Source organism: Streptomyces sp. NBC_01275 (assembly GCF_026340655.1).
Classification (GTDB): domain Bacteria; phylum Actinomycetota; class Actinomycetes; order Streptomycetales; family Streptomycetaceae; genus Streptomyces.
Genome location: NZ_JAPEOZ010000001.1, coordinates 10,068,883 through 10,182,981, shown reverse-complemented (window position 1 = coordinate 10,182,981; position 114,099 = coordinate 10,068,883). Strand labels below are relative to the sequence as shown.

Here is a 114,099-nt window from a genome sequence, read left to right as displayed (position 1 = left end):
AGATCCTGACCTGGCCCCGAGTCCTGGGATCGGGCTGCGTGGCGCTGCTCGTGGTCCTGCCGACGGTGGGCTTCCTCGTCGTACTGCTGACGACGGCAGCCCTAAGATGAGCTGATGATCCGAGTCCTGATCGCCGACGACGAGGCGCTGATGCGTGCGGGAATCCGGCTGATCCTGGAGAACGCCGAGGACATCGAGGTCGTCGCCGAGGCGGGCGACGGTCGGGAGGCCGCCGCGGCATGCCGCGCCCAGGACGTCGACGTCGCCCTCCTCGACATCCGGATGCCGACCCGGGACGGAATCGCGGCCGCCGAGGACATCGCCCGTCTCTCGCCCCGCACCTGTGTCGTGATGCTGACGGCATTCGGCGAGGGAGCGAGCGTGACGCGCGCCCTGCGGGCCGGGGCGAGCGGATTCCTCCTCAAGGACACCGGCCCCGCCGAGCTGATCCGCGCCGTGCAACTCGCCGCGAGGGGTGAACCGGTCCTGGCGCCCAGGATCACCCGGCAGCTGCTGGAACGGCACGTACGGTCCGGCCTGGACACCGAGGCCGCTCTGCGCAGGACCGACGAGCTGACCCCGGCCGAACGGGATGTCCTGCGGCTGCTCGGCACAGGCCTGTCCAACGCCGAGATCGCCGATCAGCTGTATCTGAGCGCCGGCACGGTCAAGGCGCACATCAGCCGGATCCTCACCCGCACCGGCTGCGCCAACCGCGTACAGGCCGCCGTCCTCGCCCACGACGCCGGGCTGCTCACCGACCGTTGAGCCGGGTCCTCCGCAGTCCCGCACAAGCGAGTCCCGCACAAGCGGACGGGGTGGCCCGAACCGGACCAGGGCAGCATATGGCGCGTGCGCGCCCACCGCACGACTTGGACGGGCCGGACGACTCCTATCCCTCCTATCCCTCCTATCCCTCCTGTGCGTGCGTCAGTGCGTCGGCGATGCCTTCCGCCCATGCCTCGATCGCGCCGAAGTCCCGGAAGTCGCCGCCTTTCCCGGAGCGGAGGATCATCCCGGCCACCCACCCTTTGGCGCCTGCCTCCAGACGCCCTCCGAACGTGATGTGCTCCCGGACGTCGAGGCGGGCCATGGCCCGTTGCACGCCGCGCACCGGCGGGATGTCCCGCTCGGAGGCCGAGGCGTCGAGCGGTCCGCTGCTGAAGAACCACGTCGGACGCTCCGCCAGGGCGGCGCGGTGCCGACGGACGAACCGCCGCGCGTCCTTGTGCCAGCGCCCCGCGTAGAGCCCGCCGCCGACCACGACGGCGTCGTAGCGCGCCAGGCTCGTCACGGACCTGGCCGGAAGAGTCTCGACGGTCAGTCCGCCCTTGCGCAGGACGTCGGCGACGGCCTCGGCGATCCCCGCCGTGGATCCGTTCGTCGTTCCGTACGTGACCAACACGGTGTCGCTCATGGTGGTCGGCCTCCTCTCACAGTCGGCGCAGCCAGTCGTCGGCCACGCCGTGCATCGCCTGTGCCTCTTCCTCGGTACGCAGGTGTGCGTCGTCCAGTCGGTAGGTGAGGTTGCCGACCACGTCGACCACGCCGTCGATCCGGCGGGTCATGGACACGGCGATCTCGGTCTCGCTCTTGCGTTCCAGGTGTCCGGCGAGCGTGACGACGCCCTCCGCCACGGAGACCTCGACGCTGCGCGGCGCCAGCCACAGCGTGTGCACCAGGACTTCTTCGATCACCTCGTCGCGGATCTCCTGGTCGGGCCGCAGGAAGACCTGGAGGAGGTCGCGACGGGCGACGATCCCGACGAGCCGGTCCTCCTCGTCGAGGACGGGCAGCCGTTCCACGTGCCGCTGGGCCATGGCGCGGGCGGCCTGGACGATGGTGTCGTCGGCGTGCACGGTGACGGGCGGCCGGGTCATCAGCTCGCCGGCCGTGCGGGCCTTGCCCTTCGCGGCCTTGCGCCTGCCGCCGGGCGTCAGTTCGGCGAGCCTCACACGGTGCTTCGGCTCGTACGGGTCCGGGTGGTCGCCTGGTGCATCATCAGAAACAGGATGAATTGCATCAGCTGCAACAGTTCGTACACCTTCGCATCGGCCGTTGCTGCTGATCAGATCCCCTGACGCGGGAATGCCCGGAGTCCCCTTGCGCAGGTGGCCAACACCGCCCCGCATGGACGCAACAATGATGCGTTTGATACAACGGCGCACATGGTCGCTGAGGCACCCGGTTCGGTGCGTCTTGCCCTGGCTCCGAACGTCGTCCTTCTGGACCGGGTGTGTCAATTTAACGGCTGATCTTGGTTGTTGAGTGGTCAGTTGTTGCTCGGCGTGAGGCGGCCCTCGAAGGCGATCTGGAACGCGTTCAGGGGTGCCTTCCAGCGCATGGTCCACCGCTTGCGGCCCTTGCCCGTGGGGTCCAGGCTCATCAGCGCCATGTAGATGCACTTGAGGGCGGCGGCCTCGTTGGGGAAGTGTCCGCGGGCGCGGACGGCCTTGCGGATGCGGGCGTTGACGCTCTCGATCGCGTTCGTGCTGCAGATGACCTTGCGTATCTCGACATCGAAGGAGAGGAAGGGCACGAACTCGGCCCAGGCGTTCTCCCACAGTTTCACGATCGCCGGATACTTCTGGCCCCACGCCTCCTGGAACTCGAGGAACCGCTCCGTCGCCGCATCCTCGCTGGGTGCGGTGTAGACGGGCTTGAGGGCCTTGGCGACCTTGTCCCAGTCCTGCCGGGCGGCGTAACGGAACGAATTCCGCAGCAGGTGAACCACACACGTCTGGACAATCGTGCGAGGCCAGATGGCCTCCACGGCTTCGGGAAGGCCCTTGAGCCCGTCGCAGACCAGCATGAGCACGTCGTCCAGGCCGCGGTTCTTCAGCTCGGTGAACACGTGCAGCCAGTACTTCGCGCCCTCGCCGCCGTCGCCGGCCCAGATGCCGAGGATGTCGCGAGTGCCGTCCACGGTCACCGCCATCACCACGTAGATGGGGCGGTTCGCGACCTGCCCGTCCCTGATCTTGACGTTGACGGCGTCCACGAACAGGACCGGATAGACGCGGTCGAGGGGACGGTTCTGCCATTCGGCCATGCCTTCCATGACCTTGTCGGTGATGGTGGAGATGGTCTGCTTGGACACCTCGGCGCCGTAAACCTCGGCCAGATGAGCCGAGATCTCGCCGTGCGTGAGCCCCTTCGCCGACAGCGACAACACCATCTCGTCGACGCCGGTCAGGCGTCGCTGCCGCTTCTTGACGATCTGCGGCTCGAACGTGCCCGAGGTGTCACGCGGCACCTTGACCTCGACTGGCCCGACGTCGGTCAGCACGGTCTTGGCCCGGCCTCCGTTGCGGGAGTTGCCGCTGCCCCGGCCAGCAGCTTCGTGCTTCTCGTAGCCGAGGTGATCGGTGATCTCACCTTCCAGGGCAGACTCCAAGACCCGCTTGGTCAGCTGCTGCAGCAGCCCGCCCTGCCCGGTCAGCTGCAGCCCCTCCGACCGGGCCCGCTCCACCAGCATCGCGACCAGCTGCTCGTCGGACACGGGCGCAGGCAGTCCCGACTGGGCACTCTCGACAGGCTCCACGGTCCCCAACTCCACGGCGGTGTCAGTCACTTGACGTCTCCCCCATGATCGTCGGATCCGCCGTTAGATTTACACTCCCCGGCCGCCATCGATGGGTCGTTGAACGTACGGTTTCCTGGCTTGCCGGATGCCGCCGCTGCACCGCCGCTACGAACGCAAGCCCGAGCGCTTCCTCGGCTTCGTCGGCATAGCCGCCACGCTCATCTGCCACCGGCTCCTGACCAAATGACCGTGGGAAGGCGTCGTGGTGTCGGCGTGGTCAGTCGGTGGTGAAGCTGGACAGTGATGCGGCCGGGTAGCGGCTGCCCGCCGATCCGTGGGGGAGGATCTCGGTGATGCGGGCCAGGTCGGCGCTGGTGAGCTGGACGCCGTCGGCGGCGGCGTTCTCCTCAAGACGCTTGGCGCTGCGGGTGCCGGGGATGGGCACGACGTCCTGGCCCTGGGCGAGGAGCCAGGCCAGCGCGAGTTGGGCGGTGGTGATGCCCTTGGCTGCGGCGAGTTCCGTGAGCTGTTCGGTGGCGCGGAGGTTGTAGGCGTAGTTCTCGCCCTGCCAGCGCTCGTCCCAGCTGCGCATGTCGTCCGCGGGGTATTCGGTCGCGGGCTTGACCGCGCCCGTCAGGAAGCCTCGGCCGAGCGGGGAGTAGGGGACCAGGCCGATGCCGAGCTCCCGCAGGACGGGGAGGATCTTCTCCTCTACCTCGCGCTCGAAGAGGGAGTACTCGTATTGGAGGGCGGAGACCGGGGTGACGGCGTGGGCGCGGCGGATGTACTGGGGGCCGACGTTGCTCAGGCCGAAGTACCTGACCTTGCCCTCGGTGATCAGTTCACCGACTACGCCCGCGACTTCCTCGGCGGGGACGTTGGGGTCGGAGATGTGCTGGTAAAAGAGGTCGATGTGGTTGGTCTGCAGGTAGCGCAGGCTGTTTTCGGCGACCTTGCGGATGTTCTCGGGGCGGCTGTTGAAGCCGGAACCGAGCGGCTGGGAGGTCATGTCGAAGCCGAATTTGGTGGCCAGGACCACCTCGTCGCGGAAGTCCCGGACCGCTTTGCCCAGCAGGATCTCGTTGCTGCCGGCGCCGGCGCCGTACAGCTCGGCGGTGTCGAAGAGGTTGATCCCGAGTTCGTGGGCGCGGCGGATGGTCGCGGTGCCCTCGTCGTCGTTCGAGGTGCCGTAGGCCATGGACATGCCCATGACGCCAAGACCGAGCGCCGAGACGCGCAGGCCCTGAGAGCCCAGATTGCGGTGCTGCATGAGTTCACTTCCTCAGTGCGTGCCGGTTCCACCCCGAATGGGCCGAACCGAACTGTTTGGTTTTAACTCTACGGGCAGGCATCCCGCAACGCCAAACCAAACCGTTCGGTGCCTTATCCTGGGGTTATGTCCAACTCCCCCGACTCCGGCCAGACCCCAGCGCACGCAGCCACTCCTGACCGTGGCGACACCACGCGTGAGCGGATCCTCGCCGCCGCCATGGAGGAGTTCGCCCGCCACGGCATCGCCGGCGCCCGCGTCGACCGCATCGCCAAAAGCGCTCGGACAAGCAAGGAACGGGTCTACGCATACTTCCGCGGCAAGGAAGCGCTCTACGCCCACGTCGCCGCGCGAGAGCTCTCTGTCATCGCCGACGCCACCCAGATAGACCCGTCCGATCTCCCCAGCTACGCGGGCCGCCTGTTCGACTACTTCACCGCCCGCCCCGACCATTACCGCCTGATCACCTGGGGCCGCCTCGAACTGGCTGATGCCGGCGACACCGAAGACGATCCCACCCGGGCGGTCATCACCCGCAAGCTCGACCAGCTCCGCCAGGCCCAGCAGGCCGGGCAGCTCAATCCCGCATGGGATCCGGCCGACGTCCTCGCCCTGGTCAACCAGATCGCCACTACCTGGGCAGCTCAACCCGAACTCGCCGAAGCCGCGGCCGAACACGCCACCGACTCCACCACCGCAGCCCGCCGCGCCGCCGTGGTCACCGCAGTCGAGCAGCTATTCCCTCGAGCGGTCTGAGAAGACCCGCTCCGGACACCTGGCCCGTGCGCAACGGGGTACGTGCGCTGGTGAACAGAGTTTGGTTCAGGGTGCCAAGCCGCCCAGGCACCTCCACTCGCCGGCAGCACCACGGAATCAGGCGCTACTGGGGTCAGTCGCGGCCTCCGGGAGTCAGTCCCGGACGACGCCGCTGATCGCGGCGCGGAGGTCGTCGTCTTCCGTTTCCGCGCATGCCGGTGGGAGAGGGGACGCGCTGGCGGGGTTGAGCGAGTCGAAGAGCAGGGCCATGAAGCGTGCGCGCGTGGACGGTGCGGCACCGGGGAGCGCGAGGCCTGCGATGCCCATGACGAGGAAGTGCGGAATGTCGTCCGCCGTGAGGTCGGTACGGATCTCGCCCTGCTCCTGTGCGTACTCGAGGAGGGGGCGGAGGGACTCGCTGAGGCGCTGGAGGGCGTCCACGGCGACGTCGGCGAAGTTGGCGGCGAAGGTGACCAGTCCCCGCTCCTCGGTGATCAGGTCGAGCAGTCGTGTGGCGATGTCCAGGAGGGTCTGGCGCGGGTGGCGGGAGGCCGTGGCGTCGTTGATCAGTGGGAGGAGGTCGGTCTCGAGGATGTCGTCGAGGACGGCCCGGACGATGGCCTCCCGGTTGGGGAAGTGCCGGTAGAGCGTGGCGATGCCCACGCCCGCCTCGGCGGCGATCTGCTCCAAGGAGCCCTCACCTGCGCCAAGGACATTACGTCCGGCCGCGATGATGCGCTCCACGCTGGAGCGGGCGTCAACCCTGCGGAGCCGGCGTGTGCGCGGTGCGGCGTTCGGCATCTCTGACCCTCCCGTTCTGCACCGCAGACTACTCAATCGCCTGCGCGACGATAGCACTCTACCGCTTCGATAGTCTCCTATCGTTTTGGTAGTACCCTCTCACTTCGTTCGGATGCGCGTGCCCTGCAGGGTGCGCCGGGGAAGGGAGAGAGTGTGTCTGTGCTGCTGTACCGGCTGGGGCATTTCGCCTACGCCAGGCCCTGGTATGTGATCGCCGGCTGGCTGGCGGTGGTGGCCGCCGTGGTGGCGCTGCTCGCGGTCAACCCCGTCAAGCTGAGCAACGAGGTACGCATCGACGGCACCTCCGCCCAGGAGGTCATCGACGATCTGGCGAAGTCCCTTCCCGAGGCGTCCGGCGGGCAGGGCATGCTGGTGTTCCGCGCGCAGAACGGGACGCGGGTCGACGGCGAGGAAAGCCGCGACGCCCTCATCGCCGCGGTGGACGCGGTCTACCGCCACGACCACGTCATCGACGCCCGCAAGGTCCTCGCCGACGAACTGTCCAAGGGGGAGAAGAGTCCGCTGCTGCGGACCCAGGCAGCGGTGGCCGAAGCCGCCGGGCAGCCGACGGGAGGCAAGGTGCCGTCCCCGCTGCTGCAGGACGGCCGACCGGTGCCCGGGGTCGTCGTCGCGGCCGACGGCTCCACCGCCCTGATGCAGTTCCAGTTCGACGAGCAGACCTATGAGCTGCCCTCCGGCACGATCGACAGCACCGTCGAGGCCGCAGAGCAGCAGGCCGAACGAGCCCACCTCGACGTCCTGCCGTCGGCGGCGATGCTGGAGATACCCGAGATCGTGGGCGTCGGCGAGATCGTCGGCGTCGTGGTGGCGGCCATCGTCCTGCTGGTCACCCTGGGATCGGTCGTGGCCGCGGGCCTGCCCCTGGTGATCGCTCTGGTCGGTGTCACGGTGGGCGTCGGCGGCGCCTTCACTCTCTCCACCGTCTTCGAGATCCACTCGCTCACCGCCGTACTGGCCCTGATGCTGGGGCTCGCCGTCGGCATCGACTACGCCCTGTTCATCGTCAACCGGCAACGGCGGCTCATCCTGGAGACCGGCCTGGACGCGCACGAGGCGACCGGCCGTGCCATCGGCACCGCCGGCAGCGCGGTCTTCTTCGCCGGCAGCACCGTCATCATCGCCCTGGCAGGACTGCTGGTGGTCGGGATCACGCTGCTCAGCACCATGGCCCTCGCCGCCGCGGCCACGATCGCCGTCACCGTCCTGCTCGCCCTGACCCTGCTGCCGGCGCTCCTGGGCTTGGTCAAGGAGCGCGTCTGCTCGGCCAGAACCCGACGCACGGCGCAGCAGCAGGCCTCCGCCGCCGCACGGACACGGGCCACCCGCTGGGGATCACACCTGGTCCGCCACAAGTACCCCGCTCTCACGGCGGCGTTCCTGATCCCCCTCGTTCTGGCGCTCCCCGCCCTCGACATGAGGATGGGCCTGCCGTCCGGCGCCAGCTACAACCCCGACACCGCACAGCGCCAGAGCTACGAGGAGGTCAGCGACACCTTCGGCCCCGGCTTCAACGGCCCCCTCATGCTCGTCGCCCGCTCCTCCGACAGCGGGCGGGCGCTCACTCCCACGGCCCTCGCTGCGGTCGTCTCCGAGCTGAAGGACACCGAGGGCGCCACTTCGATCTCTCTGGCAGGTATGAACACCGCCGGCACCGTGGCCGTCCTCAGCCTCGTTCCCGGCGACGGTCCGAACGACGACGGCACCAAGGACCTCGTCGCCTCCGTGCGGGACAAGAGCCGGGAGATCCGCGAAACCCATGGCGTCACCATCGGCGTCACCGGCTTCACCGCCCTCGCGATCGACGTGTCCGACCGCCTCGGGGACGTCCTGCCCCTCTACGTGGCCACCGTTCTCGGGCTCTCGCTGATCGTCCTGCTCCTGGTCTTCCGCTCGGTCGTCGTCCCGGTCATGGCCACGCTCGGCTTCCTGCTCAGCATCGCCGCCACCTTCGGCATCACCACGGCGGTCTTCCAATGGGGCTGGCTGCAGGCGCTGTTCGGACTCGACGCGAACGCACCTGTGGTGAGCCTGCTGCCCATCATCGTCACCGGCGTGCTCTATGGACTGGCCATGGACTACCAGGTGTTCCTGGTCACCTCGATGCGTGAGGCCCGCATGCACGGTGCCGACCCGCTCGACGCGACCGTCTCCGGCTTCGCCCGGGCGAGCGCCGTCGTGATCGCCGCGGCCACGATCATGGTCTCGGTCTTCGCCGGATTCATCTTCAACGCCCAGCCCATGATCAAACAGGCGGGATTCGCGCTGGCGGCGGGCATCCTCATCGACGCGTTCGTCATCCGCATGACATTCATCCCGGCCACCATGGCACTCGCACGGGAGAAGGCCTGGTGGATTCCCGTGTGGCTGGACCGCCTCCTGCCCGACCTGGACGTCGAAGGCGACAAACTCGCGCAGAAGATCCCGCTCCCCCATCCTGCCGCTCCCCGCCAGCACGCCACAGCGCAGCAGACCTGACGCTCCGTCGGCGAACATGTGCCTGCCGGTAACGCCGAACCCGAGGTCGTCGGCCGCGGCGCCCGTGTCATCCGCGTCGTTTCGCGCACGGCACGGGGCGGGAAGTGGCAACGAGTCGTAGTCCTGGCCTGGTTTCTGATGGCACCCGTTTCCATGATCGGAAGCGCTTCTACACCACCACACTCGGCGGACCGCACCCGCACGGACCGAGCCGTCACCACGTCAATGAGTGCTGCGGCAGCCGCCCCCTGCGACCGCGTACACAGCGGTCGCAGGGACAGTGAGCGTTTGCCAACCTGCTTGGCGGGGTGGGGAGTTGCGGCGTGGGTGGCGGCCGGACGTACGGAAGCTCCTGGTAGATGGGTTCAAGACCAAGATCGCCTGTCGCCCAGGAGCTTCCGCGTGTTTGTCTACCCATCGCAGCGCGTCGAGCAGGCTCACCTGTGGCGAGACGTCCAGCCGTTGGGCGGATCCGTTGATCCACAGCTCGATCTCCACCGTGTCATTCCTCCGGTTCGCCTGAGGGCTCGTTCTCTTGAGGGAGGCGCCATCAGGCACGTAGGACAGAACCAGAGGGACTCCGGCCTGAATCACTACGTCTCGCTTCGCGGCGCTCGCGGATGATGATCTTTTTCGGATCACGCGCTGTCTGCGGGTGGCGCTGGCTAACCGGTGTAGCCGCGGTGGTCGCCGCCGCAGAAGGCCAACACCGTCACAGCGGGGCCGACGTCGCCCCGGGTTCACACGTGCTGGAGGATTTCGTCGATCACTTGTTGGTGGTCGCGCCACCGAGCACAACGCCGGGTGCGCACGTCAGCAGTACCGGGAGGCCACGGCCCGGGCTCAGCTGTCGGCCGCTGTTGGTTACGGGGAGGACCGGCCGTGCTCGCCGGTATTCGTTGTCGGTCGAGTCACCCATACCTGTACCTGTCCCGGTGAGGCGACGTATCGGGGTCCTTGCAGCGTGAACTGGTGGTCCAGGCTTCAGGATCCGGTGCGATAGCGGGTGAGCATGAGGGCGACGGCTTCGTCCACGATCGTGGTGTCGGTGGGGTCGGGCGGGACGAAGTCGGTGCGTACGAGTTGAGGCCACAGGAGCTGGCCGCAGATCATGCCGAGGAACTGTTCGGCCACTGCGGAGGTCTGCTGTGTCTGTCCGTCGGCCGAACGGAAGTCGAGTGTGCCGGCCTGCGCTTCGGCGTCCAGGTAGTCGCGGAGCCGGTCGAAGAAGGGTCCGCGGTCGATGGCCAAGCCGGTGCCGACGATGTCGGCGAGTTCCGGCATCTGGGGAAGTTCGGTGACGAACCGGTACGCGAGCTCCTCCGACCACCAGACCCGCGCTGGCGCCCGCGCTCCGGTGCGCGCTCGATCTCTTCTTCTTGGTCCGGTGTCTTTGCGCAGACAGCGCCCGCTGCGGTGAGAGCTGTACGCCTTGTCACCGCGACCGGGTGTGGGAGTGCTCGCCCTGTGGGCGAATACTGCAACCCTCGAATACCGACACTCCGCCAGTGGTCCGTTTCGGACAGGACCCCGATGACCTTTTCGTCCTCGTCCACCACCGGCAGTCCGCTGATCCGGTGGTCCGCCAGCAGCCGGGCCACCTCCTTGAACGGTGTGCCGTACTCGGCGCGGACGACGTCCGCGGTCATCACGGTGCCGACCTTGTCGTGTCTCATGGCCGTCTCCTCCTCAGCGCAGTCGGCGCAGATACGGGTCCTGGGGGCGACGCGGCAGCAGGCGCAGCCGTGCGTCGAGCACGGTGACGCCGCCCGGTGTCGCCAGGACGGGGTTGAAGTCGACCTCGGCGAGTTGCGGCAGGTCCGCCGCCATCCGGGACAGCCGCAGGAGCAGTTGTTCCAGGTCCTCGAAGTCGACGGGGGTGCTTCCGTTCGCGCCCAGCAGCAGCGGGGCGCACCGCGGCGAGGTGATCAGCTCGTGGACGTCGCGGTCGGTGAGGGGGGCGAGGCGGGCTGCGTGATCGGCCAGCACCTCGGTGGCCGTGCCGCCGAGCCCGAACAGGACCAGGGGGCCGAAGACCTCGTCCTGGACCACTCCCGCGAACAGCTCGGTGCCGCGGGCGGCGAGGGGTTGCAGGACCACGCCGGTCATGAGTCCCGCGAAGCGGGTCTCCAGGTCTCGGAACGCGGCCCGCACCTGGGAGTCGCCGCGCAGATCCAGGTGAACGGCGTGCTGCTGCGTCTTGTGCAGCAGTCCGGGCCAGTGGGCCTTCATGACCACCCTGCCGTCGTAGCCGCGCAGCCGGTCGGCGGCGAGCACGGCCCCGTCCTCGGTCTCGGCCCAGGCCCACGGGATCTGCGGGATGCCGTAGCAGGCCAGCAGGTCGGCGCCGGTGCGCGGGTCGAGCCAGCCGCCGTCGGGGTGCGTGGTCAGGTACTCCTCGACGACCGTGCGGGCCCGTGCGGTCTCGACGTCGTCGAGGTCGGGGACGGCGCCGGCCGGCCGGGCGAGCCAGGCGGCGCGCTCGGCCGCGTGGGCCAGGGCGCGGGCCGCCGCCTGCGGTTCCGCGTAGGAGGGGATCGTGCCGCCGTCCGCGGCGGGCAGCAGCCGGACGGACCGGTCCTGCTCCAGGCGTACGGCGAGCACGGGCCGCGCCCGACGGCCGGGAGGCGCGGTGACGGCCCGCACCAGGTCGTCGCCGGTGGCCGCGGCGACCGCCGTGGGCACGAGGGCCACGATGACGGCGTCGACGCCGGGGCACCGGGTGAGGCGGTCGACGCACTGTGTGAGCTGTTCCTCGGAGACGGCGGCGGTGGCGTCGACGGGGTTGCCGACGGCGGCGCCGTCCGGCAGCACCGCGAGCAGTTCGTCGATCATCGCGGGGGTGAACGGGGGAAGGGCCAGTCCCGCCTCCGCGCAGGCGTCGGCGGTGAGCACTCCGGCGCCGCCCGCGTTGGTGACGATCGCGACGCGGCTGCCCTCCGGCAGCGGCTGAGAGTGCAGCAGGGCCGCCGTTTCCAGGAGTTCGCCGACCGAGCGGGTGGCGGTTACGCCGGCCTGGGTGAACAGCGCGCCGCGGGTCATGGTGCGGGTGGCGGCGGCCGCGGTGTGCGAGGCGGCCGCCTTGCGGCCCGCGTCGGTTCGGCCGGAGTCGACGGTGAGCACCGGGATGCGGCGCGACACACGGCGGGCGGTGCGGGAGAAGGCGCGCGGGTTGCCGAAGGACTCCGGGTGCAGCAGGGCGAGGTCGGTGCGGCCGTCGCTCTCCCACCACTGGAGCATGTCGTTGCCGCTGACGTCGTACTTGTCGCCGAGCGAGACGAAGGAGGAAACGCCGATGCCGAGTCGGGACAGCCCGTCGAGCAGGGCGATGCCGACCCCGCCGGACTGTACTGCGACCCCTGCCGTGCCTGGGCGGGGGTGCTCGGCGGCGAAGGTCGCGTCGAGGCTCAGTTCGGGGTCCGTGTGGGAGATGCCGAGGCAGTTGGGGCCGACGAGCCGCATGCCGTAGGTGCGGCAGGCGGTCAGCAGTGCCTCTCCCTGGCTGTGGTCGAGGCCCGCGGTGACGACGACGAGCGCACGCACCCCGGCCCGGCCGCACTCGTCGGCGACGGCCGGGACAGCGGTGGCCGGCACGGCCACGACCACGAGGTCGGGGGTCATGGGCAGCGCCGCGACGGACGGATGGGACGGCACGCCGAGCAGCGACGTGACGTGGGGGTTCACGGCGAAGAGACGCCCGGTGAAGCCGCCGGTGTGCAGGTGGTGCAGGACGGCGCGGCCCACCGAGCCGGGCGTGCGTCCGGCGCCGACCACGGCGACCACGGAGGGCCGCAGCAACGGCAGCAGGCTGGCCACGTCGGCGGACCGGCCCCGGGCCTCGACGGCCGACAGGTAGGCGTCGTCCTGGTCGAGGTGGACGGTGCAGCGCACCTCCGGGCCCTCGAAGCGGCGGGAGGTGCGCAGGCCGAGGTCGGCGAAGAGACGGAGCACCTCGTGGTTCTCGCTGAGCGCGTCGGCGGTGAAGGCGGTGATGCCCTCCGCGCGCGCCGCCGAGACCAGGTGCTCGACGAGCAGGGTGCCCACGCCCCGGTGGTGCAGGCCGTCGGCGACGGCGATGGAGATCTCGGCGCCGCCCTTCTCCGCATCGCCCTTCCCCCCGCCGCCCTTCCCCCCGCCGCCCTTTTCCCCGCCGTCCTTCTCGCCGCCGTCCTTCTCGCCGCCGGTGTCGTACTCGGCGAGGCCGATCACCCGGCCGTCGGCCTCGGCCAGCAGGGCCCGGTAGCCCGGGCGGGCCGGGGCGCAGGCCCGGTCGGCGGCCATGGCCGCCGAGCGCCGGCTCGCCGCGAAGAAGCGCAGGCGGAGGTTCTCCGGCGACATCTCCTCGTAGAGGCCTTGCAGCTGGGCGTGGTCGTCCGGCCGCACGGGGCGTATGCACACGGTGGCGCCGTCGGCGAGCAGGGCGTGGACCGGGGGCCGGTCGAGCAGGTCGTCCGTCATCGCGGGTCTCCTCCATGGCTTTCGATACGTCGATCGTCCGGCGGAGCGCGGGGGCGTCACAGGGGCTGTCCGGGGGCGGCCTGGGGCCGGTCGGCCCTCCGTGCGCGGCCGACCGGTCCCTGCGTCGCCCCGCGGTGAGCCGTCCGCCCGGGTCAGTCGTCCGCCACCAGGGCCGTCAGGTCCAGGAGGCGGTTGGTGTAGCCCCACTCGTTGTCGTACCAGCCGAAGACCTTGGCCAGGGTGCCGTTGGCCTGGGTCAGGGCCGGGTCGAAGACGCAGGACGCGGGGTCGCCGATGACGTCACGGGAGACGATCGGAGCCTTCGAGACGCGCAGGACGCCGTTCAGCGGGCCGTCCGCGGCCGCCTCGAACACGGCGTTGATCTCGTCCGCGCTCGCCTCCCGGGCGAGGACCACGGCGAGGTCGGTGAGCGAGCCGTCCTCCACGGGCACCCGGACCGCGATCCCGTCCAGGGCCCCGGCCAGCTCCGGCACCACCAGACCCACGGCACGGGCGGCGCCGGTGCTGGTGGGGATGATGCTCAGGGCGGCCGAGCGGGCCCGGCGCAGGTCCTTGTGCGGGCCGTCCAGCAGGGACTGGTCGTTGGTGTAGCCGTGGATGGTGGTCATCATGCCCCGCTCGATGCCGAAGGCGTCGTGGAGCACCTTCACCATCGGGGCGACGCAGTTGGTGGTGCAGGAGGCGGCGGAGACGATCCGGTCGCGGTGCCGGTCGTAGGCACGGTCGTTGACGCCCATCACGATGGTGGCGTCCACGCCCTTGCCGGGCGCCGACAGCAGCACGGTGTGCGCTCCGCTCTTCAGGTGCAGGGCCGCGGAGTCGCGGTCGCGGAAACGCCCGGTGGACTCGACGACGACGCCGGCGCCGTGGTCGGACCAGTGCAGGGCGGCCGGGTCGCGCTCGGCGGTGACGGCGATGCGCCGTCCGTCGACGGTGATGGAACTGTCGTCGTGCCGGACGTCGCGTCCGATGCGCCCGAACGTCGAGTCGTACTCCAGCAGGTGGGCCAGGGTGGCGGGTGAGGTGATGTCGTTGACGGCGACGACCTCGACGTCCTGGGTGCCTTCTTCGGCACGGTCGAGGGCGGCGCGCAGGTAGGTGCGACCGATGCGGCCGAAGCCGTTGATGCCGACGCGTACGGTCATGGCGCTGGGTTCCTTCCGGGGGCGAGGGGCGGTCAGGCGTTCCAGGTCCAGTCGGCGACCTCGGGCAGGTCGGTGCCGTGCTCGCGGATCCAGGCCTGGTGGCGGGTGCGGACGTCGGCCATCTGCTGGCGTACGGCGGCGGCGCGCACGGCGAGGCCGGGGACGCGGTCGATGACGTCCATGACCAGGCGGTAGCGGTCGAGGTCGTTGCGGACGACCATGTCGAACGGCGTGGTCGTGGTGCCCGACTCCTTGTAGCCGCGCACATGCAGGTTCTGGTGGCCGTTACGGCGGTAGGCGAGCCGGTGGATCAGCCACGGGTAGCCGTGGTACGCGAAGATCACCGGCTTGTCGGTGGTGAACAGCCCGTCGTACTCGAAGTCGCTCATGCCGTGCGGGTGTTCCTCGCGCGGCAGCAGCCGGGTCATGTCGACGACGTTGACGACGCGGACGGCGAGCTGGGGCAGGTGGCGGCGCAGCAGCTGGGCGGCGGCCAGCACCTCCAGGGTGGGCACGTCTCCGGCGCAGGCCAGGACGACGTCCGGCTCGCCGCCGTTCTCCGTGCCGGCCCACTCCCAGATCCCGGCGCCCCGGGCGCAGTGCGCGCGGGCCTCGTCCATCGACAGCCAGTCGAAGCAGGGCTGCTTGCCTGCCACGATGACGTTGACGTAGTCGCGGCTGCGCAGCACGTGGTCCGCCACCGACAGCAGCGTGTTGGCGTCCGGCGGCAGATAGACGCGCACGACCTCCGGGCTCTTGTTGAGGACGTGGTCGACGAAGCCGGGGTCCTGGTGGGAGAACCCGTTGTGGTCCTGCCGCCACACGTGGGAGGTGAGCAGGTAGTTGAGGGAGGCGATGGGGGCCCGCCACGCCAACTCCCGTGACGTCTTGAGCCACTTGATGTGCTGGTTGACCATGGAGTCGACGATGTGCACGAACGCCTCGTAGCAGGAGAACAGTCCGTGCCGGCCGGTCAGCAGGTAGCCCTCCAGCCAGCCCTGGCAGGTGTGTTCGGACAGGATCTCCATCACCCGGCCGTGATGCTCGAGGTGTTCGTCGACCGGCAGGTGTTCGGCCTGCCACGCCTTTCCGCTGACGTCGAAGACGGCCTGGAGCCGGTTGGAGGCGGTCTCGTCCGGGCCGACGAGGCGGAAGTCCCGGCGTCCGCCGGTGTCCTTCATCACCCGGGCGAGGAGGTCGCCGAGAACGCGGGTCGGTTCGTGCAGGGTCGCGCCCGGCTTGTCGACGGGCACGGCGAACTCGTCGAGCGGGGCGACGGGCAGATCGCGCACGAGCAGACCGCCGTTGGCGTACGGGGTGGCGCCGAGCCGTTTGGCGCCGTCGGGGACGCAGGCGAGAACGTCGGCGGCGGGGCGGCCGTCGGCGCCGAAGAGTTCCCGGGGCCGGTACGAGTGCAGCCAGGCCTCCAGCTGGCGGAGGTGTTCGGGGTTCTCCCGGACGCCGGCCAGCGGAACCTGGTGGGCGCGCCAGGTGCCCTCGACGGGCACGCCGTCCACATCGGCCGGTCCGGTCCAGCCCTTCGGGGTGCGCAGCACGATCATCGGCCAGTGCACGCGCTCGGTGACCTCGTCCTCGCGGGCGGTCTGCTGCATCACGGCGATGCGGTCCAGCGCTCCGTCCAGCGCCGCCGCCATGGCCCGGTGCACCTGGACCGGGTCGTCGCCGGTCACATGGATCGGCTCGTGGCCGTAGCCGCGCAGCAGTTCGTCGAGTTCGGCCTCCGGGAGCCGGGAGAGCACCGACGGGTTGGCGATCTTGTAGCCGTTGAGGTGCAGGATCGGCAGGACCGCGCCGTCGTGCACCGGGTCCAGGAACTTGTTGGAGTGCCAGGCGGCGGCCAGCGGACCGGTCTCCGCCTCGCCGTCGCCGATCACGCAGGCGACCAGCAGATCGGGGTTGTCGAAGGCGGCGCCGTAGGCGTGGGACAGCGAGTAGCCGAGCTCACCGCCCTCGTGGATGGACCCGGGCGTCTCCGGGGCGACGTGGCTGGGCACACCGCCGGGGAAGGAGAACTGCCGGAAGAGCCGGGCCATGCCCTCGCCGTCCCGCGGCACGTCCGGGTAGGTCTCGCTGTAGCTGCCCTCCAGCCAGGAGTTGGCCAGGATGGACGGCCCTCCGTGGCCCGGTCCCCAGACGCACAGGGCGTCGAGTCCACGCGCCTTGATCACCCGGTTGAGGTGGGTGTACACGAGGTTGAGCCCGGGCGAGGTGCCCCAGTGGCCGAGCAGCCGCGGCTTGATGTGCTCGGGCCTCAGGGGTTCGGTCAGCAGCGGGTTGGACATCAGGTAGATCTGTCCGGCGGCCAGATAGTTGGCGGCCCGCCAGTGCGCGTCCAGGGTGCGCAGTTCCTCGTCGGAGAGTTCGGAAAGTGCGGGGGCGTCCTGGTGTTCGACCTTGGACATGGCTGACACTCCGGAAGTCGTCGGCGTAGCGGTCATCGGGCGGTGGAGGCGGCTTGGCCGGCAAGAAGGCGGCGAGCTGCCGCGCAGGTCGGCGGAACAAGGAACGGAGTCGACGCTCACGCCCGCTCGGGCACGACCGCGACCGCGCAGGCGGAGTGGTGCAGCACCGCGTGGGCGACGCGCCCCAACTGGAGTCCGAGGTGTCCTGGGTTGCGCCGGGCGCCGACCACCAGCAGGTCGGCCTCGTGCGAAGCGGCCAGAAGGACCCTGCGGGCCGGGCCCTCCTCCGTGCGCCGGCGCAGTTCCACGTCCGGCGGCGTCTCCTTCAGCGCCTTCTCCAGAACCTCGGCGGCGTGCTGCTCGTGCAGTCGCGCGGGTTCACCGGAGAGCAGCGGGTGGTCGGTGCTCTCGTGCGCCGGGCACCGCCAGGCGCGTACGGCGTCCAGGGTCGCGTGGCGCAGCCTCGCCTCCTGCACGGCGAAGCGCAGGGCGGCGGAGTCCGTGCTCTTCTCGCCCACGCCCACCACGACGCGGCCGCGCCTCCCGGCGCTCACCTGGTTGTCGTGGCTGCCGCGCAGCACGATCACCGGGCAGTCGGCGTAGGCGGCGACGGCCAGGCTGACCGACCCGAGGAGCATCTCGACGAAGCCGCTGCGACCGCGGGTGCCGAGCACCAGGGCGCAGGCGTCGTGTCCCTCGCGCACGAGGGCGTACTCGGGCTCCTCGGGCAGCACGCCGGTGGAGATCTCGACGTCGGGCCGGCGCAGGCGGGCCCGCTGCGCGGCGACCCGCACGATGTCCTCGGCCGTGACCTGCTCGGACGGCTTGTCGAGGTCCGCCGCGAGGGACTCTCCCTCGTACCGTTCCCAGAGGGAGGCGTACACCAGCCGCAGCGGGGCTCCGCGCAGGGCGGCCTCGTCGGCCGCCCAGTCGACGGCCCGCAGGCTCGGCTCGGAGCCGTCCACGCCTACGACGATCGGGCGGTCCACGGTGCTCACCGTCCCGTGTCCAGGTCGAAGACGATCCGGGCCTTGACCTCGCCGCGCAGCACCTCGTCGATGGAGTCGTTGACGGAGGCGAGCGGGCGGGCCTCGTAGATGACCTTGGTGCGGCCGGCCGCGTGCAGCTGGAAGACCTCGGCGAGGTCCTGCCGGGTGCCGACGATCGAGCCGATCACCGAGGTGCCGTTCAGGACGGTGTCGAAGATGGGCACCCGGACCGTGCCGTGTGCGGGCAGGGCCACCATGACCAGCTTGCCGCCGCGCCGCAGCCCGGCGTTGACGGCCTCGAAGGCCGCGTCGTTCACCGCGAGCGCGATGGCCGCGTGGGCGCCGCCGTGCCGCTTGAGCACCTCGCCGACGTTCTCCTTGCGGGCGTCGATGACGATGTCCGCGCCGAGTTCGGCGGCCAGCTCGAGCTTCTCGTCGGTGACGTCGATCGCGGCCACCGTGGCTCCGGCGATCTTCGCGTACTGCACGGCGAGGTGGCCGAGGCCGCCGACGCCGGAGATCGCGACTAGCTGCGTGGGCTTGACGTCGGCGACTTTGAGTGCCTTGTACGTCGTCACGCCCGCGCAGGTCAGCGGGGCGGCCTCCAGGGCGGTGATCCCGTCGGGCACGGGCTGCGCGAAGTCGGCCCAGGCCACCATCTTTTCGGCGTACCCGCCGTCGCAGCCGTAGCCGGTGTTGACCTGCTGCTCGCACAGCGTCTCCCAGCCGGACAGGCAGTGCTCGCACCGCCCGCACGCCTTGCCGAGCCACGGGACGGCGACCCGCTGCCCGACGGACAGGTGGGTGACGCCCTCGCCGAGCGCCTCCACCAGGCCGACGCCCTCGTGTCCGGGGACGAACGGCGGGTTCGGCTTGACCGGCCAGTCGCCGTGGGCCGCATGGATGTCGGTGTGGCACAGCCCGGACGCCTCCACCCGGACGCGGACCTGGCCGGGGCCGGGCTCGGGGTCGGGGCGCTCCTCGATGACCAGGGGCTCGCCGAACGCTCGTACGACCGCTGCCTTCATGGGTCTCTTCTCCTCGGGAGTGATCGGGGGTGATCGAAGGTGATGGGGTGTGATGGGGGGGGTGATGGGGCGGGGTGACGGCGGGTGGGTCAGCCGTGGGGGACGACGGCGACGGGGGCGGTGGAGTGGTGCAGGACGGCGTGCGTGACATGGCCGATGTGGGCGCCGAACGAGCTGCGGCGGATGCGCCGGCCCACGACGACGAGGGAGGCCTCGCGGGAGGCGTCCACGACCTCGACGGCCGCGCTTCCGTAGCGGGACTCCTCGACGACCTCGACGTCCGGGTACTTCTGCCGCCAGGGTCGCAGCGCCTCGGTCAGCGCCTGGGCGTCGCCGAGGGCCAGTGCCTGGTGCAGGGCGGGGTTGACGGGCATGCCGTAGGCGTAATAGGGCGGCGGGTTCCAGCCGTGGACGACCCTCAGGGACGTCGCGCGGCGCTCGGCGGCGTCGAAGGCGAACTCGATCAGCGTCTCGTCCGGGTGCTCGACGTCGAGTCCGAGGATCACGGGCCGGAAGGGCGTCGCGGCGGAGGGAACCCCCGCCGGGTCCAACTCGTGCTCGTCGGCCGCCGCTTCCAGCGCACGGACCAGTACGACGGGGCGGTCCGCGTGCGCGACGGCGGACAGGCTCACGGAGCCGACCATGAACCCGCTGATTCCGCCGAGGCCGCGGGAGCCCAGGACGAGCAGCTCGGCGCTCTTCGCCGCCTCGGCGAGGACGTCGCCGGGGTGTCCGGAGAGCTGCTCGCTGATCACCTCGACGTCCGGGTGGCGCAGGCCGATGCCCTCCGCCGCTTCCCGGGGAATCCGCTCGGTCCAGTGCTGCTGGGTCTCGCCTCCCAGGAGAGGCGCCTGAGCCATCGGCTCCGGGACCGGCTCCCAGACGTGGACGATCTTCAGCGGCAGGTCGCGCAGCTTCGCTTCGCGAGCCGCCCATTCCGCGGCGGCCCGGCTCTCGGACGAGCCGTCGAGGCCTACGGTGATGGTGCGGAGCATGGTCTCCACCTCCTGGGGCGAGGGATCCCGGGGCAGGGGATCCGATTCCAGAGTCGTCTTCTCGGGGTTCCTCGGGCAGGGGCCACTGGTCCCGACTTGGGCCCGACCGACCCCTGCCCGGCTCGGCGCGGCGGGCCGGGTGACCGGCCCACCGCGGCGGCGGTGCTCAGCGCAGCCAGTCGTGGTCGCGGACGAACGGCAGCCTGGCCCAGAGCCGCCCCGCGCCCAGGGTGTCGCCGGCGGCGGCAGCGGCCAGGACGATCAGGGCGACGGCGTAGATCAGGTGGTAGTCGACGAACGGGTTCGGCGACATGCTCGCCGAGCCGTCCGAGAGGTGCTTGGCCGGCGGCCACTCGGCGATCCACATCAGCGCCATCATCATGGTCCCGGCGACGGCGGCGAGCCGCAGCGCGACCCCCGCGACCAGGGCGAGGCCGATTCCGAGCAGACCGAGCATGAACAGCCGGTCGGCCCACAGGTCACCGGCCCAGGAGTGGAAGGTGGACTCCATGGGTCCGGCGGCGACGGAGCCGAGGAAGCCCTTCGTCGGCGAGCCGCCGTCGATCCAGCCCTTGCCGGACGGGGTGGCGTAGCCCAAGCCGAAGGTCTTGTCGAGGAAGGCCCACAGGAACACGAACCCGGTGAGCAGACGCAGGGAGGCGAAGGCGTAGGCCCGCGGGGTGCTCGTGCCGGCGTGTGCCGACACGGCGGACTCGGGGGCGGAGGCGGTCCGGCGCCTGCGCAGCGACGGCAGGTGGAAGCCGGAGCTCCGGCGAGGGTGCTCGTGCACGGCCATGGTCGTGGTTCCCTTCGAGGGGTCGGGACGTTGCCTGACGTCGCTTACTCTCGCCCCGTGCGCCGGGCGGCGACGGATGCCGAAGGTCTACGACCATGGGGCTGAACGGCCCTGTCTCCAGGGGCTGTTGGACTCGGTGCGGCACGGCGGCACCCGGACGTCGCCGGTGTGACCGTGGCCGCGTACCGCGGGGGCCGCCCGTCAGTAGGCGGGCACGCCCTGCTCCCTGAAGCGTTCACGGACGCTGTCGATCAGGGCCGGGCCGGGAACGGGGGTGTCGCGCAGCGGGAAGGGGATGCCCAGGGCCTCGTACTTCGAGGCGCCGAGCTTGTGGAAGGGCAGCACGTCGACCCGCTCGACCGTGCCGAGACCCGCGACGAAGCCGGCCAGGGCGTCCACGCCCCGCGGGTCGTCGGTCCAGCCGGGGACCAGCACGTAGCGGATCCACGTCGGGACGCCGAGGCGGTCGAGGCGGGTCGCGAAGCTGAGCGTGGGGGCGAGCCGCCCGCCGGTCAGCTTCCGGTAGACGTCGATGTCGAAGGACTTGACGTCCAGCAGGACCAGGTCGGTGTCGGCGAGGAGTTCGTCCGTGGCCCGCGCGCCGAGGAAGCCGGACGTGTCCAGGGCCGTGTGCAGTCCGGCCTCCTTGCAGCGGCGCAGCACCTCACCGGTGAAGGCCGACTGGAGCAGGGGCTCTCCCCCGGTGACCGTCACCCCGCCGCCGGCGGTGGTGACGAAGGCGCGGTACTTCTCGATCTCCGCCATCACCTCGTCCACCGTCGCCTCCCGGCCGTCGCGCATGTGCCAGGTGTCGGGGTTGGCGCAGTACAGACAACGCAGGGGGCAGCCGCTGAGGAAGAGGACGAACCGGGTCCCGGGACCGTCCACGCCGGTGGACAGGTCCCAGGAGTGGATCCGCCCGGTCGACGCTGTCATGGCCTTCACAGCGTTCCGTGGAAGGTGCGGCTGATCACGTCGAGCTGCTGCTCGCGGGTCAGGCGGACGAAGTTGACGGCGTATCCCGACACCCGGATGGTCAGGTCGGGGTACTTCTCCGGGTGCTCCATCGCATCCTCGAGGGTGGCGCGGTCGAGCACGTTGACGTTCATGTGGAAGCCGCCGGCCGCCATGTAGGCGTCGAGGATGCCGACCAGGTGCCCCGCGCGTTCCCGGGGGGCGTGCCCGAGCCCCTCCGGGGTGATGGTGGTGGTCAGCGAGATGCCGTCGCGGGCCTGCTGGTAGGGCAGCTTGGCGACCGACAGCGCGGAGGCGGCCACGCCGTGCCGGTCACGGCCGTTCATCGGGTTGGCGCCGGGGGCGAAGGGCTGTCCGGCGCGGCGGCCGTCGGGGGTGTTGCCGGTGTGCTTGCCGTAGACGACGTTCGAGGTGATGGTCAGCACCGACTGGGTGTGTTCGGCGTCCCGGTAGGCGGGGTGCCGGCGGACCTTGGCCATGAAGGTCTCCACCAGGCCGACGGCGAGGGCGTCCGCGCGGTCGTCGTTGTTCCCGTACGCCGGGAACTCGCCCTCGGTCCGGAAGTCGACGGCCAGCCCGGTCGCGTCCCGGAACACCTTCACCCGGGCGTGCTTGACGGCGGACAGGCTGTCGGCGGCGACCGACAGTCCTGCGATGCCGCAGGCCATGAAGCGGTGGACGGGGTGGTCGTGCAGGGCCATCTCGATGCGTTCGTAGGCGTACTTGTCGTGCATGTAGTGGATGACGTTGAGCGTGTTGACGTACGTCTCCGCCAGCCAGTCCAGGACGCGGTCGTAGGCCGCCGCCAGCTCCTCGTAGTCCAGGTACTCGCCCGTCAGCGGGGGCATCGCGGGAGTGACCTGGTCGCCGGTCATCTCGTCCCGGCCGCCGTTGACCGCGTACAGCAGCGCCTTCGCCAGGTTCACCCGGGCCCCGAAGAACTGCATCTGCCTGCCCACCGCCATGGCGGAGACGCAGCAGGCGATCGCGGCGTCGTCGCCGTTGCAGGGGCGGATCAGTTCGTCGGACTCGTACTGGACGGCGCTGGTGTCGATGGACACCTGGGCGCAGAACTCCTTGAAGCCGGCGGGCAGCCGGGGCGACCAGAGCACGGTGAGGTTGGGCTCGGGGGCGGGGCCGAGGTTGTAGAGGGTCTGCAGGAAGCGGAAGGAGGTGCGGCTGACCAGCGGGCGGCCGTCGTCGCCGATGCCGCCGATGGACTCGGTGACCCAGGTGGGGTCGCCGGAGAACAGGGCGTCGTACTCGGGGGTGCGCAGGAACCGGACGATGCGCAGCTTGATCACGAAGTCGTCGATCAGTTCCTGGGCGCCGGACTCGTCGACGATCCCCTCGTCCAGGTCCCGCTGGAGGTAGACGTCGAGGAAGGTCGAAGTGCGGCCCAGGGACATCGCGGCGCCGTTCTGCTCCTTCACCGCGGCGAGGTAGCCCAGGTAGAGCCACTGCACGGCCTCGCGCGCGGTGACCGCGGGGCGCGAGACGTCGCAGCCGTAGGTCGCCGCCATGCGGGTCAGCTCGCCCAGTGCCTTGATCTGCTCGGCGAGCTCCTCCCGGTCGCGGATGACGTGCTCGGTGGACGGCCGGGCGTCCAGCAGGGCCTTCTCCGCGCGCTTGGCCTCGATCAGGCGGTCGGTGCCGTAGAGGGCGACGCGCCGGTAGTCGCCGATGATCCGGCCACGGCCGTAGGCGTCGGGCAGCCCGGTGATGACGCCTACCTTGCGGGCGGTCCGCATCGTGGGCGTGTACGCGTCGAAGACGCCGTCGTTGTGGGTCTTGCGGTAGGTCCCGAAGACCTCGCTGACGAACGGGTCGGGTTCGTAGCCGTACGCCTTCAGGCCGTTCTCCACCATGCGCAGCCCGCCGCCTGGCATGATCGCCCGCTTCAGCGGGGCGTCCGTCTGGAGACCGACGATCAGTTCGCGGTCGCGGTCGATCCAGCCGGGGGCGTGCGAGGTGATCGTCGACGGGGTCGCGGCGTCCACGTCGAGGATGCCGCGCGCCCGCTCCTGCGGGAACAGCGAGCTGACCTTCTCCCAGACGGCCCGGGTGCGGTCCGTGGCGCCGGTCAGGAAGGACGCGTCACCCTCGTACGGGGTGTAGTTGGCCTGGATGAAGTCGCGTACGTCGATCAGCTCACGCCAGCGGGCCCCGGCGAAGCCTCGCCAGGCCGGGGTGACCCGGTCGCCGACTGTCACGGTTGCGGTCATCGCCGTTCCTCTTCTCGGTCCGTGTGCCTCGGTTCCTGCCCTGCCCTTCGATGCTTGTCGTTCGTGATCGGCACGGGGAGTGCCGGGCAGCGCCCGCCGGCGGGCCGTCCGGCCCCGGGGCGGGGGCCGGACGGCCCCCGGCCGCTCCCCGCTCCCCGCTCCCCGCTCCCCGCTCCCCGCTGTCAGCCGGCCGTGAGGTCCGGGCGGACCAGGGTGCCCGACCGGCCGTGCACGATCTCGTAGGCCGCGTCCAGGGCTCCGATCGCGGCGAGCCCTCCGGTCCGTTCGACGAACCGGGCGGCGGCCTCGGCCTTGGGCCCCATGGAGCCCTCGGGGAAACCCCTGCGGCGCAGCTCGGCGGGGGTGGCGTCGAGGACGGGCCGCTGGGCGGGACTCCCGTAGTCCTGGTACACGCACGGGACGTCGGTGAGGATCAGCAGGAAGTCGGCCTTCAGGTCCTCGGCGAGCAGGGCGGCCGTCAGGTCCTTGTCGATGACGGCCTCCACTCCGGTCAGCGCGCCGCTGTCGTCGTCCGCCGTGACGGGGACGCCTCCGCCGCCCCCACAGATCACCAGGGTGCCGCTGTTCAGCAGCTCGTGGACGGTGTCGGTCTCCAGGATCCGTTCCGGCGCCGGAGAGGGGACGACTCGGCGCCAGCCGGTGGTGTCCTGCGCGATGTGCCAGCCGCGCTTGCGGGCGAGGGCGCCGGCCACCTCCCGGGGGTAGACCTGGCCGACGAACTTGGCGGGCCGGGCGAACGCCGGGTCGTCGGCCCGTACGACGGTGTGGGTGACGAGGGTGGCGATGCGGCGGCCCGGCAGGGCGTCGTGCAGGGTGCAGGCCAGCAGGGAGCCGATCATGCCCTGGGTCTGGGCGCCGAGCAGATGAAGGGGGTAGGGGGCGCTGAGCGCGGGGTCGGCGGCGCTCTCCAGGGCGAGCAGGCCGATCTGGGGGCCGTTGCCGTGGGTGAGGACGATCTCGTGCTCGTGGGCCAGTGCGGCCAGAGCGGTGGCGACCCGGTCGATGTTGGCCTGCTGGACGGCGGCGTCGGGGCGTTCGCCGCGGCGCAGCAGGGCGTTGCCGCCGAGGGCGACGACGATGCGCATGGCTTCAGTCCTCCAGGGTGGCGACGAGCACGGCCTTGATGGTGTGCAGCCGGTTCTCGGCCTGGTCGAAGACGATCGACGCCGGTGAGGAGAAGACGTCGTCGGTGACTTCGAGTCCGTCCAGGCCGTAGGCGTCGAAGAGGTCGTTCCCGAGGCGGGTGCCGCGGTCGTGCAGGGCCGGCAGACAGTGCATGAACCTCACGTCCGGGTTGCCGGTCGCGGCCAGCGTCTTGTCGTTCACCTGGTACGGCAGCAGCAGCTCGATCCGCGCCCGCCAGGTGTCGGCGGGCTCGCCCATGGAGACCCAGACGTCGGTGTGCAGGAAGTCTGCGCCGCGTACGGCGGTCTCGACGTCCTCGGTGAGGGTGATCCGGGCGCCGCTGCGTTCGGCCAGTTCCCGGCATGTGGCGACCAGCGCGGGGTCGGGCCACAGCGGGGCGGGGGCGGCGATGCGGACGTCCATGCCGAGCAGGGCTCCCATGGACAGCAGGGAGTTGCCCATGTTGTTGCGGGCGTCGCCGAGGTAGCAGTAGGCGATCTCGGGCAGGGGCCTGGGGCTGTGCTCGTGCATGGTGAGGACGTCGCACAGGCTCTGGGTGGGGTGCGCGGTGTCGGTCAGGCCGTTGTAGACGGGCACGCCGGAGTGGGCGGCGAGTGCGGCGACCAGGGACTGGGCGGAGCCGCGGTACTCGATGGCGTCGAACATGCGGCCCAGTACGCGGGCGGTGTCGGCGATGGACTCCTTGGCGCCGATGTGGGTGTCGCCGGGGCCCAGGTAGGTGGTGGCGGCGCCCTGGTCGGCGGCGGCCGCCTCGAAGGCGCAGCGGGTGCGGGTGGAGGTCTTCTCGAAGATCAGCGCGAGGTTTCGGCCGGTCAGCCGGGGCTGCTCGGCGCCGGCGCGCTTGGCGGCCTTGAGGGTGGCGGCCAGGTCGAGGAGGTGGTGGATCTCGGCGGCGGTGAAGTCGAGTTCGCTCAGGTAGGAGCGGCCTCGCAGGTCGACGGTCATGATGGTTCCCCTTGGGGGTTCAGGCGGCCGGGTCGCGTTCGACGGGACAGCTCATGCAGCGCGGTCCGCCGCGTCCGCGGCCGAGTTCGGCGCCGGCGACGGTGACGATCTCGATGCCCTGCTTGCGCAGGTAGGTGTTGGTGGTGACGTTGCGCTCGTAGCCGACGACGACGCCCGGGGCGACGGCGAGGAAGTTGCTGCCGTCGTCCCACTGCTCGCGTTCGGCGTTGCGGATGTCCTGCGGGGCGGAGAGCATCCGGACCTTGTCGAGGTCGAGGGCTTCGGCCAGGGAAGTGGCGAGGTCGGAGTCCGGGGCGACGTCGAAGCCGCACGCGCGGGCGCCGCTGGGCGTGAGCGTCCAGGAGCGCAGGGAGTCGGCCAGGCCCGGGTAGATGACGAAGGTGTCGTGGTCGACCATCGTCAGCACGGTGTCGAGGTGCATATAGGCGCGGGCGGCGGGGAGTTGGACGGCGACCAGCCGGTTGGCCGTGCCGTCGGCGAAGAGGCGGGCGGCGAGGTTCTCCACGGCCTGTGCGGTGGTGCGCTCCCCCATGCCGACCATGACGGCGCCGTTGCCGAGGACGTGGACGTCACCGCCTTCCAGGGTGCCCGACGAGACGTCGAGGATCGGCGCGGGAGCGACGCCCGCGAACATCGGGTGGAAGCGGTAGACGGCCTCGGCGTGCAGACTCTCGCGCCGCCGGGCCGACTTGGCCATCGGGTTGACCGACAGCCTGTCGTACACCCAGCAGGAGTTGTCGCGCGGGAAGAGGTGGTTGGGCAGCGGGGCGAGGGCGAAGTCCTCGGCGTCGAGCGCGTTCCAGACCAGGCTGTGCGGGGTGGCGAGCGGCAGGTCGCTCTTGAGAAGCCCGCCGATGAGGTGTCCGGCGAGGGTCTCCCCGTCCAGCTCGGCGCAGAGTGCGCGCACCGGGTCGATCAGTGCGGGTCCGACGGTGGCCGGGGTGATCACCCGGTCGAGCAGCCAGTCGCGGGCCTCGTCGCCGTCGAGCGTCTGGGCGAGCAGGTCGGCGAAGTAGTGCACGCGGGCGCCGTGGTCGCGCAGCACCTGGGCGAAGGCGTCGTGTTCCTCGCGGGCGCGCTTGGCCCACAGGATGTCGTCGAAGAGGAGGGCGTCGACGTTGCGCGGGGTGAGGCGGGAGAGTTCGATGCCGGGGCGGTGCAGGATGACCTGGCGCAGGCGGCCGACCTCGGAGTCGACGTGGAAGGTGTTCATGGCGTGGTCTCGTCCTCTGCGTGAAGTGGTCAGTCCTGGTGACGGTGGGCGTTGTGCTTGCGTGGACCGCCGACGCGGTTGGTGCCCAGTCCACGGGAGAGCCGCTTGGGCGGCGCCGGCGTCTCGGGGGCGCGCTCCTCGCGCGGAACGGGGATCACCGCGACCGGGTCGTCGCCGTACCGGCCCTGGCCCCGCTTCAGCCACACGTAGACCGGCACGCCGAGCAGCAGCACGAACAGTCCGTAGTAGACGGTCTGGTAGCCGCTGCCCTGGATCGACCAGTAGGAGAAGGCCAGCGCCAGAGCGGCGACGGTGACGTCGCGGGCCAGGCGCCGCGGGCTCAGGGTCTCCCGGCCGCGCACCAGCAGCCAGTACAGCTGGGCGGCGGCGGAGAACAGGTACGGGATCACCGCGGTGAGGACGCTCAGCAGCACGATCTTCGTGAAGACGTCCTCGAAGCGGGTGTAGCTGAACACGGTGATCAGCGAGGCCAGCACGGTGGAGGCGATGACGCCGAAGGCCGGGACGCCGCTCGGTCCGCGCAGCTTCGCGAAGGCGTCGGGGAAGAGACCGTCGCGGGCGGCGGCGTACGGCATCTCGGCGCACAGCATGGTCCAGCCGTTGAGGGCGCCGATGCCCGAGATGATCGCGGCGACGGCCACGACGTCTCCCGCCCAGGCGCCGCCGAAGATGTTGTTCGCGGAGTCGGTGAACGGTGCGACGGTGTGGCCCAGCGCCCCGTGCGAGACGGTGCCGAAGACCGCGAGCGTGCCCAGGATGTAGAGGACGGCGCACAGGAGCGTGCCGTACACGGTGGCGCGCGGCACGTTGCGCTCCGGCTCGCGCACCCGGCCGGCGACCACCGAGGCGGCCTCCAGGCCGAGGTAGCTGAACAGGGCGATGGCGGCCGCGGCGGAGATCGCGCCGGGCGCCGACTGACCACTGGCGTTGAAGGCGCCGAAGTTGTCCGGGTCGATGAAGAACAGCCCGATGGTCGCCATGAAGACGAGGGGCACGAACTTCAGCACGGTGGTGATCACCTGGAACGAGCCGATGTTACGGACGCCGGTGAGGTTGATCGCGGCGGCCGCCCAGAGCCCGCCGAGGGCGATGCTCATGGATATCCACGTCTTGTGACCCGTGTTGACGAACACCTCGACGTAGCCGACCCAGGCCACCGCGATCGCCGCGTTGCCGGCCCACGCGGTGATCCAGTACGACCAGGCGTTCAGGAATCCCGCGAACTCGCCGAACGCCTCCCGGGCGTAGACGTACGGCCCGCCGCTCGCCGGAACCCGCTTCGACAGGGCCCCGAAGGTCAGCGCGAGCGCCAGCGCTCCCAGGGTCACGACGACGAAGGCGACCAGTGAGATGGGCCCGTAGGGGGCGAGGGCGGAGGGGAGCGCGAAGATTCCGGTGCCGATGACGGTGCCGATCACGAGCGAGGACGCGGCCGGGAGTCCGAGTGCCGTCTTGGGCTCGGGCACCGCTCGGTCACCAGCCGCTGAAGTCCTGGGCATGGCTGTGCTCCTTGTGCAAGTCGCTGAGAATGAGTCGATCCGCGAACGAATGCTTCTGCGCCACGCCGGATCAGGGCAGCGGCCACTCGGGCCCGCGGAGGTTCCCGAAGGTCCCGGACCGGGAGGTCCGTGCAGCCCCAACTCGTCCTGGGCGCAGGCTGAGTGGCGCCTCCACGAGGTTTTGCCGACGTCCGGACTTCGGGCAGACGGACCGAAGGTGCAGTGGTCAGGAGGCGATCCGCCGCTGCGCCGCGCCGAAAACTCCCCTTCGGTACCGAATGGACCGATCACTGGACCGGGTGGCCCATGGCCCGTCCCGGAGGCCCGGCACACGCTGGAGGTGCACGTCCCCGCACCTCGTCCCGGAGGCACGCCATGAACGCTTCCCCCGTCCCCACCCCCAGCATGCTGCGCGCACTGTCCGCCGAACACCGCCGGCGGCTCATGCGCGTCGCCCGGGAGGTGTCCATCCCCCAAGGGACACGCCTCTTCGAGGAAGGCGGGCGCGCAGACCGCTTCTGGATCATCCGCACCGGCACGATCGAGCTCGACATGCACGTGCCGGGCCGTCGGGCGGCCGTCATCGAGAAGCTCGGGCACAACGAACTGGTCGGCTGGTCCTGGCTCTTCACCCCGCGCGTCTGGCACCTGGGCGCCGAGGCGACCACACCGGTGCGGGCCTACGAGTTCGACGCCACGGCCGTCCGGTCCATGTGCCAGGACGACCCGGCCCTGGGCAACGACGTCGCCCGGTGGGTCGGCGAGGTGCTGGCCCACCGTCTGCGCTCGTCCAGGACCCGCCTCCTGGACCTGTACGCCCCTTACGGCGCCGACAGCACCGTCTGACCCGGTCGAACGAACGACGAAGGAGTGGCCATGCACACACCGCACATCGTCAGCGATGTCATGACCCACACGGTCGCCGCAGTCGGCCGCGAGGCGACCTTCAAGGAGATCGTGCAGCTGATGCAGGACTGGAAGATCAGCGCCCTGCCCGTCATCGAGGGCGAGGGCCGTGTCGTCGGCGTCGTCTCCGAGGCGGACCTCCTGCCCAAGGAGGAGTTCCGCGACAGCGACCCCGACCGGTACACACAGCTGCGCCGCCTGTCCGACCTGGCGAAGGCCGGCGCGGTCACCGCGGAGGAACTCATGACCTCCCCCGCCCTCACCGTCCACCCGGACGCCACGCTGGCCCAGGCCGCCCGGACCATGGCACGGGCGAAGGTCAAGCGACTCCCCGTGGTCGACGCCGTGGGCCTGCTCGAAGGCGTCGTCAGCCGTGCCGACCTGCTCAAGGTCTTCCTCCGCACCGACGAGGAGATCGCCGAGGAGGTACGGCGCGAGATCGTGTCCTACCTGTTCCCCATGCCGCGATCGAGCGTGCGCGTCGAGGTGCGGAACGGCGTCGTGAAACTCGTCGGCCCGGTCCGGGACACCTCCCTGGTGCCGGTGGCGGCACGGCTGGTCCGCGCGGTCGAAGGAGTCGTGGACGTGGACTTCGACCTCACCCGACACGGCCGGCCGAAGGGCGCGCCCGCGGACGGCGCCGAGAACGTCGACTCCGCATGAACGCGCCCGGACCAGGTGTCGGACCCCTCAGGGCGGCCGCCTCCGAGCGAGTGGGGCCGGTCGGCCCTAGTACATTCGGTCCCGGCGAGTGATGATCGGAATCACGGGCAGGTCGCAGCCTGTCCTCCGTCGGGGAACGAGGGGTCACCATGTCAGAGCCGCGCACCTTCAGCGAGCAGAACCCGATCCGGGTGTTCCTGCTGGACGACCACGAGGTCGTCCGCCGTGGCCTGGCCGACCTGCTCGACTCCGAGCCGGACATCAAGGTGATCGGCGACGCCGGCACCGTCGACCACGCGCTCGCGCGAGGCCCCGCGCTGCGCCCCGACGTGGCCGTCCTCGACGTACGTCTGCCGGACGGCGACGGCATCTCGGTCTGCCGGGAACTGCGCAGCCAGATGCCGGAACTGGCCTGTCTGATGCTGACCTCGTTCGACGACGAGGAGGCCCTGCTCGACGCGATCATGGCCGGCGCCTCCGGCTACGTCCTCAAGCAGATCAAGGGGTCCGACCTCGTCTCGGCGGTGCGGACGGTGGCCTCCGGCCAGTCGATGCTGGACCCCGCGACCACGGCCCGCCTGATGCGCTCGCTGCGGGCCGATCCCGTGCAGAGCCCTTCCGTGCCGTCCGAGCTGGCGAGCCTGTCACCGCGTGAGAGGGACATCCTGGCCCTGATCGGCGACGGGCTGACCAACCGGGAGATCGGCAAGAAGCTCTACCTGTCGGAGAAGACCGTCAAGAACCACATCTCCCGCCTCCTGGCCAAGCTGGGCGTGCAGCGCCGGGTCCAGGCCGCCGTCCTCGCCTCTCATCTGGAGCAGCCGGAGACGGGCGAACACCGAGCCAGGTGACGAGGGACGAGCCGGTCGGCCCGCCCGACGAGCCCGACGGCTTCCGCTTCGATTCCCAGGGCCGCCCGGCTGCACAATCTCACCCTCACGGGACGACTCCCGCCCCGTACGGGAACAGCGAGGTCCAAGGGAGGCGGCTGCCCACCCCTCCAGCTCGGAGAATGCTCAGTCGATACAGAACTCGTTGCCCTCGATGTCGAGCATCGGGATGCACGAATCATTGCCGTCATACAGCGTTCGCACGTGCACCGCGCCGAGCGGGACCAGTCGCGCGCATTCGGCCTCAAGTGCGGCGAGGCGCTCTTCACCCACGAGCCCGGTGCCGACCCGCACATCGAGATGCAGCCGGTTCTTCGCGGTCTTCCCTTCGGGGACGCGCTGGAAGTACAGGCGCGGGCCCACACCTGAGGGATCACTGCAGGAAAACCATGAATCCCGCTCCTCAGGTGGCTGCGAGCACTTGAAGTCGTCCCAAGTGGCAAACCCCTCCGGGGGCGGCGGTACGACGTACCCCAACACCTCGCACCAGAAACGAGCGAGGCGCTCAGGTTCTGCGCAGTCAAAGGTGACCTGAAACTTCTTGATCTCTGACATCGGCGCAACATACCAGGGAGACTCTGCCGCTCGTTTCCCCAAGTGGATCCGCCCGCACCCCGTCGCAATCCGGCCCGTCCTGGAAACCTGGCGGATCAAACCGGACAGCCCCACGAGAACGACGCGACCCGTCCCTCTCTCCCCTGGGACAGCGCAGCCTCTTGGCGCAGGTGGTGTCCGGTCACGCGAAGGGCCCTCGCATGCGGCCGCGCGCACGAACCGCGCGAGCCCTTCCGACTCGTCGAGCCCAGCGACATCGGGAAGCCCTTTCACACAGCGAGTTCACAGCGCGGAGCGACGTGCCCCTGCGCTGCTCCACTCGGTCACTCCACTCGGTCTGGTCATACCGTTGACCAGCGAAAAAGGCAGAAGTCCCGCCGGGTTCCCCGGTGTCGCGGCTAAGGTTCCACCAGAGACAGAAAGCGATCTCCGTCACCTTCTGGAACCGTTTCTGTTCGCACCGTTGACACCACGGACACCCCCTTCTATCGTCGCGCCACCATTCCGACAGCGTGACGATATTTCGAACAGCTGAAAGGCAAGTGCCCTGCGCACCCCCGAAAACAGTACATACACGGCAGGAGCGCCTCGGTGCGGCCTGACGTATGTACAGGTGCGCACCGGCGGCGCGATCCCGAGAGCCGACAAGGCCCGGGCGCAGGGCCGAACCACCGCACCGATCGTCGAACTGCGGGGCGCCGAGACGCGCGAGCAACGACCTGAGCGACTCGCCACGCGCCCTGACCGCCTGTCAGTTCCGCGCGATCCTCCGCCGGTTCACTGTCCCTGAGCGTGCGAGCCAGGCTCCCGACGGTCTCGCTCGCCGACCGCGTGCGGATCCACGAGGACGGCGAGCACATCGGCCGCCGGGCGTACCGCTCCACCGGATGTCCGGCCCGTCCAGGGCGATCCCCCGCACGGCATCCTCACGGGACCAGCCCACCAAGCCACCGGGCCGGACACCGAGCGCAAGCGGACACGGACGGCGCGTCCCACCCGCCGACTGCCCGCCCGCCCCACTCGCCAACTGCCCTGCCCGGCCCACCGGTTCTCACCGACATCTGATCCGCCGCCATCCTCTCAACGACGAGAAGAACGAGGAACGATCCCCATGCGCAACCGAAGAGCCGCTCTCGCTGCCACCGCCGGAGCCACCTCTCTCGCCCTCACCCTGACCGCCTGCGGCCAGGACCTGGGGGGCAGCTCCAAGGACAGCGCCAAGGGCGACACCATCGGCATCGCCATGCCGACCCAGGCCTCCGAGCGCTGGCTCACGGACGGCAAGAGCGTCGTCGACGACCTGAAGGCCGACGGCTACAAGACGAAGCTGGTCTACGGCCAGGACAGCCCGAAAACCCAGGTCTCACAGATCGAGGCCCTGATCAAGCAGGGCGTCGACGCGCTGATCATCGCGGCCATCGACAACAAGTCGCTGAACGGCGTTCTCCAGAAGGCCGCCGACGCGGACATACCGGTGATCTCCTACGACCGCCTCATCCTCGGCACCGAGAACGTCGACTACTACGTCTCCTTCGACAACGAGCAGGTCGGCCGGCTCCAGGCCCGTTACATCGTCGAAAAGCTCGGCCTGGAGGACGGCGCGGGCCCGTTCAACATCGAGCTGTTCGCCGGCTCCCCCGACGACAACAACACCAAGTACTTCTTCGACGGCGCGATGCACCTCCTCCAGCCGTACATCGACTCCAAGCAGTTGGTGGTCCGGTCCGGCCAGACCGAGCTCAAGCAGGTCACCACCCTGCGCTGGGACGGGCCCACGGCGAAGAAGCGCATGGACGGCATCCTCGACACGTCGTACGGCGGCAGAACGGTCGACGCGGTCCTGTCGCCGTACGACGGCATCTCCATCGGCGTCCTGAACGCGCTGAAGGAGGACGGCTACGGCACCGGCAGCAAGCGCCTTCCGATCATCACCGGTCAGGACGCCGAACTGGCCTCGGTGAAGTCGATCATCGCAGGTGAGCAGTCGCAGACCGTCTACAAGGACCTCCGCCAGCTCGCCGGGATGGCCGCGGAGATGGCCGACAACATACTCAACGACAGGACGCCGAGGGTGAACAACAGAAGGGCCTACAACAACGGCGTCAAGGCCGTCCCCGCCTACCTGCTGCAACCGGCGACCGTCGACAAGACCAACTACGAGTTGGTCCTGGTCGCAGGCGGCTACTACACCGACGCCGAGCTCAAGTAACGGCCCGAGCGCGACGGACCCGCTCGCCGCGATCCCGGCGGCGTGCGGATCGCCGACAGGGGCGGATCGGGTGTCTCGCTGTGCACTCGGCTGGAGGCGTGAATGTGGATTCGACCATGGTGCGGCGTCGTCCAGGCGCTGTTCCCCACGTCCTTCAGCCATGCCACGATCGCCCGCGCGAAAGACCGGCGCACACCGGGGACAGGGTTGAAGACGCGGATGTCCGGCGGGACGCTGGGCAACCGCCGGAGCTCGGGGCCGCGCCGTTCACAGGGCGGCAGGTCAGGTCCCCGAGCCCGGGCAACTGGCCGACGCCGAGGGGGTGTTCCTCCCACAGAGCGCGGAGCACCCAGTGCCAGGCGTGCGGTCCGAGGTCCCTGCGCCGCAGCCGCAGCACACCCTCGACCGACCGTCGGGGTCGGGGCCGTCCCCACAGGGACATTGTCGCCGGATCAGGTCCTGGTGCCGGGGCACATGTTGCCGCCCTCAGCGATGACGGCTCCTGCGCCGAGTCGGAGCGTGATCCGCGCGGCTTCGCTCGGGCTCTGGGCGATCTGGAGGGCCGGCCGGCATGTGCGACATCCCGTGAGTCCCCCTGAGCCCCGCCGAGTCCCCACTTCCTGGTCCTTGAGCTGCGGCACAAGGCCGAACTCCACCCGCCGACCGGCCGGGTGGACTTGTGCCCGATCGACGAGATGAGCCGGGCACGCGGAGCCGAGGATGCCCAGCTGCGGATCCCGCCGACCGGACGGCAAGGGCCACATCCGGAAAACCGCTTCCTGTAGCCTTCCCCGTTTGCTCAAGACCCCCATCAGACGCATCGTGGAAAGAGGGAAAGGCCCGCTGCGCGGCCCCTTGTTCGCCCAGCGTCCGCTTCCCCAGCTCACCCTTGCTGCATCCCACGGCCATGTGCGGTGCGAGGAGCAAAGGATCCCACCATGCCTGATCCATGGATGCCCCAAGCTCTCAAGGCGGACGTCGGGGACCACGCCCCATGTGACCCCGAATTCCCCGCACGGGCGATCGCGCACATCACGGCGGACAAGAAGGCCACCGCCGAGGCGCCCCTGGATCTGATCCCCTTCGCCAATCTCAGGGGTTTCTTCACCGGCAGCGGTAAGGGCCGCGCTCCGCACATCCTCTGGGATCCCTTCACAGGGGCGTTCGTCCAGTTCTTCCCTGCCACTTCCCGCAGTAGAGCCGTGTTCGACGCGGACGGTGGTGTTCGTACCAACCGGACTGGCAAAGTCGTCATCCAGATCGAGGCCTTGTTCTTCCCGCACTGTCGCGTCACCGGAGAGGTGTTCGCAAAACTGGTGGACACCCCTTGCCGGGGCTGGGACGTTCTGAGCGCATGGATCGGCTCCTGGGGCGTACCGGAGGTCTGGCCCATGGGCCGGCCGACTTCCCTGTCCCGCAACACGTGTCCGACCGAGACGTGGAGGTCGCAGGGCGGGTGGTACGCCCATGCCCACGTCCCGGAGAACGACCATGTCGACCCCGGTTCCTGGCCGGCGTTCGTGTCACAGCCGCCTGGGCCGTCCCCTGTCGGGCAGTTCGAGCCGTTCCCTGGTGCGTCGTTCTTCCAGACGGGACGCACATCGCCCGCCATCGCGGGAATGCACGACCGGCTCGTCGCCGAAGACTGCGACCGCTACACGTCCAGCGCCCATATCGACGTGTGGGGACCGGGCGATGTGAGGTCCTACACCGCCTGGCAGCAGAAGCTGGGTCTCGAGGGCAGCGCTGCCGACGGCATCCCCGGCCGGTTCAGCTGGGACAGGCTGCGTGTCCCCAAGGTCTGAGTCTTCCCGCCTGGCGCGGAATCCATGACGGCAGGGGGAGTTGGCCGCTATGACGGAGAAGCGTCGCCGCGGTTGACGGCGGAGCTCGCGCGGTGTGTGGCGAGGACTCCACAGTCGACCGCATTGACGGACTGATCCTCCGAGGACTCGCATATCAGCACGCTGCCGAGTTTGCGCGCGACTCCCATCGGGCGCATGGTGGAACCAAGGGCGACTGTGGAGGCTCACTCCTAACCGGCCTCCTACGGTCGAGGAGGCACGATGGTCACTCTTTCCAACGTGCGGTTCGGCAAGCGCAACGAAGACGTCAAGGCCACTCAAGCCGCACTCATCGCAGTCGGAATAAGTATCCCCGCAGGCGCCACCGGATTCTTTGGCGAGCAGACGAAATCGGCCTACGCGGCATGGCAGCACATGCTGGGGTTCACCGGCTCGGCTGCTGATGGATTTCCCGGCTGTTCCTCACTGGCAGAACTCGGCGCCAGAGCCGGGTTCGTCGTGGACTGCCGCCATCCCGGGGCCATCACCAAGAGTACGGTGCGCTTCTCGGAGAACTCGGGAGTGGCCGTGGCCGAGGCCACGGCCCGCGCGTTCGCCGAGCAGGCATGCGACAGGACCGGCGCACCGAGAAGCTGGGCGACGGGCGTCAGCAACGGGGCGAGCCTGTTGACCCTCATATGCCGCGAGTCGTCCTTCAAACCGAACGCCGTGAACCAGGACGACATAAACGCAACGGGCCCTGTTCAATCGGACGGCGCCAAGCTCAACTGCTCACGCGGCTACGCCCAGGTGATTCCCGACACCTTCGCGGCGAACCATCAGGCGGGCACGTCCCACCAAATCTACGATCCGGTGGCGAACATAGCGGCGGCGATCAACTACATCTGGCGCCGTTACGGTGACATCTCACGTGTTCAACAGGCGAACCCGCATCGTGATCCGGCCCCTTACTGAAAGGAGGGAGGGCTATGCCTGCGCTGGCGCCATTCCCAGGATCGGCATTCTTCCACAAAGGACAACGTAGCCCCGTCATCGCCGCGATGGGCAAACGCCTGGTGGCGGAAAAGTGCGGGAAGTACCGGACAGGTCCTGGTCCCGAGTGGACCGATGTCGATCAACAGTCGTACGCCGCTTGGCAGCTCAAGATCGGGTTCAAGGGGGCTGACGCCAACGGGATTCCCGGCAAGACCTCTTGGGACCGACTCCACGTCCCGGAAGTGCATCCGCCCAAACCTCCTGGTACCCGCGTCACGTCTCCTGTACCGGGACACGGGGTCACGACCCCCTACCGGAAGAAGGGACCCCACTGGTCCCTGGGCTATCACACCGGCGCAGACTACGCCGCTCCGGAGGGCGAGCAATGTCTCGCGGTCCTCAGCGGTTCCATAGCCCGCACCGGGCATGACCCCAGTTTCGGCAACTTCCTCGTGCTACGCGCCAACGGATTCGACTTCTGGTACTGCCACCTCTCCAAGCGAACCGTGAACGGGGGTTCAGTCAAAGCCGGCCAAAAGGTCGGAGAAGTCGGCTCCACCGGCAATGCCACCGGCCCCCATCTTCACTTCGAGAAACGCCTGGCCGGCGGCGGCTTCGGATCCGACATGAAACCCAACTGGTAGCCGGGATACGGATCGTCCTCGCATGCTGACCATATCTCCAAGACGGTCAGGGCCTGGCGGGGTTGCGGGGGCTGATGGGATCGGCAGGCTGTCGTCGGGAAACGCGGCGAGGGCCGTGGCCGTGGCCGCGGTCCGTTCCGTTCCGTTCCGTTCCGTTCCGTTCCGTTCCGTTCCGGACCGGTGGGTAACCTCTTGGAGGCATCGACATCGGTTCCCCCCTGCGAACGCACGACACAACAGCGGCTAGAGAGCTTCAACGGCTGGGGTTACGGAGGTTGGGGCGAGTCTGGTACTGATGACGAGGGTGTGGAGCCAAGATCGGCCTGCTGCCGCAGTCGAGCACAGACGAGCCCGTAGGCGCTGCGGAAGCCGTCAATCTGGAAGGCCGGCATTAAGGCTGCTGAGCGCTGCCACCGTTGCCTACGACTTCCTCGGTAGCGTGGTCGGCGGCAGCGTCGGCAGGGGCGCATGGGACGGGATCGAGGATCGGTAGCAGATGAGGACCTGGCTGGAGGGGCTGTTCAGAAAGGGGCGGATCCCCACCGCGGATGAGACCCCGCTGGAGAGCCGGGCGGAGATCTCGCCCGAGGAACGGGCGGTTCTGCTCGTCGGAATCCTCGACGACCCCGCGGCGCGCGAGGACGAAAAGTCCGACGCGGCTATGGACCTGGAGTTTTTCTCCGGCCCGCTCGTCGAATCGTGCCTGATCCGGATCATCCGCGCCGAGGGGTTCACCAGTGTGCTGGCCCAGGAGTGTGCGGAGTCCCTCGGCGGGATCTGGGCCAGGACCGGCCGGGTGGACCTGGCCTTCATGGCGGAGCTGCGGGGTGCGGCGAAGGACGAGGTCTTCGGCATCCTCGGCGCCCGCGCCCCGCACCTGCTGCCCCCTAGCGCCCTCTAGCGTCCTCTAGAGATCTTCAATGGCTGAGGCTACGGCGGTTGGAAGTCGAGGCCGGTCTTGGCGATGAGGCCGTCGATGAGGCCGGGTCGGTACTGCATCCGTTTAAGCCGGGTCTTCACCAGCGCGGTGAGGTGGTCGAGGCTGTGTTCGGTGAGGTTGGCCAGGGACCGTTTCAGGTGTGACCAGACGCCTGCAACGGGCACCGCCGTGCCCCTTGGAGACCAGGGACTGCCGACCGCCCGAAGCCAACGCCCGACGCCAGCGGTTGGCCGACACACGCGTCACCCTGAACCGCCGGGCCACCTCCCGGTCACTGGCCCCGCCCTCGATCAGGCCGGCGGCCGCCAACCGGACCGCTCACGCCGAGCCCGATCTCTAGCAGAAGCCGTCCTCCCGACAACATGGGGATCCACACCGGGAAATGAGCAACAGAGTCCCCCTGCTAGGGTGCGCCGATGTCATCGATCAAGCAGTTCCAAGTCACCTTCGACTGCGCAGAACCTGAGCGCGTCGCCCGCTTTTGGTGCGAGGTCTTGGGATACGTCGTACCGCCGCCACCGGAGGGGTTTGCCACGTGGGACGATTTCGATCGCTCTCTGCCGCCTGAGCGGCAGGGCTCAGCGTTCACCTGCAGTGACCCCTCAGGCGTGGGCCCGCGGCTGTACTTCCAGCGCGTCCCCGAAGGGAAGGTCGTCAAGAATCGGGTGCATCTTGACGTGCGGGTCGGCACCGGGCTCGTTGGGGAAGAGCGCCTCGCCACGCTCGAAGCCGAGTGCGCGCGACTGGTCGCGCTCGGCGCGATACGCGAGCGCGTGCTGCTTGCCGATGACCACAATGAGTCGTGCATCGTGATGCAGGACATCGAGGGCAACGAGTTCTGTCTCGACTGAGCATCCTCCGAGACGCCGCCGTCGAGGCCTTGCGCTGGGCTGAGGCGTATCTGCTTCCGGCTGCCGCCGATATGGGTGTCGGCGGGAGCCGGATCTTCGTAGCGGGGGCGGGATTTGAACCACGCGACCTCTGGGTTATGAGCCCAGCGAGCTACCGAGCTGCTCCACCCCGCGTCGGCGTCCCCACCGTACGCCACGAAACGCGACACGTGCAGCGATTTACCGGGCTCCCGCGGCTACCAGCTGTGCGCCACATCCACCACCAGCCGGTCGGGCAGCACCAGCACCCGGAACGGCAGCCTGGCTCGGACGCCGAGTCCGATATGGGTCCCTCCGTCGTAGTGGCCGCCGAACTTTGCGTCCCGGAAGGTCCGGTAGCCGCTGAAGTCGAGTCCCGGCAGCGGATCCGCGAGCCCGACGTGGTACTGCGCGTCGTCGACCGGCGCGGTGAACTCGATCTCGATGACCGCCCCTCCCGCGACCGGGATGCCGGTCTGGGACGGGGGATGGGCGAAACCGGGGACGTACTGGACCCAGTACAAGGCCGGGTCGGACGTCGTCATGCCCGGAACATCGAAGACCATCCGGTCGTAGCAGTCGTGCCGGCCGGTTCTGACGTCCGTGAGGGAACCGGTCATCGCCAGCGATCCCGGCGCCGCCTTCGCCATACTCCCCCAGCCCGTCTCGCAAGCCGTGGTCTGCGCGGCGGCGGCAGTCGACGCGGCGCCTCCTCCCGTCAGTACCAGTGCCAGTGCTGCCAGCGCCGTTGCCCAGCGTCTCATCGGCGAGCAACTCCCTTCCGTTTCCTGCGTATTGCGCATCTATGCCAGGTGAGACAAAGAGGGAGGCAAAACGGTTGGAGACGACGACCGTCACGTTTCGGACATTCCTGCCTGGCTGCCGGCCGTCGCAGACCGTGATCTACTTCCGGTCATGATGCCGATCGACGAGAGGTCGAAGTCATGACCACTCATTGCTGCGAGGCGATGACCAGCCACCTCAGCGTGCACTGTGACCAGCACGACGACGCCTTCGTCTGTCCGGACTCACTGATCGGCTTCAGCGCCAAGTTTCAGGAGTACGGGCTGATCATCCATGATGGCGGCACGTCGAGCATCACCATCGACTTCTGTCCCTGGTGCGGACGGCATCTCCCGAAGTCACAGCGGGACCGTTGGTTCGACGAGCTGGAGCGTCGAGGAATCGACCCGTCGGAGGACGAGGTGCCTGCCGAGTTCCAGGACGACCGCTGGGTCGCCTCCCTGCATCAGGAGTGACGGAGCGACAGCACCTCGGGCCACTTCCCAGACGCGCCTTCTCAGCGGTCATGTGGTTCCCCGGAGTCTTCGTGATCAGCGTCGACGGTGCCGACCCGGACTGCCCGGCGTCGTGCTTGATCGTGAAGTGACTGCCCGTTGGAGTGTGCGGGGTGAGCCGGCCTTCTTCTTTCGATGCGCCGCGAGAAGGTCTCGTTCCCGGCTGCGGCCCGCCGCTCCCGCGTGAGGCCAGGGTCTGCAGCCGCGGTGCGGCCATGTCCATCGGTGTTCAGCACTCCTGTCGTGTGCAGCAGCCTTCGGTCGCGGCGGTAGAGGGCGCCCATCCGGAGTACGGAGAGTGCAGCGGTGCCGATGAGGACGACGAACAGCTGGGATGTGTGGGACCCGGCGCTGTCCGCGGCGCGGGCCATCGGGTTGGGCATGCCGATGCGGTCGAGCAGCCAGCCGAGGGCGGCGGCTGCGGTCAGCGCCGCGCAGGCGCAGCGCACGACGGAGTGCCTGGGCAGCCGGGAGAGGAGGAGCAGGCTCGGCAGGGCGAGGAGAACGAGCAGGAGTTGCATCCCCTCGATGCCGAGATTGAATCCCAAGAGGCTGAGGGCGAGTTGGGCGGTGGAGAGGTTCATCTCGGCGAGGGTGAGGGAGAACGCCAGGCCGTGCCCGAGACCGAAGACCCCGGCGACGACGGCCTCGCGCCCTGGGAAGAGGGGCCGTATCGCATGGGCGGCGCCGACAAGGATGCTGACGGCGATGAACGCTTCGACCGGCTGGGCCGGGATGTCGAGGCGACCGAAGGCGCTCAGGGCGAGCGCCAGGGAATGCCCGATGGTGAAGGCGAGGGTGGTGCGGGCGATGCGGTTGATGGAGGTCCGGGCGCCGACCGTCCCTCGCCAACGGTTCCCAGCCGCGCGCAGTGGCGCGGGCAGGAGGAGGATGAGCAGGAAGAGCAGATGATCGGTGCCTTCGAGGATGTGGGTGGCGCCGAGCCGGAACATGGTGAAGGTCCCGTTCCAGACGCTTCCGCTCTCCAGGTTGATGGTGAGAGCCGGGACCGCCATGCTGCGGACGTCGATGCGGACGACTCCCACCTGGGTGGCGGCGTCCTGTTCCTCGGACACTCGGCCCGTGGCCCAGTCCTGACGGACGGAGATCAGGGCGATGTGGGTGACGACCTGGTGGACGATGGCGTCGTAGTCGAGGACGAAGTGGCGCGGGTCCCCGCCGGAAGGCGGGGTGAGCGTGGCCTGGACGGTCAGTTCGCGGTACGTACCGGTGGAGGTCTGCCGCGTCCGGTCCAGTGTGATCTCGCCGAAGGTGACGTCCCATGCCTTGCCCCGGACGGTCGTGGGGTGCAGATGGGCGGCCAGGTAGCGGCGGATCGCGGTGGTCTTCGCCGACAGCTCGACGGCGGTGGCGTCGGTCAGGTCGATTGCGCTCGCCCGGGAGAAATCGTCCACCGGGAGTTCCAGTTCGGCGCTCACCGACGTCTCGTGCACGTCGAGCAGGAGCACAGAGTGAGGCATGGGATGTGCAGCGGCCGGCGGCGCCGCCAGGAGCAGCGCCGCCAGTACCGCCACCGCGACCCCTGCCATCATGCGCAGTGCTGATGCCAATGAGATCGGCAGCCGGTTCATCAGAACGAGAACTCTCCACCGTAGTCGCGGGTGTGGTCGCGATACACGGAGTGGTAGTGAATCTGGTCCGTGTAGATCACACCGTCCTGGCAGACGAACTCGATCCAGACACTCGGCCCGTCGATGCGCACGTAGTCGCCCTGGGTGTCCAGATCGGTTCCGCCGGAGTACGAGAGGTAGGTCTCGTCGAGTTCCGACTCGTACGTGCTCAACAGCGAAGCGGCAGTCGTGTCGTCGACGCCGTCGACCCAGGGTTCGATGGCGTCGAGCACCAGCTGCTGCTGGGCGTCCGTCAGATCGCCGACCGCTACGCCCTCCTTGGTCGTCGGGAACTCGCCGTCCTCGTCCGGGCCGAGCAGCACGTCGCTGAATGATTCGGAGAGCTTCGCCGTGGTGAGCTCGTCCGCGCTCAGGCTGCCGAGCACGGCGAGCATCCCGTCACGCATTCCGTCCATGGGCGCGTACGAGGTGCCGTCGTCCGCGGTCCAGCTGGACGGCTCCACCCCGATGAAGAACGGGCTGGTGCCGGTGACCTCCCCATCCGCGTAGGTGAGGTTGACCGCGAGGTGGTGACCGCCGAAGTGCAGCTGCCACGTACCGTCCGTGCTCGGAGCGCCCAGGAACGCCAGGTAGTAGTTGCCGCTGCCGTAGCCGCTGGCGGTTTCGCCGAGGACGTCGTCGGCCAGCAGGATCTGGCTGATCTGGTCGTACCCGGCGCCGCTGCTGGTGCCCGCTGCCGCCTTCAGCACCGCCTTGGCGGCGGTGAGTTGGTCGTCGGTGAGCGAGCTCAGCTCGATGCCGACCCGACAGGTCGAACCGCACGGAAGGTTCGACCAAGCCGTGGCGTTCGCCTCGGTGAGGTCGAGAAGCACCTCCGACTGTTGATCGGAGTCCAGGGTGTCCACGAACGCGTCGGCGGCTTCGGTCACGGCCGAGACGGTCGTGGTCGACGCCGCTGTGGTCGCGGTCGCCGACTCCGCCGGCTCCCGGGATGTGGGGGCCGACTGCTGGGACGACGAGGGCTGGTCCTGGACGGACGCGGCGTTCGCGGTGGCGTACAACGTGCCCAGGAGCACGGTCGTCGCCGCGGCACAGGCCACGATGGTCTTCCTGCGCTTGCCCTGCAACCTGCGATGAACGTTTTTGGCCTGCACTTATATATTCCCCTCAAGGGTGGCGCGCGGCGGACTTCCGAGGAATGTTCCCGTTTTTGATTCCAGGACGAATACCTGAGAAAGCGGCGGCCTTTTAGGTGCCTGAAAAAGGTTTCCCGGAAAGCCCTGCGACATCGGCTTTGACGGCCACATTCGATCGCCGAACACTATGACGTACACCTAAGAAAACTTTGATTTTCTCATGAGTTCTTGTCAACTCTGTTGAGTTGACAGCACATTGGCGTGAGACACAGACGCTCGGACTGAGGGGAGAAAGTCCAGTTAAGTAGATTATCGGCCGAGAGAAAATCCGCCCATCTGGAGCCTTGCATACTTTTGCGACCCTAGGGGTAGAGCTGTCCGATTCGATCTTTCAGGTTCCCCGAAAACGAAACTGGTCCGATCGCGGGATTCCGTGGAGAGTGAGCGCGCTTCGGGCCGAGACCCGGCGTGCAAAGTATGTGGACAGCATCGAAAGGAATATTGGAGCCATGCCACACCAACCCGCAGCACATGACGGTGCCGTCCGTGTACTGATCGTCGATGACGAACCGGAACTCAGGGAGCTGCTGTCCGTGGCCGTCGCCGCGGCGGGATGGCACCCCTTCCTCGCCCCGGACGGGCACAGCGCCGTACAGCTCTCGCGAGCGTGCCGTCCGCACGTCGTCGTCCTGGACTGGATGTTGCCCGACCTCAACGGCTTACGAGTACTGCGCCGGCTGCGGCACGACCATGCGGGGCTGCCCATCCTCATGCTCACCGCCCGGGACGCGCTCGACCACCGACTGGACGGCCTGTCGGCGGGCGCGGACGACTACGTGACCAAGCCTTTCTCGCTGGAGGAGGTGATGTTGCGACTGCGCGGGCTGCTGCGCCGTTGCGGCCTCGGTACCGAGGAGTCCTCCGAGGACGGATCCGTTCGAGCGCTGGGCGACCTGGTTCTGTCGGAGCAGGGCCGCAAGGCGCACCGTGGCGGAGTGTCGCTCAGGCTCACGGCGAAGGAGTTCGACCTCCTGTGGTTCCTGATGGGCCATCCCCGACAGGTGTTCAGCAAGGCTCACCTCCTTGACCACGTCTGGAACAGTTCGTTCGACGGGGAGGGAAACCTGGTCGAGGTCTACGTCCACAGTCTCCGGTCGAAGATCGACAAGGGCCGGACTCCGATGATCCACACCGTGCGAGGGGCCGGATACGTGCTCCGGGCCGCGCACGAGGGTCCATGACGAGCAACCGGGACCGGGAGGCGGAGAGTCCCCGCACGCGGCGCAGGTCTCTGCGGGCACGACTGGTGGACTTCATGTCCGTGTCCTGGCCGCCGTATGCACCGCCATGGCACTCGCCACCGTCCTGGACCAGCGCATCCATCTGCTCTCGGACGATGAGGAGCGTGTCACGGACATCGCGGGGCGCAGTCAGGCCGGGCTGGAACACCGGCCGGGCGGTGCACGGGAGTCGGGCTTCCTGAGCGAGCGCGGGTACCCGTCCGACACCGTGGCCGCACGCTTCACCGACGCAAAGGTCACCGTCGCAGAGATGGTGACCGCCGACGGCGGCCGCAAGGCCCTCACCCCCGCGCACCCTCACGGGTGTCTCTACCGGTAGTTGAGCTCGGCGAGTTCGGTGGCGAGCTTCCTGGGCAGGCCGGTGTGGCCGAGCAGGGGAAGGACGATGTTGCGGGTGCCGCGGGCGACGGTGTTGCGGGTGGTGGCGATGCGGGTCATCCGGTCGGTGAAGGCGACCACCCGCTGGGCGACGGGGCGGCGCCGGGCCTCGTAGCCGTCGAGCCGGCCGGTGGCGAACGCCTGGCCCAGGGCGTGGCCGTCCTGGATACCGGTGTTCATCCCCTGGCCGCCGGCGGGGCTGTGCACGTGGGCGGCGTCGCCGGCCAGCAGCACACGGCCGACCCGGTAGTGGTCGGCGACCCGGTGGTGCACCCGGAACCGTGACGACCATGCCAGACCGGTGACCTCGGCCTGGCCGGGGGCGCGTTCGTCGAGCAGCCGCTGGACGAAGGCGAGGTCCGGGGTGGGCGGAGCGTCGTCCACGGTGGCGACGACGCGGTAGTGGCCGCCGGGGAGCGGGGCGACGACGGTGAGACCGGCGGTGCCGAAGGTGAGCGACACCTCGCTGGGGCCCGGAGCCCAGTCCATCACGACGTCGGCGAGCACGAAGGATTCGCTGTAGGCGCTGCCGGCGAACCCGATGCCCGACGCTTCGCGCACGGTGCTGTGCATGCCGTCGGTGCCGACTGCGTACCCGGCGCGCAGGGTCTGCCCGGTGCTCGTGGTGAGCGTGACGCCGTCCTCGTCCTGGACGACCGAAATGACCTCGTGCGGGCGGTGCACATCGCCGCCGAGCGCCCGCAGCCGGGCCAGCAGCACGCTCTCGGTCTCGTACTGGGGAACCATCAGCGTGTAGGGGTGGGCCGTGGGCAGCTGGCCGAACGGAACGGTCAGCAGCCGGCGGGAGCCGTCACGAACGGCGAACCGGGTGACCTGGATGCCGCGCGCGATCAGCTCCTCGGAGGCTCCCAGCTCGTCCAGGACCTCCAGGGTGCGGGCGTGCACGACGGCGGCACGCGAGGTGTTCGCGCCCTCCGCCAGCTTGTCCAGGACGACGAAGTCGATGCCGGAGGCGGCGAGTGTGACGGCGAGCGCGAGGCCGGCGGGGCCGGCGCCGACGATGGCGACCTCGGTGCGGGCGGGGAGTGCGGCGGCGTTCATGGCGGGGGCGGCACTTCCTCGAGCGCTGGGAGGGCGACCCGGCCGACGACGCGCTGCTGGTCCTGCTGCGCTCGACGGTGACCAATGAACATGCGGCGACCCGGATGCACGAGGTCTTCGCGACCCAGATCGCCCCGGCACTGCCCGCGGCCCTGGGCCCCGAGCTCGCCGCACGCCGGGCCGGCCTGGTCTCCTCCCAGCTCCTCGGTCTCGGGCTGACCCGCTACCTGCTGCGCCTTCCTGCGGTGACCGCCCTCACACGGGACGAGATCGAAGACGGCCTCGCTCCGGCCATCGAGGCCACTCTTGAGCCGAGCCAGGTGCCGCTCGGAGAGGTTGCCGACGCGGCTGGCTGAGGCGTGGCCGCCCGTGAATCCCGCCCCCTTCACCGCTGCGCAGGTGACTGTCATGCCCGACAGCGGGGCGGCGGCGCTGTACCGGGCTCGTAGTTCGACGGCGTGGGGCCCACCGCCCCCAGATCGTTCTCTTCCGCCCAGCCGACTTCGGCTCGTCAGGGTGAGGTGGGGTCACCGAGGGTGAGGCCGGTGTCGGCTATGAAGCCGTCGAGGGTTTCGGGCCGGTACTGCAGGCGTTCGAGCCGGTTGAGGACGAGGACCTCCAAGCGGTCCAGGGCCACGACAGCGAGGTCGGCCAGGCTGCGCTTGACGTGTGCGCCCACACGCCGTCGCCCGGGTTCAGATCGGGCGAGTAGGCGGGCAACAGGAACACCGTCAGCCACTCCCGCGCGTCGATCAGGTCTCGCATCGTGCGGGAGACATGGGTGTTGAGCCGGTCCCAGACCAACACGATCGGCGCCTTGATGAGCTGGTGGGTGCCGTCGAGCAGGGCGATGAAGTCGCGTTCGCTCATGCTTCGGCGCTGGCCCTTACCCGCGGGGTGGGCGATCAGCCGATGGCACAGCCGGGTCCGTAAGCCAGGTCGCATCGCGATCAGCCCGGCCACCGACAGCCGTCCCGAGCACCGTCCACTCACCGTCACGACCGGGGTGTGTCCGCGCCGCCCCAGGTGCGGCCTCGGGGCGGTCGGCGGGTGAAGCCTGCTTCGTCCTCGAAGGAGATGTAGCTGCCTCGATCCGGCCGTTCCGCCACAGTCGGTGCCACCGGTAGGCCGACTTCCGGCTCACCCGGTGGCGCTTGGCGACCTCCAGCGGCTTGATCTTCTGCTCGCACAACTCAGCCGTCTGCCGCCGTACGGCTTCCCGCAGCGGTCAACCCGCCCCCATCCGCGTATCTCACACAGCACGAGATACAGCCCGCACCGCGGGACCATCAGGCACATCAGGCACATCAGGCACATCGACAAAGATCACCCTGACGAGCCGAAGTCAGCAAGGAACAAGCCGATCTCACCGCGAACACGGAGTACGTGCCGTACGTCAAGCAGTGATGTCAGGGGTTCGGGTGCGCGTCCTGACCGGTGATGTTGGTTGTTCCCTGGCTGTGGAAGGTGTTGTTCGTAGCGCTGTTGTACGTCGGCAGAATGCCGCTGAGGTTGAGGTCGATGGGCAGGAGCGAGCCGTTCCCGGTGCCGTCGTTCCCTCCGCAGTCACCGCCGGAGATGGGGGTCGGGTCACTCGCCCTGGCGCTGAGACCGGCTCCGGCCTGCTCGACGATGATGGCGGTGTTGGTGACGGTGCAGGGGGCGTCTTCGGCCACGTCGACGACGATCTCCACCGTGTAGACGGCCCCTGCGGGCAGCGGATCGGTGCTACAGGTGACCACTGTGTTCGTGGCGTCCCTGGCACAGGCGAGCCCGGCCCCGTTGCCGTCGAAAGTGGCGATCGTGAGGCCCTGGGGCAGGGCGTCGGTCATCACCGTCTCGGCGAAGGTCGTCGTGTCACCGGTGTTTCTGACCGTGATCAGGTAGGTCCCCTGCCCGCCCCGGGCGAAGTCCCCCGTGTGGGTCTTCGAAATGGTCAGTTCTGCCTGGGCGTACGCGGGCGTGGCCCCGATGGCGAGAGGCAGGGCGACGCCCAGTGCCAGAACGGTGGCGGCGGCGGACACGCGCCGTTTCAGGGTGTGTGTGGACAAGGTCAAGGTCGGGTCTCTCCTGTCTTACGACGGTCGTCCGTGCCGGGGCGCCGACTACACGGATGCGACGCACACCGGACACCTGCACTGACAACAACGGACGCTCGAAGGAGTGACTCAAGGGGGGCGCGGCGATTTCACCCGATCGCCTCGCAGACCGCGAGGAACTCGGGTGTGAAGCAGGCCAGAGCGGCGCGCTGGGCACCTGAGTCCACGGGCCGAAACTCGCGATACCGGCCTGGCCCGCGAGACCAATCCATCGCGCTGGAAGAGGGAAGCTCTGGAGCCGATCACCCCGGTCTGGCCGTGAGATACGGCCCTCAGCGGGGCCCGACCATACGGACGGGACACAGCACGGAACACCCGTCAAGTGCGTTCGCTACGTCGCTCGATCTGCCTTGCAGGATACGACAGTTACTGGCTTCGGCCCGTCAGGGTGATCTTTGTCGATGTGCCTGATGGGCCCGGAGTGCGGGCTGATCTGATCGAGGGCTGGAGTCTGGGCCGGCTCCACGAGGCGATCCTGCACCGGCTCGACGATGCGGGCCTCGATCTCTCCCGGGCGGTCCTCGACGCCGCCCACGTCCACGCTAAAAGAGGGGCGAACTCACAGGTCCGGTCCCCGTGGTTGGGGGCAAGCCAGGATCCAGGATGCATGTCCCGTCGGATGCGAACGGACTGCCCCTCGTTGTCGGAGTCTCGGCCTCCAACAGCCACGACAGCCAGGCATTGAAGCCCATGGTGCTCGGTCACCAATCAAGACGCGACCCCCACCGTAGGCGTCACCTCAAGCCCCAGCGTCTGTATGCCGACAAGGCATACGACATACCCGAGCTGCGAAGGTGGCTACGAGGCAAGCGCATCGGCGTCCGTATCGCCCGCAAGGCAATCGAGTCCTCCGCGCGACTCGGGCGACGCAGGTGGGTGACAGAGCGAACCATGTCCTGGTTCACCGGATACCGCCGACTCAACCACCGCTAAGAGCGCCACCCCCGCAACTATCCGGCCGTTCTCGGTCTCGCCACCGCCCTCTGCTGCTACGAACGGCTTCTCCGCCTCGCCACATAGGGCATGGTCTCGAGACCAAGGACGACTTCTTCGTCGCCGCGTACCGGGCCGCCACCGAGGCCCTGTTCACCGGCCCGGCCCGGGCGCTGGTGGTCGAGTCGGTCGACTGCCCGGCGATCCGCAGGGTACGGGTCGAGTGCCTCACGGCATGGTCCCAGCCGATGGCGGCGCTGGTGGCCGAGCGCCGCCCCGACCGGCCGGTACCGCCGATGGCCGGTACCGCCGCGATCGGGGCGGTTGTGCATCTGCCGGCCACCGCCATCGAGGAGGGCCGGTACCTGTCCTCGATGACGGCATCCTGGCCGACACCGCCTACCGTCTGCTCCCCGCCGGACGGCCCGGCCTCACTTCAGGTGTCGGTCCAAGAACCGGCACCCGTCCTCCAGTTCGAACCACGGGGTGCCGGTGTGCCCGCCCAGATTGGCGTGCAGCGTCTTCTCCTTGCTGCCGAAAGCGTCGAACAGGTCCAGGGCCCGTTGCCGGGGGTTCCCCTCGTCGTCCCACTGCAGCAAGTACAGCAGCGGAATGGTGACCTGCCGGGCCTCCTCGCGCTGGGCGCGGGGCACGTACCCCCCGGCGAAGAAGCCTGCGACCGCGATGCGCGGCTCGACCACCGCCAGCCGAATGCCGAGGGCGGTCCACCCCCCTGAGTACCCGACCGGGCCGCCGATCTCGGGCAGCTCAAGGAGGACGTCCAGAGTGGTCTGCCATTCCGGGACCGCGTTTTCGACCAGCGGGCCGATGAAGGACTCGAAGATCTCGTCGACCGGCTCGCCGGCCTGCATCGCCCGCCGGAGGTCGGCACGGGCCTGCTCGTCGGCGGCGGAACGGGGACGGTCACCGCACCCGGCGGCGTCGATGGTGGCCACCGCGTAGCCGCGCGCCGCGGTGTACCGGGCCCGGGCCACCAGCCGGGGTTCCGCCTTGGGCAGGCCGTTGTTGTGGGCCATCAGGACCAGCGGAGCCGGTGCGGATCCGGGCGTCCACAGGGTGCCGGGGATCTCGCCGAGGGTGAATTCGCGCTCGAGGACGCCGTCGTCGAGGCGCTGTTCGGAAGTGAACTGCATGGTCGTGCCTTTCGGGAGTGCTCGTGAACGGCGCTCCCGGACGACCTATCGCCCGACCGTGACCCCGGAGGGGAGCACCCATGTCGATACTGCGTTCACGGGTACCACCTCCTCGTTCTCTCGCACGGCTTCCGGGAGACTAGCAACGGTCGCCGTGGTCCGCCAACGGGTTTTGCGGAGGCTCCGTGGCCGGATGCCGCCTCACACATAGGACACGGTCATCACTGGAAACAGGTGAGGCACGGACCGCGCCGTGAACACCGGTCAGGCTGGTGCTCCCGAAGGCGATACGCCAGGCGTGTCCGCTGTCCTTGAGGGTGCCGAGCACCGGCATGCGCCAGCGGCACAGCTGCGAGAACAGCGCGAGCGGCAGCGGGTCCAGACCGAGATCCGCCTCGGGCCGGGCAGCCCACACCAGTGGCAGCCGTACGGTCCAGTGTGTCGGTTCGGGGAGATGAGACGGCTCGCACGGCGCCAAGTGGATGCGGTTGCCCGTGAAGGCCCTTCTCATCGCCGGTCCGGGCGCGCTGACCAGCTCCAGCGTCGCTTGCGAGTGCATGCGGGCGAAGTCGGCCAGGGCCTGCGCGAGGGGCGCGGCGGTGAGGTCCTCGATCAGGCCTACGCCGCAGTGCCCGACCACGGTCTGGCCGGTCGCGGTCACGGCCTGCGCCGAAAGCGCCAGAATGCGTTCCGCGTACGGCGGGCCTTGTTCCTCGACCGCCCCACATCCCCGAGCTGGCCTCCTGGCTCTCCCCGAACGCCGACGACCTGGACCCGGACCTGCCCCCTGAGGTGCTCTCCACGGGGCTGCGTTACCTGCTGGCCCGTGCGTGGCGGCGCACTGGAGCGCGCCCGGATCGCCCGGGACCTCGACGCCCCCCCTGCCGCCCTCGGCGCGCGGTTCGCCTACCTGCTCGACGCGACCGCGTGGGAAGGACGCCGCTGGAACAACGACGGCGTCCTGGAGGACGTAGCAGAGCCAGTTGAACGGGCGAGAGCCCACACCGTCCGTCAGCCGGATACCAGTCGGCGAAGTCAGCGGCAGACTTCACCCCACCGAGTGAAGATCACCAACAGCATCGTTTCCATGGTGTGGGCACGCTGATTGAAGGTCGAGACAGGAAGTCAATCACCCTTCCCGGCGACTCGGCGGCGGGAGCGAGACTGCGGCCAGATCTCCGCATCCGCAAGGTGACAACCTCGGCGCTTATCGTATTGAAGGTGAGCGACGCCAGCGGGATCGAGATAGCCACCGATGTGCCACGACAGGTTCCGCTCCGGCGCAACAAGGGCTTCCGGATGCTGTGGATCGGCCAGTTGCTGTCCGATACCGGCACACACATCAGCGGGATCGCCTACCCGCTGCTCATCCTGGCCCTGACCCACTCGGCGGTGCTCGCCGGGGTGGTGGGCACGGTGCGGGCAATCACCCTGCTATGCCTGCAACTACCCGCCGGGGCGCTGTCGGACCGGTTCGACCGGCGGCTGACGATGATCATCTGCGACGCCGTGCGCGCCTCCCTGCTGGCTCTGCTCGGCATCCTGATCGTGCTGGATCTCGCGTCCTGGCCGGTGGTCCTGGCCGTGAGCCTGATAGAGGGGGCCGCCGGTGTCATGTTCGACCCGTCCGCCGCCGCCGCACTGCCGGGAATCGTGCCGGACGGGCAGCTCGAGCAGGCGTGGGCGGCCACCGAAGCCCGGACGTACGGCGCCGGCCTGGCCGGCCCGGCGCTCGGCGGGGTGCTGTTCGGGGTGGGCCGGGCCGTCCCGTTCCTGGCCGACGCCGTCTCCTTCGCGGTCTCGTGCGGCACGGTGAGCCGGATCCGCGGGCGATTCCGCCCGGAGAACACGGCCGGGCGCACAGCGTTGTGGCGTGAGGTGACCGATGGCCTGCAACTCGTCTGGCAGGTGCCAGTTCTGCGCGCGGCGGTGATCCAGACGCCCCTGGTGAACTTCGCCTTCAGCGGCGTGCTCTTCAGCATCACCCTGGCGATGCGACAACACGGCTCCTCCACCACGGTGATCGGCCTGGCGCAGGCAGCCATCGCGGTCGGCGGACTGCTCGGCGCCGTGGTCGCACCCCGGCTGCAAGGGCGTATGCGCCTGGCAACCCTCACCACCACGATCACCCTGGCCGGGGCCCTGCTGTTCGGCGCTGCGTCCTTGCTCATCCCGTCACCGCTGGTGGCGGTGCCGGTCGCCCTGGCGCTGCTGCTCGCGCCGGCCGCGAACGCTGCGCTGGTCGCCGTGGTGCTTCGCAGCGCGCCGGAGGAAATGCGTGGCCGAGTCATCAGCACCGTGGTGATGGCGGCCACCGCGCTCGCGGCACTGGCGCCACTGATCGCCGGCCTGATGGTCCAGCACGTGTCCGGCGCCTGGGCGGTAGGCGCCTTCGCCGCCACGACCGCCGCCGCGGCCGCACTGTGCCTGATCCTGCCAGGTTTTCGGCACGCGGAGTCCCCGGCCGCCGCACCTGGCTGAGTGGCCGAACGAACGGGCCGCCTGGGGTGGTTGCCCAGCTTTCGGGCAGGCACTGAACCCGCGTCCTCGCATTCGCGCCGGGTGACGATGCCAGTGGGGGCTTCCAGCGAGCGGCCCAATCGATTACGAGGCCGGCGTCTGGCAACGGCTGCATGAGGTGCTGCTCGCCCAGCCGAACGCGGCTTCGCGGCTGGGCTGGTCCCGCTGCGTGGTCGACTCCTCCCACGTCCGGGCGCTAAAAGAGGGCATCACACGGACCCTTGGCCGGTCGACCGGGGCCGGACCGGCTCCAGGCATCACTTGATCACCGATGGGCACGGCACCCCGCGGTCCGTCGGGCGGGCGCCTCGGCCACGGTGGTGTCCATGACCTGGACCCCAGGGCGGAGGCCACAAGCCGCCCGTGAACAGCCAGTCGGCGTGAACTCGGCGGAGGTTGTCCTCCGCCAAGAAGCCGTCCAGCATGCGTGACTCACGGAGGACCATGCCCCCGAGCCGGCCACGGAAGCGGTGCCGCCGGAACGCAGGGCCCACACAGTGGTCGAGACCGTACCCACGTACCGTGGGGAAAACCGTCACTTCCTGCGAAGGCTGAGTCTCCGAGCGAGGGCCACCATGGCGCGCATCACCCACCGGACCGTCCTGATCGTCGGCGCCTCGTCGGGCATCGGCGCCGAAGTGGCTCGCCATCTCGCCCACGGCGACAACCGGTTCGTCCTCACAGCACGGCGAGCCCCCGAACTGGCCACCGTGGCAAGGGATGTGCGAGCGGCGGGCAGCGCCTGTCTGGACATCGCCGCCGACGCTCTGGATCCGTCGGCGGCGGCCGGGGTGGTGGCGGCCGCCTCTGCGGAATTCGGGACGATCGACATCGCGCTGCTCAACGCCGGTCAGGGACCGGACATGTCCATGGACCAGGTAGGTGTGGCGGACGTGTCCCGGATCATGGCCCTGAACTACGACGTCGTCGTCAACTACCTCGTCCCGCTGATCGAGCACATGCTCGCCCAGGAGCACGGAGGCCTGATCGCCCACACCAACTCCCTGGCGGGTCTCACGGGCATCCCCCGCCAGGGACCGTACTCGGCGGCGAAGGCGGCCGCGCGCACACTGATCGACGCCGCGCGCGTCGAACTGGCCCCCAGGGGGATCCGGTTCACCTCCATCCACCCGGGATTCGTCGCCACCGACCGAATCAGAGGGGACGGCCTGCCCAAACCGTTCCAGGTCAGCCAGGAACGTGCGGCACGCCATGTCGTACGCGCCCTCGAGAGGGAACCGGCACAGGCATACTTCCCCTGGCCCGCAGCGGCCCTGGTCCGCACACTGCGCACCCTGCCCACGCCAGTGTCCTCCCTGGTTCTCCGGAGACTCGCCTCTCGCCAGTAGCCTCGGTCGAGCCCGGTGTGAGCGTCAAACCGGCCGGGTCGCCGCCGACCAGGGTGCAGGCAGGCCTTGCGGGCCGGGCTTTCGACCTCGGCCACGGTGCGGAAGGACAGCATGTAACTGTGCTGCATGACGTCGGTGGGCACCTCGACGTCATCCAAGTTCTTCGACGAGCTGCCAGGCGGCACCCGACTTCCAGGCGGTCCAGGCGGCACCGGGCGAACGACGCCTGGCACGACGATCGTCGCATCGGTCCGCCCACCGGCCCGGACGCGGAGCGGGCAGAACGACGGAGGCCGGCTCGATCGGCTCACCGGCGGCGGCCCACGGGGTCGCGGTTTCGGCACGGGCCTGCGCGGCGGCGGCTGCCAACCACGGCGGGAGGCCGTCCGGCAGTTCGCATCATGGGCGCCCTTTCACCCGAGTAGTCGCGACTCGAAAGCGTTCACCATGGGGAGGCACTTCACATGTCTGTGATTTTCTTCGATATCGGGGCGACCTTGGCGGATGCCCACGTGGAACCCGACGGCTCCCTGACACTCCAGCCCCGACCGCGTGTCATGGCAGTGCTCGACGCGCTCCGTGAAGTGCGCCAGGGCATCATCTCCAACCCCGGGCAGGGCGACGGTGCCGCCGCACGGGCAGCGACCGCACTGCACGAGGCGTTCTCCGGCCGTTTCATGGACGAGGCGCTTGTGCACTGGGGTGCGAAGGACAGCCGAAGGATCTTCGACCAGGCCGTCGTGAGTACCGGAGGAGCGGCGGCCGACGACTGTGTCTTCGTGGGCGAGGACGCCCAGGAGCGCGCGTTCGCACGGGAGGCGGGACTGCGTACGGCGGCGCACCCGGTGTTCGCTCGAGCCGCGGTCGAGAACCGTCCCCTGCTGTGGGCGCGGATCGAGCTGTCCGACCGCCTGGGCCTACCTGAGTTGACGGCAGCCGCGAGCGAGACCGAGGCGGTTGTCGTGCAGACCGTCTCCGACCGGCTCGCGCTCGCCATGGCAACCGCGCGGGGCGCCGAGGCGCTCGAGCGCGCCGGTTTCACGGTGGAGCTGCGGGGGCCGGTGGATGACACGGCGACTCTCCCGATCCGGGACGACCAGCCGGTCTCGGCACCCGAACCCCGCACCGACGCTCCTCACGAAGCCCCGTAGGCGGCTGGGTCGACGCGGCACTCGACGGCCGCGGTGTCGACCCCCGGCAGCAGGCCGAACGCCGACCGCGTAATCCGTGGCTCCATGAACGTCTCCACCCCTACTCGTTCAGCCGGGAAGGCGCTCTTGGCGTCACCAGCCGACGCTTCCACACCGGCGAACAGATCATGGAAAGCCGGGGGGAATGGTCTCGACGACATGACCTGGCAGGACTTCGAACGATACGTGGCCCCGGCACCCCGCCTCCGGAGTGGCGCCGTGGATCACTCTGCCGCTTGCCGCGCCGGCCTGACCGGACGGATGGGGCCGCCCCTGGCCTCTGTTCGGCCGCCGCTGCCGCAGCGCGATCGCACGGGCGCCGGCCGACGAGAACCCTGAGGCCTACGCCCGATGGCGGGTCGGGCCGTCCTCGACACCCGATGAGCCCACCGACGCATCCCCGTCGACCGCATCCCCGTCGACCGCGCCGGCCATACGGCAGCCGCGGACATGGACCGTCGTGGCTGCGGACATCGACCGTCGTGGCTAGGGCAGTCCCAGCCGCTCGCCGGGACCGGCCGCCGGCACTGTCCCGTCCCAGTTGGCCTGGTCCGAATCTCAGATGATCTGATCCGGTTCGCTCGTCGCCTCAGGTGATCTGGTTCCTGGCCCGGAAGCAGATCACCGGGGAAAGTCGAGGGGCCGTCGGCGTCCGACCCCCGGCCGGGCGTGAACACCTGAAGAAGGCGCCTGGGCGGGTCGCGGCTATGATCCGCATCTTGGAGCGATTGGGGACCTGGTGGGGATATTCCGGCGCGGAGAACGTCGTGAGGGGGCGGACCTGCCGCGCGACGGGGAGTTCGCGTTCCTGTCCGAGGCGGAGGCTGCCCGGTTGCGTACCTTCGTCCGCGAGGCCTTCGCGGAGCGCGGCATCGAGGTGACGGTCGAGCCGGGACGTGTGACCACGGACTCGGGTTGGCGCTTCGGCCTCTCCAATCTCGCGACCGTGTGCCACCAGGACAGCCGCGGCCCTCGGCGCTGGCGGACGCTGGTAGACGAACACGTCGACCGGGTCGTCCGTTCGATGAACGGGCCTCAGGCTCTCAGGGCGCTGCCGCGCGAACGGCTCCTGGCCCAGCTCTACCCCCGCTTCATTCCCGGCGATCCCGCGCTCGTGAAGGCCTTCGGGTACGGTCCCCCATCGGTCCCGGGGCTGCTGGAGGTGTTGGCGCTCGACCTTCCGGAGACCGTCGACATGCTGACCGCGGACTCCCTCTCCGGTCTGGGTGAGATCACGGCCCTTCGGGACCGCGCGTTCCAGAACCTACGGGCCGTCCGCGTCGACAAGCACAAGACGGTCAGGGACAAGGACGGCTCCCACTTCGAGGTGCTGACGGGAGGCTCGTACTTCATCGCGAGCCTCGCCCTGGTCCTCGACGAGGTCGTACGCCGCTACGCCAAGGACGCATCGGCGCCGGACGGAATGCTGGTCACGCTGCCGCACCGGCACCAACTCGCCTTCCACATCATCCGCGACGGGAGCGTGGCCCCTTCGCTGCACACCATGGCCCGGTTCGCCGCCGCGGGCTTCGAGCAGTCGCCGGGCGCGCTGAGCCCCTCGGTGTTCTGGTGGCACAAGGGCAGCTTCACCCAGGTCGCCACGCAGGACAACTCCGGCCTGCACATCAAACTCACCCAGGAGGCCATGGACCTGGCGGCCCGTTTCGCGGGCGGATAGCCAGGCCTGGCTCAACACCCAGCGGCGCAGTCGCTTCGCATCGCCACCGGCGGACCGCATCGATCTGTCGCTGAGAGCACGGCACGCCTCAGCCGACGGGCGTGCTCCCTGCCTACGGGGCAGCGCGTCCGGGGACACCAGCGGGCGCCAAAACGCCACGGCTGACCGGCCTCCTCCCCTCCCGCGGCCCTGGCACCGCCGGACGCCGCTGGGGAATGCGTTCGCCCGCCCGGTGCAGAGCCGGGGCGGGCGACGCGTTCCCGGATGTCAGAGCGACGTCATGACGTGCTTGATCCGGGTGTAGTCCTCGAAGCCGTACGCGGAGAGGTCCTTGCCGTAGCCGGACTTCTTGAACCCGCCGTGCGGCATCTCGGCGACGAGTGCCATGTGGGCGTTGATCCACACACAGCCGAAGTCGAGGTTCTTCGACATCCGCATCGCCCGTGCGTGGTCCTTGGTCCACACCGAGGAGGCCAGCGCGTAGTCGACGCCGTTGGCGTACTGCACGGCCTGGGCCTCGTCCGTGAAGGACTGGACGGTGATGACCGGGCCGAAGACCTCGTTCTGGATGATCTCGTCGTCCTGCTGGAGCCCGGAGACCACGGTCGGGGCGTAGAAGTAGCCCCTCTCGCCGACCCGGTGGCCGCCGGCCTCGATCCTGGCGTGCTCGGGGAGTCGCTCGATGAAGCCGCTGACCTGGGCGAGCTGGCCCGCGTTGTTGAGCGGTCCGTACAGCACGTCCTCGTCGTCCGGCTGCCCGGTCCTGGTGGCGGCCGCGGCCTTGGCGAGGGCGGCGACGAACTCGTCGTGGACCGACTCGTGGACCAGGACGCGGGTCGCGGCCGTGCAGTCCTGGCCGGCGTTGAAGAAACCGCCGACCACCAGGTCCTCGACCGCCTTCGTCAGGTCGGCGTCCTCGAAAACCACAGCCGGGGCCTTGCCGCCGAGCTCCAGATGGACTCGCTTGACGTCCTTGGCCGCGCTCTGGGCGACCTGGATGCCGGCGCGTACCGAACCGGTGATGGAGGCCATCGCAGGGGTCGGGTGCTCCACCATCAGGCGGCCGGTCTCGCGGTCGCCGCAGACCACGTTGAAGATGCCGCGGGGCAGTGCCAGCTCCTCCAGGACACCGCCGACGATCTCGGCGATCAGCACCGTGGAGGCCGGGGTGGTGTCCGAGGGCTTGAGGACCACCGCGTTGCCCGCCGCGAGTGCCGGGGCGAACTTCCATACGGCCATCAGCAGGGGGTAGTTCCACGGCGCGACCTGTGCGCACACACCGACCGGCTCGCGGCGGATGAGGGAGGTCATCCCCTCCATGTACTCGCCGGCCGAGCGGCCCTCCAGCATGCGGGCCGCGCCGGCGAAGAAGCGGACCTGGTCGATGGCGGGGGCGAGTTCCTCGCTACGGGTGAGGTGGAGCGGCTTGCCGGTGTCCCTGCTCTCCGCGGCGACCAGTTCGTCGGCCCGTGCCTCCATCGCGTCGGCGATCTTCAGCAGCGCGCGCTGCCGCACGGACGGCGTGGTGTCGCGCCAGACGGGGAACGCCGCAGCTGCGGCCGACATCGCCGCATCGACGTCCGCCGCCCCCGAGAGCGGGGAGGTCGCGTAGACGTCACCGGTGGCGGGGTCCACCACATCGAGCGTGCGGCCGTCCGAGGCGTCCGCGAACGCACCGTCGATGTAGTTGCGGAAGGTGGTGCTCATGGAACGTCTCTCCTGGTCAGGCGGCGGTGCGGGCGGACAGATGTTCGTGGACGGCCGTCCAGCCGCCGCCGTCGGCGCGGGCGAAGACGATGGTCTCCCGCTCGTGGACCGTCTCCTCGCCGGTGTGGGTGGCGATCCGGGTCTCCACGTCGTGGCTGAAGACGGCCGTGTCGCCGAAGTCCTGGATCAGCTGTGCGGACGAGGTGCAGCCGAGGATGCGGAAGCCGTCCTGCTCCACCCACCGCTGCCAGAGCGCGCGGTACTCGGCCGTGGAGCCCAGCCGCTGCGGGGTGGTGTGGAAGACGAAGGTCGCATCCGGGGCGAAGGCGCCGAAGTAGTCGTCGAGCCGGCCCTCGGCGAAGGCGGCGACGAGCGCGTCCGCGGCGGCCCGGACTTCCTGGACGGTGGTGGTGCTCATGCACAGCTCCTGGTGGTGGGCGTTCGGCGGGCGGAGCCGGAACGCCCGGCGTTCGGTTGCGGCGGGGGCGAGGGCTCAGTGGGCCACGGCGGGCTCGGTGACGGTCTCCCCGGCGCCGCCGGTGATCGGCGACACCGGGGCGTCCGACGCCCTGACGAAGCGGGGTCCGGCCGGTCCGTACACGGCGCGCGGCTCGGGGAACAGGGTGAGCAGGGCCAGGTAGAGCACGACCGCGAGGCCGAGGCCGACCGGGAGCGAGATGTCCGTGCCGCCCGCGAGGTCGCCCAGCGGGCCGACGAACTGGCCGGGGAGGTTGGTGAAGAGGAGCGCCACGACGGCGGAGACGAGCCAGGTGGACATGCCGCGCCAGTTCCAGCCGTGCGTGAACCAGTAGCGGCCGCCGCGCTGGCGGCGGTTGAAGACCTGCAGCGCCTCCGCGTCGTACCAGCCGCGCCGGGTGACATAGCCGAGCGTCATGACGATCATCCAGGGGGCCGTACAGGTGATGATCAGCGTGGCGAACGTGGAGATGGACTGCGCGAGGTTGAGCGCGAAGCGGCCGACGAAGATGAAGGCGATGGACAGGGCGCCGATGAAGAAGGTGGCCTGGACGCGGTTGAAGCGCGTGAAGACGCTGGAGAAGTCGAGCCCCGTGCCGTACAGGGACGTCGTGCCGGTGGAGAGGCCGCCGATCAGGGCGATCAGGCAGAGCGGCAGGAAGTACCAGCCGGGCGAGATCGCGAGCAGTCCGCCCACGTAGTTGGGGGCGGCCGGGTCGACGTACTTCGAGGCCTTGGACGCGATGATCGACGCGGTGCCCAGGCCGAAGAGGAACGGCAGCAGGGTGGCGATCTGGGCGAGGAACGCGGCCCCCATCACCCGGCGGCGCGGGGCCCCGGCCGGGATGTAGCGGGACCAGTCACCGAGGAACGCGCCGAAGGAGACCGGGTTGGACAGCACGATCAGCGCGGCGCCGATGAAGGACGGCCAGAACAGCGGGTCGGAGGTGGAGGCGAAGGTTCCCGTGTAGCCGGGGTCGAAGTCGCCCGCGAAGGCGAACGCGCCGAGCACGAAGAGGGCCGATGCCGCCAGCACCGCGATCTTGTTGACCAGCAGCATGAACCGGAAGCCGTAGATGCAGACGACCAGGACGAGCACGGCGAAGATCGCGTACGCGATGCCGTAGGAGACGTCCGACTCGGGGACGTCGACGAGCCGGTGCGCGCCGCCGACGAGCGCGTCCCCCGAGGACCACACCGAGATCGAGAAGAACGCGACGGCGGTGAGCAGGGAGAGGAACGAGCCGACGACCCGGCCGTGCACGCCCAGGTGCGCGGAGGAGGAGACGGCGTTGTTCGTGCCGTTGGCAGGGCCGAACAGTGCCATCGGGGCCAGCAGCACCGCACCCGCGACGAGGCCGAGGACGGTCGCCGCGAGTCCCTGCCAGAAGGAGAGGCCGAAGAGGATCGGGAAGGCGCCCAGCACACAGGTCGCAAAGGTGTTGGCGCCGCCGAAGGCGAGCCGGAACAGATCGATCGGACGGGCCGTGCGGTCCTCGTCCGGGATCCGCTCGACACCATAGGTCTCGATTTCGGTGATCGAGGTCGTCACGGGGGCTCCACCTTCCGTTCATGCATGGGGGCCGGGCTCACAGTGTGTGGCCCCCGGATGACCAGCGACAATTGTGTCGATCACAGAGCAGTACGCTTTCTTCTGTGGCCAGCGACAAACTCACCGTCGGGGATCTGCTCTCCTTCCCGGCACTCCAACTCTCCGTGAAGGCCGGCGGCGGCGGTCTGGGCCGGTCCGTGTCCTGGGCGCACGCCAGCGAGCTCGCCGATCCGACGCCCTGGCTCCTGGGCGCCGAGGTGATCATGACGACGGGTCTGGCGGTCCCCCGTACCGCGGCCGGACAGCGCGCCTATCTGGAGCGGCTGGACGACGCCGGGGTGTCCGCTCTCGCGCTCTCCGCGCAGCTGCACATGCCCCCGCTGCACGACGCGTTCTTCCGGGCGGCGGAGGAGCGGGGGTTCCCGGTTCTCGAAGTGCCGCTCGCCGTCCCGTTCATCGCTGTCGCCCAGGAAGTCGCGGCCGCGGTCCAGGAGGACGCCCGGCACCGGCTGGGGGCCCAGCTCCAGGTGTTCGGCGCGCTGCGCTGGCTGGTCGCCGAGGACCTCGACACGCCGACGCTTCTGCGCCGCCTCGAAGAACTGTCGGGTTACGACGTCTACCTCTGCACACCACAGGGCCGCCCGCTCCTGCCCGGCGTTCCCGCGCCGGATCCCGCCGTCCTGCCCGCTTCCGTCGACGCTCCACCGACCGTCCCCGGCGGATTCGTCCTTCCGGTGCCCGCGCCCGGCGGCCCGGCGGGCTTTCTCGTCGCGTACGAGCGTCAGGGCGCCCAGCCCGCGGGGCTCGCCGTCGCCCAGCACATCGCCACCGTGGCGGCGCTGCGGCTGGCGATGGTGCGCAACGAGCGCGAGACGCTGCGCCGCGAGGGGGCGGAGACGCTGGCCGAACTCCTCCAGGAGGTGCTCGACCCGGAGGCCGCGCGCCGCCGGCTCGCCCGGCACGCGATCGAGGGCGACACCGTCCTCCTCGTGGTGCGCCACACCACCGACGAGGCACTGCTGCGCTGTCTGGAGGACCATCCCCATCTGCTGCTCACCCGGGGCGAGGACCGCTACGTCCTGGGGGCACCGGAGCTGGCGGCGGCCGTCGGTGAGCTGCCGGCCGTGGCAGCCGGCATGAGCCGCCCCTTCTTGCCGGGCGCCGCGCTGAAGGTCGCCCAGCGCGAGGCGCTCTGGGCGGTCTCCAAAGCCGTGGAGTCGGGCCGCCCCGTCGTCCGGTACGGAGACGACTCGACAGGCCGGTGGCTGCCCGGCGACCCCGCTGTCCTCACCGCACTGGTCGAGAGCGTGCTCGGCGAAGTCCTGCGCTACGACGAGGCCCATGACTCGCAGCTGCTGGTCTCCGCCCGTACCTGGATGGAGCGCGACCGCCGTACCGAGACGGCTGCGGCGGCGCTCCACATCCATCCGAACACCCTCGCCTACCGGCTGCGCCGCTTCGGCGCTCTCGCCCACCGTGACCTGACGTCGACGGGTGCCCTGGCCGAGGTCTGGCTGGCGATCCAGGCAGCGGGGGCGCTGGGCCTCACCGACTGAGTGCGGCTCGTGGCAGGCCAGGCCGCCGCCTGCACCAAGGCGGTCAACGAAGCCGCCCCTCACGCCCTGGTAGTCACTGATCGCTGGCACCTGATGCAGAACCTGTCCGCCGCGGTGGAGAAGACCTGCCACCGGCACCGCGGACTGCCTGCGCAAACGTGCCGAGGAGGAGACGGTGACCGAGGTGCCGAAGCCGCCCCCGATGCTGTTGCCGCCCACGGAACTGAGCTCCGGGGTGGTCGAGGGGCATGTGAACCGGGTGAAAACACTCAAGCGGGCCATGTACGGCCGAGCCTCGTTCGAACTCCTCCGGACCCGCATCCTCGAAAACGGCCCATGAGACAGTCGGGCACGGCTTACCGATCGTCACCGAGGAGAAGGATCCATGAGAGCGTTGCCCGCCGTCACCGGCCGTGATGAGTTCGATGCCCTGGTCGTCAGAACCGACTACCTCGACGACCGGGCGTGGCAGGACGTGGCGGCGGCGCTGACGGAGCCCTGGGGAGACAGGCAGTACGAGGCACACGTCCACTTCATCGACGATCCGGCCTGGGCAGGGGCGACCGTTGACGAGGTGCTGACTGCGGTCTGCGGCGACGACAACCTGGCCGTTGTCTTTGTCGCCGACCGTACAACCATGCAGGCCGAGAGCCACCCACTGCTGGCGGTCACCACGCTGACGCGGGAGGAGTGCGTGGACGATCAGGACTACGAACAACTGACCGAGTTCGGCCGCGATTTCCGCACCATCCCCGCAGGACTCCACGACGTCCACGCGAACCTGAGCATCGGCAACCTGGGCTTCGAGGAGTACGCGGCATGGGCTCACGATGATCCCGAGGGGATCTACGGTCCTGCTGAACGGGCGCTCACGAAACTGCGGAGAGAGCCAGAGTGAGATGTGCTGGGCTTCGCCGCTCCCGAGCAGGCGACGCGCCGGGCAGCGGAACGCCGAAGAGGGGTGCAGCGATGCTGCGCCCCTCTGTCGTCTCTCTACGCAGCCGGTCAGCTCAGGAGAGAATCGATGGCACTGCGCCCCTTGCCGTCGGCCTCGGGTCTGAAAAGGGCGTAGCAGTCCAGACGACGGACTCACCCGCCACGCGAACGTGCGGCCCACCGCAACGGCGCCCTCCTTCCCGAGACCGAACCGGCCGCGTACTCCGGGTCCTGGGCACGGTCACCGCCCTTTTCGTGCTGCTGGGAATGTTCTCCGGGCCGCCTGGGGGTCCCCGGGGGCTCGAAGGAGCGGAACACCCCGACGGCTGGTCAGTCCGTGAGGGCCTCCGAGGACCCACCGACCGCCGACGGCCCGGCATCTCCGCCCCCTGTTCGCAGGACAGGCGCCGAGTGGCCCACCGCCTGCTCCGCGTTGCCGGATTCCGGCAACGCGGAGCAGGACAGAGGTGCACGCCAACGATCTGTCAACGTCGCGTAAAGAACGTGTAGGGTTCCGAGCGGTGTGCCGGGAAGTCTGGTCGGCGGTTCGGGGACAAGTCTCTTCACCGATCGGGGGTCCGGGTCATGGTGCTCGTCGTGGTGTTCGGAGTGGCGCTGCTCATCGCGGTGCTGCTGTCCGGTCCGGCCGCCCGGACCGTCCTGTCCACCTCGTTCCTCTTCCTCGTCGGCGGCGCGCTCGTCAGCGACGGTTTCCTGGGACTCATCCACATCACCCCGGACAGCGAGATCGTGTCCGTGACGGCCGATCTGGCACTGTTCGCGGTGCTGTTCGCGGTGCTGTTCACCGACGGCGTGCACGTCTCCTTCCCGAAACTCCGGGCCACCTGGCGCAACCCGGCCCGCGCACTCGGCCTCGGCATGGCCCTGGCGTTCGTCGGCATGGCCCTGATCACGCACTACCTGGTGGGCCTGGACTGGACGACGTCCTTCCTGGTCGGCGCCGTCCTCACGCCGACCGACCCCGTGTTCGCCGCCGCCGTCGTCGGATGCAAGGAAGTCCCTGCGAAGCTACGGCAGTCGCTGAACGTGGAGAGCGCGGACCGTCGAGGGGGCCGACCGGGTCGGCGCGTGACATCTCGGAGCGCCCTCGAAGAAGCGCCGGGGGTACGCGCCGAGCTCACGCTGGCACGGTGGCTGCCACGCCACAGGGTCCGGCCACCGGCCGTCGCCCCGGAGGGGAGCATCACGCAGGCCCTGGCCTTCATGCCCCGCGCCCTCACCCCGCCGGCCGCCCCCGGCCGGCGGGTGCGGTGACGGGGCCCGTGTGTTGGAACGACTTGTCGGAGAAACGTGAACGGCTGGCAGAGCTGGGCCGCGGTCGTCGTCTTCATCGCCGCGTACGGCCTGATCATCAGCGAGAGGATCCACCGCGTCGGCGCGGCGTTGGGCGGTGCCGCGCTGATGCTGGCGATCGGCGCGACCGACGACTCGTCGGCCTTCTTCTCGGAGCACTCCGGCATCGACTGGAACGTCATCTTCCTTCTCATGGGCATGATGATGATCGTCGGCGTGCTGAAGAAGACGGGCATGTTCGAGTACCTGGCCATCTGGGCGGTGAAACGGGCGCGGGCCAGGCCGTTCCGGGTGATGGCGATGCTCGTCGTGATCACCGCGCTCGCCTCGGCGCTCCTCGACAACGTGACCACGGTGCTCCTCGTCGCCCCGGTGACCCTCCTCGTCTGCGAGCGCCTGGCGCTGCCCGTCGCGCCCTTCCTGATCGCCGAGGTGTTCGCGTCGAACATCGGCGGCACGGCGACCCTGGTCGGAGACCCTCCCAACATCATCATCGCGAGCCGTGCCGGGCTGACCTTCAACGACTTCCTCGTCCACCTGGCCCCGCTGTCCGCGCTCCTGGTGGTGGTTCTCCTCGCCCTGTGCCGCTTCCTGTTCCGCGCGTCCTTCGTCTACGACGAGACACGCGCCGAGGAGATCATGGCCCTGGAGGAGAAGGAGGCCATCAAGGACCGCCGGCTGCTGGTCCAGGGTCTCGCGGTGCTGGTCCTCGTCGTGGCCGGGTTCGTGCTGCATCCGGTGCTGCACTACGCGCCCAGCGTCGTCGCCCTGCTCGGCGCCGGTCTGCTGATCGCCGTCTCCTCCGCGGAGACCGGCGACGTGCTGGGCGAGGTCGAGTGGCCCACGCTGGCCTTCTTCGCAGGTCTGTTCATCATGATCGGCGGCCTGATCGAGACGGGCGTGATCGGCGAGATCTCCCGCTCGCTCGCCGGCGCCATCGGTGACAACGAGCTGGGCGGCTCCATGCTGCTGCTGGGCGCCTCGGCGGTGCTGTCCGGCGTCGTGGACAACATCCCCTACGTGGCCACCATGGCCCCCATCACCGCCGACCTGGTGCACAGCATGGGCGGAGACCCCGCCCACGTCATGTGGTGGGCGCTGGCCATCGGCGCGGACCTCGGCGGCAACGCCACCGCGATCGGCGCCAGCGCCAACGTCGTCGTCCTCGGCATCGCAGAACGCAACCGCCAGCCCATCTCCTTCTGGCAGTTCACCAAGTACGGCCTCGTGGTCACCGTCGTCACGGTGACGCTGTCGACCGGGTACGTCTGGCTGCGCTACTTCGCGTCGGCCTGAACCGGAAGCGGTGCCGGATGCGCCGAAGTGGTGCGGGGCGGACCGGCCGGAAACAGGAACGGTGACTCGTGTTCGACATGATCTGGCTGTGCGGCCTGGACGACCAGGACTCGGCGTTCCTCGCCTCTCCCGTACGGTTCGGGCTGATGATGTTCGCCACCGGCCTCATGTGCGGCGCGCAGCACCGGGCGTTTCGCTGCCCGGCAGCCGCGGCGGGAACAGCCACGCTGGGTTCACGTCAACGCGCTGGCCCATGCCTCAGGCGTGTACGACGCTGAGCACAGGTACGTTTCCCGCAGATGAGGAGTCCGGCATGCGCGCCCGTGACCTGGCGGTCGGATACGAGACGGTGAGCGTCGACAGCGACGCGCTGGACGCCGCCCGGCTGATGGCGGAGCACCGGCTGCCGGGCCTGCTGGTCCTCGACGCGAAGGGGGAGCCGAAGGCGATCCTGCCGGCCTCTCAGATGGTCAGGACGCTGGTGCCGGAGTACGTGATCGAGGACCCCGCCCTCGCGGCCGTCATCGACGAGAAGCACGCCGACCGGCTCTGTCAGGCCCTGGCCGGGCGCCGGGTCGGGGACTGTCTGTCCGACAAGCCGACTCCCCCGCCGGTAGTCGATCCGGACGACACCGCGCTGGAGGTGGCCGCGCTGATGGCACGCGTGCGCAGCCCGCTGGTGGCCGTGGTGGAGAAGCAGGCCGGCGGAGCGCGTCTGCTGGGCGTGATCACGGCCTCCCGTCTGCTGCACGAACTCCTCGGCGCGCTCGGCACCGCGACACCGGAGTAGACGCGGCGCACGTACCGGTGGACGGCCGGCGCACGCCCGGTCACCGTTCTTACCTCACTGTCAGTCGTGCTCGCGCGGGAACCGCTTCCCACAGGCGTGTGCGCGACGCCGGGTGTCACGCAGGCCGCGGGGGGCGGCCGTCCCGATACGGAGGCTCTCCACGCTCGCCGCCGTCCGGCTCCGGTCCCGGCGGACCAGCACCACCGTGCAGACCGCCACGATCAGGGCGGCCACGGCGAGAGGAACCAGGAACGGCGTCACGACTGCTCCCTCCGCCCGGTCGGGGGCCGCTGGTCGTCGGAGCGGTGGTCGGTGGCACGGGTGATGGCGGACTCGACGGCGGCGACCCGGTCGGCGAGCAGGCCCAGCGCGGCGACCGCACGGGTGAGCGGGTCCTCCTCCGCGCCGCCGAAATCCTGATCGCGCCCGTGGGCGGCCTTCAACTCGTCCCACCGCGCTGCCTGTCGACCGGTCAGAGTGCCTCGCAACTCGCCCAGCTTCAACAGGTTGGCCTCCGCGTCGGAGGTGAGGGTCTGGGCCTCGGCCCGGTAGTGGTCGGCGATCAGCGCGGCCAGTTCGGCGTCGTTCATGACCGGCCGCACCCGCTGGGCGATCTTGTTCATGTTGCGGTACGAGCCCTGGAGCCGGAAGGGCGGTTCGGTGCGGGTGACGTCGGACCGGGCGGCCGAGGCGATGTAGGCGGCGTTCACCTTCAGGACCGTCTCCCTGACGGTGAGGAGGTGGCGCAGAACGGCCAGGATGCGCTCCAGTTCGGCGGGCGGACACGGATGCGTCAGCCGGTCGGCGCGCGCCGTCGGGTCGGCCCCGGCCAGTCGGACCAGCAGTTCCAGGTCGCCGTGCTCGCGGGCGGCCAGCGGGGCGAGCACGGCGTTCGCCGTCAGCGCGTTCTCGAGGAAACTCTGCGCGAAGGCGTCCTCCTTGCCGGTCAGGACGTCGCCGAGGTTCCACACGTCGGCCCGGTTGGCGAGCATGTCGGGCACCCGGAAGCGGCTGCCCGACTCGGTGTACGGGTTGCCGGCCATGCAGACGGCGAACCGTTTGCCGCGCAGGTCGTAGGTGCGCGGTACGCCGTCGCGCACACCGTCGATCCGGCGGGTGGCGTCGCACAGCGGGATGAACCTCTGCAGCAGCTCGGGCGAGGTGTGCTGGATGTCGTCCAGGTAGAGGAGGGTGTTGTTGCCCGACGCCAGCGCGAAGTTGATCTTCTCGACCTCCTGCCGTGCCGTCGCGTTCGGGGCCTGCGCGGGGTCGAGGGAGGTGACGGTGTGACCCAGCGCCGGGCCGTCGACCTTCACCAGGAGCAGACCGAGCCGGTCGGCGACGTACTCGATCAGGGTGGTCTTGCCGTAGCCGGGCGGGGAGACGAGCAGGAGCAGGCCACCGGTGTCGGTGCGCCCGGTCCCGCCGGTGGTGCCGAGCTGCTTGGCCAGACTGTCGCCGACGAGCGGCAGATACGCCTCGTCGACGAGCCGGCCCCGGACGAAGGAGGGCATCGCGCGCGGCCGGTACTCGTCCAGGCGCAGACGTGCCCGCTCGGCGGTCACGAGCGCGGTGCGCCGGCGCTGGTGGGCGCGGTGGGCAGGCGCCTCGTGGGTGCGGAACGCCCGGGTCCGGGCGAGGAATTCGTCGAGGCGGACGGTCAGGGCTCGCCCGTTGATCCGCGGGTGGGTGCCGAGCAGTCCCTCGACGGTCTCGGTCAGGGGCGCGTCGGACTCGTGGCGGACCAGTTCCGGGCAGAGTTCGGCGGCCACCGCCTCGGCCAGGTCACCGGGCGTGATGTCCGTGCCGGTGGCGGCGGTGTACGACGTCAGCCAGGCTTCGACGAGCTGCTTGCGGTCGGCCGGGGCAGGAAGTGCGGCGAGGTCGTCGTCGTACGCCGAAGTGCCCACCGTACGGCGGAACTTGTCGAGCAGGGTGCGGGTGGCGCCGCTGATGACGAAGCCGTCGGGGCCGGTCGTCAGCTCTTCGAAGAGGTACCCGGCGGCTCCCTCGTGGCCGATCGCCTCCGCCAGTTCCGCTCGCAGGTCGGCGGTCGCGGGGGTGGGACCGAAGGTGTCACGGGCGCGGGCCAGGGACACCGCACGCCGGGTCCAGCGCGCGCGCTCGTCGGGCGTCGTGGAGTGGGCCCAGAACAGCTGGGCGGCGGCGCGGGCGGCGGGCTCGTGGCGCAGCGGGCCGGCGCCTTCGTGCAGGCGCAGGAGTGCGGTGAGGACGAGCGTCGCGTCGTGGTCGTGGACGCCGCGTTCGTAGCCCTCGTCGTACGCCGCCTCCGCCGCTTGCCTGACCAGGGCCGGCAGATCGGTCTCGGCGAGCGCCTGCGGACCGTGCTCGGCCAGGAGCCGGGCGGCGAGGTGCTCGGCGCGGTAGACCTCGGGGGACTCGGACGGCAGGGGGCGGTCCCCGTAGGGGTGCGCGGCAGTGAAGTCGGGGTCCGTGACCGGGGAGCGGTAGTCGGTGCCGGTGATCGCGAAGGCGAGGGTGTCGCCGTGCGGGACCAGGGTGAGGTCGAGGGACTGGGTGTTGACGGCGAACCGGTGGGCGCCCAGGCGGATCGTGCGGCCGTCGTCGGCGTACAGGTCGGTGCGGTCGCGCAGGGCGCGCACGGCTCCCTGGCGGGCGGCTTTCAGGCGGCCGTCCAGTTCCTCCGCCCTGACCTGGTCGCCGAGCGCGCGCAGTTCGTCGACGACGCGGCGGATCCTGGCGGGCATCGGGTCGGACGTGAAGTACGTCGTGACGGCGTCCGCGTCGGCGAGCACGCCGGCGCGGCGGCTGACCGTGGCGAGGACACGGGCTGCGGAGTCGGCCAACTGCTGGGTGCGGCGGGCGCGGGCGTCGGCGAGGGTCTGCCTTCGGGTGGAGAACACCTCGTGGATCTCTTCGCGCTTGTCCGCGAGTTCGCCGAGGAAGTCGTCGGACTCGGCGAACCGGGATTCCAGGTTCTCCAACCGCACCAGTGTACGGGCGAGTTGTTCGTCGCACGCCTCGGGGCTGTCGGCTGCCGCGAGTGCGCCGGTGACGGTCTGGCCGAGCAGTGCGAACTCGGCGGCGAACGCGGCGCGCCCTTCTCGGTCCAGGAGGTCGCGGCGGCGGCCGTCGAGGGTGGCACGGGCGCGGTTGACGGCGCCGAGGACCTCGGCCGTCTGTTCCAGGACCGCCGTGCGCACGGTCGCGTCACCGATGTCGAGTCCGGCGACGATCTCGCTCACCGTGCGCAGCCTGTCGGCGAGTTCGTCGATGCGCGTGGCGACGGGCTCCGCCTCGGCCACGGTGGCGGTCTCCGAGGCGTCGGCGGTGAGCCGTCGGGCGTCGGTCAGGTGGTCGGCGAAGGCGTCCTCGCGGGCCAGGTGCGCGACGGCTCGCTGTCCGAAGGAGGCGAGGTCGGCCGCGGCTTCGGCGGCGAGTTCGTCGATGCGGGCGGTGTCGGCGTACCGCATGTCCTTGAGTGTGAGCAGATGCCCTTGGGCGTTGCGCAGTTCGGTCAGTCCGGTCACCCAGCCGGCCGTGCCTCGCGGCGTCTCGCCCCGCAGGCGCCGTACGACCGTCGCCACGCGCGCGGCCGCTTCCGCGAGCGCCTCGGCCGCCCGCCGGGTGAGGGCCCGCACGGCCTCGGACTCGGTCAACACCTGCTCGGCCGTCGCCCGGACCTGCTCCAGCGGACCGAGCAGGTCACCGAGTTCCGTCTCGCCCAGCCAGGGGTGGGAGTCCGCCGTCCGGACGCAGGCGGCGGCCAGTGCCGCGTACATCTCGCCGGTCGGTGTCGTCCCGGTGAGGGTGCCCGCGATCGACAAGCAGTCGGAGATGCCGCGTACGAGGTCGGCGTTGCCGACGCGGGCCAGTGGGCCGGAGCCCACGGGGTGCGCGGCGGCATGGGCGTCCGAGACGTAGGGGGAGTTCCACAGCTGGAGCGAGTGCACGCGCTGCGGCTCGTCGCCGTCGGGACGCAGCAGCGTCAGGGCCCCGTCGTCGTGCAGGGCCCAGCCATGGCAGGGCAGCGGCGCGGCGACCTCCTTGCGGATCGTGTTGTAGGGCAGGAGGAGGGCGCGGCCGCGGCCGGATGCTTGGAACGCGTACAGCACGTCCTCGCCGTTCGGGGAGCGGATCTCCCGCTGGAACTGCAGCCCGCCGGTGTCCACGCCCTCGAAGGTCCGGTACGGCCCGGCCGCCAGGCAGTAGCCGCCCGGGAAGACGATCCCCTGGTCCCCGGGCAGTCGTCGGCACGCCTGCCCGAGGCCGTCCAGGCGAACCACCGACCTGGTGAGGGTGTTGACCACCAGACAGCGGTCGGCGTCCTCGTTGTAGGGGCGGATCCGCAGCAGGATCAGGGGGCCGACACAGGCGTACGCGATGTCCGCGTCGGCGAGGGACTGGAGCGGTTCGGCGACCGGCTCGCGGTGGATCCCCTCCCCCGTCCCGGTGTCGTCCGCCAGCTTGACGGTGAGACTGCCGCCGACGGTCGAGACGAACACTTCGCCCTCGACACGGACGTGCGGGTGGCGGCCGAGGACGTGGTCCTCGCGGGTCGTCCGGGTCCAGTCGAAGTCGCGGGCGGGCGGCCGGACATGGTCGCGCTCGCCCCGGGCGTCCAAGAAGGCGGGCCGACCGTCGTCGTCGATCGTCCAGCGCAGGACCCGCATGTCCTCGGTCTTCTCGCCGGTCTGGAAGACGGCGAGCAGTCTGCCCTCCAGACGCCGCACCCGCAGCAGACGGGCCTGCCGGTAGTAGCGGTGCAGGTCGGTGAACTCACGGACGAAGGCGGGGTCGTCGAGGAGTCCCGGTACGGCGTCCCGGGACAGTGGCTTCAGGCCGCGGTCGTACAGCGCGAACACGTCGCCCACCGTGGTCTCCGCTCCCCGTCCGGGGACAGTGTGGTAGCCGAGGAGCAGTGCGTCGCCGACGGAGACGACGTCGCGGGGAACGCAGGCCGCGTCGGTGCGCAGCCGCTCGGTGCCCGCCAGTTCAAGCCGCAGCGAGCCGAACTCCCCGGTGCGCCGGGTGTTCAGCTCCTCCGTACGGCGGGCGAGTTCGGCGGCCTGTGCGGCGAGCCGGTCGCGCAGCACCTCGTACGTACCGGTGTCCAGGCCGGTGGTCATGGGTCCCTCTCAAAAGTCGCAAGGAGCGGCCCGGAGCCGCCGTCCCCTGTGCGGCGGCTCCGGACCTGCCGGTCAGCGCTTGCCGCTGCCGTTCACGGTGGCGAGCGAGGCGAGCGACGCGTCCGCGACTCCCAGCTCGCCCGCCCGGCTCAGCAGTTGCTGGAATGCGACGGTGTCCGCCCCGCCCGTCCTCATGAGCTTCATGAGCAGCGCCGAGACGGTCAGGTCGCGCACCTCGGCCGTGAAGACGGGGCCGAGGGCACGGCCGAGGTCGTCGGGGAAGCTCGCGGTGCCGTCCAGCCAAGGCGCCGCGAGGGCCTGGGCCGTCTCGGAGTGCTGGACGAACCCGTCGACGCCCTTGCCGAGCGAGATCGCCCCGACCAGCCGGTCGAAGAAGACGGACTCGCCGCCGACGATGTCGATGTCGGCGTTCTCCAGACCGGTCGCGAGGACCGTGGCCTGGGCTTCGGCGACCTGCCGCTGCACCTCCAGGCCGGCCAGCCGGATCTCCTTCTCCGCCTGGATCCGCAGCCGGTACTCCTCGTGCCCGCGGGACGCCTCGTCGAGCGCGGCCATCGCCACGGCCTTCTGGTTCAGCCCCTCCGCCTCGGCCTTGAGCTTCTCGGCGATGGCGGTGGCCTCGGCCAGCGCGTTGGCACGGACGCCCTCCGCCTCGGCACGCAGGCGCGCCTCGGTGGCCTCGGCCTCAGCCCGGCCGACCTTCTCGATGACGTCGGCCTCCTTGTCCCGGACCTGTATCGCGGCGAGACCCTCCGCGGCGGCCTCCGCCTGGACGCCCTCCGCGAGCCGCAGTCTGGCCCGCGCGTCGAGGTCGGCGGTCTTCAACCGGGCCTCGGCGAGGGTGAGTTCCTCGGCGGCTCGGTGGGTGGCGGCCTGCTCGGCGGCCTCGGCGGCCTTGATGTCCTTGACCAGGTTCTCCTGCGCCTGCGCCTCCGCGGCGATGACGACGGCCTGCCGCTCTCGCTCGGCCTCCTCCACGGCACGCAGCCGCTTGATGGACTCCTCCTGCTCGGCGACCGTACGGTCCACCGCGACCCGCTCCCGGACGACCTCGGCGATCTCCCGCTTCTCCGCCTCGACCTCCTTCTCGGCGGCGATCCGCGTCAGCTGGGTCTCCCGCTCCCGGGCGATGACCTCCAGCTGGCGGTCCTTCTCGATGCGCTCGTTCTCGACGGCGATGACCCGCTCGCGGTTCTTCGCGGCCACGGCGACCTCGCGGGCCTGGTTCTCTCGCTGGATGCCGAGCTGTTCCTCGGTCTTCAGGAACGCGCCCTGCGCCCGCAGCCGCTCCTCCTCCGCCACACGCGCCGTCTCGGCCTCCTCACGAGCCCGTACGGTCTCGATCTCCCGCCGCTGTTTGATCTCCGCGTCGGCCTGACGGCGCTCCAGCTCCAGGATCGCCTCGCGGGCGTCGACGTTCTGCCGGGTGATCTCCTTCTCCTCCGTACGCTGCGCCTCGTTGGTGCGCACATGCTCCACGGCCGTGAGTTCGGTGATCTTCCGGATGCCCTGCGCGTCGAGCACATTGGCGGGGTCGAGCTGGGTGAGCGGCGTCTGCTCGAGGTAGTCGATCGCCGCGTCCTCCAGGTGGTAGCCGTTGAGGTCGACGCCGATGACCTCGATGATCCGGTACCGCAGCTCCTCGCGCTTGGTGTACAGGTCGGTGAAGTCCAGCTGCTTGCCGACGGTCTTGAGCGCCTCCGAGAACTTCGCGTGGAACAGCTCCTGCAAGGTCTTCTGGTCGCTGGCCCGCGCGGTGCCGACGGCCTGGGCGACCCTGATGACGTCCTCCAGCGTCTTGTTGACCTTGGCGAAGAACGAGATGCGGATGTCGGCGCGGATGTTGTCCTTGCAGATCAGCCCGTCCTTTCCGGCCCGCATGATCTCGATCGCCTTCACCGAGATGTCCATCACCTCGGCCTTGTGCAGCACCGGCAGCACGACCTGGCCAGTGAAGGTCACATCGACCTTCCGCAGTTTGGAGACGATCAGCGCCTTGCCCTGTTCCACCTTGCGGAACAGCTGCGAGACGACGAGTGCGGCCAGCAGGCAGACGGCGACGAGCGCGCCGACGCCCAGGGTCATGGCAGTCATGGCATACGTCCTCGGACTCAAGGAACCGGAAAGATGGCCGGGTCCGGCGGCGGACGTGTCACTTCCGGTTCCGGTGCGGGCCACCTGCCGGTGTCCGGCACCGGAACCATCCGCCGTGCTCCCCTGACCACATGGTCCTCGACCGACATCCGTCGGCGCATTGCCGGGCTCCGGCAGTGTTCATTAGGGTCTGCATGCCGACGGCGTCAAAAAGCCGTCAACGAGGCGTCAGGAAACCGGGGGAAGGCATGACGAACGGCGAGATTCCCGAGCGTTACCTCGACGGCTACGACCGCATCCTCGCCGACGTGTCCGCCACCGGCCGACGGCTCACCCGCGACGAACTCGCCTCCCGCCGCGCCCTGGGCGAACAGGCCGCGGAGGCGGGCCACGGACTGCGGGCGCTGATCAGCGCCCATCTGACCGCCGCCCGCACGGCCTGGCCGTCGCCCGGCTCCGGCGACGGCGCACTGGCCGCCGTCCAGCAGGCCGTCGACGCCTTCGCCGAGGGTTTCGAGCGTGCCCAACTGCTGGCCGTACGGCAGGAAGAGGCCGCCCGCCGCGAGTTCATCGACGACCTCCTCTACGGCCGCAGCGACCTGGGCCGCCTCGCCGAACGCGCCGAACGCTTCGGCCTGCGCCTCTCGCACGCACACGCCGTCGCCGTCGCACAGGGCCCCACCGCCTACGAGGAGGGCGACCCGGTGCCGAGGCAGGTGGAGCGGGCCGTCAACGCCCGGTTCGGCGACCGCAACGTCCTGCTCACCACCAAGGACGGCCGACTGCTGTGCGTCGCTCCCGGCCACCAGGGCGAGGTCCTCACCCACTTCGCCAAACAGGCGCACGCGGCCACCGACGGCGGCCGGATCGCCATCGGCCGTCCCCAGCCAGGCCCCGGAGGCGTCGTCCAGTCCTACGAGGAAGCCCTCAACACCCTCGAACTCGCCGAGCGTCTCGGCCTGGAGGACCCCGTCCTGCGCGCCGTCGACCTGCTCGTCTACCCGGTGCTCACCCGCGACCGGCAGGCCATGGCCGACCTCGTCCTCGACACCCTGGGCCCGCTCACCTCGGCGCGGGGCGGCGCCCAGCCCCTTCTCGACACCCTCACCACGTACTTCGACACCGGTTGCGTCGCCGCCGAGTCCGCCCGCCGCCTGTCACTGAGCGTGCGGGCGCTGACGTACCGTCTGGAGCGCATCCACCAGCTCACCGGCGCCAACGCCGCCGACCCGGCCCACCGGTACATGCTCCAGACGGCGGTGATCGGCGCACGGCTGCTGGACTGGCCCGCCACGGACCTGTGAGTCCGGGGACCAGCCTCAGCGGTGTTCGGGATTGTCGGCTCCCGCGCGGCACCCCGCGTCCCACTCCGAGCGCCGGTTGCCGTGGGCGGGGATGCCCCCGGCACGCTTGAGCAGCGCGGCGATGTGCATGAGGTTCCAGGTCATGAAGGAGGTGTTGCGGTTGGTGAAGTCGTTCTCCGGGCCGCCCGAGCCCGGGTCGAGATAGGAGGGCCCGGGGCCGGCCGCGCCGATCCAGCCGGCGTCCGCCTGGGGCGGGATCGTGTAGCCGAGGTGCTGGAGGCTGTAGAGGACGTTCATCGCGCAGTGCTTGACGCCGTCCTCGTTGCCGGTGATCAGACAGCCGCCGACCCGGCCGTAGTAGGCGTACTGGCCCTGTGGGTTGAGCAGCGAGGAGCAGGCGTAGAGGCGCTCGATGATCTTCTTGGTCACCGAGCTGTTGTCGCCCAGCCAGATCGGTCCGGCCACCACCAGGATGTCGGCGGCCATCACCCGCTCGTAGAGGGCCGGCCACTCGTCGGTGGCGAAGCCGTGCTCGGTCATGTCCGGATACACGCCGGTGGCGATGTCGTGGTCGACCGCCCTGATCTCATCGGTCGTCACTCCCTGCGCGTCCATGATCGCGCGGCTCTTGTCGACCAGCCCCTGGGTGTGACTGAGCTGGGGAGACGGTTTGAGGGTGCAGTTGACGTAGAGCGCGGTCAGGTCGTCGAAGCGGTGGGAGGGGGATGCGTCCATAGCGGGCAGCGTCTCGCGGGAGGTCTGTTTTGTCCCGGTCCGACGCGCCCGGAGCGTCTTACGGAGTGGTGACGTGCCCGGCGGGTCACGGGACCCGGTACGCCCCGCGCCCTAGCGTGGCCGTATGCGTGTACTGGTCACCGGCGGTGCCGGGTTCATCGGGTCCCATGTCGTCGACGTGCTGCGGGAGCGCGGACACGAGCCGGTCGTGTACGACGTCCGGGAGGATCCCGGGGCGGACGTGCGCGACCCGGCAGCGGTCGCCCGCGCCCTCGACGGCATCGACGCGGTGTGCCATCAGGCGGCGATGGTCGGGCTCGGCGACGGGGTCGCCGACGCGGCGGAGTACGTCTCCCGCAACGACCTGGGCACCGCCGTCCTGCTCGCCCGGATGGCGGAGGCGGGGGTGCGGCGTCTCGTGCTGGCCGGATCGATGGTGGTGTACGGGGAGGGACGGTACGAGTGCACGCGGCACGGAGTGGTGCGGCCCGGTCCGCGAGCCGTCGGCGATCTCGGCTCGGGCCGGTTCGAGCCGCTGTGCCCGCTGTGCGGGGAGGACCTTGTTCCCGGCCTGGTCGGCGAGGACGCCCCGGCCGATCCGCGCAACGTGTACGCCACGACCAAGCTCGCGCAGGAGCATCTGGCCGCCGCCTGGGCCCGGTCGACGGGCGGGTCGGCCATGTCGTTGCGGTACCACAACGTGTACGGGCCCCGGATGCCCCGTGACACCCCGTACGCCGGTGTGGCCTCCTTCTTCCGTTCCGCGCTCGGCCGGGGCGAGACACCGCGTGTCTATGAGGACGGGCGGCAACTGCGGGACTTCGTGCATGTGCGGGACGTGGCCGCCGCCAACGCCTTGGCACTGGAGGCCGGGTCGGCGCCGGGGGCACTGACGGCGTACAACACCGGCAGCGGCGAGCCGCACACCGTCGGCGAGATGGCGCGGGCGCTGGCCGCCGCGTACGGCGGGCCCGAGCCGGTCGTCACCGGTGAGTACCGGCTGGGCGACGTCCGGCACATCACCGCGGACTCCTCCCGGTTGCGGGACGGGCTCGGGTGGAAGCCGGAGGTCGGGTTCCAGGACGGCATGGCGGAGTTCGCGCGGGCCGGGATGCGGGGCGCGTAACACCGCGGTGGACCGGTGGTGCTGCCCGCCCTCACGAAGCTGCGGCGGGCAGCACCACCTCGAAGCGGCAGCCGCCGGGGATGTTGCGTACGGTGGCCCGGCCCTGGTGCGCCTCCACGATCCCCCGCACGATGGCGAGGCCCAGGCCCGCGCCCGCCGGGGGCGTGCGGGCGTCGGTGCCTCGCCAGCCGGTGTCGAAGACTCGCGGCAGGTCCTCCTCCGGGATGCCGCCGCAGCCGTCCGTCACCGACACCATCACCCCCTCCAAGGAGCGCTCGGCGGCGACCGCCACCGTGCCGTCGGCGGGCGTCCGGCGGATCGCGTTGACCAGCAGATTGCCCAGAACCCGGCTCATCTCCTTGCCGTCGACCTCCACCGGCACCGCCTCCACCCGGTCGCCGACCAGCCGTACGCCGTGTTCGCGGGCGAGGGGGTCGGCGCCCGCGAGGGCGTCGCCGATCAGGTCGTAGAGCGAGATGCGGGAGGGGGTGAGAGGCAGGGTGCCGGCGTGGATGCGGGAGAGTTCGAAGAGGTCGCCGACCATGCCGTTGAGCCGTTCGACCTCGACGCGGATCTGCTTGAGGTAGCGGTCGGGGTCCGCGGCCACGCCGTCCTCCAGCGCTTCGGACATCGCGCGCAGGCCGGCCAGCGGGGTGCGCAGGTCGTGCGAGATCCAGGCGACGAGTTCCCGCCGGGAGGTCTCCAACGCCCGCTCACGCTCGCGGGATTCGGCGAGTCTCGCGCTGGTGGCCGCCAACTCACGGCTCAGCGCCTCCAGTTCGGCGGTGGCCGGGACGTCCGGTGCCGCGAACCGGCCGTCGCCGAACGAGCGTGCCGCGACGGCCAGTTCGCGGCTGCGGGCGACGACCCAGCGGCCCAGCAGCAGCGCGGTGACCAGGGAGACCACGGCCGCCATGGCGACGACGGTCGTCACCACCGTCAGATCGTGCGGGGACAGGAACATCGCCCACGCGACGGCGAGCGTGCCCGCGAGCATGGCCAGCACGCCGACCGCCGCGACCACGGTGAGCGAGGCGGTGAGGGAGCGGCGCCGGATCAGCCGCAGCACGCCCGCTCCGGCGAGGCCGGTGACGGCGGCGCCGGCGAAGGCGTACAGGGCGATGAGGAGGGTGTCGCGCACCGTCACTCACCCCCGGGTTCGAAGCGGTAGCCCACACCCCACACCGTCTGGATCAGACGCGGGCGGGCCGGGTCGTCCTCGACCTTGCCGCGCAGCCGGCGGACGTGAACCGTGACGGTCGACAGGTCACCGAAGTCCCAGCCCCACACCTCGCGCATCAGGTCCTCGCGGCTGTATGCCCGCTCAGGATGCCGCAGGAAGAACGAGAGCAGGTCGAACTCCCTTAGCGTGAGAGCGAGTTCGGCGCCGTTCTTCGTGGCTCGGCGGGCTGTGGGGTCGAGGGCGAGTCCAGCCGCGCCGAGCGGACGCGTTCCCGCATCGGGTCGGGAGCGGCGCAGCACCGACTCCACCCGCAGGACCAGTTCCCGGGGGCTGAAGGGCTTGGTCACGTAGTCGTCGGCGCCGACCTCCAGGCCGAGGATGCGGTCGTCCTCGTCGCCGCGAGCGGTGAGCATGATGACCGGCACCGGACCTTGGCCGCGCAGCCGCCGGCAGACCTCCAGCCCGTCCATACCGGGCAGCATCAGGTCCAGCACGACCAGGTCCGGCCGGTGCGCGTCGGCACGGACGAGGGCCGTCGGCCCGTCGTCCGCCCGATCCACGAGATACCCGGCGCGGTCCAGGTATCCGGCTACGACCTCGGAGACGGTCGGGTCGTCGTCGACGACCAGGACCCGTGTGGACCGCCCCCCGGCTTGTGCCCCCAGGGGCTCGTGCAGTTGTCGCATGCCTCCAGCCTGGCACCACACCCTCCCCGGTGCCGCCCTCCGGCCCTCGCCCGGCCCCGACGTCCGCGTTTCGTAAGGAGCGGAAGACCGAAATGCCCGATTGGCGCTCGTAGGGTGAAACCGTGACCCTCCCACCACCGCAAGACGTCGACGTCGTTCTCCCCTGCCTGAACGAGGCCGAGGCACTGCCCTGGGTGCTCGCCCGGATCCCGAACGGCTGGCGCGCCCTGGTCGTCGACAACGGCTCCACCGACGGCTCGGCGGACATCGCCCGCGCGCTCGGCGCGACCGTCGTGCACGAGCCGCGCCGGGGCTTCGGCGCCGCCTGCCACGCCGGACTGGCCGCCGCCCGCGCCGACATCGTCTGCTTCTGCGACTGCGACGCCTCTCTCGACCCCTCGCTCCTCGCGCCCTTCGTCGACGAGATCCGCTCCGGCGAGGCCGACCTGGTTCTCGGGCGGCGGCGTCCCCGTACGCGGGGCGCCTGGCCCGCGCACGCCCGCGCGGGCAACCTGGCACTCGCGCGCATGCTGCGCCACCGTACCGGGCTGCGCCTGCACGACCTCGGCCCGCTGCGGGCCGCCCGCCGCGAGCCGCTGCTGGCCCTCGGCCTCACCGACCGGCGCAGCGGTTACCCGCTGCAGATGGTGGTGCGGGCCGCTGACGCCGGCTGGCGGATCGCCGAGCACGACGTGCCGTATCTGCCGCGCACCGGCGTCTCGAAGGTGACGGGCACCTGGCGCGGCACCTGGCAGGCGGTACGGGACATGAGCCGCGTCCTCCAGGAAGTTCCGGTCCATGAGGGGAGCGCACGGTGACCAACTTGCTCGTCATCGCCAAGGAACCCCGGCCGGGGCGCGTCAAGACGCGGCTCACCCCGCCCTTCACCCCCGAGGAGGCGGCCGAGCTCGCGGAAGCGGCCCTCGCCGACACCCTGCGCACCGTGGCCGCCGCACCCGCGTCCCGGCGGATCCTCGTCCTCGACGGCGCGCCCGGCCCCTGGCTGCCGCCCGGCTTCGACGTCGTACCGCAGTGTGCGGGCGGGCTCGACGAGCGGCTGGCAGACGCCTTCGCGCGTTGCACCGGCCCGGCCCTGCTCATCGGCATGGACACCCCGCAGGTGACTCCGGAGCTGCTCACCGTGGACTTCACGGAGTGCGACGCGTACTTCGGTCCGGCCGAGGACGGCGGATTCTGGGCCCTCGGCCTGGCCGAGCCCGATCCGGCCCTGCTGCGGGGCGTGCCCATGTCGACGCCGGTGACCGGGGCCGTGCAGCGGGAGCGGCTGGTCACCGCCGGGTTGCGGGTGCTCGACCTGCCGTGGCTGCGGGACGTCGACACCGCCGCCGACGCCCACGCGGTCGCCGCCCTGGTCCCGCACAGCCGGTTCGCCGCACGACTGGCCCGGTGCGCGACGACGGTGGGCCGCCCATGAGTACCACCGTGCCCCCCTGGGCGGCCGCCGACTCCTACGCCGCCGCCCTGCGCGCCGGACGCGGGCCGCTGTTCCTGCGCCGGGACGACGGATGGCTGCTGCCGCTGGAGGTGGAGCGGTGGTGCGCGCGTGCGGACGCGGTCGACCTGGACGTGCTGGACCGGTGTGAGGGCACGGTGCTGGACGTCGGCTGCGGACCGGGCCGGCTGGTGGCGGAACTCGCCGCCCGGGGCCGGACCTCCCTCGGCATCGACGTCAGCGACGCCGCCGTCGACCACACCGCGCGGCTCGGCGGCCCGGCGCTACGGCGCTCCGTCTTCGAACCGCTGCCCGGCGAGGGGCGCTGGGGCACCGTCCTGCTCATGGACGGAAACGTCGGCATCGGTGGCGATCCGCGCACCCTTCTGGAGCGTGTCGCCGCCCTGCTCGCCCCCGGCGGGCTCCTCATCGCCGAGACCGCGCCGGTGGACGTCGACGAACGCGTTCACGTCCACATCACCGACGCACACGCCACCGTCGGCGCCCCCTTCCCCTGGGCGCGGCTCGGCACCCCGGCCCTGCAGCGCTACGCGCGAGGCTGGCAGCGGGCCGGTCACTGGGCGGCCGGCGGCCGGTGCTTCGCCGCCCTGCGCAGCCGCAGCGCCGACAACAGTGCCGAACCGCCGAACAGGACGGCGGTGATCAGCAGCCAACGGGCGAGGAAGCCGTCCGGCGACAGCCCCGTGGCGAGCCGGTAGCGCCGGTCCACCATCCCGCCGACCAGCGGGAACCACACGAGCAGGAGCAACCCCGACAGGGCCGCCGGGACCCGGACGTACATCGCCCACTCCCGGCGGCCGGCCGCGCCGAGGCCGCCCGCGACCGCCCGGTCCGCCCCCGCGTACAGGGGCAGCAGCACGAGGTCATGCAGCAGCGCCGCCCCCACGATCCACAGCGCCACACCGAACCAGTCGTCTGCGAACAGGCGCACCCCCGCGTAGGCAGCGAGGGCGAACGACGCGGCGAGCAGCAGGAGTTGGAAAGGGCTGCCGAGGGGGATCCGGGGCGGGCGCATCACAGGTCTCCGAAGGTCAGCCGGGCCACCCACTTCGTGTTCAGCACACCGGGCGCGGCGGGCACGATCACACGGGCGGGATAGCCGTGGTCGGGGGACAGTTCCTCGCCGTTGACGTACAGGGCGAGCAGTGAGCGCGGGTCGGCGACCTGGTTGGCGCGCAGGGCGGCCCGGCGGAAGGCCCCGTGCCGCTGGAGGGACTCGACAAGCACGTCCGGCGGGTCGCCGTCGTGGCCGACGAGGGCGGCGAGGTCGCGCAGCCGTACCCCGCGCCACCACTGGTCGGACGTCGACCAGCCCTCGACACAGGCGATGGGCAACGCCGAGCTGTGCAGAGAGAGTTCGGCGAGTTGCGCCCGGCTGAGGCGGACCGTGCCCGAGCGTCCCGTGACGAGGAGCCGCCAGACGTCCGCACCCGTCTCGGCCACGTCGATGCCCGCGTACGCGGCGGTCTTGTTGATCTGGAATCCGTTCGGGCCGCCGCCGGGCTCGGCCCAGCCGTGCGGGGCGAGGAGGGCGGTGCGCCGCAGGGCGTCGGAGTTCTGCCCCGCCGTCGTGGCGAACAGCAGCAGCGACCCGCCCCCGACGAACCACAGGGCGCCGCGCCGGGAGACGGTCGGCTCAGCGGGACGCGGGGACACCAGGCCGTCCCGTTCCTCCCGCGCGTGCCGCAGATTGCGCAAGGCCGTGGGTGTCTTCAACAGTGCGTGGGCCACGAAGGCCGCGAAGAACACCCAGGCCCCGTAGAAGTGCAGCGGGTAGAAAGAGCCCGGGAAGACGTAGTTCAGCTGGACGTTGAACACACCGGTCACGAACTCGAACAGCCCGCCCCCGACCAGCAGCAACAGGGAGATCCGCTCCAGGGCGTGGGCGAGCGAGCGGGCCGGCGGCAACGCGAACAGCCTCGGCACCACCGACCACAGCTTGGCCAGCAGGACGGGGATCAGCGTGATGCCGAGGGTGACGTGGACGCCCTGGTTGAGCCGGTACAGCCAGTGGGGGCTGGTGGGCCAGGCGAAGAGGTAGAAGCCGAGAAGCCCCTTGTCCGGCGTCTTGTCATTCACCGGCGACAGGTCCGGGTTGTAGGCGGCGTACGAGACCAGACCCGTCACGAACAGCACCGTGATGCCGACGAGCAGGACGACGCCGAGGACCGAGGTGAACCAGGGACCGCGCAGGGGGCTGCGCCAGAAACCGGGGGAGGCGGGGAGCCGTGGATCGTCTCGCATGGTCCGACCGTAGGCCGCGGCGCCCCTGGTGGAGGGCGTGCGACTCATGACGAAACGCTGACGTCCGGCCCGGACGGCGGTGTGCGAACGCCCTGTCGGCCTAGCGTTCCGGACGTGACCCGCACCCTGAGCTCCGCCGAGCCGCGCGCCCCGCGCTCCGGCGGCCCGTCCCGTGGCCTCCGCCGTGACCTGTACGCCGCCGGGGCCGCCGCCCTGCTGGTGACGGCGGCCGTACTGATCGGACGCCACATCCAGGACACCCGCCACACCCTGTTCGTCGGCTGGCCTCCCGTGCTGGGGTCCTGGGGACCGCACATCGGCCCCGGCACTCCGGCGACGGTACTCGTCGCGGCCGTCACCGTGGCCTACGGCCCCGCCCTCGCGGCCCGTCTCCCCTGGCGGACCCTGCTCCCACTGGCCTGGGCCACGTACACGGCCTGGATCCTCTCCCTCGCCCTCATCGACGGCTGGCACCGCGGCATCGCCGTCCGCCTCACCACCCGCAACGAATACCTCCAGGTCATCGATCGCTTCCACGACATCCCGGCGACCTTGCGCGACTTCACCCACCACATCCTGCTCCACTCCCCCGACAACTGGCCCGCCCACGTCGCAGGCCACCCACCGGCCTCCACCCTCACCTTCGTCCTGCTCGACCGGATCGGCCTGCGCGGCGGCGGTTGGGCGGGGATGTGGTGCATCACCGTCGGCGCGACGGCCTGCGTGGCGGTACTGGTCGCGATCCGCGCACTGGCCGACGAGCGCCTGGCGCGACGGGCGGCCCCCTTCCTGGTCCTGGCTCCGGCCGCGGTGTGGATGGGCGCCTCCGCCGACGCCTATTTCGCGGCGGTGGCGGCCTGGGCGGTGGCCCTGCTGGCGCTCGCGGTCACCCGGGGTTCCCTCCCGGCAGCCGCGGCGTCCGGAGTGCTGTTCGGCCTGACCTGCTATCTCTCCTACGGCCTCACGCTCTTCGCACTCATCGGCGCGGCGGTGCTGCTGCTCGGCCGGCACCGGGTCCGGCAGCGCCCCGCGCTGATCGCGGCGCTGCTCGCCGGGGCGGCCGTCGTGCCGACGGCGTTCACGCTCGCCGGATTCGACTGGTGGGAGGCGTACCGCCTGCTGGTCACCCGCTACTACCAGGGCGCGGGCGGTACCCGCCCCTACGGCTACTGGGTGTGGGCCAACCTCGCCTGCACCGTGCTCATCACCGGCCTGGCGACGGCCGCTGGCCTGCGGCGGACGGGGACCGTCCTGCTGCGGAAGGGCTCACCGGAACGCGGCGCCGTTCACCTCGCGTTCCCCGTGGCCGCCGCCCTGCTCGCCCTGCTGGTCGCCGACCTGTCCGGCATGAGCAAGGCCGAGACGGAACGCATCTGGCTCCCCTTCGCGATGTGGCTGCTCCCGGCCTGCGCCTTCCTCACCCGCCCTCGCGCCTGGCTCACCGCCCAGGCCCTGCTCGCGCTGCTCCTCAACCACCTGCTGATGACGGGCTGGTGACACCGGCCCGCGGCGACGGCCGCGGCAGTCGTTGTCGGAGGTGGCGCACCGCAACGGCCGCGGCCTGATCGATCTCCAAGATCGGCACAACGCCGTCGCCATGCGGTCTCCGCACCGGACGATGGCCGTCGTCGCTTCAGGTACCTGATGAAGCCTCAGCCCGTGCGTCAATTCGTGCGTCACGACGCAAGAACGTGCCGGTGCCGTCGCCGCCACGCGACCCGCCGCCTCAGACGGATACGCAGATGCGCACGCCGTGCCAGCGTCACAGGCTTCTCCCCAAAGGGGTAGAGGCTGCCGCGGACTGCTCCGCTGCGCACGCCACGCCCGTGCAGAACGGGAACACCATTGCGCAGGGGCGCTGAAGAGCCGCTGAAGGATCTGAAGGGACCTTCAGCCACACATACGTGGTCCCCCGGCGAGGACCTGGGCGACCCCCGCGATGGGCTCGCCTGCCACGGTCGGCCGACGTCACCAAGGGTCCCGGCCGTGGCGGGCGGATGCTGTGGACCTACCGCGATGCTTGGCGCGCTGCCGCTCGGACGCGGGCTCGGCGTCGGCTGCCGTGAGGTACCGGCGAGGCTCCGCTCCAGCTCGGCGAAGGAGATGCCGGCCGAACCGCCGACCGCCTGGGCGGACGCCCGCAGGTCGGAGCCGCACTGTCCCTCCTTGGCCACGTTGAACCCGCCGTCGGAATTCTGCTGCGAGGCCAGGAACCTCCGCGCCCTGCCGATCTCGTCGGCGTACGTGGCAGCGTCCAGCGACAGGCCCTGGACGGCGAGGGCGGCCGAGTTGACGGAGTCGCCCGCCGCGCCCGGGAAACCACCATCCGGCAACTGCTTGCCGGCGAGCCACGCGAGGGCCTTGTCCACAGCCTTGTCAGCCTGGTCGCCGCCGGCCAGGTCGAGGGCCATGGCGGCGATGGCGGTGGAGTCGACGTCGGAGTCGTTCGTGGAGGGGATCAGACTCGGCCCAGCCCCGCTGTCCTGCTGGAGGCTCGCCAGATAGGCGAGCGGCTCCTCTGCCTTCTCCCCCGCGCGCAACTGCGCGACGACGGCAAGGGATTGGGAGAACACGGAGGGGGCGTAGGTGTAGGCGCCCTGGGCGGCGCAGGAACGGTCGGGGGCCGTGCTCGCCTTCGTGCATACGGCCTTGTCGAGCGCGCCGATGAGGTTGTGACCGGCGAAGTCACGCGGGTCGCGGCCGACGGACTCGGCGAGCAGCGCGGCCTTGCCGAGGGAGCCGTCCGCGGCGTAGGCGGCGCCGATGCCGGTCCAGTCGTCGAGCGTGCGGCCCTCGCCGTCCTTGCCGCCGTGGTCGAGGAAGTCGACGATGCCGCGCAGCTTGGGGCAAGGCGTTCCTCAAGAGCAAGCTGGTCGCGAGCAGTGGGGCCTTCAACGCCCTGTTCGGCGTCAACACCGACTCCAACGGCTGGGCCGTCTCCGGCCTCAACGCCTGCGGTGTCAACCCGCAGACCGGCGACTTCCTCACCTCCCAGGGCAAGACACCGGTCGACTTCCTGTGACCGCCGTGACCCCGTCGTCCGGCACGGGCGCCGTCACCTCCCTCAACGGCACGGCGGACAGCGGCTCGAGCACCTGGAAGGTCAGCATCGACGGCTCGGCCTTCGCCACCGCCGCGCGGGAGACGACCGTGGGGGTCGGCGACACGATCGCGGTGCGCTGGGGCGCCTGACGGCGGCGACGGGGTCGTAGGGTCGCGGCCAGGCCAGGCTGACCAGCCAGGAGATCTCTGACGCCGTCGGCGGATCGGCACACTCCGGGTCATCGCTCTACACCCTGGACACCAAGGCACTCGCGGCCCGCCCCGACGTCGTCCTCACCCAGGACCTCTGCGACGTGTGCGCCGTCTCCTACGACAAGGTCAGCCGGACCGTACGCCTCCTCGACGCCGACACCCGTGTCCTGAGCCTGGAACCTGGACGGGCCGTCCTACTTCAACCGCCCCGGTCCGCGGGTGGTGCGCGGGGCGGAGGTGCTGACCCATGTCCTGCAGGGTGTTCGGACCGGGGAGCCGGTGACGGCGGCCGAGGCACGTCCACTTCCCCGCCGGCCCGATGGACCGGTCAGAACGCCGTCCAGGTGAACGCCACCTTGTCCCCGGCGTTCAGCTTGAACTGGCAGCCGCCGACCGGCGTGGAGGTGCCGTTGACCGAGATGTTCCAGTACGCGACGCCGCCGCCGCTGACGTCCTTGATCGTGTCGACCGAGTAGTCGTCGAAGGACGCGTACCAGGTGCCGTCCCAGGTGAAGTGCCGTTTGCGGGCCGCGTCGTCGAGGGCGGCAGTCGGCGTGGGAACGGGTGCCGTCGGGGCGCAGGCTGTCCCAGCGCTCCCAGATGGTCGTCGCCCCCTGGGTGACCGGGTAGAGCCACGACGGGCACTCGGTCTGCGTGAGCAGCCGGTAGGCGACGTCGAGGTGGCCGGTTTCGGTGAGCGCGTCGCAGATCAGCGGCGTACCCACGAAGCCGGTCGCGATGCGGGCGTCGTCCTCCAGGACCAGGGCGGCGAGCCGGTCACCGGCGTACTGGCGCTGCGCGGGATCGTCGAGCAGACCGAAGGCCAGGGCGACGGAGTACGCGGTGGGGCTGTCGCTGGTCATGCTGCCGACGGCAGGACGTAGCGGCCGCGGAATGCCTGGGCGACCTCGTCGGCCAGCGCGCCGTACCGCTGCGCCGCTTCCGTGTCGCCCAACTCTCCTGCCGACCAGGCGAGATGGCGGGCCGACCAGGCGTCCGCAGCAGCGTGGCCACCCACGGCTGGGCGGACTTGGGCACCCGGCTCGGCAACGCGCGGGCCATGGGGGCACCGCCCACGCCCGTTCAGGGCGTGGGGGAGGGTGCGGCACCGCTGCCACGAAGCGCCGGGCAGCACAGCACCGATCGCGCTGACCAGGCCGGCGTGGGCGTCGGAGACGACGAGCTGGACGCCGGACAGGCCGCGGGCGGTCAGGGAGCGCAGGAAGGCGAGCCGGCCGGCGGCGTCCTCGGCGGTGGCGACGTCGATGCCGAGGATCTCGCGGCGCCCGTCGTCGTTGACGCCGACCGCGATCAGCGCGTGGGACGTTGATGATGCGGCCGCCCTCGCGGACCTTCTGGGTCAGCGCATCGACCCAGACGAAGGCGTAGGGCCCGGCGTCAAGGGGCCGGCGTCAAGGGGCCGGCTGCGGAACGCGGCAACCTGCTCGTCCAGATGCTTGGCCATCGCACTGACCTGGGATTTCGACAGCTGCGTGACGCCGAGGGACTCGGCGAGCTTCTCGACCCGGCGCGTGGAGACACCGAGCAGGTGGACGGTTGGCCACCACTGAGATCAGAGCCTGTTCGGCCCGGCGGCGCCGTTCGAGGAGCCAGTGCGGGAAGTAACTGCCCTGCCTCAGCTTGGGAATGGCGAGTTCGACGGTCCGGTGCGGTCATCGTGCTGATCTTCTTCGAGGCTTGGACACTTCCAAGATCAGCCGGTGGCCGTTCATCTATGCGGGCACCATCCCCGACGCCGGAAGCAGACGGGCTCATGCGGATCTCCGCGAGAACCTCGGCTGGAGATCTCCAACGGCTGAGGTCACGGCGGTTGGAAGTCGAGGCCGGTCTTGGCGATGAGGCCGTCGATGAGGCCGGGTAGGTACTGCATCCGTTTGAGGCGGTTCTTCACCAACGCGGTGAGCCGATCGGGCCGTCGTGCTGCTCGTGTGCGGCGTCGAGCAATGGTCCTGCGCGGGTTCGGCGAGGAGCGGGGCGAAGGCCGGGCACCGAGGGCTGGGAAAACGGTCAAGCGCCCACCACGGCTGAGGTCCGCAAGCGGCCCCACCGCGGTGTCGACCTCCGCGCGGATTCCACGGCAGCATCTCGAGGTTCGCCAGCATCCGCGTAAAGCTGTTGAACTGCCCGCCCTGCTTTCGGCATGATCAACTCTGTGGACACCTACCTGGAAACCGAGCGCCTGACCCTGCGCCGCTTCACTGCCGACGACGCGGACCTGCTGATCGAGTTGGACAGCGACGCCGCGGTGATGCGCTATCTGACCGGGGGCGATCCGACCGCCCCGGAGATTGTCCGCGAGCGCCACCTGCCGAACATCATCGCCGGCTACGAGAAGTGGCGCGGCAATCTTGGACTGTTCGCCGCGCACGAGAAGGACGGCGGCGCGTTCATCGGCTGGTTCTGCCTGCGTCCCGAGCCCGAGGGCCCGCTGGACGAGGTCGAACTCGGCTACCGGCTGCGGCAGGCGGCTTGGGGCAAGGGCTATGCCACCGAAGGCTCGCGGGCTTTGCTGGGCAAGGCGTTCACAGGGCTCGGTATACGCATGGTCTGGGCTGAGACGATGGTCGTGAACCACGGTTCGCGCAACATCATGAAGAAGCTCGAAATGACGCTCGCGGAGACCATCCCCACTCCCCCCGACATGCAGATGATCGAGGGCTCCGAGCTCGGGGGCGTGCGGTACGAGATCACCAAGGAACAGTGGGAGCAGCAGTAGCCACCGTGCGAACGGCACGTGCCTCCATCTGCCTCGGCACCTCACCCTCGCAGCCCTCGTGATCTGGCTCCGCACATGATCCGAGAACAGTGCCTAGCCGATGAGGCCCTCGGTGATCTGACGGGTGGTCTGCGCGGCGACCCTGGGGTTGACGGCGGCATGGGAGATGTGAGCGTTCAGGGCCCCGTGGCCAAGGCCCAGCCACGACCTCGGGTCCAGGTGGCGTCGTTCACGCCGAGCGCGGCGCGGAAGGCCGCTCGGGGACCGGCCGACATCAGGGTGAAGGCGATGGTCAGGTCGCAGGCCGGGTCGCCGATGCCGAGCCCGCCGAAGTCGATGACCGCGCTGAGACGGCCGTCGACGGTCAGCAGGTTGCCGGTGTGGAAGTCGCCGTGGAACCAGACCGAAGGGCGATCCCATCCGGGAGCGCTGAGCGCCGCGTCCCAGAGCTCGGTCATGGCCGCGGTATCAAACGCGCCGCGACCTCCGCGATGGCGGCACGCGTCGCCCCGTCCCGCGCGGCCAGCGGCTGGGCGGTGAGGTCCTCGCTGACGCCGCCACCCCGGAAGACCTCTTCCACGGCCAGTGGCAGGGCCGCCCTCCGTCCTCGACGAGTACAGGCCCTGCCTGGACGACCACTGGAAGTTACCAGCGAGTTCGCGCCTACTTCCGCACCAAACGTCTTTCGGCCGAGCCGGCTTCGCGCTCCAGAAGAAACGAGTGCTCTTCCCTCCATGACCGATGCCAACACGTGGAACGCTTCCGACACCGATCAACCCCACCGCAGGAGCCGCGAATGTCCAGGACCGCCGACATCGATCTCGTGTTCGCGCGTGCCGTCACGGTAGACGCCGTGGTGCGAGCTCTGGCTGGTGAGGGGTGGTCGCTGCAGGAACCGCTTGGTATCTCCTACATGGTCAACAACGACGACCTGTTCGACTGGCAGTCGGCTTCAACCGACCAGGCAGCCGAGGTCCTGACCGTGGTGGATTCACCGGACAACATCGACTACCACGTCGGCGTCTGCATCTATCACTCAACTGCGGAAACCGGTGGCCAGCTACTTTTTCATGCTGGCCGATCGCACTGTTCCTTCAGCCCGACGATCGACCGGCGAAGGCTCTCCGGAGCACCAGCCCTGACTGACATGGCGTGGTATCTGAACGCACTGGTACCACCCCTGCTTGCCATGGGGCTGGCCAGCTACGAAGCGAGAGACCTTGTCGACTGAGACTCGTTCGTCAGCAGCTCGGTCGACAACGCGATGGTCGACCAGTGGGACCTGGCCGACGACGTCCGTAGGCTGCGGTCGCGGACCCGCACCGTCGGCGAGTACTTCGCCGCCGAGCAGTCCCTCCTCAAGCCACTGCCGACCGAGCCGTTCGAGACCGGACGCCCGGTCACCCCGGGCGTCGACCGCTTCGGTGAGGTCGACGTCCGCGTCCGCGTCCGCGTCCACGTCCGCGGCCGCGGTGACGCCTACTCGGTGCCAGTGTGGTTCATCGTCCGCCAGCTGCGGGTGCTGCTGCACGCCAACGACCTGATCGTCTTCGACGGCCGCATCGAGGTCACCAGCCACGAACGCCTGACCGGAGAAGCCGCCCCCGCCTCCATCGGCCAGGCATGCCGCATGCTGCGGCTGCCCACCATCCGCCAGCAGTTCAAGGAGATGTCCCACGGCGCCTGCCGCGACCAGATGTCCTACGGCGGTCTCCTCGCCGAGCTGCTGACGGCCGAGCGCGACGACCGGGCCCGCCGCCGGTCCGAACGCCGGTCCGAACGCCGGACCCGGGTCGCGGCCTTCCCGAGGGACAAGTCCCTGCAGGCCTTTGGCTTCGGCGCGAACCCCGGCATCGACCCCGGACCATCACCCCTCGCCACCTGCGAGTGCGACGACAAGCACTTGTCGAAGACCATCGCCCGCCACGGCCGTGTCGCTCTTCCTTGTATCGACGAACTTGGCGGCTGGATCAAGGCCTTCACCGACCTCCGCCTCTGCGCGGCCATCGTCGACCGCCTGACCTTCAACGGCGCGATCATCCAAACCGGCGCCGAATCCTATCGTCTGCGCCCACATCCGAGCCCAAGCCGAACAGACCAGCCGACCTGGGGCGCGAGGCCAGGCCAGCCGCCAGGTGGCCGGAGAACGTCAGCTCAGCCAGCTTTGGTCAAGAGCCGGATCCCTTATGGATCCCCTTCAGGAAAGACGCCGGCTCGTTGGGCGCATCCCGCCCTACGGTGGCGTCATGAGCAATCACTCCGAAGCGCCTGTCTCGCCCGTCGAAGCCTATGAACCCCCCTACTACGCGGCTGTCTTCACTGCGGTGCGAACCCAGGACCAGAGCGGCTACAGCGAGACCAACGCACGCATGGAAGACCTGGTGAAGGACGTCCCTGGGTTTCTGGGGATGGACCACGCTCAGACTCCCGGGGGGCTGTCCATCACCGTCGGGTACTTCCGTGACGCCGACGCCCTCATGGAGTGGCGGAGCAACGCCGAGCACCGCGCGGCGCAAAAGCGTGGGCAAGTCGAGTGGTACCAGAGCTACACGCTGCATGTGGCGAAAGTGGAGCGGAGCCACGGGTTCATACGAGCGCAGGTACCGCAGAGCCCGGCAGCAGGCTGACCAACCGAAGGCTCGGGCACGTCTCGCCAGGGCGTTCCGGTGCGGGTACGCCACCGTATGCCGTCGATCAGCTGCCGCCTGGTCCAGATCGGCGGCCGCCGATACGGCCCGTGGGACCGGGTCTACGACCTGTTCCGGCGATGGCAGCGCAACGGGAACGGGACGTGGAAGCGGATCCTGGAACAGCTCCAGACCGAGGCCGACACGAAGGGCTTGATCACCTGGGACGTCAGCGTGGACTCCACCGTCTGCCGCGCCCATCAGCACGCCGCGGGCGCCCGCAAAGGGGATCTCCAGAAAGAGCCTCCCGGCGGCATCGACCCCGAGCCGGACGACCACGGCCTCCGGCGCTCCCGCGGCGGGCTGACCACGAAGACCACCGGGCGGTGGTCACTCGACACGACAAACTCGCCGTCCGCTACGAAGCCACCGTGCTGGTCGCGGCCATCAACGAGTGGCTGTGACCAGCACGTTCACAACAGACCCTGGCCCGCCTTCTCCTCTTGCCGTCGAATGCTCGGCCGCTCGCGGCCCCAGGCGGCCAGCGGCTGAAGGGCGTCGTTGAGGCGCATGCCGTCCTCGGTCAGCGAGTACTCGACGCGCGGCGGCACCTCGTCGTAGGAGACGCGGTGCACGACGCCGTCCGCTTCCAACTCACGTAGGTGAGAGGCCAGCACCTTCTCGGTGATCCCCGGAAGCAGTCGACGCAAGTCGCCGAAGCGACGGTGGGGACGCTCGTGGAGCGCCCAGAGGATCAGCACCTTCCACTTGCCGCCGATCACCTCCATCGCGGTGTCGATCCCGCAGACGTGTCCGTCTGGTGTGCCCGGCCGGTTCAGCGTCGTCATGCCCCACCCTTCTGACGTGCTTGCTTACCCCGAGGTAACCACCCACTACCAAGTGCGTACTTGATCACCTCCGGACCTGTCACCAGCCTAATCGGCATGACACAGAACACTGTTGAGAAGACTCCCGTCACGATGCTCGGCCTCGGCGCGATGGGCACCGCGCTGGCCCGCACCTGGCTGGCCGCCGGCCACCCACTCACCGTCTGGAACCGCACCCCAGCCCGCGCCGCAGCGCTCGCCACCGAGGGCGCAAGGGTCGCGGACACCGCCGCTGAGGCGGTCGCAGCGAACACCCTCATCCTCCTTTGCCTGTTGGACGACACCTCGGTCGATGAGGTGCTGGCCGACGTCGACCTGGACGACAGGGACCTGGTCAACCTGACCACCAGCACCCCCGCCCAGGCCCGCGCCCGCGCAGAGTGGGCGCGCGAGCGGGGCGCCCGCTACCTGGACGGCGGAATCATGGCCGTCCCTCCGATGATCGGCGTCCCGGAAACCGGCGGCTACGTCTTCTACAGCGGCTCGCGGGAGCTGTTCGAACGGCACCAGGAGACCCTGAGCGTCCCGGCCGGCACTACCTACGTCGGCGAGGACGCGGGCTTCGCGGCCCTCCACGACGTGGCCCTTCTCAGCGCCATGTACGGGATGTTCGCCGGCGCCGCGCACGCCTTCGCCCTGATCCGCAAGGAGAACATCGACCCCGCGGCGCTCGCCCCGCTGCTCGCCGACTGGCTCGTCGCGATGGCCCCGGCAGTTCACCAGACCGCCGACCAGTTGCGGAGCGGCGACTACACCAAGGGCGTCGTCTCCGACCTCGCCATGCAGGTGGCTGGCACGCCTACCTTCCTGAGCACCGCCGAGCAGCAGGGTGTCAGCCCGGAACTGCTCAGCCCGTACTTCGAGCTGATGCGCCGCCGCCTGGCCGAGGGCAGCGGCGAGGAGGACCTGACGGGAGTGATCGACCTGCTGGTGAACTGACCGGCCGCTTGCCGCCACAGAAGCGACCGTGCTGGCCACAGTCCTCAACGAGACGCTGTGACCAGCACTTTCACAACACGCCGTAGTGGGCAACCACGGGGAATGACGGGCAGTCACGGGCACCGCGAGCACGGGTGCGAGGAGTTGCGGTACAGAAAGTGCCGCTGAGAGTGGTCATGGTCCGGCTGTAGCCGCCAGGAGGGCGTTGACGCGGTTCTCGTACTCGCGGCGCGCCTTGCGCTGTGTGGGATCAAGGACTCCTGACAGGTCGCCGACCTGCGCATCCAGATTGACGTACTCCATCAGCCGTTCCCGCTCGTGACTCTCTGCTGGCCGGCCAATCGTCGCACGACTCCCATGGCCCGGACCGGGAGATTCACGCTGCCGTACGCGGCCCCGAGCTGGAGCGGGGCTTCGTGACCACTTTGTGGCGAGGATCCGTGAAAAAGGTGAGGGGCAGGGCAACCCTGCCCCCACCTCATGGGTCACACAGGTGTCACGTGTTCCACCTGTTTCCAAGGGGCCCCACTCTCTGTGATGACTCGTACCCGGCTGATCGCGCTGGCCGCGACGGCCGCCCTCGCCGCCACCGGCGGCCTGATCACCGCCGCCCCGGCCTCCGCGGCCGTCACCTGCACCTCTCCGGTCTGGAGGGCGCAGTACTTCGGCAACTCCACCTTCAGCGGCACGCCGAAACTGACCGCCTGCGACGTGGCCATCGACGAGAACTACGGGTACGGCGACCCGACCGGCGTCACGCTGCCCAAGGACGACTTCTCCGTCCGCTGGTCCCTCACCCGGGACTTCGGCTCCGGCGGCCCCTTCCGGCTGGCCGCCGCCACGCAGGACGGCATGCGCGTCTACGTCGACGGCGTGCGGAAGATCGACCTGTGGAAGAACGTCTCCACCACCGCCCGCAAGACCGTCGACCTGACCATCCCGGCCGGCAAGCACACGATCCGCGTGGACTACGTTGCCTGGACCGGCCTCGCCCACGCCAGGTTCACCTACGCCCCGCGCACCGAGGCCGCCGTCGACACGGTCAGGCCGCTCACCCCGACCGGCGTCACCGCCGCGTACAACCGGGACACCACGAAGACCACCCTGCGCTGGGCCGCGAACAAGGAGATGGACCTCGCCGGTTACCGCGTGTACCGCCGGCTGAGCACCACCCAGTGGGCGAGGGTCAGCGGCTCGTCGCTGCTCGCCTCCCCGTCCTTCGTGGACGCGACGCCCGCCACGGGCCAGACCTTCCTGTACGAGGTCCGCGCCGTCGACAGGGCGGGCCGCGAGTCCGCCGGCAGCCTCGACGCCACCGCTGTGACCGTGGACCGCACCGGCCCGGCCGCGCCGACCGGTCTCACGGTCGTCGGCGACGCGTGGTGGGCCACCCTGGCCTGGCAGGGGGTCGCCGACGCCGCGAGGTACGAGGTGTACGCCGCCTCCGCGGCCACCGGCCCGTTCGAGCTGCTGGGCACGACGACCACGACGTCGTACCGCACCGACGCACCCGTGAACACCGCCCGGTACTACCGCGTCCGCGCCCTCGACGCGCTCGGCAACCCGTCCGCGTACACCGCCGTCACCGGCGACGGCGTCGACCGGACGCCGCCGAGGTCCCCGACCTCCCTCGGCTCCGTCGTCCGCGGCGGCTACACCGACGTGTACTGGCAGCAGCCCGACGGCTTCTACGAGGACTTCGACAACGGCGGGACCTACCGCGTCTACCGCTCGCCCGGCAAGACCCTCGACCCGGCCGCTCTCACCCGCGTGATCTGCGCCGAGGAGAGCGACGAGACCAGCAGCGGCGGCATCTGCCACGACCTGGACATGCCCGCGGGCACGTATGTGACGTACGCGGTCGCGGCGGTGGACCCGGCCGGCAACGAGTCGGCCCTGTCCGCACCGCTGGTCGTCCGCACCGGCGACCGCGTCGCGCCCGGCCCGGTCACCGGCGTGAAGGCCGCCCCGCGCGCCGACGGCGTGCTGGTGAGCTGGGCGGCCTCGACCGAGGACGACGTCGAGCGCTACGCGGCCTGGACCGGCGCCCGGCAGGCCGACGGCACGGTCAAGTGGCTCAGCTCCACCGCCTGCCGGGAGGGCACGAGCGACCCGCTCGCGGTCCTCTGCGGCGACCTGCCGGACGGCGAGACGTACGTGTTCGCGGTCGTCGCCAGGGACCGCTGGGACAACGCGCTGCCCCCGAGCGACCCGAAGGTCACGGTCGTCGAGGCCACCGAGCTGGACGTCCGGCCGTCCGTGACGGTCACCCGGGACTGGGACCTCGGCAGCATGGGCTACGGCACCGTGATCGGCGGACCCAACGAGGACGGGCCGTCCATCAGCTGGCGGTGCGACAGGACAGCTGAGTGCGACACCGTCGCGGGCTACCGGGTCAGCCGGTGGAACGCAGCCACGAAGACGTACGAGCCGCTGCACGCCGGACTGCTGCCGACGCAGACCCGTGCCTACACGGACACCACGGCCGCGCGGGGGACCGCGCACTTCTACACGCTGGAGGCGGCGCGCGCCGACGGCAGCGTCGCGGGCACCCACGTGTGGGGCTGCGTCTTCCAGGACCGCGTCTAGTGCTGTGACCGCGCAGGTTCGCCGGGTTGGCGGTCGTGGCGGTTGGATGGGCGGTGAGATCGGCCAGCGCTTCACCTGCTGGTCGATCCGTAAACTCGCCGCCTACCTGCCGAAAGTGCACGGACGCATCATCCGCATCGGCCGGGACCTTACGGTTGCCTGCTGTTGCGCCGCGGCATCACCTTCCGGCGCACCAAGACCTGGAAGGAATCGCCGACCCGGATCGCGACGCTGAGCCCGACCGTATCGAGCAGGTGCTGGACCGCCTCCCCGACCGCGTCTTCGCCTTCGCCTTCGCCTTCGCCTTCGCCTTCGCCTTCGCCTTCGCCTTCGCCTTCGACGAGTTCGGGCGCCCGCGGGCTCCTGCGGGGCGAAGCAGGGCAGGCCCGACCGGCTGTGGGGCGTCAACCACCGCCGCAAGGGCACCGCCAGCATCCTGGCCGCGCTGAAGTCGATGCCCTCGCGTCACCTTCGCCAGAACAGGTGGTGCGTCACGCCGCTCGGGCTGGGCACGACCTCCAGGCGGTACCGGTCGAGCAGCTCATCGGGGGACTCCCAGAGTCGTAGGCCGGATCCGAGCTTTACCGGCGAGACCGCCACATGCAGGGTGTCGACGAGGTCAGCGTCAAGGAACTGCCGGATGGTGGTGACCCCGCCGCCGAGTCGGACGTCCTTGCCCTGCGCCGCTTCCCGAGCCCGTTCGAGGACCGTGGCCGGGTCGCCGTCGACGAAGTGGAACGTGGTGTCGGAGAGCGTGAACGACGGACGCTCGTGGTGGGTCATGACGAACACCGGCGTGCGGAACGGGGGCTCCTCCCCCCACCAGCCGCGCCACTCATAGTCCTGCCAGGGCCCGCGCTGGGGCCCGAACTTGTTGCGGCCCATGATCTCGGCACCGATGTTGCGTGCGAAGTCTCGCGTGAAGTAGTCGTCGAGGCCCCGGCTCCCTCCGGGATCGGTGCGCATGGGCCAGCTCGCCGTGGCTCCGGCCCAGGCGAACAGCCTCTCGGGATGGTCGTGGCCGAACGGTCTCTCGAGACTCTGGTGCTCACCAGCACCGATGCCGTCACCCGAGACGTTGAAGTTCATGACTCTCAGCAGTTGATCCACGTGTTTCCTCGTCAGGTCCTGTCGCGTCATCGTGCGGCGAGGCGCGCCGCACATCATGACGTCGAACGGGACGTGGCCGGATCGACAGCGGTCCGCAACTTCACAAGTGCCGCTCCAGGATCTCCGCCCGGCGGTGCAGGAGCCGGTGGTGTCTGCCTGCTTCTGGACCAGTTCGGTCAGGGCGTCGATGAACGGCCGAGCAGGCGTGCCCGTCGGCATCACTGCGGCGACCTGCTTCAAGCGTTCGTGCGCGGCCAGGGTCTGCCCCTGACCGCTGTCCAACACTGCATCACACCTGGGGTGTACGTCCGGGGTGTGATGTCGAGCGGCAGGCACTCCAGTGGCCCGCCGACCAGTTCGGCGTGGGGGCCGCTGGGGCGCGTGTCTCCTCAGTGCACCGTGACCGATGTGGTGGTGGCCGATCCGTCGGTCCAGCCGTGGCGGTGCGCGGTCACCTTCACGGTGATCTTCTGGCCCTTGTCGGCCTTCACCAGGACGTAGGTGGGCTTGGTGGCACCGGTGATGGCCTTGCCGTTGCGTTTCCAGGAGTAGGAGTACGAGGTGGCTGTCGGCGACCAGGTGCCGTGCGCAGCCGTCAGCCTGTAACCGACCTTGGCGGTGCCGCTGCGGGAGGGCGCCTCGGTGGCCTTCAAGGCAGGGCCGACGGCGACCGTGACGGCTGATGACGTGGAGTTGACCGAACCCGCGCCGTTGCTGACCGTGACCTTGCACGAGATCTTGTGGGTGTAGTCGTCCGAGGTCAGGGTGCGGGTCGTGCCAGTGGCACCGGAGATGGTCCTGCCGTCACGCAACCATGACCATGCGCCGGTCGCGTGGTAGCCGGACCAGGCCGCGGAGCACGTCAGCTTGGACCCGGTACGGGCGGTCCCGGTCACCGTGGCCTTCGTAGTGATGTCCGGCTGGGTCAGCAGGGCCTGCGACCGGCCCCACACCTGGGAGGTGTAGCGGTCGGAGGACCCGGGGACGTAGACGGCCGTCCGTCCCACCACGGTGGCCCGGCCGTCCGGTCCGGCCGCCACTTCGCCCGTCAGGGCATCCATGTCGGGGACGTCGGCGACCGGCGTGGCGTTGAGTGCGGTGGCCTTGCTCCATGTGCCGCCGGCGCGGACGGCCCACTCCAGGTAATGGTCGTTGCCGTTGTCGATGCCGGGGGTCTGCGGCCACACGACCTGTACGGTCCCGTCCGCGCCGATGGACGCGTCCACCTGCCAGTCGACGTAGCCGGTGGAGAGCGTCTTCGGCGCGGACCAGGTGCCCGTGCTCGCGCTTCGGGTGACGGCCTGGACGATCGGCATGCCTGCGCTGCTGGTCCAGCCGGCCCACACATAGGTGACGTCACCGTTGGGGGCCGTGAGTGGACCGCTGTCGTCGTTGTCCTGGAGGGACGGCACGGCGGTCTGGACAGATCCCCAACTGCCGGTCGCGGAAGGCCTGCTGACGGACTTCAGATTCTCGACCCCGTTGGCCGAGGCGCTCTGCCACAGCACGGTGGTAGCCCCCTTGGCCGTCACCGACACCCCCACGTCGCTGGACTTGGCGTCCGTACCCGGCACGACGGCTGGGCTGCTCCAGTCGCCGTCGGCAGTGGCCCGGGTGACGGTGGAGACGACGTGGACGTCATTGAACCTGTCGTAGGCGTCCCAGACCGTAGTGGCCGCCCCGTCGGGAGCCACGGCAAGTGCGATATCCCAGACGGCGCCGCTGGAGAAGGACGCCAGACGGTCAGGCGCCGACCAGGCCGTCGCGCCGGGGGCGAGCGTGGCGGTCATCAACTCGTAGTTCCAGTATCCGTCACCCTGGTCCCATACGGCGGTGACGGTGCCGTCTGCCGCCGCGGCCAGCCGGGGCATCGACAGGTCCAATCCGTCATAGCCTGCGAGCGTGATCGGATCCGACCACAGGCCCGTCGCCGGGTCCCAGCCGACGGAGACGTTGGCCAGCGAGCCGTCATTGCCGCTCCCGGTCGTCCAGGCCACCACGGCGTGCCCGTCGGCGGTCACTGCCAGCACGGCCGGTGCGGTCGCGTTACCGCTCGCGAACAGAGTGTGGGGAGCAGCCCACGTGTCGCTGCCCGCGGGCTTGACGGCGGCCTGAATGTCCCAAGTAGCGGCGCCAGCCGCCTTGTTGCGCCAGAGGGCGAATGCCGTGCCGTTCCCGGCCACCTTGACGTCGATCAGGCTCTGCTGGCCGTCGGCGCCGGTCAGGCTGACCGCGGGACCAAGCGGGCCGGCCGACGCCGTGTATCCGGCGGCGGTGGCCGGCAGGGCTGTACCCACCGCAAGTGCGGCCACCGTTACTGCTGCGCACGCGGCAACGGTGGCTCGCGGTCTCGGTATCTTCAGTGCCACTACGTCTCCTGTCTCGGACGGGCGCGCTTCTCGCACCCGACCATGCGTTTGGAAGCTTGACGTGGGGCCTGTGATCGAGCGGAACCACGTCCGGTCGATGCCTGGCGCCGGAACACTGCGTGGCCGCCTCCGCCACATCACGCCGCCATGGCGCTCCCGCCGTTCGACGCATTGACGACAGTACCCAGCGGCGGTTCGCACTTTCCCGTCGCGGCAGTCTAGGAATGATCAAATTTCAGTGGGACGGATCCCGGGCCCTGGTCTCCGTCGACGTTGGCTGGACGGGCTGGAGCGCCAGGTTCTGGCGGGCGCGCGGGACATGAACGGCGCACCGCCTTGCGATCCCGACCGCTCGGCCGTCAGGGCCCCGGACCGCTGCCGCCGGCGACGGTGATGCGCCGGCCGGTGATATCGCCGTTCCGCCGGCGTCAAGAATGCGACCGGCTCGGCGATTTTTTGCGGCGAACCGAGCCGACCGCACGGGTCCGCTCGGTTCGCCGTAGCGAACATCGCGGCCGCCTGGCCGCCGGAGGCGCTCCAAGGCTCTCCGCATCGGCGTCTCGACGGCCCCCGGCGCGCCCCGCTGACGGACGCCGGACGCGGCGGTGAAACGGCTCGTTCCTAGGCGACCGTGAGCACGATCTTGCCCTGGATGTGCCCTCGGGCGGCGCGTTCGTGCGCGGCTCGGGCATCCGCGAGCGCAAACGTGCTGTCGATCGCGACGCGAACCGTGCCCGCCTCGAGCAGGCGCCCCAGTTCGGCGAGCTGCGCGCCGTTCGAGCGGACCTGGGCGCTCGAGACCGTGACGCCCAGCTTCGCGGTCTCTTCTTCGTCGAAGTCCCCGGGGAGCACGGGGAACTGGGCGCCGCCGCGCTTGAGCGTGCGCAAGAAGCGCTTGCTGTCGGGGCCACCGACGGTGTCGAGAACGAGGTCGACGTCGTGCACGAGTTCCTCAGGACGACTCTTGGTGTAGTCGATGAACTGGTCGACGCCGAGTTCGCCCAGGAACGATTCATGCGCGCCCGAGGCCACCCCGATGACATGTGCACCCTTCCACTTCGCCAGCTGGAGCGCGAAGTGCCCCACGCCGCCCGCGGCGCCGTTGACGAGCACCGTCGTGTCGGCGTCGAGTGCCGCCGGGCGATGCCGTGCCTGCTGGAAGGGCGAGGGATGATCGTGTCCGACCTCGATCAGGAACTGCCACGCCGTCAGCCCGGCCATGGGCGCCCCGGCGGCGTGTACGTGGTCGATGCCGGCCGGCTTGCGTGCGAGGTCCGAAGCAGGCGCGGCCACGTACTCGGCGTATGCGCTGCCGTCGAAGCTGGGAAAACGCAGAAGACCGAAGACCTCATCGCCTACGGCGAGGCCGTCCACGTCCGCGGCGACGGCCTCGACGACGCCCGACACGTCCGTCCCCGGAATCACCGGCAGGCTGACCGTCGATTCCGTCTCCCCAGGCATCCTGGTCAGCCCGCCGCGCAGGTACCAGTCCGGAGGATTGACGCCGACCGCGTGCACGCGAACGAGCACCTCGCCCGATCCCGGCTCGGGAATCGGCGCCTCGTCGTAACGCAGAACTTCAGGGCCGCCGTGCTCATGGAGCCGGATCGCCCTCATCGTGTGTGTCGGCATCGTTCTCTCCTGCCCGCGCTGCGGGATACGCTTATCCGGATCAGCGATCCACATAAATGGATCACTGATCCGAATATATGGACCACTGATCCGGATAGTCAAGAGGGACAGATGCGGGCCGACGCCAGGAAGAACCGCGACCACCTGCTCGCAGTAGCAGGCACCGCCATCACCGAGCAAGGCGTCGACGTGTCACTGCGCGACATCGCACGCAGGGCCGACGTCGGGCTCGCTACGCTGCTGCGTCACTTCCCGACGCGCGAGGCGCTGCTCGATGCCCTGCTCCGCACGAGCTTCGACGAACTGACGGCAAAGGCAGGCGAGCTCGAGACGGCGAGCTCGCCCGAAGACGCTCTTGTTTCGTGGCTACGCGACTGCGTCGCATGGACAACCGAGTATCGGGGCGTGACCGTGCTGATGGCAGCCGCCATCGAGGACACCGACTCCGCACTCCACGCTTCGTGCGTCACCCTGCGCGCGGCCGGTGCGCGGCTCCTCGCCCGTGCCCAGGCCGCGGGCACGGCGCGGACCGACATTGACGGCACCGATCTGTTCGCGCTGGTAGCGGCGCTCGCGTGGCTAAGCGATCAACCCCCGCTCGCCCCACGCGCCGATCACCTGTTCGCTGTTGTCACGAGCGCGATCCTGACGAATCCAGCTAGCACCGACACCGGGGGAACGCCGCCCCCGGGCCCGTAGCTGAAATCGTCGCGCACGCGGACCAGCGAACTCGGCCACGCGACTCCCCGCCGGGGTGAGTCTCGGGCCCGACCAGCCAGGCCCACCGCTGGGTGCAACCGTCCAGCCGAATGGTTCAGCCGCCCTTGGGTGCGACCCCCTGCGGGGCAGTCGCGGGCTGCGGCAGCCGTGGAGTGGGCCAGGACGGCTCCCACTGCCAGGCCGCCCACCGCTCCGCGTGCGCGAACACACCGGAGCGGCCGTCCAGCATCGCCAGGACCTGGGCGCGGGCGGCGTCGACGGCCTGGTGCTCGGTGTCGGAGACGATGCCCAACCGCCTCACGTGCGCGTACTCGTCTTCGTCCTTCCACTCCCAGCTGGTGAGGTCGGGAGCAATGAGCAGATCCACGGCGAGGTCGAAGGTGTCGAACCCGACCGGCGTCCGGACGGTGGGCTGCTCGAAGTTGACGTACCAGTTGCGCAGCCGGCGCCCCGCACCATCGGAGACGAAGAAGGCGTTGATGCTGAACCACGTGGTGGGCGGCTTCCACAGCAGCAGCTCGGTCTCCTGCCACCGGCCGGCCGCGAGCTCCCACTCACCGGTCGCCATCGCGTCGAACGCCTCGGTGCGCACCGACCGGTCGCCGACGGAGCGGGCCCTGGCATACAGAGCGGGCCACAGGGCTTCCGCTCCCGGAGCACAAGCGGTCATCAGGGCCTCGCTGCTGTCGTCGACGACGCGCAGCGCCTGAGCACTCCACACCCGGCCGCTGCGGTGCACGTCGCGTCGTACGACCGTCTCGCCCGTCCCGAAGATGCGCACTGGCTCCTCCTTCACGCTTGCCCCGTCCGGAGTCTCCGGCGGAGCGCCGTCACCACCCCAGCGTTCCGGGGCGAGGTGGGCAAGCCCCCGTCCGGGGTGGCTCGCCCAGGTTCCCCTTGAGCTTGCCCGCGGCTGGCGGCTGGCGGCTGCGCCCGAACAGGCCGCGGATCCTCTTCGTCTCCGCTTCGGCCGCCTCTGTGGGCGGCGGTCTCTTCCACCTGGCGTTGCGCGACGCGTTCGTTCGGCTTCGGCCCGCGCGGCGTCTCCCACGATGCAACGCACTCCCCCACCGACGACGTCGGCGAGTTGCCGGCGTTCGTCGACTTCCCGCCGAGCACTGGGTTCGCCTGCGTACGACCAATCCCATCGAACCGACCTTCGCGTCGGTCCGGCTCTGAACCAAAGTCACCAAGGGGGCCGGCAGCGCGGCCGCCGCGCTTGCCATGGTCTTCGAGCTCGTCGAGTCCGCCCAGGCGCGCCGACCCGCACGCTGCGGCACCATCCTCGCTCCGTCGACCGCAGCGTGCGGGGCGAGGTCGGCATCGGACCAGCCCACGAGGTCGGCGTCGAGGATCATTGCCGCGAAATGCCCGGCGAACCGCGCCTCTCGCACTCGCCGACCGCCCGCCCGCCATCGGACTGGTCATACCGCCCCCGGCAGGTCGGCCCCAGACTGGTGACGGCCCGCGCTGGGGGGATATCCCCCATTCCGATCCTGGGGTGCGCCGGATCGCGCCCCGTTGGGGGGCGAAACTAGCGTTCAGCCATGTTTTCGACTCTCCGGAAGCCCATCGCCATGGCACTCGGTGTCGCTACGCTGCTCGCCGCCGGGGTGACCACCGCCGTCGCCCGGCCCGCCGGTTCCTCCCCTCTTGAGCAGTTACGCCGGGACACGGAGGCGATCCACGCCCTCGGTGTCAGCGGTGTTCAGGCCCGCGCGATCGCTCCCGACGGTCGGCAGTCGGTCGCCACCAGCGGCACCGCCGACCTGAACACCGGCCGCCCGGTCTCTTCCGACGGCTACTTCCGCATGGCCAGCACGTCCAAGACGCTGGTCGCCACCGTGGTCCTCCAACTGGAGGCCGAGGGCAGGCTGTCCCTGGACGACACGGTCGACCACTGGCTGCCAGGAGTGGTGCACGGTAGCGGCAACGACGGCAGCCAGATCGCCATCCGCCAACTGCTCCAGCACACCAGCGGCATCCACGACGACCTGCCCGGATACACCACGCCGGAGGAGTACTACCAGCAGCGCTACGACGTCTACGGCCCCGAGCAGCTGGTTGCGCGCGCCAGGGCCCACGCGCCGGACTTCCCGCCCGGCGAAGGCTGGGCGTACTCCAACACCGGCTACGTCCTGCTCGACATGATCATCCAGAAGGCCACCGGTCGACCCGCCCACCAGGAGATCGAAGACCGCATCCTGCGCCCGCTCGGCCTCGACCGGACTCGGTGGGCCGGCACCTCGCCCACCCTGCCCCGGCCGCACTCCAAGGCCTACCAGCTCTTCGGCCCCGGTTCCGTGGTGGACGTCACCGACCAGATACCGGTGGACTACGAGAACCTCTCGTTCGTCACGACCACACGGGACGAGAACGGATTCCTCCGCGCGCTGCTCGCGGGCCGCCTGCTACCGACGCGCCAGCTGGCCGAGATGAAGCAGACCGTTCCCGTGAGCGCGGAGGTCCAACAGCTGTGGCCCGGCGGCCGATATGGGCTCGGTCTGGTCGAACGCTCCCTGAGCTGCGGAGGAACCTACTGGAGCCACGAGGGCGGGGACGGCGGCTACATCACCCTCAACGGCGTCACCGACGACGGCCGTCGAAGCGCCGTGGTCTCCATGTCCGAGGCACGCGGCGACACCTTGGAGCACATCCTGGCTCAGGAGAACGCGGCCAGCGCCCTGATCGACCACGCATTGTGCGCCGGGGGCCGCAGTACCCCGTGAGCGGCGGCGTCGTCGTGGTGGCCGGTGAGCTCGGCGCGGCGCTCGCCGGTGCCGTGGATCAGCGTTGCCGTGAGGGTGAGCCTGCTGCCTGCTGCCCCGACGCCGATCCCGAGGAAGCGTCGTGCTTCCGGGACGACTCCCGTTTGTCACCCGGCAGGGTCTTTCCCGTCGCAGGGTGTGCTCGGCCGTCGGGTGTCCGCAATCGTGGGCCTGGGGCGGCGGCGTGTCGCCACCGCGGTGAGCAGGCCGGCGAGCAGGCCCCAGAAGGCCGATCCGATGCCGAGCGGCGTGACCCCGGAAGCCGTTGCCAGGAAGGTGACGACGGCCGGCTCGCGCCAACCGTCGTCCGAGAGCGCGGAGGCGAGGGAGGTGGAGATGGTGCCGAGCAGCCCGATCCCGGCGATGCCGAGGACGAGGGCGGTGGGAAGTGCCGTAAGCAGGGAGCCGACCGTGCCGCCGAACACACCTACGCAGAGGTAGAACACGCCGGCCCATATCCCGGCCAGGTAGCGCCGGGTGGGGTCCTTGTGGGCCTCCTCTCCGGTACAGATCGCTGCGGTGATGGCGGCGAGGTTGAGGCCGAAGCAGCCGAAGGGGGCCAGCAGCATGTTGGTGGTGCCGGTCCAGCCGATCAGCGGTGAGACCGGAACCTGGTACCCGTCGTTGCGCAGTACCGCCACGCCGGGCAGATTCTGCGAGGCCATCGTGACCACGAACAGCGGCACACCGACACTGACCGCCGCCTGCCAGGAGAACTCGGGCATGACGAAGACCGGTTCGGCCACCGCGAGGTGCACACGCCCCAGCTGCAAGGATTCCTCCCATACGGCCACCAGCGCCCCTGCTGCAAGGGCGGCGACGACCGCGTAACGGGGAACCAGACGACGGCCCAGCAGGTAGGTCACGAACATGGCGAAGACCAGGGCGAAGCTGCCGCGCATGGCGGTGAACAGGCCGGTACCGAACTGGACGAGTACCCCGGCCAGCAGGCCGGCGGTGAGCGGCACGGGAACCCGGTCCATGACGCGCGCAAACCAGCCCGTCACACCGCTGAGCGTGATCAGGGCCGCGGAGATCAGGAACGCGCCGACTGCCTGGGCCATGGAGATGCCGTCCAGGCCGACCGCCAGCAGGGCGGCACCGGGCGTGGACCACGCGGTCACCACAGGCGCGCGGTACCACAAGGACAGCCCGATGGAGGTCGCCCCCATGCCGATGCCCAACGCCAGCATCCACGAGGCGAGTTCCGCCTCGTCGGCTCCCGCCGACCTCGCCGCGGCGAAGACGATCGCCGCGGAACTGGTGAGCCCGACCAGCACCGCGATCAGACCGGCGGCAACCGTGGACACCGAGGCGACACGGACCATTCCTCGCGCACGGTCTGTCATCGGCCACTGCCGTCGCCGGCCTGACGCCAACTGTGCCCCTCGGCCTTCGTCGCATGGCTGTCTCCTGGCACGCCGCCCAGTCCTGGCAGCACGCGGTCGAAGAACTCGCGGTCGGCTTCAAAGACGGGCTGCACGTCCGAGAACTCCTCGGGCGTGACCCAGCAAACGTCGCTCACTTCGCCCGGATCCATGACCACCTCGACGTCCTCAGCCTCGGCCATCCACCAGTGCAGGCGGAACTTTCCGTCAGGTGTCTGTGATTCCCAGACCTTGGCCAGGGGCGAGACCCGCAGGCCCACTTCCTCCCGAACCTCCCGGACCAGGCATTCCTCCTGCCCCTCACCAGGTTCGAGCGTTCCGCTCAGGGGCGCCCAGTATCCCGGCAGCCGAGCCCCTGGTCCCCGCTGGATGACAAGCACCCGCTCACCGCGCCGGACCACCGCGACGATTGCCTCTCGCTGGTTCATCAAGCACCTTCCTTGGTCCCTTCCCAGGGCTTTGAAGACAATGAGCGCGTCGCGGATGGCGGCGACGCGCATGGGTGCGGATGTAGTCCACCCTCTTGGCACGCGGCATACAGCTCCGCCGCCGAACTCGCCGGGCCGATGCCCGGGAGGCTGCTCCCTGTGCGCGCACGAAGAAAGGACTTCCGGGAGGAAGTAGCCGAGCCGCGGGTCGATGACCAGCCGGTCCCGGCCGATGCCCGCCGCTTCTAGCACGGCCAGGCGCTCGGCGAAGAACCGCTCGATCTGGTGACGGAGCCGCTCCCCGATGGTTATGACCATCCTCAACGCCAGTAACAGCCCGCCCTCACTCTATCCAGGCCCCATCCCCACGAAACTCGCCCGCACCGCTCCGTCGCGCGGGAAGACCCAACACACAGGGCTTGGCAGGGAACAGACCGCATGCCCACTGATCAGCGATCAAGTGGGGTCTCGACGATGCCGATCCCGACGTCGGCGACGGTGCGCACGCCGACGGGGTCGACGGGCCGGCCCAGGTGCGGCGGGCGTAGCCGACGACCGCTTCCTCGAGGTCGCCGGTGGGCGCCGCGCAGGCGGTGCCGGATCGGGGAACCGCCTCGTGCAGGGCGGCGGCGACCGGCTCGGCGAACGGCCCGGGGTCGGCGATGCCTGGATCTGCGTCGGCAGTGGCTGGGCGGGCAGCGCCCGGGCCGGAAGCGCCTGGGCCTGTGGGACCGGCACATCGCCATGGTCGACGCCGAGCGAGATGTCGCACTTTCGGTAAACTGCCAACTAATGACAGAAATCCGCCATGAGCCCGTAGCACCGACCCGTACCCAGTGGCTGGCGTCCGGAGACGCCATCGACGCTCACCGCCACGACGACCACCAGATCGTCTATGCGGGCCGGGGAGTGCTGGCCGTGACGACCGGCAAAGGTTCGTGGGTCGCGCCGGGCACGCGCGCCATCTGGGTACCGGCCGGCACCGTGCACGCCCACCAGGCCCACGGCGAACTCGAACTGCACCTGGTCGGCCTGCCCGCGCGCGACAACCCGCTCGGCCTGGACCAACCGACCGTCCTGGCGGTCGGCCCCCTCCTGCGGGAACTGATCCTCGCCTACACGCACACCCCGCACGACGACAGTCCCGAACGCGGGCGGCTGCGGGCCGTGTTGCTCGACCAGTTGCGGGCCTCGCCCCAGCAGCCCCTGCACCTGCCCACCCCGACCACCCCCCAACTGAAGGCGCTGTGCGAGATCCTGCGCACAGATCCGGCCGACGACCGCACCCTGGCCGCACTGGGCAGGGAAGTCGGCGTCGGCGACCGTACCCTCTCCCGCCTCTTCAAGGCCGATCTCGGCATGACCTTCCCGCAGTGGCGCACCCAACTGCGCCTGTACCACGCCCTGGTCCTACTGGCCGAGAACACTCCGGTCACCACCGTGGCCCACCTGTGCGGGTGGTCGTCCGCCAGCGCCTTCATCGACGTGTTCCGCCGCGCCTTCGGACACACCCCAGGAACACACCAGCCCCGCCGGCAGACCCGCTGACCCGCTGACCCGCTGACCCGCTGACCCGCTGACCCGCTGACCGGTGGATACGGCAGCTACGGCCAGCACCCCAAGCCCTTGCGGAAGGCCAGCAACCGGGTGAAGTGCGGTAGCAACCCTTCAGACGGCCAGTCACGCATCCCAGTTGGCCACGGGGCCACTCGAACGAGGGACCTCCCGGGCTTTCCCCGTCCGTGATCCGTCACCAGACATAGTCTCGCCACGAAAGCACGAGGGGCCACGGGGGATGCGTGTCTCAACAGAACAGGGGCGTGACCGACCAGGCAGCGCTGTGGTCGGCCGCTCTCGCCGCAGTGATCACTCTGTCGCTCGGAGACGGGCGCTACGACTGGCTCAGTTTCGCCTTGGGGGTGGCGCTGGCGCTTCAGATCGCTGCCTTCTATCGCCCGGCGCCCCCCGAGCCGTACAGCAGGTGGGATCGCTGTACGACGGCGGGAGGCTTCGGGGCCGTCAGCGGGCTGGTCGCCGCGATGATCCTGGCGTGGCCGGTCCAGATCGTCGTCGGGACGCCACGCGGATGCCGCCGAAGCGAGGTTGACTTGGACGACTGTGCCGGTGCTGCGGCCTACCCCTGGTTGGGCGTGGTGTGGCTGACGGCTGCTGTAGCGATGACCTGTTGGCACTGGACGACGGTGGTCTGCCGGCCGACACCGCCGCCGAGCTGAACCGTCGAAGTGACGCGCCGGGGGCCGTGCTTCTTCGCAGGGCACCTGCTGGCCACCTGCCGGGACCCTGGCGGCCTCGCCTCCGACGCTCGGTCGGGCCTTTTGGCGCGCCGATGGTCTTGCCGCACGTGCGGAGGTGTGGCAGCTTGCGGTGCCCAGGGGCCAGTTCGGCCGGCCGGCCGACGGTGACGCCGTCGGGCACGCAGTGGCGGACGCTGTCCCGCTGAGCTGGGGATTTCCCGCCGTCAGATGTACGAACCGATCGATCAGGCACGGTCGCGGGAATGGGAGCGGGATGCGTCGTGGGGCGGCTCGGCACGGTCATCGCGCGGTCAGGCTGCTGGTCCTGGCACTCGGCGTCGCCTTGCTCGGCGCCTGCGACGACGGCGGCGCCGATCGGCCGCCCGGCGGGACGGCCGGCGCCACCTCGGCGGCCGGCAGCCCGAGTGCCGTCGCGGCGACGCCCACCGCACGGGGCGGGCCGCCGACCGGCCTCCGGGAGGTCGCCCACGGTTCGGGCCGCGCCGTGGTCACCGACGACCTTGTGGTGGCACTGTCCTCCACCGGTGCGAAGTGCATCCTGGCGGCCATGCCTCTCGCCGCACCGGACACCGAGAAGTGGCGCGTCGTCGGGGAGATCGACGGCGCGCGTCTGGGTTGTACGCCCGGCGCGCCCGCGCTCGCCGGGTCGACACTCGTGCTCCCCTACGCCAGCACCACGGCCGGCGAGGGCATCGAGGCCGGCAGCTCCGAACAGGGCGCCATCGGGCTCCACCTCGACGGCACCGAGAGCTGGCGCACGCCGATCGCCGGCGTCGACACGGTGATCGGCTCAACCGACCGGTTCGCCCTGGTCACCGACAAGCGTGAGTCGCTGCCGGGGTCGGATGAGAAACACCTGACCGCGGTGGTCGACGCCGAGACCGGCAAGGTGCTGTGGCAGAAGTCGGGGCTCAGGGCATACGGCATCGACGGAGACACCGTGATCGTCGCCAACCCTGAGATCGACACGGTGACGGCCCTAGACGCGGCGACCGGGCGGCAGCGCTGGACGAGCGTGATGTATCCACGCGGCGGCCTCGCCGTCACCGGCGCGGGCGTGGTCGCCGTGCCCGTCAAGGCCGACCCGGACAGCATCGGCAGCTACGACGCCGAGATCGTCCTGCGCGACACGAGATCCGGGGCGGTACTGCACACCGAGGCCGGCCCCACTGGCTTTCCCACCTGTGTGTCGGACGGGAGGACGGCCGTGGTGTGCCGGACTTCCGGCGGCGCCGAGGACCGCCGGATCTTGTTCGCGTACGACCTGACATCGCGGAGGCGTTCCTGGAGTGTCCCGGCGAAGCGGGTGGCCGACGCGGAGATCGAACCCAGGTCGATGGTCGACGGACGCGTCTTCTTCGCCACGAAGACGGGCGGTGCGCTGGTCGACGCCGGCACCGGCAACAAACTGGCCCACAGCCTCTCCGGCGCACCCGACCTGGTGCGCGGCGTGTACGGCGTAGACAACGGCGACCGGTACTACACGGTCTTCCTCGTCACCTCGTGAGCCGGCCTCCCCGAATCCCGCCCTTGGGCACGGTGTCGCTCAGCTCCTCAGCCGGCGTGGCTGGACTGGTCGACGATCCGTGGGTGCACCGAGCGGCGCAGCAGGGGGCAGCATCGCGTTGGTGACCCGGATGACGCCGATGACGTTGGTCTCCACCAGCCGCCGCACGGTCTGCAGGTCGATGGTCGTAGGCTCCTCCGGCCAAGCGCGTTTCCGGTGGCACTCCCGCCGCCGCGACTGCGCGGGCCACCCGCAGGAAGGGCTCCCGTCCCTCCCCCAGGGCCTCTTCCTGGAGTGCTGCCGCGACCTCGCCCCAGGGGTGCTCACCGGTGGCGGACATGGGCGGGGTCAGGTAGCTCTGGGGTCTCGAAAGGTGGAAATCGGGTCCACGAAGAACTCCGGGATCTCTGTGTCGGTGCCGCACCCAGGGCACAGCACCGAGAGGTGACGACTGCTACGGCGCAGGGGCGGGCGGCTGTTGACCGGCGGTGATTCCGGTGAGGATGAGGTCGATGCCGGCGAGGAACTCCGCTCGGTCGTCGTGATCGCGTAGTTGGTCTGCGACGTTTCGGGTGAACGGGTACTCGTCGGGATCGAGGTTTGCCCATGCGGCCGAGACGGTGTTGAGGAATTCGGTCCGGTTCGTGTCCGGCTGGTGTCCGCGGGCGTTGGCCGCGTTCTGTCCGCCCACTCCGAGGATGTAGTTCAGTAGCGCGGACGCGGCGGTGAACTGGGCGGCATGGGGTACTCCGAGCGCCTGGACCTGGCGTCCGAGGTGTTCGAAGACCCACAGCAGCGGCAACTGCGCCGGGGCGCGGGCGAGTTGCGTGCCGACCCACGGGTGGGCGTCGATCGCGTCGAACACGCCGAGCGCGAGGGCACGGACCGCTTCTCGCGGCGCTGTGTCGGCGGTGCCGGCTGTCATGGCGCCGGCGATGACGGCGTCGGCGGCGGCGCCGAGGAGTTCATCCTTGCCCGTGACATGCCAGTAGATCGCACCGGGCCCGGTGGCGAGGCGCTGGGCCAGTGCGCGGAACGTGAGTCCGCCCTCGCCCGCCGCGTCGAGAAGCCCGATCGCGGCCTCGACGATGCGCTCGCGGGAGAGCGGTTCCTCTCGCCGCTCCGGACGGCGGGTCCTGGTTGCCATGCGGACATCCTGACACAGGTCTGGAACGCCGTTCCGGCTTGACAATGCTGGAACACCGTTCCAAGCTGGCATTGGAACAGCGTTCCAGAGATGGCCTGACGGGTGCCGCCCGGCATCCGTGCACCACGCCATCCGTACACCCCGGAAGGAATCACCATGACCCATGACGTCACGATCATCGGCGCCGGGCTCGGCGGACTGACCCTCGCCCGCGTCCTCCACGTCCACGGCATCCCGGCGACGATCTACGAGGCGGAGAGCTCGCCTAGCGCCCGCACGCAGGGCGGCATGCTCGACATCCACGAGCACAACGGCCGACCGGCCCTCCGCGCGGCAGGCCTGATCGACGAGTTCCGCGACCTCGTCCTGGAGGGCCGCGAGGCGACGCGGGTCCTCGACCAGGACGGGACCGTTCTGCTCGACGAACCCGACGACGGCACGGGTGGACGCCCCGAGGTGCAGCGCGGCGAGCTGCGACAGCTCCTGCTCGACTCACTCCCGGCCGGCACCGTCCGGTGGGGCCACAAGGTCAGCGGTGTCCGTGCCCTCGGCGACAGCCGCCATGAGGTGACCTTCGTCGACAGCAGCACCGTCGTCACGGGCCTGCTGGTCGGCGCGGACGGCGCGTGGTCACGAGTGAGGCCGCTGCTCTCCGACGCCACACCCGAGTACGCCGGCACGTCGTTCGTCGAGACCTACCTGTTCGACGCCGACACCCGGCACCCGGCTGCCGCGAAGACGGTCGGCGGCGGGGCGCTGTTCGCGCTCACGCCGGGGAAGGGGATCTGCGCCCACCGGGAAAGCGGCGGGACCCTCCACACCTACGTGGGGCTCTCCAAGTCGCAGGACTGGCTCGCCGGCATCGACTTCACCGATCCCGCCGCGGCCACCGCGCGGATCGCCGAGGAGTTCGACGGCTGGGCACCGGAGCTCACCGCGCTGATCACCGACGGTGAGACCGCACCGGTCCCGCGCCCCGTCCACTCCCTGCCCATCGGCCACCAGTGGGACCGCGTGCCCGGCGTAACCCTGCTCGGCGACGCCGCCCACCTCATGCCCCCGTCCGGCGAGGGCGCCAACCTGGCCATGTACGACGGCGCCGAACTCGGCAAGGCTCTCGCCGCGCACCCCGATGACGTCGAGGCCGCGCTCACCGCATACGAGCAGGCCCTGTTCCCCCGCAGCACCGCGGCCGCCACCGAAGCCGCCCACATCCACGAGCTCTGCTTCGGCGACAACACACCCCACGGCCTGATCGACATGCTCACCGGACACGAGCAGGTGGCATCGGACAGCCGGACCTACCAGTAACCCCAGGAGAGGTGATGACACACCCATCATGACAGGTCAGAGGGCGTTTGCGTAGGACGAACTGCACAGGTCACCAGGCTTGTTCGGCCCTCGTGGGGACACCCAGAATCCCCGCTATGCATCACTCGCGGAAAGTCGATCAGGACGACATCGTGCGGGCGCGGAATGTACTGCTCGCGTCAGGACGCCGCACTCCACGCGAGGAGGTCGACGCCTACCGGGTGCTCGCCCAGGTCAGTCCCGCCTCCTATCTGCCCCGCCTGGTCAAGGCCCTGCAACGCCTGAGTTACGGCTCCGGCTCCGGCCGACGGCACGCAGCCTGTCTCGCGCTGCGCGAGGAGGCGGTGGCCGCGGCGCGGGCCGTCGATCCGGCCGAACCCGCCCGTGCGGATCTTCTGTACGAGGCACTCGACACGTGCCAGAGAGAGCTGTACACCCTGGGCCGACGCGCCGAAGGGCTCGCCATGCGTGCCGAGATGCTCGCCATCGGTCGTGCGCAGGCCGAACTGTCCCGAGACCTTGCGGTCAAGGGGCTGCGTGACTGGGCGGCCGGTCTCTCCGAGGAAGGCCGCTATGCCGAGGCTGCCGACGCCCTGACCGAGTGGGTCGCGGCGATCCTGCCCGACGGGCCTGACAGGGGGACTCTCGCCTGGTCGCTTCTGGAGTGGATCGCCGCGCTCGGTGACGCCGGCCGGTCCGGCGAAGCACTCGCCGCGTTCGAGACGCTCGTCCGCATGGAAGCGGTCGAGGCCGCGAACGACCGCGGCCCGATGGCCTGCCATCTCTACTCGCTGATCGGGTACGCACAGATGCTCGACGACTGCGGCCGAGGCGAGCAGACGGCCGCCGTACGGCAAGAGGCCCTCGCCCTGCTGAGGGAGTTGGCCGCGACCGGAGAACGCAAGTCCTGGAGTGGCTATCAGGCGTCCTATTGGGCGGTCCTGCTGTCCTTCTCCGGCGCCGACGGCGAGCGGCCGACGTCCGGTGGGCCGCGTCCGCCTTCGGGGGCCACGCCTAGGCAGTGGTCCCCCGATGCCAGGCGGCGGTACTTCGACAGCCGTACCACTCTGCGTGAAGAGGTGGACGCCCTCGCTCTGCGAGCCGCCGAAGATCCGGACCGACACCTGGCCGAACTGGTACGGCTGCACCGGGTCCTCACTGTCCGCTCCGCCGTCTACTGGGAGCACCGCACCCATCTGTTCGCGGAGCGAGTGCGTTCCCTGTTCGATGACGGAGTGGGCCTGGCCCGCCAACTGGCCCAGCACCACCCGGCGGACGGAACCTCGATCCTGGCCGGGATCCTGATAGACCGATCGACCTTCCACACCGCCGCAGGCGAGTTCGGGCCCGCCCTCGACGACTTCAGCCAAGCCCTGCGTTGCCTGGGGGAGGCCAACTCCGAGAAGCCCTCGCCGCCTCAGCGCCCACATCACCGGGAGGACCGTCAATGACAGGTGAGAACACGATCTGCGGGCACTGAAGTCCATCGGGGCTGAACGAGCCGGCCCGGCAACCGTGCGAGGCTTCCTGAACCGGTTGGCGTCATCGATATGTTCTGAGGGCGGGCGAGTGACATGGGAAGCATCCTGCGAGCAGTTCAAGAGCCACCCGATCCTGTCGGCCCGCAGGCTGGAGGCCTTGCACGGCGACAGCCGCACGGTGTTTCTCGCCCTTGAGCGCCGTATCTGCCATGGCGCGGTGGCGGCGATGGGAGGCTGCTGGTGTGATCGAGAAGGCTGGTGGGGTTCAGGGACAGTTCGTCCGTCCGGGGAAGTACGCACGCGTCGAACGGGAGAGACGGTTCCTGTCGGCCGAACCGCCGGCGCCGTCTTCGGTCACCGCCACCCGGGCGATCACCGACCGGTATCTGGTGGGGACACGGCTGCG

At 70.1% G+C, this 114,099-nt stretch carries 95 protein-coding genes, 1 tRNA gene and 22 pseudogenes (2 of these 118 cut by a window edge); 57 read left to right on the top strand and 61 right to left on the bottom strand.

Annotated elements, in window-relative coordinates:
- Together OG562_RS44785 and OG562_RS44780 are read left to right on the top strand one after the other, a co-directional pair.
- Positions 1-110, top strand: partial view of a histidine kinase gene (locus OG562_RS44785; protein ID WP_266408559.1) — the final stretch only. Its footprint begins 1,384 nt before the window's first position; only the last 110 of its 1,494 coding nucleotides appear in the window; its start codon lies beyond the left edge, outside the window; it ends in the stop codon at positions 108-110.
- Positions 111-114: 4 nt separating this feature from the next.
- Positions 115-768 carry a response regulator transcription factor gene (locus OG562_RS44780; RefSeq protein ID WP_266408558.1) on the top strand — a complete coding sequence of 218 codons (654 nt, stop codon included), beginning with the start codon at positions 115-117 and terminating at the stop codon, positions 766-768.
- Between the two features lie 142 nt (positions 769-910).
- Here OG562_RS44780 and OG562_RS44775 read toward each other — a convergent pair whose 3' ends face one another.
- The 3 genes and pseudogenes from OG562_RS44775 to OG562_RS44765 form a co-directional block, all read right to left on the bottom strand.
- Positions 911-1,417 carry a flavodoxin domain-containing protein gene (locus tag OG562_RS44775; RefSeq protein WP_266408555.1) on the bottom strand — a complete coding sequence of 169 codons (507 nt, stop codon included), beginning with the start codon at positions 1,415-1,417 and terminating at the stop codon, positions 911-913.
- A gap of 16 nt (positions 1,418-1,433) precedes the next feature.
- Positions 1,434-1,982 (bottom strand): annotated as a pseudogene (locus OG562_RS44770) (CBS domain-containing protein); the annotation flags it as partial.
- A 290-nt stretch (positions 1,983-2,272) separates the two neighbouring features.
- The gene (locus tag OG562_RS44765; RefSeq protein ID WP_266409232.1) at positions 2,273-3,478 is read right to left on the bottom strand and encodes an IS256 family transposase; all 1,206 of its coding nucleotides are present in this window, start codon (positions 3,476-3,478) and stop codon (positions 2,273-2,275) included.
- Positions 3,479-3,624: 146 nt separating this feature from the next.
- Here OG562_RS44765 and OG562_RS44760 point away from each other — a divergent pair.
- Positions 3,625-3,773, top strand: a pseudogene (locus OG562_RS44760) (IS5/IS1182 family transposase); the annotation flags it as partial.
- 30 nt (positions 3,774-3,803) lie between these two features.
- On the opposite strand, the gene OG562_RS44755 reads toward OG562_RS44760, so the two are convergent.
- Positions 3,804-4,796 carry an aldo/keto reductase gene (locus OG562_RS44755; RefSeq protein WP_266408552.1) on the bottom strand — a complete coding sequence of 331 codons (993 nt, stop codon included), beginning with the start codon at positions 4,794-4,796 and terminating at the stop codon, positions 3,804-3,806.
- A 126-nt stretch (positions 4,797-4,922) separates the two neighbouring features.
- Between OG562_RS44755 and OG562_RS44750 the strand changes: the two genes are divergently transcribed.
- Positions 4,923-5,552 carry a TetR family transcriptional regulator gene (locus OG562_RS44750; RefSeq protein ID WP_266408550.1) on the top strand — a complete coding sequence of 210 codons (630 nt, stop codon included), beginning with the start codon at positions 4,923-4,925 and terminating at the stop codon, positions 5,550-5,552.
- A 153-nt stretch (positions 5,553-5,705) separates the two neighbouring features.
- On the opposite strand, the gene OG562_RS44745 is transcribed toward OG562_RS44750, so the two are convergent.
- The gene (locus tag OG562_RS44745; RefSeq protein WP_266408549.1) at positions 5,706-6,353 is read right to left on the bottom strand and encodes a TetR/AcrR family transcriptional regulator; all 648 of its coding nucleotides are present in this window, start codon (positions 6,351-6,353) and stop codon (positions 5,706-5,708) included.
- A gap of 153 nt (positions 6,354-6,506) precedes the next feature.
- Here OG562_RS44745 and OG562_RS44740 point away from each other — a divergent pair, with 153 nt between their 5' ends.
- Entirely contained in the window at positions 6,507-8,849 is a 2,343-nt protein-coding gene (locus OG562_RS44740; protein ID WP_266408548.1) for an MMPL family transporter, read from the top strand.
- 984 nt (positions 8,850-9,833) lie between these two features.
- On the opposite strand, the gene OG562_RS44735 is transcribed toward OG562_RS44740, so the two are convergent.
- The 15 genes and pseudogenes from OG562_RS44735 to OG562_RS44665 form a co-directional block, all read right to left on the bottom strand.
- On the bottom strand, positions 9,834-10,250 hold the full coding sequence (locus OG562_RS44735) for a TetR/AcrR family transcriptional regulator C-terminal domain-containing protein (RefSeq protein ID WP_266409854.1): 417 nt from the start codon (positions 10,248-10,250) through the stop codon (positions 9,834-9,836).
- A gap of 110 nt (positions 10,251-10,360) precedes the next feature.
- Positions 10,361-10,525: pseudogene (locus tag OG562_RS44730) on the bottom strand (CBS domain-containing protein); the annotation flags it as partial.
- Between the two features lie 13 nt (positions 10,526-10,538).
- The gene (locus OG562_RS44725) at positions 10,539-13,307 is read right to left on the bottom strand and encodes a bifunctional GNAT family N-acetyltransferase/acetate--CoA ligase family protein (protein ID WP_266408546.1); all 2,769 of its coding nucleotides are present in this window, start codon (positions 13,305-13,307) and stop codon (positions 10,539-10,541) included.
- A gap of 152 nt (positions 13,308-13,459) precedes the next feature.
- Positions 13,460-14,473, bottom strand: a complete 1,014-nt coding sequence (gene gap / locus OG562_RS44720; RefSeq protein WP_266408545.1) for a type I glyceraldehyde-3-phosphate dehydrogenase — start codon at positions 14,471-14,473, stop codon at positions 13,460-13,462.
- A gap of 32 nt (positions 14,474-14,505) precedes the next feature.
- A complete protein-coding gene (locus OG562_RS44715; protein WP_266408542.1) occupies positions 14,506-16,896 on the bottom strand; it encodes a phosphoketolase in 2,391 nt (796 codons plus the stop codon).
- Between the two features lie 116 nt (positions 16,897-17,012).
- The gene (locus tag OG562_RS44710; RefSeq protein WP_266408541.1) at positions 17,013-17,885 is read right to left on the bottom strand and encodes a universal stress protein; all 873 of its coding nucleotides are present in this window, start codon (positions 17,883-17,885) and stop codon (positions 17,013-17,015) included.
- A gap of 5 nt (positions 17,886-17,890) precedes the next feature.
- A complete protein-coding gene (gene adhP / locus OG562_RS44705; protein ID WP_266408540.1) occupies positions 17,891-18,913 on the bottom strand; it encodes an alcohol dehydrogenase AdhP in 1,023 nt (340 codons plus the stop codon).
- 89 nt (positions 18,914-19,002) lie between these two features.
- Positions 19,003-19,908, bottom strand: a complete 906-nt coding sequence (locus OG562_RS44700; protein ID WP_266408538.1) for a universal stress protein — start codon at positions 19,906-19,908, stop codon at positions 19,003-19,005.
- 166 nt (positions 19,909-20,074) lie between these two features.
- The gene (locus tag OG562_RS44695; protein ID WP_266408536.1) at positions 20,075-20,704 is read right to left on the bottom strand and encodes a hypothetical protein; all 630 of its coding nucleotides are present in this window, start codon (positions 20,702-20,704) and stop codon (positions 20,075-20,077) included.
- Between the two features lie 201 nt (positions 20,705-20,905).
- Positions 20,906-21,640: a pyruvate formate-lyase-activating protein gene (gene pflA, locus OG562_RS44690; protein WP_266408534.1), complete on the bottom strand. Its 735-nt coding sequence runs from the start codon at positions 21,638-21,640 to the stop codon at positions 20,906-20,908.
- Positions 21,641-21,645: 5 nt separating this feature from the next.
- The gene (pflB, locus tag OG562_RS44685) at positions 21,646-23,904 is read right to left on the bottom strand and encodes a formate C-acetyltransferase (RefSeq protein ID WP_266408532.1); all 2,259 of its coding nucleotides are present in this window, start codon (positions 23,902-23,904) and stop codon (positions 21,646-21,648) included.
- 182 nt (positions 23,905-24,086) lie between these two features.
- On the bottom strand, positions 24,087-25,010 hold the full coding sequence (locus tag OG562_RS44680; protein WP_266408529.1) for a carbamate kinase: 924 nt from the start codon (positions 25,008-25,010) through the stop codon (positions 24,087-24,089).
- Between the two features lie 4 nt (positions 25,011-25,014).
- Positions 25,015-26,016 (bottom strand): ornithine carbamoyltransferase, encoded by a 1,002-nt coding sequence (gene argF / locus OG562_RS44675; RefSeq protein ID WP_266408527.1) that lies wholly within the window; start codon positions 26,014-26,016, stop codon positions 25,015-25,017.
- A 19-nt stretch (positions 26,017-26,035) separates the two neighbouring features.
- Positions 26,036-27,250 carry an arginine deiminase gene (locus OG562_RS44670; protein WP_266408524.1) on the bottom strand — a complete coding sequence of 405 codons (1,215 nt, stop codon included), beginning with the start codon at positions 27,248-27,250 and terminating at the stop codon, positions 26,036-26,038.
- A 29-nt stretch (positions 27,251-27,279) separates the two neighbouring features.
- Complete coding sequence (locus OG562_RS44665) at positions 27,280-28,770, bottom strand: APC family permease (RefSeq protein WP_266408522.1); 1,491 nt, start codon at positions 28,768-28,770, stop codon at positions 27,280-27,282.
- Between the two features lie 375 nt (positions 28,771-29,145).
- Between OG562_RS44665 and OG562_RS44660 the strand changes: the two genes are divergently transcribed.
- The 3 genes from OG562_RS44660 (at position 29,146) to OG562_RS44650 (ending at position 31,190) form a co-directional block, all read left to right on the top strand.
- Positions 29,146-29,616 (top strand): cyclic nucleotide-binding domain-containing protein, encoded by a 471-nt coding sequence (locus OG562_RS44660; RefSeq protein WP_266408520.1) that lies wholly within the window; start codon positions 29,146-29,148, stop codon positions 29,614-29,616.
- 30 nt (positions 29,617-29,646) lie between these two features.
- Positions 29,647-30,339, top strand: coding sequence for a CBS domain-containing protein (locus OG562_RS44655; protein WP_266408517.1), 693 nt, complete (start codon positions 29,647-29,649; stop codon positions 30,337-30,339).
- Positions 30,340-30,488: 149 nt separating this feature from the next.
- Positions 30,489-31,190: a response regulator transcription factor gene (locus OG562_RS44650; protein ID WP_266408515.1), complete on the top strand. Its 702-nt coding sequence runs from the start codon at positions 30,489-30,491 to the stop codon at positions 31,188-31,190.
- A gap of 165 nt (positions 31,191-31,355) precedes the next feature.
- Here the strand turns inward: OG562_RS44650 and OG562_RS44645 are convergent, their stop codons facing one another.
- Complete coding sequence (locus OG562_RS44645; RefSeq protein ID WP_266408512.1) at positions 31,356-31,784, bottom strand: VOC family protein; 429 nt, start codon at positions 31,782-31,784, stop codon at positions 31,356-31,358.
- A gap of 1,111 nt (positions 31,785-32,895) precedes the next feature.
- Here OG562_RS44645 and chvE point away from each other — a divergent pair.
- The 6 genes and pseudogenes from chvE to OG562_RS44615 all read left to right on the top strand — a co-directional run bounded on the left by chvE (position 32,896) and on the right by OG562_RS44615 (position 38,318).
- A complete protein-coding gene (gene chvE / locus OG562_RS44640; RefSeq protein ID WP_266408511.1) occupies positions 32,896-33,993 on the top strand; it encodes a multiple monosaccharide ABC transporter substrate-binding protein in 1,098 nt (365 codons plus the stop codon).
- Positions 33,994-35,195: 1,202 nt separating this feature from the next.
- Entirely contained in the window at positions 35,196-35,798 is a 603-nt protein-coding gene (locus tag OG562_RS44635; protein WP_266408510.1) for a peptidoglycan-binding protein, read from the top strand.
- Positions 35,799-36,059: 261 nt separating this feature from the next.
- Positions 36,060-36,752: a transglycosylase SLT domain-containing protein gene (locus OG562_RS44630; RefSeq protein ID WP_266408508.1), complete on the top strand. Its 693-nt coding sequence runs from the start codon at positions 36,060-36,062 to the stop codon at positions 36,750-36,752.
- 29 nt (positions 36,753-36,781) lie between these two features.
- A pseudogene (locus OG562_RS44625) lies at positions 36,782-37,018 on the top strand (peptidoglycan-binding protein); the annotation flags it as partial.
- The gene (locus OG562_RS44620) at positions 37,016-37,417 is read left to right on the top strand and encodes a M23 family metallopeptidase (RefSeq protein WP_323187677.1); all 402 of its coding nucleotides are present in this window, start codon (positions 37,016-37,018) and stop codon (positions 37,415-37,417) included. The pseudogene OG562_RS44625 and the gene OG562_RS44620, both read left to right, overlap by 3 nt.
- Before the next feature lie 496 nt (positions 37,418-37,913).
- Positions 37,914-38,318 carry a hypothetical protein gene (locus tag OG562_RS44615; protein WP_266408506.1) on the top strand — a complete coding sequence of 135 codons (405 nt, stop codon included), beginning with the start codon at positions 37,914-37,916 and terminating at the stop codon, positions 38,316-38,318.
- A 29-nt stretch (positions 38,319-38,347) separates the two neighbouring features.
- On the opposite strand, the pseudogene OG562_RS44610 reads toward OG562_RS44615, so the two are convergent.
- Positions 38,348-38,518 (bottom strand): annotated as a pseudogene (locus tag OG562_RS44610) (IS630 family transposase); the annotation flags it as partial.
- A 255-nt stretch (positions 38,519-38,773) separates the two neighbouring features.
- Between OG562_RS44610 and OG562_RS44605 the strand changes: the two are divergent.
- Positions 38,774-39,208, top strand: a complete 435-nt coding sequence (locus OG562_RS44605; protein WP_266408502.1) for a VOC family protein — start codon at positions 38,774-38,776, stop codon at positions 39,206-39,208.
- Between the two features lie 99 nt (positions 39,209-39,307).
- Here OG562_RS44605 and OG562_RS44600 read toward each other — a convergent pair.
- Together OG562_RS44600 and OG562_RS44595 are read right to left on the bottom strand one after the other, a co-directional pair.
- A tRNA-Met gene (locus tag OG562_RS44600) sits at positions 39,308-39,382 on the bottom strand.
- 62 nt (positions 39,383-39,444) lie between these two features.
- Positions 39,445-39,990 carry a hypothetical protein gene (locus OG562_RS44595; protein WP_266408500.1) on the bottom strand — a complete coding sequence of 182 codons (546 nt, stop codon included), beginning with the start codon at positions 39,988-39,990 and terminating at the stop codon, positions 39,445-39,447.
- Positions 39,991-40,170: 180 nt separating this feature from the next.
- Here OG562_RS44595 and OG562_RS44590 point away from each other — a divergent pair, with 180 nt between their 5' ends.
- Positions 40,171-40,485, top strand: coding sequence for a hypothetical protein (locus tag OG562_RS44590; protein WP_266408498.1), 315 nt, complete (start codon positions 40,171-40,173; stop codon positions 40,483-40,485).
- Positions 40,486-40,526: 41 nt separating this feature from the next.
- Here OG562_RS44590 and OG562_RS44585 read toward each other — a convergent pair whose 3' ends face one another.
- Together OG562_RS44585 and OG562_RS44580 are read right to left on the bottom strand one after the other, a co-directional pair.
- Positions 40,527-42,005 carry a HupE/UreJ family protein gene (locus OG562_RS44585; RefSeq protein WP_266408496.1) on the bottom strand — a complete coding sequence of 493 codons (1,479 nt, stop codon included), beginning with the start codon at positions 42,003-42,005 and terminating at the stop codon, positions 40,527-40,529.
- Positions 42,006-42,115: 110 nt separating this feature from the next.
- Entirely contained in the window at positions 42,116-43,045 is a 930-nt protein-coding gene (locus tag OG562_RS44580) for a DUF3500 domain-containing protein (protein ID WP_266408494.1), read from the bottom strand.
- Here OG562_RS44580 and OG562_RS44575 point away from each other — a divergent pair.
- The 3 genes from OG562_RS44575 to OG562_RS44565 all read left to right on the top strand — a co-directional run bounded on the left by OG562_RS44575 (position 43,014) and on the right by OG562_RS44565 (position 44,872).
- Complete coding sequence (locus tag OG562_RS44575) at positions 43,014-43,253, top strand: hypothetical protein (protein WP_266408492.1); 240 nt, start codon at positions 43,014-43,016, stop codon at positions 43,251-43,253. The two genes, OG562_RS44580 and OG562_RS44575, sit on opposite strands and share 32 nt — an antisense overlap.
- Before the next feature lie 508 nt (positions 43,254-43,761).
- Positions 43,762-44,493 carry a response regulator transcription factor gene (locus OG562_RS44570; protein ID WP_266408491.1) on the top strand — a complete coding sequence of 244 codons (732 nt, stop codon included), beginning with the start codon at positions 43,762-43,764 and terminating at the stop codon, positions 44,491-44,493.
- A 106-nt stretch (positions 44,494-44,599) separates the two neighbouring features.
- Positions 44,600-44,872, top strand: coding sequence for a hypothetical protein (locus OG562_RS44565; protein ID WP_266408489.1), 273 nt, complete (start codon positions 44,600-44,602; stop codon positions 44,870-44,872).
- Here the strand turns inward: OG562_RS44565 and OG562_RS44560 are convergent.
- Positions 44,863-45,993 (bottom strand): NAD(P)/FAD-dependent oxidoreductase, encoded by a 1,131-nt coding sequence (locus OG562_RS44560; protein WP_266408487.1) that lies wholly within the window; start codon positions 45,991-45,993, stop codon positions 44,863-44,865. The genes OG562_RS44565 and OG562_RS44560 overlap by 10 nt on opposite strands.
- Here OG562_RS44560 and OG562_RS44555 point away from each other — a divergent pair.
- Positions 45,978-46,349, top strand: coding sequence for a hypothetical protein (locus OG562_RS44555; RefSeq protein ID WP_266408485.1), 372 nt, complete (start codon positions 45,978-45,980; stop codon positions 46,347-46,349). The genes OG562_RS44560 and OG562_RS44555 overlap by 16 nt on opposite strands.
- A gap of 155 nt (positions 46,350-46,504) precedes the next feature.
- Here the strand turns inward: OG562_RS44555 and OG562_RS44550 are convergent.
- The 3 genes and pseudogenes from OG562_RS44550 to OG562_RS44540 form a co-directional block, all read right to left on the bottom strand.
- A pseudogene (locus OG562_RS44550) lies at positions 46,505-46,992 on the bottom strand (transposase).
- The gene (locus tag OG562_RS46160) at positions 46,880-47,185 is read right to left on the bottom strand and encodes a helix-turn-helix domain-containing protein (protein ID WP_323187631.1); all 306 of its coding nucleotides are present in this window, start codon (positions 47,183-47,185) and stop codon (positions 46,880-46,882) included. Before OG562_RS46160 ends, OG562_RS44550 begins: the two are co-directional and overlap by 113 nt.
- Before the next feature lie 217 nt (positions 47,186-47,402).
- Positions 47,403-48,050: a hypothetical protein gene (locus OG562_RS44540; protein ID WP_266408480.1), complete on the bottom strand. Its 648-nt coding sequence runs from the start codon at positions 48,048-48,050 to the stop codon at positions 47,403-47,405.
- A 470-nt stretch (positions 48,051-48,520) separates the two neighbouring features.
- On the opposite strand from OG562_RS44540, the pseudogene OG562_RS44535 reads away from it, so the two are divergent.
- Positions 48,521-49,112: pseudogene (locus tag OG562_RS44535) on the top strand (IS5 family transposase); the annotation flags it as partial.
- Positions 49,113-49,456: 344 nt separating this feature from the next.
- On the opposite strand, the gene OG562_RS44530 reads toward OG562_RS44535, so the two are convergent.
- Positions 49,457-50,179, bottom strand: a complete 723-nt coding sequence (locus tag OG562_RS44530; protein WP_266408477.1) for a dienelactone hydrolase family protein — start codon at positions 50,177-50,179, stop codon at positions 49,457-49,459.
- A gap of 139 nt (positions 50,180-50,318) precedes the next feature.
- A complete protein-coding gene (locus OG562_RS44525; RefSeq protein ID WP_266408476.1) occupies positions 50,319-50,840 on the bottom strand; it encodes a LysR substrate-binding domain-containing protein in 522 nt (173 codons plus the stop codon).
- A 560-nt stretch (positions 50,841-51,400) separates the two neighbouring features.
- Here OG562_RS44525 and OG562_RS44520 point away from each other — a divergent pair.
- Both OG562_RS44520 and OG562_RS44515 read left to right on the top strand, forming a co-directional pair.
- Entirely contained in the window at positions 51,401-52,660 is a 1,260-nt protein-coding gene (locus tag OG562_RS44520) for an MFS transporter (RefSeq protein ID WP_266408473.1), read from the top strand.
- 127 nt (positions 52,661-52,787) lie between these two features.
- Positions 52,788-52,996: pseudogene (locus OG562_RS44515) on the top strand (IS5/IS1182 family transposase); the annotation flags it as partial.
- Here the strand turns inward: OG562_RS44515 and OG562_RS44510 are convergent.
- A pseudogene (locus OG562_RS44510) lies at positions 52,992-53,154 on the bottom strand (ArsR family transcriptional regulator); the annotation flags it as partial. The pseudogenes OG562_RS44515 and OG562_RS44510 overlap by 5 nt on opposite strands.
- Positions 53,155-53,274: 120 nt before the next feature.
- On the opposite strand from OG562_RS44510, the gene OG562_RS44505 reads away from it, so the two are divergent.
- From OG562_RS44505 to OG562_RS44495, 3 genes are all read left to right on the top strand, one after another.
- Positions 53,275-54,048: an SDR family oxidoreductase gene (locus tag OG562_RS44505; RefSeq protein WP_266408455.1), complete on the top strand. Its 774-nt coding sequence runs from the start codon at positions 53,275-53,277 to the stop codon at positions 54,046-54,048.
- 557 nt (positions 54,049-54,605) lie between these two features.
- Positions 54,606-55,199 carry an HAD family hydrolase gene (locus OG562_RS44500; protein ID WP_266408452.1) on the top strand — a complete coding sequence of 198 codons (594 nt, stop codon included), beginning with the start codon at positions 54,606-54,608 and terminating at the stop codon, positions 55,197-55,199.
- An 871-nt stretch (positions 55,200-56,070) separates the two neighbouring features.
- Positions 56,071-56,916: a hypothetical protein gene (locus tag OG562_RS44495; protein ID WP_266408451.1), complete on the top strand. Its 846-nt coding sequence runs from the start codon at positions 56,071-56,073 to the stop codon at positions 56,914-56,916.
- A 267-nt stretch (positions 56,917-57,183) separates the two neighbouring features.
- Here OG562_RS44495 and OG562_RS44490 read toward each other — a convergent pair whose 3' ends face one another.
- From OG562_RS44490 to OG562_RS44480, 3 genes are all read right to left on the bottom strand, one after another.
- On the bottom strand, positions 57,184-58,623 hold the full coding sequence (locus OG562_RS44490) for a gamma-aminobutyraldehyde dehydrogenase (RefSeq protein WP_266408448.1): 1,440 nt from the start codon (positions 58,621-58,623) through the stop codon (positions 57,184-57,186).
- A gap of 16 nt (positions 58,624-58,639) precedes the next feature.
- Positions 58,640-59,041 (bottom strand): nuclear transport factor 2 family protein, encoded by a 402-nt coding sequence (locus tag OG562_RS44485; RefSeq protein ID WP_266408447.1) that lies wholly within the window; start codon positions 59,039-59,041, stop codon positions 58,640-58,642.
- Positions 59,042-59,116: 75 nt separating this feature from the next.
- Positions 59,117-60,652, bottom strand: coding sequence for a cytosine permease (locus OG562_RS44480; protein WP_266408446.1), 1,536 nt, complete (start codon positions 60,650-60,652; stop codon positions 59,117-59,119).
- Between the two features lie 104 nt (positions 60,653-60,756).
- Between OG562_RS44480 and OG562_RS44475 the strand changes: the two genes are divergently transcribed.
- The 7 genes and pseudogenes from OG562_RS44475 (at position 60,757) to OG562_RS44450 (ending at position 66,544) form a co-directional block, all read left to right on the top strand.
- Entirely contained in the window at positions 60,757-62,208 is a 1,452-nt protein-coding gene (locus OG562_RS44475) for a PucR family transcriptional regulator (RefSeq protein ID WP_266408444.1), read from the top strand.
- Positions 62,209-62,295 (top strand): annotated as a pseudogene (locus tag OG562_RS46320) (hypothetical protein); the annotation flags it as partial.
- Positions 62,296-62,383: 88 nt separating this feature from the next.
- Entirely contained in the window at positions 62,384-62,548 is a 165-nt protein-coding gene (locus OG562_RS44470; protein ID WP_266409896.1) for a hypothetical protein, read from the top strand.
- Positions 62,549-62,593: 45 nt separating this feature from the next.
- A complete protein-coding gene (locus OG562_RS44465; protein WP_266408443.1) occupies positions 62,594-63,106 on the top strand; it encodes a hypothetical protein in 513 nt (170 codons plus the stop codon).
- Between the two features lie 623 nt (positions 63,107-63,729).
- Positions 63,730-64,200, top strand: a pseudogene (locus OG562_RS44460) (cation:proton antiporter); the annotation flags it as partial.
- A 255-nt stretch (positions 64,201-64,455) separates the two neighbouring features.
- Positions 64,456-65,754, top strand: a complete 1,299-nt coding sequence (locus tag OG562_RS44455; protein WP_266408442.1) for an ArsB/NhaD family transporter — start codon at positions 64,456-64,458, stop codon at positions 65,752-65,754.
- A 313-nt stretch (positions 65,755-66,067) separates the two neighbouring features.
- Entirely contained in the window at positions 66,068-66,544 is a 477-nt protein-coding gene (locus OG562_RS44450; protein WP_266408440.1) for a CBS domain-containing protein, read from the top strand.
- 60 nt (positions 66,545-66,604) lie between these two features.
- Here the strand turns inward: OG562_RS44450 and OG562_RS44445 are convergent, their stop codons facing one another.
- The 3 genes from OG562_RS44445 to OG562_RS44435 form a co-directional block, all read right to left on the bottom strand.
- On the bottom strand, positions 66,605-66,805 hold the full coding sequence (locus OG562_RS44445; RefSeq protein ID WP_266408438.1) for a hypothetical protein: 201 nt from the start codon (positions 66,803-66,805) through the stop codon (positions 66,605-66,607).
- Positions 66,802-71,655 (bottom strand): DNA repair ATPase, encoded by a 4,854-nt coding sequence (locus tag OG562_RS44440; RefSeq protein WP_266408435.1) that lies wholly within the window; start codon positions 71,653-71,655, stop codon positions 66,802-66,804. The genes OG562_RS44445 and OG562_RS44440 overlap by 4 nt, the downstream gene beginning before the upstream one ends.
- A 72-nt stretch (positions 71,656-71,727) precedes the next feature.
- Positions 71,728-73,770: a flotillin family protein gene (locus OG562_RS44435; protein WP_266408432.1), complete on the bottom strand. Its 2,043-nt coding sequence runs from the start codon at positions 73,768-73,770 to the stop codon at positions 71,728-71,730.
- Positions 73,771-74,018: 248 nt separating this feature from the next.
- On the opposite strand from OG562_RS44435, the gene OG562_RS44430 reads away from it, so the two are divergent.
- Complete coding sequence (locus OG562_RS44430; protein ID WP_266408428.1) at positions 74,019-75,074, top strand: CdaR family transcriptional regulator; 1,056 nt, start codon at positions 74,019-74,021, stop codon at positions 75,072-75,074.
- 15 nt (positions 75,075-75,089) lie between these two features.
- Here OG562_RS44430 and OG562_RS44425 read toward each other — a convergent pair whose 3' ends face one another.
- Positions 75,090-75,809 (bottom strand): flavodoxin family protein, encoded by a 720-nt coding sequence (locus OG562_RS44425; RefSeq protein WP_266408427.1) that lies wholly within the window; start codon positions 75,807-75,809, stop codon positions 75,090-75,092.
- A 124-nt stretch (positions 75,810-75,933) separates the two neighbouring features.
- Here OG562_RS44425 and OG562_RS44420 point away from each other — a divergent pair, with 124 nt between their 5' ends.
- Positions 75,934-76,935, top strand: a complete 1,002-nt coding sequence (locus OG562_RS44420) for an NAD(P)-dependent oxidoreductase (protein ID WP_266408425.1) — start codon at positions 75,934-75,936, stop codon at positions 76,933-76,935.
- Positions 76,936-76,966: 31 nt separating this feature from the next.
- On the opposite strand, the gene OG562_RS44415 is transcribed toward OG562_RS44420, so the two are convergent.
- Positions 76,967-78,076: a sensor histidine kinase KdpD gene (locus OG562_RS44415; protein WP_266408422.1), complete on the bottom strand. Its 1,110-nt coding sequence runs from the start codon at positions 78,074-78,076 to the stop codon at positions 76,967-76,969.
- 2 nt (positions 78,077-78,078) lie between these two features.
- Positions 78,079-78,804, bottom strand: a complete 726-nt coding sequence (locus tag OG562_RS44410; protein WP_266408419.1) for a response regulator transcription factor — start codon at positions 78,802-78,804, stop codon at positions 78,079-78,081.
- 122 nt (positions 78,805-78,926) lie between these two features.
- Between OG562_RS44410 and OG562_RS44405 the strand changes: the two genes are divergently transcribed.
- The 3 genes from OG562_RS44405 to OG562_RS44395 are packed head-to-tail and all read left to right on the top strand — an operon-like array spanning position 78,927 to position 80,976.
- Entirely contained in the window at positions 78,927-79,622 is a 696-nt protein-coding gene (locus OG562_RS44405) for a glycosyltransferase family 2 protein (RefSeq protein ID WP_266408417.1), read from the top strand.
- Entirely contained in the window at positions 79,619-80,239 is a 621-nt protein-coding gene (locus OG562_RS44400; protein ID WP_266408415.1) for a DUF2064 domain-containing protein, read from the top strand. The genes OG562_RS44405 and OG562_RS44400 overlap by 4 nt, the downstream gene beginning before the upstream one ends.
- The gene (locus tag OG562_RS44395) at positions 80,236-80,976 is read left to right on the top strand and encodes a bifunctional 2-polyprenyl-6-hydroxyphenol methylase/3-demethylubiquinol 3-O-methyltransferase UbiG (RefSeq protein WP_266408414.1); all 741 of its coding nucleotides are present in this window, start codon (positions 80,236-80,238) and stop codon (positions 80,974-80,976) included. Before OG562_RS44400 ends, OG562_RS44395 begins: the two co-directional genes overlap by 4 nt.
- A gap of 316 nt (positions 80,977-81,292) precedes the next feature.
- Here OG562_RS44395 and OG562_RS44390 read toward each other — a convergent pair whose 3' ends face one another.
- Entirely contained in the window at positions 81,293-82,522 is a 1,230-nt protein-coding gene (locus tag OG562_RS44390; RefSeq protein WP_266408411.1) for a molybdopterin-dependent oxidoreductase, read from the bottom strand.
- 126 nt (positions 82,523-82,648) lie between these two features.
- Between OG562_RS44390 and OG562_RS44385 the strand changes: the two genes are divergently transcribed.
- Positions 82,649-84,019 carry a hypothetical protein gene (locus OG562_RS44385; RefSeq protein ID WP_266409853.1) on the top strand — a complete coding sequence of 457 codons (1,371 nt, stop codon included), beginning with the start codon at positions 82,649-82,651 and terminating at the stop codon, positions 84,017-84,019.
- 545 nt (positions 84,020-84,564) lie between these two features.
- Here the strand turns inward: OG562_RS44385 and OG562_RS44380 are convergent.
- Positions 84,565-85,365, bottom strand: a pseudogene (locus OG562_RS44380) (prenyltransferase/squalene oxidase repeat-containing protein); the annotation flags it as partial.
- Positions 85,366-85,370: 5 nt separating this feature from the next.
- Between OG562_RS44380 and OG562_RS44375 the strand changes: the two are divergent.
- Positions 85,371-85,714 (top strand): annotated as a pseudogene (locus OG562_RS44375) (hypothetical protein); the annotation flags it as partial.
- Between the two features lie 391 nt (positions 85,715-86,105).
- Here the strand turns inward: OG562_RS44375 and OG562_RS44370 are convergent.
- The 5 genes and pseudogenes from OG562_RS44370 to OG562_RS46150 form a co-directional block, all read right to left on the bottom strand.
- Positions 86,106-86,339 (bottom strand): annotated as a pseudogene (locus tag OG562_RS44370) (DUF4430 domain-containing protein); the annotation flags it as partial.
- 52 nt (positions 86,340-86,391) lie between these two features.
- Positions 86,392-86,640, bottom strand: a pseudogene (locus OG562_RS46155) (hypothetical protein); the annotation flags it as partial.
- 296 nt (positions 86,641-86,936) lie between these two features.
- Positions 86,937-87,269: pseudogene (locus OG562_RS46315) on the bottom strand (transposase); the annotation flags it as partial.
- Entirely contained in the window at positions 87,190-87,417 is a 228-nt protein-coding gene (locus OG562_RS46310; protein ID WP_353962853.1) for a hypothetical protein, read from the bottom strand. The gene OG562_RS46310 and the pseudogene OG562_RS46315, both read right to left, overlap by 80 nt.
- A 182-nt stretch (positions 87,418-87,599) precedes the next feature.
- A pseudogene (locus OG562_RS46150) lies at positions 87,600-87,707 on the bottom strand (IS630 family transposase); the annotation flags it as partial.
- 243 nt (positions 87,708-87,950) lie between these two features.
- Here OG562_RS46150 and OG562_RS44355 point away from each other — a divergent pair.
- Entirely contained in the window at positions 87,951-88,514 is a 564-nt protein-coding gene (locus tag OG562_RS44355; protein WP_266408408.1) for a GNAT family N-acetyltransferase, read from the top strand.
- Between the two features lie 176 nt (positions 88,515-88,690).
- On the opposite strand, the gene OG562_RS44350 is transcribed toward OG562_RS44355, so the two are convergent.
- Positions 88,691-89,296: a phosphotransferase gene (locus tag OG562_RS44350; RefSeq protein ID WP_266408405.1), complete on the bottom strand. Its 606-nt coding sequence runs from the start codon at positions 89,294-89,296 to the stop codon at positions 88,691-88,693.
- Positions 89,297-89,310: 14 nt separating this feature from the next.
- On the opposite strand from OG562_RS44350, the gene OG562_RS44345 reads away from it, so the two are divergent.
- The 3 genes and pseudogenes from OG562_RS44345 (at position 89,311) to OG562_RS44335 (ending at position 91,141) form a co-directional block, all read left to right on the top strand.
- Positions 89,311-89,745: a hypothetical protein gene (locus tag OG562_RS44345; RefSeq protein WP_266408402.1), complete on the top strand. Its 435-nt coding sequence runs from the start codon at positions 89,311-89,313 to the stop codon at positions 89,743-89,745.
- Positions 89,746-90,144: 399 nt separating this feature from the next.
- Positions 90,145-90,582 (top strand): annotated as a pseudogene (locus tag OG562_RS44340) (ATP-binding protein); the annotation flags it as partial.
- 178 nt (positions 90,583-90,760) lie between these two features.
- Entirely contained in the window at positions 90,761-91,141 is a 381-nt protein-coding gene (locus OG562_RS44335; RefSeq protein ID WP_266408399.1) for an antibiotic biosynthesis monooxygenase, read from the top strand.
- On the opposite strand, the gene OG562_RS46145 is transcribed toward OG562_RS44335, so the two are convergent.
- Positions 91,060-91,230 carry a hypothetical protein gene (locus OG562_RS46145; protein WP_323187676.1) on the bottom strand — a complete coding sequence of 57 codons (171 nt, stop codon included), beginning with the start codon at positions 91,228-91,230 and terminating at the stop codon, positions 91,060-91,062. The two genes, OG562_RS44335 and OG562_RS46145, sit on opposite strands and share 82 nt — an antisense overlap.
- Before the next feature lie 139 nt (positions 91,231-91,369).
- Between OG562_RS46145 and OG562_RS44330 the strand changes: the two are divergent.
- A pseudogene (locus OG562_RS44330) lies at positions 91,370-91,516 on the top strand (IS5/IS1182 family transposase); the annotation flags it as partial.
- A gap of 98 nt (positions 91,517-91,614) precedes the next feature.
- Here OG562_RS44330 and OG562_RS44325 read toward each other — a convergent pair.
- Entirely contained in the window at positions 91,615-91,989 is a 375-nt protein-coding gene (locus OG562_RS44325; protein WP_266408397.1) for a helix-turn-helix domain-containing protein, read from the bottom strand.
- Between the two features lie 96 nt (positions 91,990-92,085).
- Here OG562_RS44325 and OG562_RS44320 point away from each other — a divergent pair, with 96 nt between their 5' ends.
- Positions 92,086-92,967, top strand: a complete 882-nt coding sequence (locus tag OG562_RS44320; protein ID WP_266408395.1) for an NAD(P)-dependent oxidoreductase — start codon at positions 92,086-92,088, stop codon at positions 92,965-92,967.
- Between the two features lie 174 nt (positions 92,968-93,141).
- Here the strand turns inward: OG562_RS44320 and OG562_RS44315 are convergent, their stop codons facing one another.
- On the bottom strand, positions 93,142-93,270 hold the full coding sequence (locus OG562_RS44315) for a hypothetical protein (protein ID WP_266408394.1): 129 nt from the start codon (positions 93,268-93,270) through the stop codon (positions 93,142-93,144).
- Positions 93,271-93,504: 234 nt separating this feature from the next.
- On the opposite strand from OG562_RS44315, the gene OG562_RS44310 reads away from it, so the two are divergent.
- Positions 93,505-95,556, top strand: a complete 2,052-nt coding sequence (locus tag OG562_RS44310; RefSeq protein WP_266408392.1) for a fibronectin type III domain-containing protein — start codon at positions 93,505-93,507, stop codon at positions 95,554-95,556.
- Positions 95,557-95,611: 55 nt separating this feature from the next.
- Positions 95,612-96,010 (top strand): annotated as a pseudogene (locus OG562_RS44305) (hypothetical protein); the annotation flags it as partial.
- 11 nt (positions 96,011-96,021) lie between these two features.
- Here OG562_RS44305 and OG562_RS44300 read toward each other — a convergent pair.
- From OG562_RS44300 to OG562_RS44290, 3 genes are all read right to left on the bottom strand, one after another.
- The gene (locus tag OG562_RS44300) at positions 96,022-96,666 is read right to left on the bottom strand and encodes a dihydrofolate reductase family protein (protein WP_266408390.1); all 645 of its coding nucleotides are present in this window, start codon (positions 96,664-96,666) and stop codon (positions 96,022-96,024) included.
- Positions 96,667-97,055: 389 nt separating this feature from the next.
- Positions 97,056-98,963, bottom strand: a complete 1,908-nt coding sequence (locus OG562_RS44295; protein ID WP_266408388.1) for a hypothetical protein — start codon at positions 98,961-98,963, stop codon at positions 97,056-97,058.
- 693 nt (positions 98,964-99,656) lie between these two features.
- Entirely contained in the window at positions 99,657-100,667 is a 1,011-nt protein-coding gene (locus tag OG562_RS44290) for an NADP-dependent oxidoreductase (RefSeq protein WP_266408387.1), read from the bottom strand.
- Between the two features lie 111 nt (positions 100,668-100,778).
- On the opposite strand from OG562_RS44290, the gene OG562_RS44285 reads away from it, so the two are divergent.
- Positions 100,779-101,366, top strand: a complete 588-nt coding sequence (locus OG562_RS44285; protein WP_266408385.1) for a TetR/AcrR family transcriptional regulator — start codon at positions 100,779-100,781, stop codon at positions 101,364-101,366.
- A gap of 115 nt (positions 101,367-101,481) precedes the next feature.
- Here the strand turns inward: OG562_RS44285 and OG562_RS44280 are convergent, their stop codons facing one another.
- On the bottom strand, positions 101,482-102,168 hold the full coding sequence (locus OG562_RS44280; protein ID WP_266408382.1) for a DUF402 domain-containing protein: 687 nt from the start codon (positions 102,166-102,168) through the stop codon (positions 101,482-101,484).
- Positions 102,169-102,483: 315 nt separating this feature from the next.
- Here OG562_RS44280 and OG562_RS44275 point away from each other — a divergent pair.
- Both OG562_RS44275 and OG562_RS44270 read left to right on the top strand, forming a co-directional pair.
- A pseudogene (locus OG562_RS44275) lies at positions 102,484-102,647 on the top strand (IS256 family transposase); the annotation flags it as partial.
- A 287-nt stretch (positions 102,648-102,934) separates the two neighbouring features.
- Complete coding sequence (locus OG562_RS44270) at positions 102,935-104,116, top strand: serine hydrolase (RefSeq protein WP_266408379.1); 1,182 nt, start codon at positions 102,935-102,937, stop codon at positions 104,114-104,116.
- 146 nt (positions 104,117-104,262) lie between these two features.
- On the opposite strand, the gene OG562_RS44265 is transcribed toward OG562_RS44270, so the two are convergent.
- Both OG562_RS44265 and OG562_RS44260 read right to left on the bottom strand, forming a co-directional pair.
- Entirely contained in the window at positions 104,263-105,483 is a 1,221-nt protein-coding gene (locus OG562_RS44265) for a benzoate/H(+) symporter BenE family transporter (protein ID WP_266408375.1), read from the bottom strand.
- Positions 105,484-105,500: 17 nt separating this feature from the next.
- Entirely contained in the window at positions 105,501-106,289 is a 789-nt protein-coding gene (locus tag OG562_RS44260; protein ID WP_266408373.1) for an NUDIX domain-containing protein, read from the bottom strand.
- A gap of 474 nt (positions 106,290-106,763) precedes the next feature.
- On the opposite strand from OG562_RS44260, the gene OG562_RS44255 reads away from it, so the two are divergent.
- From OG562_RS44255 to OG562_RS44245, 3 genes are all read left to right on the top strand, one after another.
- Positions 106,764-107,519, top strand: coding sequence for a helix-turn-helix transcriptional regulator (locus OG562_RS44255; protein ID WP_266408371.1), 756 nt, complete (start codon positions 106,764-106,766; stop codon positions 107,517-107,519).
- Positions 107,520-107,791: 272 nt separating this feature from the next.
- Positions 107,792-108,205, top strand: a complete 414-nt coding sequence (locus OG562_RS44250) for a hypothetical protein (RefSeq protein ID WP_266408369.1) — start codon at positions 107,792-107,794, stop codon at positions 108,203-108,205.
- Between the two features lie 295 nt (positions 108,206-108,500).
- A complete protein-coding gene (locus OG562_RS44245) occupies positions 108,501-109,754 on the top strand; it encodes a PQQ-binding-like beta-propeller repeat protein (RefSeq protein WP_266408367.1) in 1,254 nt (417 codons plus the stop codon).
- 50 nt (positions 109,755-109,804) lie between these two features.
- Here OG562_RS44245 and OG562_RS44240 read toward each other — a convergent pair.
- Positions 109,805-109,958 (bottom strand): annotated as a pseudogene (locus OG562_RS44240) (dehydrogenase); the annotation flags it as partial.
- A gap of 250 nt (positions 109,959-110,208) precedes the next feature.
- Complete coding sequence (locus OG562_RS44235) at positions 110,209-110,901, bottom strand: TetR/AcrR family transcriptional regulator (RefSeq protein WP_266408365.1); 693 nt, start codon at positions 110,899-110,901, stop codon at positions 110,209-110,211.
- A gap of 156 nt (positions 110,902-111,057) precedes the next feature.
- On the opposite strand from OG562_RS44235, the gene OG562_RS44230 reads away from it, so the two are divergent.
- The 3 genes from OG562_RS44230 to OG562_RS44220 form a co-directional block, all read left to right on the top strand.
- On the top strand, positions 111,058-112,212 hold the full coding sequence (locus OG562_RS44230) for an NAD(P)/FAD-dependent oxidoreductase (protein WP_266408363.1): 1,155 nt from the start codon (positions 111,058-111,060) through the stop codon (positions 112,210-112,212).
- 116 nt (positions 112,213-112,328) lie between these two features.
- A complete protein-coding gene (locus OG562_RS44225; RefSeq protein WP_266408361.1) occupies positions 112,329-113,663 on the top strand; it encodes a hypothetical protein in 1,335 nt (444 codons plus the stop codon).
- Between the two features lie 272 nt (positions 113,664-113,935).
- Positions 113,936-114,099, top strand: the 5' end (the start) of a protein-coding gene (locus OG562_RS44220; protein ID WP_266408359.1) for a hypothetical protein. The gene runs 418 nt beyond the window's last position; the window shows 164 of its 582 coding nt (coding positions 1-164); it begins with the start codon at positions 113,936-113,938; the stop codon falls past the right edge of the window.

Bases quoted from the DNA above. Each gene is read 5' to 3' on its own strand.
- OG562_RS44780 (WP_266408558.1), top strand. From the start codon at position 115: ATGATCCGAGTCCTGATCGCCGACGACGAGGCGCTGATGCGTGCGGGA.
- OG562_RS44775 (WP_266408555.1), bottom strand. From the start codon at position 1,417: ATGAGCGACACCGTGTTGGTCACGTACGGAACGACGAACGGATCCACG.
- OG562_RS44765 (WP_266409232.1), bottom strand. From the start codon at position 3,478: ATGCTGGTGGAGCGGGCCCGGTCGGAGGGGCTGCAGCTGACCGGGCAG.
- OG562_RS44755 (WP_266408552.1), bottom strand. From the start codon at position 4,796: ATGCAGCACCGCAATCTGGGCTCTCAGGGCCTGCGCGTCTCGGCGCTC.
- OG562_RS44750 (WP_266408550.1), top strand. From the start codon at position 4,923: ATGTCCAACTCCCCCGACTCCGGCCAGACCCCAGCGCACGCAGCCACT.
- OG562_RS44745 (WP_266408549.1), bottom strand. From the start codon at position 6,353: ATGCCGAACGCCGCACCGCGCACACGCCGGCTCCGCAGGGTTGACGCC.
- OG562_RS44725 (WP_266408546.1), bottom strand. From the start codon at position 13,307: ATGACGGACGACCTGCTCGACCGGCCCCCGGTCCACGCCCTGCTCGCC.
- gap (WP_266408545.1), bottom strand. From the start codon at position 14,473: ATGACCGTACGCGTCGGCATCAACGGCTTCGGCCGCATCGGTCGCACC.
- OG562_RS44715 (WP_266408542.1), bottom strand. From the start codon at position 16,896: ATGTCCAAGGTCGAACACCAGGACGCCCCCGCACTTTCCGAACTCTCC.
- adhP (WP_266408540.1), bottom strand. From the start codon at position 18,913: ATGAAGGCAGCGGTCGTACGAGCGTTCGGCGAGCCCCTGGTCATCGAG.
- OG562_RS44700 (WP_266408538.1), bottom strand. From the start codon at position 19,908: ATGCTCCGCACCATCACCGTAGGCCTCGACGGCTCGTCCGAGAGCCGG.
- OG562_RS44695 (WP_266408536.1), bottom strand. From the start codon at position 20,704: ATGGCCGTGCACGAGCACCCTCGCCGGAGCTCCGGCTTCCACCTGCCG.
- pflA (WP_266408534.1), bottom strand. From the start codon at position 21,640: ATGACAGCGTCGACCGGGCGGATCCACTCCTGGGACCTGTCCACCGGC.
- pflB (WP_266408532.1), bottom strand. From the start codon at position 23,904: ATGACCGCAACCGTGACAGTCGGCGACCGGGTCACCCCGGCCTGGCGA.
- OG562_RS44680 (WP_266408529.1), bottom strand. From the start codon at position 25,010: ATGCGCATCGTCGTCGCCCTCGGCGGCAACGCCCTGCTGCGCCGCGGC.
- argF (WP_266408527.1), bottom strand. From the start codon at position 26,016: ATGACCGTCGACCTGCGAGGCCGCTCCTACCTGAGCGAACTCGACTTC.
- OG562_RS44670 (WP_266408524.1), bottom strand. From the start codon at position 27,250: ATGAACACCTTCCACGTCGACTCCGAGGTCGGCCGCCTGCGCCAGGTC.
- OG562_RS44665 (WP_266408522.1), bottom strand. From the start codon at position 28,770: ATGCCCAGGACTTCAGCGGCTGGTGACCGAGCGGTGCCCGAGCCCAAG.
- OG562_RS44660 (WP_266408520.1), top strand. From the start codon at position 29,146: ATGAACGCTTCCCCCGTCCCCACCCCCAGCATGCTGCGCGCACTGTCC.
- OG562_RS44655 (WP_266408517.1), top strand. From the start codon at position 29,647: ATGCACACACCGCACATCGTCAGCGATGTCATGACCCACACGGTCGCC.
- OG562_RS44650 (WP_266408515.1), top strand. From the start codon at position 30,489: ATGTCAGAGCCGCGCACCTTCAGCGAGCAGAACCCGATCCGGGTGTTC.
- OG562_RS44645 (WP_266408512.1), bottom strand. From the start codon at position 31,784: ATGTCAGAGATCAAGAAGTTTCAGGTCACCTTTGACTGCGCAGAACCT.
- chvE (WP_266408511.1), top strand. From the start codon at position 32,896: ATGCGCAACCGAAGAGCCGCTCTCGCTGCCACCGCCGGAGCCACCTCT.
- OG562_RS44630 (WP_266408508.1), top strand. From the start codon at position 36,060: ATGGTCACTCTTTCCAACGTGCGGTTCGGCAAGCGCAACGAAGACGTC.
- OG562_RS44615 (WP_266408506.1), top strand. From the start codon at position 37,914: ATGAGGACCTGGCTGGAGGGGCTGTTCAGAAAGGGGCGGATCCCCACC.
- OG562_RS44605 (WP_266408502.1), top strand. From the start codon at position 38,774: ATGTCATCGATCAAGCAGTTCCAAGTCACCTTCGACTGCGCAGAACCT.
- OG562_RS44595 (WP_266408500.1), bottom strand. From the start codon at position 39,990: ATGAGACGCTGGGCAACGGCGCTGGCAGCACTGGCACTGGTACTGACG.
- OG562_RS44590 (WP_266408498.1), top strand. From the start codon at position 40,171: ATGACCACTCATTGCTGCGAGGCGATGACCAGCCACCTCAGCGTGCAC.
- OG562_RS44585 (WP_266408496.1), bottom strand. From the start codon at position 42,005: ATGCCTCACTCTGTGCTCCTGCTCGACGTGCACGAGACGTCGGTGAGC.
- OG562_RS44570 (WP_266408491.1), top strand. From the start codon at position 43,762: ATGCCACACCAACCCGCAGCACATGACGGTGCCGTCCGTGTACTGATC.
- OG562_RS44565 (WP_266408489.1), top strand. From the start codon at position 44,600: ATGGCACTCGCCACCGTCCTGGACCAGCGCATCCATCTGCTCTCGGAC.
- OG562_RS44560 (WP_266408487.1), bottom strand. From the start codon at position 45,993: ATGAACGCCGCCGCACTCCCCGCCCGCACCGAGGTCGCCATCGTCGGC.
- OG562_RS44530 (WP_266408477.1), bottom strand. From the start codon at position 50,179: ATGCAGTTCACTTCCGAACAGCGCCTCGACGACGGCGTCCTCGAGCGC.
- OG562_RS44505 (WP_266408455.1), top strand. From the start codon at position 53,275: ATGGCGCGCATCACCCACCGGACCGTCCTGATCGTCGGCGCCTCGTCG.
- OG562_RS44500 (WP_266408452.1), top strand. From the start codon at position 54,606: ATGGCAGTGCTCGACGCGCTCCGTGAAGTGCGCCAGGGCATCATCTCC.
- OG562_RS44490 (WP_266408448.1), bottom strand. From the start codon at position 58,623: ATGAGCACCACCTTCCGCAACTACATCGACGGTGCGTTCGCGGACGCC.
- OG562_RS44485 (WP_266408447.1), bottom strand. From the start codon at position 59,041: ATGAGCACCACCACCGTCCAGGAAGTCCGGGCCGCCGCGGACGCGCTC.
- OG562_RS44465 (WP_266408443.1), top strand. From the start codon at position 62,594: ATGAGAGCGTTGCCCGCCGTCACCGGCCGTGATGAGTTCGATGCCCTG.
- OG562_RS44450 (WP_266408440.1), top strand. From the start codon at position 66,068: ATGCGCGCCCGTGACCTGGCGGTCGGATACGAGACGGTGAGCGTCGAC.
- OG562_RS44440 (WP_266408435.1), bottom strand. From the start codon at position 71,655: ATGACCACCGGCCTGGACACCGGTACGTACGAGGTGCTGCGCGACCGG.
- OG562_RS44435 (WP_266408432.1), bottom strand. From the start codon at position 73,770: ATGACTGCCATGACCCTGGGCGTCGGCGCGCTCGTCGCCGTCTGCCTG.
- OG562_RS44430 (WP_266408428.1), top strand. From the start codon at position 74,019: ATGACGAACGGCGAGATTCCCGAGCGTTACCTCGACGGCTACGACCGC.
- OG562_RS44425 (WP_266408427.1), bottom strand. From the start codon at position 75,809: ATGGACGCATCCCCCTCCCACCGCTTCGACGACCTGACCGCGCTCTAC.
- OG562_RS44420 (WP_266408425.1), top strand. From the start codon at position 75,934: ATGCGTGTACTGGTCACCGGCGGTGCCGGGTTCATCGGGTCCCATGTC.
- OG562_RS44410 (WP_266408419.1), bottom strand. From the start codon at position 78,804: ATGCGACAACTGCACGAGCCCCTGGGGGCACAAGCCGGGGGGCGGTCC.
- OG562_RS44395 (WP_266408414.1), top strand. From the start codon at position 80,236: ATGAGTACCACCGTGCCCCCCTGGGCGGCCGCCGACTCCTACGCCGCC.
- OG562_RS44390 (WP_266408411.1), bottom strand. From the start codon at position 82,522: ATGCGAGACGATCCACGGCTCCCCGCCTCCCCCGGTTTCTGGCGCAGC.
- OG562_RS44345 (WP_266408402.1), top strand. From the start codon at position 89,311: ATGTCCAGGACCGCCGACATCGATCTCGTGTTCGCGCGTGCCGTCACG.
- OG562_RS44335 (WP_266408399.1), top strand. From the start codon at position 90,761: ATGAGCAATCACTCCGAAGCGCCTGTCTCGCCCGTCGAAGCCTATGAA.
- OG562_RS44325 (WP_266408397.1), bottom strand. From the start codon at position 91,989: ATGACGACGCTGAACCGGCCGGGCACACCAGACGGACACGTCTGCGGG.
- OG562_RS44320 (WP_266408395.1), top strand. From the start codon at position 92,086: ATGACACAGAACACTGTTGAGAAGACTCCCGTCACGATGCTCGGCCTC.
- OG562_RS44315 (WP_266408394.1), bottom strand. From the start codon at position 93,270: ATGGAGTACGTCAATCTGGATGCGCAGGTCGGCGACCTGTCAGGAGTC.
- OG562_RS44310 (WP_266408392.1), top strand. From the start codon at position 93,505: ATGACTCGTACCCGGCTGATCGCGCTGGCCGCGACGGCCGCCCTCGCC.
- OG562_RS44290 (WP_266408387.1), bottom strand. From the start codon at position 100,667: ATGCCGACACACACGATGAGGGCGATCCGGCTCCATGAGCACGGCGGC.
- OG562_RS44285 (WP_266408385.1), top strand. From the start codon at position 100,779: ATGCGGGCCGACGCCAGGAAGAACCGCGACCACCTGCTCGCAGTAGCA.
- OG562_RS44270 (WP_266408379.1), top strand. From the start codon at position 102,935: ATGTTTTCGACTCTCCGGAAGCCCATCGCCATGGCACTCGGTGTCGCT.
- OG562_RS44265 (WP_266408375.1), bottom strand. From the start codon at position 105,483: ATGGTCCGTGTCGCCTCGGTGTCCACGGTTGCCGCCGGTCTGATCGCG.
- OG562_RS44260 (WP_266408373.1), bottom strand. From the start codon at position 106,289: ATGGTCATAACCATCGGGGAGCGGCTCCGTCACCAGATCGAGCGGTTC.
- OG562_RS44255 (WP_266408371.1), top strand. From the start codon at position 106,764: ATGACAGAAATCCGCCATGAGCCCGTAGCACCGACCCGTACCCAGTGG.
- OG562_RS44245 (WP_266408367.1), top strand. From the start codon at position 108,501: ATGCGTCGTGGGGCGGCTCGGCACGGTCATCGCGCGGTCAGGCTGCTG.
- OG562_RS44235 (WP_266408365.1), bottom strand. From the start codon at position 110,901: ATGGCAACCAGGACCCGCCGTCCGGAGCGGCGAGAGGAACCGCTCTCC.
- OG562_RS44230 (WP_266408363.1), top strand. From the start codon at position 111,058: ATGACCCATGACGTCACGATCATCGGCGCCGGGCTCGGCGGACTGACC.
- OG562_RS44225 (WP_266408361.1), top strand. From the start codon at position 112,329: ATGCATCACTCGCGGAAAGTCGATCAGGACGACATCGTGCGGGCGCGG.